The 115,343-nt window shown below is 63.5% G+C and carries 97 protein-coding genes, 2 tRNA genes and 1 pseudogene (1 of these 100 running past the window's edge); 47 read left to right on the top strand and 53 right to left on the bottom strand.

The window, feature by feature from the left end:
- A protein-coding gene (locus K1X71_04625) for a hypothetical protein (GenBank protein MBX7072409.1) crosses the window boundary here: on the bottom strand, window positions 1–69 show its 5' end (the start). Its footprint begins 1,764 nt before the window's first position; the window shows 69 of its 1,833 coding nt (coding positions 1–69); the start codon lies at window positions 67–69; the stop codon falls past the left edge of the window.
- Between the two features lie 167 nt (window positions 70–236).
- Here K1X71_04625 and K1X71_04620 point away from each other — a divergent pair, with 167 nt between their 5' ends.
- The 5 genes from K1X71_04620 (at window position 237) to K1X71_04600 (ending at window position 4,216) form a co-directional block, all read left to right on the top strand.
- Window positions 237–497, top strand: coding sequence for a hypothetical protein (locus K1X71_04620; protein MBX7072408.1), 261 nt, complete (start codon window positions 237–239; stop codon window positions 495–497).
- A 158-nt stretch (window positions 498–655) separates the two neighbouring features.
- A complete protein-coding gene (locus tag K1X71_04615) occupies window positions 656–1,630 on the top strand; it encodes an ABC transporter ATP-binding protein (GenBank protein ID MBX7072407.1) in 975 nt (324 codons plus the stop codon).
- Window position 1,631: 1 nt separating this feature from the next.
- Complete coding sequence (locus K1X71_04610) at window positions 1,632–2,522, top strand: hypothetical protein (protein MBX7072406.1); 891 nt, start codon at window positions 1,632–1,634, stop codon at window positions 2,520–2,522.
- 15 nt (window positions 2,523–2,537) lie between these two features.
- A complete protein-coding gene (locus K1X71_04605) occupies window positions 2,538–3,455 on the top strand; it encodes an ABC transporter ATP-binding protein (GenBank protein ID MBX7072405.1) in 918 nt (305 codons plus the stop codon).
- Complete coding sequence (locus tag K1X71_04600) at window positions 3,452–4,216, top strand: ABC transporter permease (GenBank protein ID MBX7072404.1); 765 nt, start codon at window positions 3,452–3,454, stop codon at window positions 4,214–4,216. The genes K1X71_04605 and K1X71_04600 overlap by 4 nt, the downstream gene beginning before the upstream one ends.
- Here K1X71_04600 and K1X71_04595 read toward each other — a convergent pair.
- The 3 genes from K1X71_04595 to K1X71_04585 all read right to left on the bottom strand — a co-directional run bounded on the left by K1X71_04595 (window position 4,208) and on the right by K1X71_04585 (window position 6,337).
- Complete coding sequence (locus tag K1X71_04595) at window positions 4,208–5,062, bottom strand: hypothetical protein (GenBank protein ID MBX7072403.1); 855 nt, start codon at window positions 5,060–5,062, stop codon at window positions 4,208–4,210. The two genes, K1X71_04600 and K1X71_04595, sit on opposite strands and share 9 nt — an antisense overlap.
- An 88-nt stretch (window positions 5,063–5,150) precedes the next feature.
- On the bottom strand, window positions 5,151–5,792 hold the full coding sequence (locus K1X71_04590) for a VTT domain-containing protein (protein MBX7072402.1): 642 nt from the start codon (window positions 5,790–5,792) through the stop codon (window positions 5,151–5,153).
- Window positions 5,793–5,824: 32 nt separating this feature from the next.
- Window positions 5,825–6,337, bottom strand: a complete 513-nt coding sequence (locus K1X71_04585) for a DUF1569 domain-containing protein (protein MBX7072401.1) — start codon at window positions 6,335–6,337, stop codon at window positions 5,825–5,827.
- 265 nt (window positions 6,338–6,602) lie between these two features.
- Between K1X71_04585 and K1X71_04580 the strand changes: the two genes are divergently transcribed.
- From K1X71_04580 to K1X71_04570, 3 genes are all read left to right on the top strand, one after another.
- Window positions 6,603–7,250, top strand: a complete 648-nt coding sequence (locus K1X71_04580) for a hypothetical protein (protein ID MBX7072400.1) — start codon at window positions 6,603–6,605, stop codon at window positions 7,248–7,250.
- Window positions 7,247–7,831 (top strand): hypothetical protein, encoded by a 585-nt coding sequence (locus K1X71_04575; GenBank protein MBX7072399.1) that lies wholly within the window; start codon window positions 7,247–7,249, stop codon window positions 7,829–7,831. The genes K1X71_04580 and K1X71_04575 overlap by 4 nt, the downstream gene beginning before the upstream one ends.
- 76 nt (window positions 7,832–7,907) lie before the next feature.
- Window positions 7,908–9,296 carry an NAD(P)-binding domain-containing protein gene (locus K1X71_04570; GenBank protein MBX7072398.1) on the top strand — a complete coding sequence of 463 codons (1,389 nt, stop codon included), beginning with the start codon at window positions 7,908–7,910 and terminating at the stop codon, window positions 9,294–9,296.
- On the opposite strand, the gene K1X71_04565 is transcribed toward K1X71_04570, so the two are convergent.
- Window positions 9,293–9,877: a GNAT family N-acetyltransferase gene (locus tag K1X71_04565; GenBank protein ID MBX7072397.1), complete on the bottom strand. Its 585-nt coding sequence runs from the start codon at window positions 9,875–9,877 to the stop codon at window positions 9,293–9,295. The genes K1X71_04570 and K1X71_04565 overlap by 4 nt on opposite strands.
- Before the next feature lie 223 nt (window positions 9,878–10,100).
- Here K1X71_04565 and K1X71_04560 point away from each other — a divergent pair, with 223 nt between their 5' ends.
- The 4 genes from K1X71_04560 to K1X71_04545 all read left to right on the top strand — a co-directional run bounded on the left by K1X71_04560 (window position 10,101) and on the right by K1X71_04545 (window position 13,582).
- Window positions 10,101–10,721 carry a thioredoxin family protein gene (locus K1X71_04560; protein ID MBX7072396.1) on the top strand — a complete coding sequence of 207 codons (621 nt, stop codon included), beginning with the start codon at window positions 10,101–10,103 and terminating at the stop codon, window positions 10,719–10,721.
- Window positions 10,722–10,828: 107 nt separating this feature from the next.
- On the top strand, window positions 10,829–11,419 hold the full coding sequence (locus K1X71_04555) for a sigma-70 family RNA polymerase sigma factor (protein MBX7072395.1): 591 nt from the start codon (window positions 10,829–10,831) through the stop codon (window positions 11,417–11,419).
- Window positions 11,416–12,522, top strand: a complete 1,107-nt coding sequence (locus K1X71_04550; GenBank protein ID MBX7072394.1) for a hypothetical protein — start codon at window positions 11,416–11,418, stop codon at window positions 12,520–12,522. The genes K1X71_04555 and K1X71_04550 overlap by 4 nt, the downstream gene beginning before the upstream one ends.
- A 220-nt stretch (window positions 12,523–12,742) precedes the next feature.
- Window positions 12,743–13,582, top strand: coding sequence for a transglutaminase-like domain-containing protein (locus K1X71_04545; GenBank protein MBX7072393.1), 840 nt, complete (start codon window positions 12,743–12,745; stop codon window positions 13,580–13,582).
- 24 nt (window positions 13,583–13,606) lie between these two features.
- Here K1X71_04545 and K1X71_04540 read toward each other — a convergent pair whose 3' ends face one another.
- From K1X71_04540 to K1X71_04510, 7 genes are all read right to left on the bottom strand, one after another.
- Entirely contained in the window at window positions 13,607–13,954 is a 348-nt protein-coding gene (locus K1X71_04540; GenBank protein MBX7072392.1) for a P-II family nitrogen regulator, read from the bottom strand.
- Between the two features lie 75 nt (window positions 13,955–14,029).
- The gene (locus K1X71_04535; protein ID MBX7072391.1) at window positions 14,030–14,773 is read right to left on the bottom strand and encodes an LssY C-terminal domain-containing protein; all 744 of its coding nucleotides are present in this window, start codon (window positions 14,771–14,773) and stop codon (window positions 14,030–14,032) included.
- A gap of 85 nt (window positions 14,774–14,858) precedes the next feature.
- Window positions 14,859–15,452, bottom strand: a complete 594-nt coding sequence (locus tag K1X71_04530; GenBank protein ID MBX7072390.1) for a hypothetical protein — start codon at window positions 15,450–15,452, stop codon at window positions 14,859–14,861.
- A 19-nt stretch (window positions 15,453–15,471) separates the two neighbouring features.
- A complete protein-coding gene (gene pgi, locus K1X71_04525) occupies window positions 15,472–17,103 on the bottom strand; it encodes a glucose-6-phosphate isomerase (protein ID MBX7072389.1) in 1,632 nt (543 codons plus the stop codon).
- A 43-nt stretch (window positions 17,104–17,146) separates the two neighbouring features.
- The gene (locus K1X71_04520; GenBank protein MBX7072388.1) at window positions 17,147–18,004 is read right to left on the bottom strand and encodes a sugar phosphate isomerase/epimerase; all 858 of its coding nucleotides are present in this window, start codon (window positions 18,002–18,004) and stop codon (window positions 17,147–17,149) included.
- 82 nt (window positions 18,005–18,086) lie between these two features.
- Window positions 18,087–19,535, bottom strand: coding sequence for a hypothetical protein (locus K1X71_04515; protein MBX7072387.1), 1,449 nt, complete (start codon window positions 19,533–19,535; stop codon window positions 18,087–18,089).
- On the bottom strand, window positions 19,525–19,674 hold the full coding sequence (locus tag K1X71_04510) for a hypothetical protein (GenBank protein MBX7072386.1): 150 nt from the start codon (window positions 19,672–19,674) through the stop codon (window positions 19,525–19,527). Before K1X71_04510 ends, K1X71_04515 begins: the two co-directional genes overlap by 11 nt.
- Between K1X71_04510 and K1X71_04505 the strand changes: the two genes are divergently transcribed.
- Both K1X71_04505 and K1X71_04500 read left to right on the top strand, forming a co-directional pair.
- On the top strand, window positions 19,667–20,782 hold the full coding sequence (locus K1X71_04505; GenBank protein ID MBX7072385.1) for an OpgC domain-containing protein: 1,116 nt from the start codon (window positions 19,667–19,669) through the stop codon (window positions 20,780–20,782). The two genes, K1X71_04510 and K1X71_04505, sit on opposite strands and share 8 nt — an antisense overlap.
- A 315-nt stretch (window positions 20,783–21,097) precedes the next feature.
- Window positions 21,098–21,973, top strand: a complete 876-nt coding sequence (locus K1X71_04500) for a hypothetical protein (GenBank protein MBX7072384.1) — start codon at window positions 21,098–21,100, stop codon at window positions 21,971–21,973.
- A gap of 170 nt (window positions 21,974–22,143) precedes the next feature.
- Here K1X71_04500 and K1X71_04495 read toward each other — a convergent pair whose 3' ends face one another.
- The 3 genes from K1X71_04495 to K1X71_04485 all read right to left on the bottom strand — a co-directional run bounded on the left by K1X71_04495 (window position 22,144) and on the right by K1X71_04485 (window position 27,331).
- A complete protein-coding gene (locus K1X71_04495) occupies window positions 22,144–25,314 on the bottom strand; it encodes a protein kinase (GenBank protein ID MBX7072383.1) in 3,171 nt (1,056 codons plus the stop codon).
- A complete protein-coding gene (locus tag K1X71_04490; protein ID MBX7072382.1) occupies window positions 25,289–25,930 on the bottom strand; it encodes a sigma-70 family RNA polymerase sigma factor in 642 nt (213 codons plus the stop codon). Before K1X71_04490 ends, K1X71_04495 begins: the two co-directional genes overlap by 26 nt.
- Before the next feature lie 771 nt (window positions 25,931–26,701).
- Entirely contained in the window at window positions 26,702–27,331 is a 630-nt protein-coding gene (locus tag K1X71_04485) for a hypothetical protein (GenBank protein MBX7072381.1), read from the bottom strand.
- Here K1X71_04485 and K1X71_04480 point away from each other — a divergent pair.
- Window positions 27,308–28,927, top strand: a complete 1,620-nt coding sequence (locus K1X71_04480; protein ID MBX7072380.1) for a hypothetical protein — start codon at window positions 27,308–27,310, stop codon at window positions 28,925–28,927. The two genes, K1X71_04485 and K1X71_04480, sit on opposite strands and share 24 nt — an antisense overlap.
- A gap of 82 nt (window positions 28,928–29,009) precedes the next feature.
- On the opposite strand, the gene K1X71_04475 is transcribed toward K1X71_04480, so the two are convergent.
- Entirely contained in the window at window positions 29,010–30,323 is a 1,314-nt protein-coding gene (locus K1X71_04475; GenBank protein MBX7072379.1) for an MFS transporter, read from the bottom strand.
- 209 nt (window positions 30,324–30,532) lie between these two features.
- Between K1X71_04475 and K1X71_04470 the strand changes: the two genes are divergently transcribed.
- Window positions 30,533–31,321, top strand: coding sequence for a glycerophosphodiester phosphodiesterase family protein (locus tag K1X71_04470; GenBank protein MBX7072378.1), 789 nt, complete (start codon window positions 30,533–30,535; stop codon window positions 31,319–31,321).
- Window positions 31,318–31,776 (top strand): acyl-CoA thioesterase, encoded by a 459-nt coding sequence (locus K1X71_04465; protein ID MBX7072377.1) that lies wholly within the window; start codon window positions 31,318–31,320, stop codon window positions 31,774–31,776. The genes K1X71_04470 and K1X71_04465 overlap by 4 nt, the downstream gene beginning before the upstream one ends.
- Window positions 31,777–31,875: 99 nt before the next feature.
- Here K1X71_04465 and K1X71_04460 read toward each other — a convergent pair whose 3' ends face one another.
- The 4 genes from K1X71_04460 to uvrA are packed head-to-tail and all read right to left on the bottom strand — an operon-like array spanning window position 31,876 to window position 37,351.
- Window positions 31,876–32,913, bottom strand: coding sequence for a ThiF family adenylyltransferase (locus K1X71_04460; GenBank protein ID MBX7072376.1), 1,038 nt, complete (start codon window positions 32,911–32,913; stop codon window positions 31,876–31,878).
- Between the two features lie 55 nt (window positions 32,914–32,968).
- Window positions 32,969–33,571, bottom strand: coding sequence for a hypothetical protein (locus K1X71_04455; GenBank protein ID MBX7072375.1), 603 nt, complete (start codon window positions 33,569–33,571; stop codon window positions 32,969–32,971).
- Window positions 33,572–33,583: 12 nt separating this feature from the next.
- Window positions 33,584–34,480 carry a hypothetical protein gene (locus K1X71_04450; GenBank protein MBX7072374.1) on the bottom strand — a complete coding sequence of 299 codons (897 nt, stop codon included), beginning with the start codon at window positions 34,478–34,480 and terminating at the stop codon, window positions 33,584–33,586.
- Window positions 34,481–34,486: 6 nt separating this feature from the next.
- On the bottom strand, window positions 34,487–37,351 hold the full coding sequence (uvrA, locus tag K1X71_04445) for an excinuclease ABC subunit UvrA (protein ID MBX7072373.1): 2,865 nt from the start codon (window positions 37,349–37,351) through the stop codon (window positions 34,487–34,489).
- 486 nt (window positions 37,352–37,837) lie between these two features.
- Here uvrA and K1X71_04440 point away from each other — a divergent pair, with 486 nt between their 5' ends.
- Window positions 37,838–38,851, top strand: a complete 1,014-nt coding sequence (locus K1X71_04440; GenBank protein MBX7072372.1) for a glycosyltransferase family 2 protein — start codon at window positions 37,838–37,840, stop codon at window positions 38,849–38,851.
- A 76-nt stretch (window positions 38,852–38,927) separates the two neighbouring features.
- On the opposite strand, the gene K1X71_04435 is transcribed toward K1X71_04440, so the two are convergent.
- Complete coding sequence (locus K1X71_04435) at window positions 38,928–39,605, bottom strand: MBL fold metallo-hydrolase (protein MBX7072371.1); 678 nt, start codon at window positions 39,603–39,605, stop codon at window positions 38,928–38,930.
- A 368-nt stretch (window positions 39,606–39,973) separates the two neighbouring features.
- On the opposite strand from K1X71_04435, the gene K1X71_04430 reads away from it, so the two are divergent.
- Window positions 39,974–41,053, top strand: a complete 1,080-nt coding sequence (locus K1X71_04430; protein MBX7072370.1) for a DUF1571 domain-containing protein — start codon at window positions 39,974–39,976, stop codon at window positions 41,051–41,053.
- Window positions 41,054–41,264: 211 nt separating this feature from the next.
- Window positions 41,265–41,888, top strand: coding sequence for a hypothetical protein (locus K1X71_04425; protein ID MBX7072369.1), 624 nt, complete (start codon window positions 41,265–41,267; stop codon window positions 41,886–41,888).
- A gap of 20 nt (window positions 41,889–41,908) precedes the next feature.
- On the opposite strand, the gene cbiE is transcribed toward K1X71_04425, so the two are convergent.
- The 5 genes from cbiE to K1X71_04400 form a co-directional block, all read right to left on the bottom strand.
- Complete coding sequence (gene cbiE, locus K1X71_04420) at window positions 41,909–43,150, bottom strand: precorrin-6y C5,15-methyltransferase (decarboxylating) subunit CbiE (protein MBX7072368.1); 1,242 nt, start codon at window positions 43,148–43,150, stop codon at window positions 41,909–41,911.
- Window positions 43,151–43,246: 96 nt separating this feature from the next.
- Window positions 43,247–43,807: a hypothetical protein gene (locus tag K1X71_04415; GenBank protein MBX7072367.1), complete on the bottom strand. Its 561-nt coding sequence runs from the start codon at window positions 43,805–43,807 to the stop codon at window positions 43,247–43,249.
- Window positions 43,808–43,886: 79 nt separating this feature from the next.
- A complete protein-coding gene (locus K1X71_04410; protein ID MBX7072366.1) occupies window positions 43,887–45,683 on the bottom strand; it encodes a polyprenyl synthetase family protein in 1,797 nt (598 codons plus the stop codon).
- 93 nt (window positions 45,684–45,776) lie between these two features.
- Window positions 45,777–46,124: a hypothetical protein gene (locus tag K1X71_04405; GenBank protein ID MBX7072365.1), complete on the bottom strand. Its 348-nt coding sequence runs from the start codon at window positions 46,122–46,124 to the stop codon at window positions 45,777–45,779.
- Window positions 46,121–46,474, bottom strand: a complete 354-nt coding sequence (locus K1X71_04400) for a hypothetical protein (GenBank protein ID MBX7072364.1) — start codon at window positions 46,472–46,474, stop codon at window positions 46,121–46,123. The genes K1X71_04405 and K1X71_04400 overlap by 4 nt, the downstream gene beginning before the upstream one ends.
- 92 nt (window positions 46,475–46,566) lie before the next feature.
- Between K1X71_04400 and K1X71_04395 the strand changes: the two genes are divergently transcribed.
- The 3 genes from K1X71_04395 (at window position 46,567) to K1X71_04385 (ending at window position 49,548) form a co-directional block, all read left to right on the top strand.
- Window positions 46,567–47,430 carry a sugar phosphate isomerase/epimerase gene (locus tag K1X71_04395; protein ID MBX7072363.1) on the top strand — a complete coding sequence of 288 codons (864 nt, stop codon included), beginning with the start codon at window positions 46,567–46,569 and terminating at the stop codon, window positions 47,428–47,430.
- Between the two features lie 60 nt (window positions 47,431–47,490).
- Complete coding sequence (locus K1X71_04390) at window positions 47,491–48,453, top strand: UbiA family prenyltransferase (GenBank protein MBX7072362.1); 963 nt, start codon at window positions 47,491–47,493, stop codon at window positions 48,451–48,453.
- Between the two features lie 291 nt (window positions 48,454–48,744).
- Complete coding sequence (locus K1X71_04385) at window positions 48,745–49,548, top strand: FKBP-type peptidyl-prolyl cis-trans isomerase (GenBank protein MBX7072361.1); 804 nt, start codon at window positions 48,745–48,747, stop codon at window positions 49,546–49,548.
- A 499-nt stretch (window positions 49,549–50,047) separates the two neighbouring features.
- Here the strand turns inward: K1X71_04385 and K1X71_04380 are convergent, their stop codons facing one another.
- The 4 genes and pseudogenes from K1X71_04380 to K1X71_04365 form a co-directional block, all read right to left on the bottom strand.
- Complete coding sequence (locus K1X71_04380; GenBank protein MBX7072360.1) at window positions 50,048–51,358, bottom strand: 6-phosphofructokinase; 1,311 nt, start codon at window positions 51,356–51,358, stop codon at window positions 50,048–50,050.
- Window positions 51,355–51,459 (bottom strand): annotated as a pseudogene (locus tag K1X71_04375) (hypothetical protein). Before K1X71_04375 ends, K1X71_04380 begins: the two are co-directional and overlap by 4 nt.
- A 27-nt stretch (window positions 51,460–51,486) precedes the next feature.
- Window positions 51,487–53,460 carry an ATP-dependent zinc metalloprotease FtsH gene (ftsH, locus tag K1X71_04370; GenBank protein ID MBX7072359.1) on the bottom strand — a complete coding sequence of 658 codons (1,974 nt, stop codon included), beginning with the start codon at window positions 53,458–53,460 and terminating at the stop codon, window positions 51,487–51,489.
- A gap of 352 nt (window positions 53,461–53,812) precedes the next feature.
- The gene (locus K1X71_04365) at window positions 53,813–55,513 is read right to left on the bottom strand and encodes a M2 family metallopeptidase (GenBank protein ID MBX7072358.1); all 1,701 of its coding nucleotides are present in this window, start codon (window positions 55,511–55,513) and stop codon (window positions 53,813–53,815) included.
- 203 nt (window positions 55,514–55,716) lie between these two features.
- On the opposite strand from K1X71_04365, the gene K1X71_04360 reads away from it, so the two are divergent.
- Window positions 55,717–56,145, top strand: a complete 429-nt coding sequence (locus tag K1X71_04360; protein MBX7072357.1) for a universal stress protein — start codon at window positions 55,717–55,719, stop codon at window positions 56,143–56,145.
- A 41-nt stretch (window positions 56,146–56,186) separates the two neighbouring features.
- Here K1X71_04360 and K1X71_04355 read toward each other — a convergent pair whose 3' ends face one another.
- Entirely contained in the window at window positions 56,187–57,197 is a 1,011-nt protein-coding gene (locus tag K1X71_04355; GenBank protein ID MBX7072356.1) for a glycosyltransferase, read from the bottom strand.
- A 273-nt stretch (window positions 57,198–57,470) separates the two neighbouring features.
- Window positions 57,471–58,628 (bottom strand): glycoside hydrolase family 88 protein, encoded by a 1,158-nt coding sequence (locus K1X71_04350; GenBank protein MBX7072355.1) that lies wholly within the window; start codon window positions 58,626–58,628, stop codon window positions 57,471–57,473.
- A gap of 102 nt (window positions 58,629–58,730) precedes the next feature.
- On the opposite strand from K1X71_04350, the gene K1X71_04345 reads away from it, so the two are divergent.
- Window positions 58,731–59,180 (top strand): tRNA (cytidine(34)-2'-O)-methyltransferase, encoded by a 450-nt coding sequence (locus K1X71_04345; GenBank protein MBX7072354.1) that lies wholly within the window; start codon window positions 58,731–58,733, stop codon window positions 59,178–59,180.
- Window positions 59,181–59,199: 19 nt separating this feature from the next.
- Here the strand turns inward: K1X71_04345 and K1X71_04340 are convergent, their stop codons facing one another.
- Window positions 59,200–59,688, bottom strand: a complete 489-nt coding sequence (locus K1X71_04340) for a DUF1801 domain-containing protein (GenBank protein MBX7072353.1) — start codon at window positions 59,686–59,688, stop codon at window positions 59,200–59,202.
- Between the two features lie 182 nt (window positions 59,689–59,870).
- Between K1X71_04340 and K1X71_04335 the strand changes: the two genes are divergently transcribed.
- A tRNA-Leu gene (locus K1X71_04335) sits at window positions 59,871–59,952 on the top strand.
- Between the two features lie 261 nt (window positions 59,953–60,213).
- On the opposite strand, the gene K1X71_04330 is transcribed toward K1X71_04335, so the two are convergent.
- The 4 genes from K1X71_04330 to K1X71_04315 form a co-directional block, all read right to left on the bottom strand.
- Window positions 60,214–61,137, bottom strand: coding sequence for a sugar phosphate isomerase/epimerase (locus K1X71_04330; protein MBX7072352.1), 924 nt, complete (start codon window positions 61,135–61,137; stop codon window positions 60,214–60,216).
- Between the two features lie 47 nt (window positions 61,138–61,184).
- Entirely contained in the window at window positions 61,185–62,126 is a 942-nt protein-coding gene (locus K1X71_04325) for a GNAT family N-acetyltransferase (protein MBX7072351.1), read from the bottom strand.
- A complete protein-coding gene (locus tag K1X71_04320; GenBank protein ID MBX7072350.1) occupies window positions 62,123–62,482 on the bottom strand; it encodes a multidrug efflux SMR transporter in 360 nt (119 codons plus the stop codon). Before K1X71_04320 ends, K1X71_04325 begins: the two co-directional genes overlap by 4 nt.
- Before the next feature lie 91 nt (window positions 62,483–62,573).
- Window positions 62,574–66,719, bottom strand: coding sequence for a ThuA domain-containing protein (locus tag K1X71_04315; protein MBX7072349.1), 4,146 nt, complete (start codon window positions 66,717–66,719; stop codon window positions 62,574–62,576).
- A 110-nt stretch (window positions 66,720–66,829) separates the two neighbouring features.
- On the opposite strand from K1X71_04315, the gene K1X71_04310 reads away from it, so the two are divergent.
- Window positions 66,830–68,623 carry a hypothetical protein gene (locus K1X71_04310; protein MBX7072348.1) on the top strand — a complete coding sequence of 598 codons (1,794 nt, stop codon included), beginning with the start codon at window positions 66,830–66,832 and terminating at the stop codon, window positions 68,621–68,623.
- Between the two features lie 6 nt (window positions 68,624–68,629).
- Here K1X71_04310 and K1X71_04305 read toward each other — a convergent pair whose 3' ends face one another.
- The 3 genes from K1X71_04305 to K1X71_04295 are packed head-to-tail and all read right to left on the bottom strand — an operon-like array spanning window position 68,630 to window position 71,486.
- Complete coding sequence (locus K1X71_04305) at window positions 68,630–69,463, bottom strand: phosphoenolpyruvate hydrolase family protein (protein ID MBX7072347.1); 834 nt, start codon at window positions 69,461–69,463, stop codon at window positions 68,630–68,632.
- Entirely contained in the window at window positions 69,463–70,689 is a 1,227-nt protein-coding gene (locus K1X71_04300; GenBank protein MBX7072346.1) for a Tm-1-like ATP-binding domain-containing protein, read from the bottom strand. Before K1X71_04300 ends, K1X71_04305 begins: the two co-directional genes overlap by 1 nt.
- Window positions 70,689–71,486 carry a 2-dehydro-3-deoxyglucarate aldolase gene (locus tag K1X71_04295; GenBank protein ID MBX7072345.1) on the bottom strand — a complete coding sequence of 266 codons (798 nt, stop codon included), beginning with the start codon at window positions 71,484–71,486 and terminating at the stop codon, window positions 70,689–70,691. The genes K1X71_04300 and K1X71_04295 overlap by 1 nt, the downstream gene beginning before the upstream one ends.
- Before the next feature lie 170 nt (window positions 71,487–71,656).
- On the opposite strand from K1X71_04295, the gene K1X71_04290 reads away from it, so the two are divergent.
- From K1X71_04290 to K1X71_04265, 6 genes are all read left to right on the top strand, one after another.
- Window positions 71,657–72,391 carry a hypothetical protein gene (locus tag K1X71_04290; GenBank protein MBX7072344.1) on the top strand — a complete coding sequence of 245 codons (735 nt, stop codon included), beginning with the start codon at window positions 71,657–71,659 and terminating at the stop codon, window positions 72,389–72,391.
- Window positions 72,392–72,523: 132 nt separating this feature from the next.
- Complete coding sequence (locus K1X71_04285; protein MBX7072343.1) at window positions 72,524–73,963, top strand: sialate O-acetylesterase; 1,440 nt, start codon at window positions 72,524–72,526, stop codon at window positions 73,961–73,963.
- 69 nt (window positions 73,964–74,032) lie between these two features.
- Window positions 74,033–75,799 (top strand): DUF885 domain-containing protein, encoded by a 1,767-nt coding sequence (locus K1X71_04280; GenBank protein MBX7072342.1) that lies wholly within the window; start codon window positions 74,033–74,035, stop codon window positions 75,797–75,799.
- A 45-nt stretch (window positions 75,800–75,844) separates the two neighbouring features.
- Window positions 75,845–76,912 (top strand): AI-2E family transporter, encoded by a 1,068-nt coding sequence (locus K1X71_04275; GenBank protein MBX7072341.1) that lies wholly within the window; start codon window positions 75,845–75,847, stop codon window positions 76,910–76,912.
- Window positions 76,909–77,481 (top strand): hypothetical protein, encoded by a 573-nt coding sequence (locus K1X71_04270; GenBank protein MBX7072340.1) that lies wholly within the window; start codon window positions 76,909–76,911, stop codon window positions 77,479–77,481. Before K1X71_04275 ends, K1X71_04270 begins: the two co-directional genes overlap by 4 nt.
- Before the next feature lie 47 nt (window positions 77,482–77,528).
- A complete protein-coding gene (locus tag K1X71_04265; protein MBX7072339.1) occupies window positions 77,529–77,987 on the top strand; it encodes a Dabb family protein in 459 nt (152 codons plus the stop codon).
- A gap of 758 nt (window positions 77,988–78,745) precedes the next feature.
- Here K1X71_04265 and K1X71_04260 read toward each other — a convergent pair.
- The 4 genes from K1X71_04260 to K1X71_04245 all read right to left on the bottom strand — a co-directional run bounded on the left by K1X71_04260 (window position 78,746) and on the right by K1X71_04245 (window position 83,369).
- Complete coding sequence (locus tag K1X71_04260) at window positions 78,746–79,309, bottom strand: hypothetical protein (protein MBX7072338.1); 564 nt, start codon at window positions 79,307–79,309, stop codon at window positions 78,746–78,748.
- Between the two features lie 421 nt (window positions 79,310–79,730).
- Complete coding sequence (locus K1X71_04255) at window positions 79,731–81,242, bottom strand: hypothetical protein (protein ID MBX7072337.1); 1,512 nt, start codon at window positions 81,240–81,242, stop codon at window positions 79,731–79,733.
- A 319-nt stretch (window positions 81,243–81,561) separates the two neighbouring features.
- Window positions 81,562–81,906, bottom strand: coding sequence for a DUF962 domain-containing protein (locus K1X71_04250; protein ID MBX7072336.1), 345 nt, complete (start codon window positions 81,904–81,906; stop codon window positions 81,562–81,564).
- A gap of 131 nt (window positions 81,907–82,037) precedes the next feature.
- Entirely contained in the window at window positions 82,038–83,369 is a 1,332-nt protein-coding gene (locus tag K1X71_04245; protein MBX7072335.1) for a hypothetical protein, read from the bottom strand.
- A gap of 172 nt (window positions 83,370–83,541) precedes the next feature.
- Here K1X71_04245 and K1X71_04240 point away from each other — a divergent pair, with 172 nt between their 5' ends.
- The 3 genes from K1X71_04240 (at window position 83,542) to K1X71_04230 (ending at window position 88,856) form a co-directional block, all read left to right on the top strand.
- Window positions 83,542–86,826, top strand: a complete 3,285-nt coding sequence (locus K1X71_04240) for a PSD1 and planctomycete cytochrome C domain-containing protein (GenBank protein ID MBX7072334.1) — start codon at window positions 83,542–83,544, stop codon at window positions 86,824–86,826.
- Window positions 86,827–86,843: 17 nt separating this feature from the next.
- On the top strand, window positions 86,844–88,250 hold the full coding sequence (locus tag K1X71_04235; GenBank protein ID MBX7072333.1) for a DUF1501 domain-containing protein: 1,407 nt from the start codon (window positions 86,844–86,846) through the stop codon (window positions 88,248–88,250).
- A 72-nt stretch (window positions 88,251–88,322) separates the two neighbouring features.
- Complete coding sequence (locus K1X71_04230; GenBank protein ID MBX7072332.1) at window positions 88,323–88,856, top strand: NUDIX hydrolase; 534 nt, start codon at window positions 88,323–88,325, stop codon at window positions 88,854–88,856.
- Window positions 88,857–88,858: 2 nt separating this feature from the next.
- Here K1X71_04230 and K1X71_04225 read toward each other — a convergent pair whose 3' ends face one another.
- The 6 genes from K1X71_04225 to K1X71_04200 form a co-directional block, all read right to left on the bottom strand.
- Window positions 88,859–90,106, bottom strand: coding sequence for an A24 family peptidase (locus K1X71_04225; GenBank protein ID MBX7072331.1), 1,248 nt, complete (start codon window positions 90,104–90,106; stop codon window positions 88,859–88,861).
- A complete protein-coding gene (locus K1X71_04220) occupies window positions 90,103–90,657 on the bottom strand; it encodes a shikimate kinase (protein ID MBX7072330.1) in 555 nt (184 codons plus the stop codon). The genes K1X71_04225 and K1X71_04220 overlap by 4 nt, the downstream gene beginning before the upstream one ends.
- Before the next feature lie 27 nt (window positions 90,658–90,684).
- Window positions 90,685–92,175, bottom strand: coding sequence for a shikimate dehydrogenase (aroE, locus tag K1X71_04215; GenBank protein MBX7072329.1), 1,491 nt, complete (start codon window positions 92,173–92,175; stop codon window positions 90,685–90,687).
- Between the two features lie 163 nt (window positions 92,176–92,338).
- Window positions 92,339–94,300, bottom strand: coding sequence for a DNA mismatch repair endonuclease MutL (gene mutL, locus K1X71_04210; GenBank protein ID MBX7072328.1), 1,962 nt, complete (start codon window positions 94,298–94,300; stop codon window positions 92,339–92,341).
- Between the two features lie 37 nt (window positions 94,301–94,337).
- Complete coding sequence (locus tag K1X71_04205; GenBank protein MBX7072327.1) at window positions 94,338–95,768, bottom strand: sigma-54 dependent transcriptional regulator; 1,431 nt, start codon at window positions 95,766–95,768, stop codon at window positions 94,338–94,340.
- An 80-nt stretch (window positions 95,769–95,848) separates the two neighbouring features.
- Entirely contained in the window at window positions 95,849–96,577 is a 729-nt protein-coding gene (locus K1X71_04200) for a hypothetical protein (GenBank protein MBX7072326.1), read from the bottom strand.
- A gap of 139 nt (window positions 96,578–96,716) precedes the next feature.
- Here K1X71_04200 and K1X71_04195 point away from each other — a divergent pair, with 139 nt between their 5' ends.
- From K1X71_04195 to K1X71_04175, 5 genes are read left to right on the top strand one after another with little or no spacing between them, the layout of a single operon-like run.
- A complete protein-coding gene (locus K1X71_04195; GenBank protein ID MBX7072325.1) occupies window positions 96,717–97,895 on the top strand; it encodes an acetyl-CoA C-acetyltransferase in 1,179 nt (392 codons plus the stop codon).
- A 43-nt stretch (window positions 97,896–97,938) separates the two neighbouring features.
- Complete coding sequence (locus K1X71_04190) at window positions 97,939–99,579, top strand: methylmalonyl-CoA mutase (protein MBX7072324.1); 1,641 nt, start codon at window positions 97,939–97,941, stop codon at window positions 99,577–99,579.
- Between the two features lie 25 nt (window positions 99,580–99,604).
- Window positions 99,605–100,033, top strand: a complete 429-nt coding sequence (locus K1X71_04185) for a cobalamin B12-binding domain-containing protein (GenBank protein MBX7072323.1) — start codon at window positions 99,605–99,607, stop codon at window positions 100,031–100,033.
- A 46-nt stretch (window positions 100,034–100,079) separates the two neighbouring features.
- Window positions 100,080–100,487 carry a PaaI family thioesterase gene (locus K1X71_04180; GenBank protein ID MBX7072322.1) on the top strand — a complete coding sequence of 136 codons (408 nt, stop codon included), beginning with the start codon at window positions 100,080–100,082 and terminating at the stop codon, window positions 100,485–100,487.
- A gap of 40 nt (window positions 100,488–100,527) precedes the next feature.
- Complete coding sequence (locus tag K1X71_04175) at window positions 100,528–100,704, top strand: hypothetical protein (protein MBX7072321.1); 177 nt, start codon at window positions 100,528–100,530, stop codon at window positions 100,702–100,704.
- Between the two features lie 109 nt (window positions 100,705–100,813).
- Here K1X71_04175 and K1X71_04170 read toward each other — a convergent pair whose 3' ends face one another.
- From K1X71_04170 to K1X71_04160, 3 genes are all read right to left on the bottom strand, one after another.
- Complete coding sequence (locus tag K1X71_04170) at window positions 100,814–102,085, bottom strand: molybdopterin-dependent oxidoreductase (protein ID MBX7072320.1); 1,272 nt, start codon at window positions 102,083–102,085, stop codon at window positions 100,814–100,816.
- Window positions 102,086–102,171: 86 nt separating this feature from the next.
- Window positions 102,172–103,524, bottom strand: coding sequence for a hypothetical protein (locus K1X71_04165; GenBank protein MBX7072319.1), 1,353 nt, complete (start codon window positions 103,522–103,524; stop codon window positions 102,172–102,174).
- Window positions 103,525–104,400: 876 nt separating this feature from the next.
- Window positions 104,401–104,473 (bottom strand) — tRNA-Lys (locus tag K1X71_04160).
- Between the two features lie 376 nt (window positions 104,474–104,849).
- Here K1X71_04160 and K1X71_04155 point away from each other — a divergent pair.
- From K1X71_04155 to K1X71_04130, 6 genes are all read left to right on the top strand, one after another.
- Window positions 104,850–106,679, top strand: coding sequence for a glycosyltransferase family 39 protein (locus K1X71_04155; protein ID MBX7072318.1), 1,830 nt, complete (start codon window positions 104,850–104,852; stop codon window positions 106,677–106,679).
- Complete coding sequence (nadB, locus tag K1X71_04150) at window positions 106,676–108,307, top strand: L-aspartate oxidase (GenBank protein ID MBX7072317.1); 1,632 nt, start codon at window positions 106,676–106,678, stop codon at window positions 108,305–108,307. Before K1X71_04155 ends, nadB begins: the two co-directional genes overlap by 4 nt.
- Window positions 108,308–108,387: 80 nt before the next feature.
- Window positions 108,388–109,605 carry a DUF418 domain-containing protein gene (locus tag K1X71_04145; GenBank protein MBX7072316.1) on the top strand — a complete coding sequence of 406 codons (1,218 nt, stop codon included), beginning with the start codon at window positions 108,388–108,390 and terminating at the stop codon, window positions 109,603–109,605.
- A gap of 385 nt (window positions 109,606–109,990) precedes the next feature.
- Window positions 109,991–110,701 (top strand): ABC transporter ATP-binding protein, encoded by a 711-nt coding sequence (locus tag K1X71_04140; protein MBX7072315.1) that lies wholly within the window; start codon window positions 109,991–109,993, stop codon window positions 110,699–110,701.
- 66 nt (window positions 110,702–110,767) lie between these two features.
- Window positions 110,768–113,599, top strand: coding sequence for a Gldg family protein (locus K1X71_04135; GenBank protein MBX7072314.1), 2,832 nt, complete (start codon window positions 110,768–110,770; stop codon window positions 113,597–113,599).
- Between the two features lie 87 nt (window positions 113,600–113,686).
- On the top strand, window positions 113,687–115,343 hold a 1,657-nt coding region (locus tag K1X71_04130; protein ID MBX7072313.1), incomplete at its 3' end, for a DUF4340 domain-containing protein.

Below are 115,343 nucleotides of genomic sequence, written 5' to 3'. Positions count from 1 at the left end.
TGCCCCGCAAGTGGCTGAGCAAATCAGCCGCAAATGACGCGAACTGGCGGGGCGCGGCGCGTCGCTCAACGGCGCCCCCCAACTGTCGGAAAATTACGCAGGATGGCCATGGCGGGTCGATTTTATGAGCCAATGCGCTCGCCTTCAACCGTGGCCAAAATGCCTTGCCGCGCGCATGTCATTTCGGCTAGGGTACTGGCGCAGAACACGGAACGAATTGAGAGGCGAATCCAGCAATGGCAGAACGCAGCAAGTACCAAGAAAAGATCATCCGCAACTATTACAAGAATCAGGACGAAATCCTGCTTCAGCGGCTGGGCGAAAACGTCACCGACCTCTATCTCGCCGAGGGGAAGGGCCGAGCCCGCGTTTGGAAAAACATCGTCGGCGCGCTCGAAAAGCTCAAAGTTCCCAAAACCAGAATTGACCAACTGGTGAAAAAAGACGACGCCGCCTTGCTGGCCGCGCTACTCAAAGAGTTGCTCGACAAGAAATAATCGCCGATTCGCCGCCAATTGCTGGTCCCACGCGCAACTCACGCCGACTGGACCAACTCGGTAGAATAAGGGGCGATCCGGCGCCCCGATGGCGCCGTGCCAGCGCATGCCGAGCCGTTGCCGGCGCGCTCATCGCAGGTCATTCCTTCGGCGCCTCCATGCCGCTTGTCGATATCCAACACGTCAGTCGCAGCTTTGGACCCACCCAAGCGCTCAGCGATGTCACACTGGCCTTGGAGCCGGGAACCATTGGTCTGGTTGGCAACAACGGCGCCGGCAAGTCCACCCTGCTCAAGATCTTGCTGGGATTGCTGGCGCCCGATACCGGCCAGGGAACCATCCTCGGCTGCGACATCACCCGCTCCGGCAGCGCGCTGCGCGGCCGCGTGGGCTACATGCCAGAGGCCGCTGCGCTGGTGCCCGTGCTCAAAGGCGTGGAATATGTCACGCTGGCCGGCGACCTGTATGGCATGAGCCATCGCGACGCCAAGCGCCGCGCCCACGAAGTGCTCAACTACGTCGGCTTGGGAGAGCTGCGCTATCGGCAACTGGAAGAATACTCCACCGGCAACGTGCAGCGACTCAAGCTGGCCGCCGCGCTCGTCCACGATCCGCAATTGCTGCTGCTCGACGAACCCACCAACGGGCTCGACCCCGCCGGCCGCGTGGCCATGTTGCGGCTGATCGAAGACCTGATCGCCGAGACCGGCAAAAGTCTCATCCTCTGCACGCACCTGTTGGGAGACATCGAACGGCTCTGCGAACAAATCGTAGTGCTCGATCGTGGTCGCGTAATGCGCTCCGGCCGTATGGAAGAGTTGCGCGGCGTCGCCACCGATCGCTACGAAGTCGCCTGGCAGGAAACCGCCAGTTCGCGCAGCTTTCGCGCCGCGTTAGAACGCGCCGGCGCGCGGGTCGCCGCCAATGGGTCCGACCTCGAATCCGTGGTGACGGTGCCGGGCGGCTGGAACACGCGCCGCTTCTTCGAACTGGCTCGCGACTGCCACGTGGTCCTGACCGATCTCCGGCCGGAAGAAGAAGACCTGTCCAGAATCTTCTTTCGCGTGACCGACGCCGCCCACGGCACGTCGCAACTCGCCTCCAACTCAAATCGCGGAACGGCAAACCAGTAGCATGGGCATCGACAACGCGCACTATCATGGCTGGCACGGCCAGCTTCACTCTCCCTGGTTAGCCTGCGGCGCCATCGTGCGCGTGGGGCTGCTGCAAGTGTTTCGTCGCCGCGCCTATTGGGTCGTCATCGGTCTGGGGCTGCTCAATTTCCTCCTCTTTTGGTCGGTCATTTACGCTGTCACGCAGTTTCAAATCCCGCAGCGAGCGCAAGAGAACTTGCTGCGCGGTTTCGGCTTTAGCGCCAATCCTACCGACGCCTCGGAGAACGGCTACATCGAGTTCATGCAGCGGCAAAGCATCGTGGTGATGATCTTGCTCGCCTTCTCCGGCAGCCTGCTTGTCGGCGCTGATTTTCGCTTCAACTCCATGCCGTTCTATCTTTCGCGGCGCATCGACCGTCGGCACTATATTGTCGGCAAGCTGTTGGCGATCAGCGCCGTGGTGTCGCTGATGACCACCATTCCGGCGCTGGCGCTGTTCGTCGAGTACGGCATGTTCACCAGTTCGCTCGACTACTTTCGCGACAACTGGCGAGTGCCGGTAAGCGTAATCACCTATGGCGTCGTGCTCTGCGTGGTGCTTTCGATTCTGCTCGTCACGCTCTCGGCCTACCTCCAGCGCATGGCGCCAATCGCCATCACCTGGTCGAGCCTGTTTGTCATGTTGGCCACCATGGCCAATCAACTGATCGACGCCACCGGCAATCAATACTGGGGGCTGCTCGATCCGTGGCGCAACATTCGTTATGTCGGCAAGTTGTGCTTTGGCGCCTACGCCGGCACAGAAGAACTCAACCGCGAATTATGGGCGCTCGGCATCCTGGCCGTGGCCTGCTCCGTGGCGCTAGTGGCCTTGGCGCGCCGCGTGCGCGCCGTCGACATCGTCACCTGATCGGAACGCGCTCGCATGTGGCTCAACTTCGAAAACGTCACCAAGTTCTACGGCGCCGTCATTGGCGTCAACGACATTAGCTGCCGCATCGGTCCCGGTATCACGGGCCTGTTCGGCGCCAATGGCGCCGGCAAATCCACGCTGATGAAGCTGGCCAGCGGCCAACTCCGCCCCAGTCTCGGCGAAGTCCGCATTGGCGACCACCGGTCCTGGTCCACCGCCGCCAAGGCGCATCTTGGCTTCAGCCCCGACATCAACAACTTCTATGAAGAGATGACCGGCCGCGACTTTGTCGAGATGATGGCGCGGCTCTACGGCTTCACCGCCAGCGAGGCGCGCCAGCGCAGCGAAACCGCGCTGGCCGAAACTGGCATGCTCGACCGCGCCAATCGCCGCATCGGCGGTTGCAGCCATGGCATGCGGCAACGCATCAAGCTGGCGCAAGCGCTCGTCCATGACCCGGAAATCCTCTTGCTCGACGAACCCATGACCGGCATCGATCCCGGTGGCCGCCGCGATATCAGCCAACTGCTGACGCAGCTTGCCGAGCGCGGCAAGACCATCCTGGTGTCCAGCCATATCCTCGGCGAGGTCGAACAGCTCACCGATGCGATTATCATGATCGCCCGAGGGCGGATCGTCGCTTCTGGCACGCTGAGCGAAATCCGCAACTTGCTCGAAGATCAGCCATTCGTCGTGCGCATCGTCGCTCGGCCGCCGCGCCGCTTGGCGGCGCTCTTGGTCGAAACCCCCGCCGTCGAGTCGGTCGAGTTACGCGGCGACGCGCTGACGGTGCGCACCCGCCAACCGCTCGGCTTCTTTGCGACAATTGCCGAACTGGTGCTCGAACAAGGCATCGAAGTCGAGCAACTGCAAACGCTCGACGCCGGAGCCGACGCGGTGTTCAACTACCTGGAACAAGGATCGCCATGAAGCTGCTGCGCGCCTGGTCGGCCCTGGTGATGTTGTCCTTCACGCGGCTGCTGTGGTCCAGCAACACGCTGATGGTGATGTTGCCCCTGGCGGGCTGCGCGCTGTTTCTTATTCGGCGACGCTACGACTATCCCGAAATCGACCGCTCGTTCAACGCCTTCAGCACCGAGTTCATGGTCTTTCTGTTTACGTCGTTCGTGGTGCCGATTTGCGCCCTGGCCTACGCCACCACCAGCATCGGCGGCGACCGCGAGGATCGCACGCTCTTGTTTCTCCTGGTGCGCCCCATCCCGCGCCCCTTGGTGCTCTTGGCCAAGCTGGTCGCCACGTTGCCGTTGGTGCTGGGCCTGGTGATCGGCAGCTACTGGCTCTATTGCAAGCTGGCCGGCCAGGTGGGTGAGATGGCCTTCTCCCTCTATTTGTCGCCCGTTTTCTTTATGACGCTGGCCTATGTCGCCTTGTTTCACCTCTTCGCCGTGGCCTTTCGCCATTCGACGATCGTGGCGCTCATCTATTCGCTCTTCATGGAGTTCTTTCTCGGCAACATGCCCGGCCTCATCAAGCGCATTGCGGTCAACTTTTACGCCCGCTCGATGATGTACGACCTCGGCGCCGAGCACGGCATGAGCATGCCCGATCCACAGTGGTTTGTGCCCGTATCGGCGCCGGCGGGCGCTCAAGCCCTGCTGGGCCTGGCCATCGGCGGCCTGCTCTTGGCGATGTGGATCTTCAGCCGCAAAGAATACCTCGATCTAACCTGACGCGCCGCGCCGACCGCCACGTCGCGCCGCCAGCCACACGGTCGGCGCAAGCGCCAACAGTGTCCATGTTGCTGGCTCGGGCACGCTGTTGGTGTTTTGCTCCGCCGCGAAGATGGACGCGATCTTCTCGGAGAATTGCGAGGCGACAAAGCGCAAGCCCGGAAAATCTTGTCCTTGCCGTGCCCACAAATGGATAAAGCCGGGATGAACAATGTCCTCGCTGTACCAACTCTGCCAATCGGGCTGCTGCTGAATGGTCGTTTCCAAATCGACCAGCGACGCGCCAGTCGCCGCCGCAAGCTCGCGCACAAACGGATTGAATTGATCGCGCAGTCTCGCGCCCGCCTCCGCGTAATATGGCTTGTCGGGGTTGTCGAGAATCGGAATATTCGTCGACAGCACAATCCGCTCCGGCGGCAGGACTTGCATTAATTGCGAGACGATCTCGATCATGTTGCTTTCGTACTGCTCAAACTGGTTGCGAAACGCCTCGTTGTCTCCCAGCGTGACCAGCACTACGTCCGCGCCGCCAGCAATCGCGTCCGCAGCGAAGTTATGAGCTCGTGGCGGCGTTGCGTGGGTGTCGGTTTCCTGCCCCAGGTAGATCGATGAAGTGGCTCCGCCCGAAGTGACACGAAAGTACAGCGGCGGCAAACCGACGCGCATCATTTCCTGCGGCATCAGGAAGGCGTAACTATCGGCCTGTGAATCCCCCGTCACCGCGGCGGTCCAATAATCGGCGCGCGCCGGCGGAGCCCAACTACTCGCCAAGACCAGCAGCAACGCCAGGGCCCCGCAGCGCGCAGCACAGCGCGCGCACGCCCAGCGGCGAATCCTTCGATGCATCGATCACCTCGTGCTCGCTTGAGGGTTATCGAATGCCAAGCTGTCCACGAGCGTAGCAGCCATTAGGGGGGAAAGCACGACTTTTGTCTCAATCTTTGGCGAGCGGCCTTGTCCATTGCCACCGCACCAGCGCCGCCGCCGCCAATGGAACCACCACCGAGGCGGCCATCGCCGGAACAACCGCCTCCTGTTCGCGGGCCAACGCGCCAAACACGCTATAAATCGCGGCAATCCCCAGATTCGACAGCGCCACCGCCGGGAAGAACCTTCGCCAAGAGAGTCCCAGCGCCCCCAGCGCCAATACGCTCGCTTCCGCCAAGATCGGAAGCGCGCGCGTGAGCACCAAAAGCCGGGCGCCCAACCGGCGAGCGGCAGTCTCCATCCCCTCCAGATCGGCGCTGCCGGCCGCACGGCCGCCGACCCTTGCCATCGCAAACGCGATGCTTGCGCCTAGGGTCATGCCCAGCCAACTCACGATGGTCGCCGCCACCATGCCCAACTCGGCGCCCGCATAGGTGCTGACAAAGCTCGATGGGATCGGCAGGGCTACGTCCACCGAGAGCAAGCCGATCACCGCGGCGGCGATCAGCCAAGGGGAGTGACGCTGCTGGAGCCAGCTTTCAATTGCTGGCTCCAGATGAGATCCCCACAGCAAGAACGGCGCGATCGGCGCCGCCAGCGCCAACCCGATCACCACCACCAAAAACCAGTTGCCGCGCATAGGCGCCATCGTACGTCATTTGATCGCCATGGTGTGGGCAATCAGCCTGACGATTCGGGCAGCACAAAGCTCATGTGCAGTTCCGCATGCCGCAGTTCCAACTGGTCCCACTCCGCCGGAGTCAGGTTGCCCAGGGCCGGGTGAATCGCGCGTTGCGATTCGCTTTTCCAGCGGCTCGTCACCTTTTGTAAGGCGGCCAGCCCATCGGCCGGGCTGGTCTCGCTCGGTAGCAGCGAAGCTGCCCGCTTGGGCAACTTGAAGCCAGCCGGCATCGGCCCCTGCAAAAATCGCTGCTTCATGAAGGTCCGCAGATACCAGCGCAGCGGCCACGGCGCCATGAAAGCCGCCCCGTCGAGCCCCATTTTGTACGCGTCGGAAATGTGCTTGAGGATCATGCCCAGCGACCAGTTGCCGATCGTGCGATGCGGGCTCTTCGCCAGCCGCTCGGCATCGGCCAGCAAATCGTCGATCGAGTTGTATCGCACTGATCGCCGTCCGCTCGCCTTGGCCGTGTTGACCTTTGACTCGCGGGTTGTGTTTTGCGCCACGGCCATCGTCGGTCTCCTGGTCAAGCGGGATGATGAATTGCGAACGTCAGAGCCACCAGCGCCCGTTATACCCCTGACTTGTCGGCATCCCAAGTGAGTGGCGACGCGGCCCCAAACAGGCAATGTCCCCAATCCGCCTGCCCGGCGCAAGTGATTCTAGATGCCCGTTTTGCGCTGTCTTTTCGCGCGGTCTATAATGAGCGGGTTCCAGCAGCGGCCACAAGCGGCCGCGCAACTCTGGCGGAGAAGCAAAGCAATGAGAATGTGCGCGATGTTCACTTTGGTCTTGTCCCTCTCGTTCGTCGCCGGCGCGCTTGGCGCCGACTACAAAGTCGAGGCCACCAGCGAAGGTCCACCCACAGCCGACCTGGCCGCCGAGATTGCCGCCCAATTGGGCGAATCGGGCGTCAAGATCTCCAAGGGGAGCCGCGCCTATCTCGAGTTCTGGCCGACCAAGGAGTGGTCCACCGCCGAAGGCTTCTCGGCCACGAACGAAATCATCTACCCGCTGGTCCCCGGCAGCCTGGTGGGCGTGGCCCGCTTCAAGTCGAAAGGCGCCGACTTCCGCGATCAGGAGATCAAGACCGGCGTCTATACGGTGCGCTACGGTCGGCAACCGGTTGATGGCAATCATGTCGGCACGGCGCCAACGCGCGATTTCTTCCTGCTGCTCCCCGCGGCCGACGATCAATCCACCGCGCCGCTCGACACCGAGGCGCTTTTCAAGGCCAGCGCCGAGGCCGCCGAGACCACACACCCCGCTATCTTCTATCTACAGCGCGCCCCCGAAGCCGCCAGCGAGCCGGCCCTGGAGCACGATGAGGAAAGCGAATGGTGGACGTTGAGCTTCACGGGCAAGGGAAAAGACGGAACCGACGTCCCCGTGCGGCTGATTGTGGTTGGGCACGGACAAGAATGAGCGCGCTCGCCGCTAGTTGCCGTTTGGAAGCTCACATCCCGCTTTGGCTGGCGTTCGCGGCGGCCACGTCGCTTGCCGCGTCGCTGACTTTCGCCCCTGCGCGCGCAGATGATACCGCCGCCGAGCGACCGCCCGGCGAGCAAACTCAGGCGACCTACAGCACTGAATCGCTGCGCGGAAAGGTCGTCTGGCTGGCCGAGGCGCTTGAGCGCTTGCACGGCATCAAGACCGACGCCGATGCGGCCCAGGCGTATTGCGCCCTGGAAACTGCCGACGGCCGCCTCTATCCGCTCGTTAAAGACGCTCGCGGGCGCGGCTTCTGGCTCGACGAGCGCATTCGCGACATTCCGGTCGAGTTGTTGGTCCGCCGTTTCGATACCGCCCCAGTAGTGCAGGTGATCCGCGTGTACACGCTCAAGGGCGACGGCAAGTACGAACTGGACTACTGGTGCGACATCTGCGCGATCCCGATGTTCGAGCTGAAAGTGTGCGAATGTTGCCAGGGACCGATCCGCATCCGCGAGCAAAAAGTGGCGCCGCCTTTTGACACGGATCCGGCTGTTGGGGCGAAGGCAGAATAGTTTGGCGAAGCGGGCCGGCACTTTGCTAAAGTAAACGCGCTCCTCAGTTCGATTTCCCCGCACGGCAGAGACAGCCATGCCAGCTTATCCTTCGATTGCAATCATCGGCGCCGGCATCAGCGGCGTGTCCATGGCCAAGGCCTTGATCGAGCGCGGCATGCCGTGTGTCCTCTACGAAAAGAGCGATGCGATCGGCGGTAATTGGGTCTTCTGCAACAAGAACGGCATGTCGAGCGCTTACCGCTCGCTGCATATCGATTCGTCGCGCTACTCGTCGGCGTTCGACGATTTCCCCATGCCAGACGACTATCCCGACTTTCCGCATCACACGCAAATCTGCCAATACTTCAACGACTTCGCCGATCACTTCCGCGTGCGTGAGCGGGTGCGGTTCAATACCAGCGTCCAGCGCGCGGAGCGATTGCCCGATGGCCTCTGGCGACTCACGCTCGATGGCGGCGAGTTTGTTCATCATGACGTGTTGATTGTCTGCAACGGCCATCACTGGGATCCACGCTGGCCAGAACCGGCGTTCCCCGGCCAGTTCGACGGAATTCAACTTCACTCGCACGAGTACATCGATTCGTTCACTCCCCACGATCTGCACGGCCGGCGGGTGTTGGTGGTCGGCGTCGGCAATAGCGCCATGGATATCGCCTGCGAATTAGGGCATCGCGGCGTCGCCGCGCGCCTGGTCGTGTCGACTCGCCGTGGCGCCTACATCATCCCCAAGTATCTCTTTGGCCAGCCGGTTGACCGTTTGATTCGCACCAAGCCCTGGCTGCCGCTCTGGCCGCAGCGCCTGCTCGGGTCGCTGATGATTCGTTTGGCGATTGGCCGTATGGATGGCTACGGACTGCCGCAACCCAAACACAAGCTCTGGGCCACCCATCCCACGGTGTCGAGCGAATTTTTGATTCGCGTCGGTTCGGGCGATATTCGCGTGAAGCCCAACATCCAACGACTCGAGGGAGACAAGGTCCGCTTCGAAGATGGCTCCGCCGAGGAGTTCGACGCGATCATCTACGCCACCGGCTACAAGATCACGTTCCCGTTCTTCGACGAGTCGTTCTTGTCGGCGCCAGACAACGTGTTTCCGTTGTTCAAACGGGCGTTTCACCCCGGCCTGCCCAACCTGCTGTTTGTCGGCTTCGCCCAGGCCGTCCCCAGCATCATCAAGTTTGTCGAGATTCAGGCGCCTTGGCTCGCCGCCTATCTGGCGGGCGAATACGCGCTGCCGAGCGAAGCCGAAATGCGCGCCGCGATCGCCGCCGACGACAAGCGGTTCAATGGCGATTTTGTCGGCGTGAAGCGACATACGATGCAGATCGACAACTACCTCTACAAACATGACCTCGACAAAGAATGGAAACGCGGCGCCCGCCGCGCGCGAGAGGCGGGCAATCCGCTGCCGGTGGCGGCCCGGGCGGCTGCCGCCTCTCCCTCGCAACTGACTCCCGCCTAACCCGCCAGGCGCTGTTCCAAGCGTTGCTTCACTTCGGGCCATTCGCTGGCGATCACGCTAAAGTACACGCTATCGCGCAGCCGCTCGCCGGGGCAGATCATGTGACTGCGCAGCGTTCCTTCCCGCACCGCGCCGATCCGCGCCAGCGCCGCCTGCGAGCGCTCGTTCAAGGAGTCGGTCTTGAATTCCACCCGTACGGCGCCCAGTGTTTCAAAAGCGTGTCGCAATTGCAGATACTTGGCCTCGGTGTTGGCCGCCGTCCGTTGCCACGGTGGCGCGACCCAGGTGCCGCCGATTTCCAGCCGGCGGTGCGCCGAGTCGATGTTCAAAAAGCACGTCGCGCCGATCGGGGAATCGGTCGCCTGTTCGATCGTGGCAAAGGCGATCAGCGTGCCGGCCTGCATCGCCGCCTGACACCCGTGCAAATACAGGGTCAGATTCTCGGCCGCTTCGATCTCGTACGGAAACCAGCGGAAAATCCCCTGCTGCGCGCCGATCGCGACCAGCCGTTCGTAATGACTTGGCGACAACGGTTCTAGCCGCACGTGACGACCGATGAGCGTTACGGGACCAACCTGCATGCTGACTCCTTGAATTGTCCATGTCATTGCCACGCCAGGCGCTTGCCTCGCTCCGGTCAGATGTCTAACGTAACGTGCAAACATAAATAGCAAGTCCTCGCTAGCCAATGGCTGAGGGGCGACCGACGGAAGCCCCGGAAACGCGGACCTTGCAGGGTTAGACAACAGCCCTTTGTCTGCCTCGGTATCAAAAATGCGTCCCGGCATGTCGGAGCGAACGAAGATGCGTGGTCTCATGTGTTCCATCGGAATCTGGCTCCTGCTCGCCGCCGCCTGCCTGGCTGGTGAATACAACGACGTGCTCAACATCGGCGATGCCGCCCCCGCCTGGAGCGATCTGCCGGGGGTCGATGGCAAACAGCACTCGCTGGCCGATCTCCAGGAAAAGCAGGTCGTGGTCGTCGTCTTCACCTGCAATAGCTGTCCGGTGGCGGTCGACTACGAAGACCGCATTGTGGCGCTCGCCAAGAAGCACACGGGCGAAGGCGCCAAGGTCGCGCTGGTGGCCATCAACGTCAACAAGATCGAGGCCGACCGGCTCGACAAGATGCAGGAGCGCGCCGCAAGCAAGGGATTCAACTTCCCCTATCTGTATGACCAGTCTCAGCAGATCGCCAAGCAGTACGGCGCGAACTTCACCCCAGAGTTCTTCGTGCTCGATCGTGACCGCAAGATCGTTTATATGGGCGGTATGGACGACAACAGCAATCCCGCGCTTGCAAAGAACAACTACCTGGAGCCCGCCATCGCCGCGGCGCTGACGGGAGTCCCCCCTCAAGTGAAGGAAACAGTCGCTCGCGGTTGCCGCATTCGCTACGAACGCGAACGCCGCCAGCGAAAGTAACCAGCGACGCATACAATTCCCGGCGCCATGGCCATATGGGGCGGCCCGCAAAATTCCCCCTATAATGGCCGCAGTGCGGGAACTTTTCCCATCGGCGCCGCGTCGAAATGCCAGAACTTCAGGTCACTGCCGCCATCGAACCCACCGATCGAGCGCTGATCGACCAGACCTTGGAAGGTCAGACCGCGTCGTTCGGGGAGTTGGTGCGGCGTTACCAGGATCGGTTGTATCGTGGTCTGCTCCATTTTTGCGGCTCGCCAGATGAGGCGGCCGATGTGGCGCAAGACGCATGGCTGCAGGCGTTTGGCAAGCTCTCCAGCTTCCAGCATGCCAGCGGCTTTTACACCTGGCTGTACCGGATCGCCGTGAATCAAATGCTGAGTCAACGCCGCCGGCGCCGCCCCGCCATATCGCTCGCCGATTGGGATGCCAGCGTCGTCGACCGCGTCGGCGCCGATGGCAGTCCCGACGCCGCCCAGACGCGGCGCGACCGAGCCGAACTGGTGCGCCGCGCCCTGGCGTCGTTGAGCGAAGAACATCGGCAGGTGCTGGCGCTGCGCGAAATGGAAGAATGGTCATACGAACAGATTAGCGAGTTGCTGGGGCTGCCAATCGGCACCGTGCGCAGCCGGATCTTCCGCGCGCGGCAAGAGTTGCGCGCCAAGCTGTTGCCGGCGATTGAGCAGGACATGCTGTGACAGAAGCCGATCAAGAACTGCTGAGCGCGTATCTCGATGGCGAAGTCGCCGGACCAGAACGGCTGCGCGCCGAGGCGCTGCTGCAAAGCGAACCGGCGGCGCGCCAGTACCTTGCGGAACTAGAGTCCATCCGCCGCGCCCTGCGCGAACAGCCTGCCGAATCGCTGCCGGCCGATTACGCCGCCGGCATCCTGCGCCGCATCAACGCGACCAACTCCACTGACCATCGCCCCGTAACGCGCGACGATGTGGCCCGGCCCAGCGAAGATGGCGCGTGGTTCGGCGCCGGGGGGCGCGGTTGGCGTCCGTTAGCCTACGCCGCGCTGGCCACCGCCGCGGCGCTGGTGGTCATGTTTCTGTCGCCGCGCCGCACGGCGGAGCTAGCGGTCAATTCCGCCACGAAAGAATCCGCACAGCGGCACGAAGTCCATCAGGCAGATGAGGCCGCTCCTCATCGTCCTGCTCCAGCAATGGCGCCAGCGGCCGTTCCCCCGCCTGCCGAATACTCAGCGCCAGACGTGCAGATGCGAGCCAGAAAGTCGCGTGCCGAGCCAGCGCAAGAACCAGAATCGATGCCCTTGGCCGCCGAGTCCGCCGTGCTCCCCAATCTGTTTGTCGCCGAGGCGACGGTCGCTTCCACCGACGACGCCCGGCAGGCGCTCGAAGCGGCCTTGAGCCAGCAGGGACTGCGGGCGATCCCTGCGGCGCTTGCGGCCGCTGACGAAGCGCGACCCGCCGGCGCGCCGATTGTACTGCGCGTTTCCGCAGATCGGGCACAGCTTGATCGTGTGTTGGCGTCGCTCGAAGCGGCCGATGGCCCCTTGCGCTCGCTCGCCTATCGAGCAATGACCGAAGCGGAGCTAAGCGCTTCGCTTGACCAGCCTGCCGACCAACGGCAGTCACAACTGGCCGCTGCGGCGAAAAGCGACGGCACGGCGGAACAAAAATCGCTGGCCGGCGCGGCAGCCGCGGCGCCCGGCGCCGAGCAATCAGCCTCATTGCCAGCGGCAAACGCCTCAGCGCCAGCCGGCGACAGTGTGCCCGAAGAATCGGCAGAACGGGTTCAGGCCGTCTTTATCCTGCGGCCTCAGCCGGCGCGCTAGCGCGCTCGGCGTTATTCCTGCACTCGCGGCGTATATAATGAGGCAAGGCTCGCGCGCGCCGCGGCCCCGTTCCTCTCATCGCCATCAGGGGGGTGAAACGCACATGCTAAAAAGCTGCTCTGCGTTCTGGTTGCTTCTGCTTGCGCTATGCGCGAGCGCCGCTCTGGCTGCCACGCCAACACCACCCGCCGCCAACCACGGACCGGCCCTCGGCGAGCCAATGGTGCTACGTTACCGCGTGGGCATCGTGGTCACGGCGGCCAACGGACCCTGCCAAGGCATCGTGGCCACCACCCCCATGCCGGTCGATTGGCGCGAGCAGCAGGTCAAGATCATCGAAGACGACCTCTCTCCCTCGGTGCACGACATCCAGTACCGCGAACTGGAAGGAGGCGTCAAGCAAATGGTGCTGAGCATCCCGTACCTTGCCGCGGGAGAAGAGTGCCACGCCATCACCACCATCGAAGTCACGCGGCATTCGCTCATTTCCCCCGACGAGACCAGCGAGTTGCAAATCCCCAAAAAGCTGCCTAAGGATATTCGCGCGTATTTAGGCACTAGCCCTGGCATCGAAACGCGCAGTCCCAAGATTCGCTCGCTCAGCAAAGAGATCATCAAAGGCGCCGATGACGACGCCTGGAGCCAGGTCGAAGCGATCTACGATTGGGTCCGCGACAATGTGAAGTACCGCGAAGGCGACTTCAAAGGCGCGCTCAGCGCGCTCCGCGCCAAGGAAGGCGACTGCGAGGAGCTTAGCTCGTTGTTCATCGCCATGTGCCGCAACAATGGCATCCCGGCCCGCACCGTCTGGGTGCCCGGCCATTGCTATCCCGAGTTCTATCTGGCCGATGCGTCGGGCGCCGGCTACTGGTTCCCTTGCCAGGCGGCGGGCACGCGCGATTTTGGCGGCATCCCCGAGCATCGCCCCATCCTGCAAAAGGGAGACGACTTCGTCGATCCCGATCGCCCCTCGCGCAAATTGCGCTACGTCACCGAGCACGTCACCGGCAAAGGGGGCAAGCCGCGCGTCCGCTTCGTGCGCGAGATGATCGGCGGCTGATTCCGCGCCCCACAACGACTGCCGTCACACCGCGCCCGGTCCGCGCTGCCCGTCGCTGATCTGAATGCCTTCTTCGGCCGGCGCCACAAAAATCTTGCCGTCCCCAATCGTCCCCTCGGGTCCGGTGCGGGCAACGCTCACGATCGTCTCGATCGTCCGTTCGACAAAGTCGTCGTTGACCAGAATCTCCAGTTCCACCTTGCGCAGCAGATGCGTGGTGTACTCGCGCCCGCGATACAGGTGCGTGCGGCCGCGCTGGCGGCCGTAGCCTTGCGCGTCGAGCACCGTCATGCGGGTGACGCCAATCTTGTCGAGCGCCTCGCGCAAGGCGTCGAGCTTGGTGGGCTGAATGATGGCGAAAAGCAGCTTCACGGCTTGCGTGCTCCAGGTGAATCGCCTGCGAGCCATTAGGATACTAAGCCCCGCCACTTCGCGACAGTCGGCCAGTTACAGCACGTTGTGCCGCAACCATTGCCAAAACCGGTTCTTCCAATGCACTACGGCCGGATTGGCCAACCGCTCTACGCGTTTCGCCGCTGGCGCGCCCCCTTCGGTCAGCACCGCCACCGTCAACTCGCCGTCGGTGTAATACCAGTCGCCGCCGCCATTGCGGCCGTTGAACGTCGGCCCCACGCCAGACACTTGATACTCCGTCGTCACGTGTCCGGCCTTAGCCAGGTCGCCAATCACCAGGTCGCGCTCGGCGTCGATATCGGCGGCAATGTGATGCGTGATCTGTCCGGTGTAGTGACTCAGCCCCACACTCTGGTCGAAGGTGGCCGCGCCGATCCAAAACTCGCGATCGCCCACTTTGGCCGCCGGATCGCGCCATAGCCGCACGTGATTGCGGTGCGTGGCGCTCTTGCCCGCTTCCAATTCAAAAGCCAAATCCTGCTTGCGGCCAAAGAGAAACAGCGGGCTGACCGGCGCCGTTTGATACTTATGATCGAACAACACGCTGCCGGCGATCTTCAGGCTCGAGGCGAGCGTCACCGGATCGGCCGGATGCCAACCGGCGGCGGCGAACGCCCGAAACACGTCCTCCTCGCTCCCCACCAGCCCCACGTTCAAGGGGTCGCCCGGAATGTCGTTGCTGGTGTCGGTGGTCTTGGGCGCGGTGGCGAGCGATGGCTGATGCTCGTAGTGTCGCCACAAGAGCGGCAACACAACGTACGCAATCAGCAGATACACGCCGATCGCCAGCGCCAACCATTTTGCTGCGCGCTTCCATCGGCGAGCGCGCCGTGCAGGGGTGGCTGCGTCCGCGGATTGTTCTTCAGTCGTTGTCATGCTGCGCCTGCGCCGAGGTGGGGCCTTGTGCAGTGACGAGATACAGTGCGGGATGCACCCCGTCGAGCCAGACGTCGCGTTTCGTCAACTTGCGTGCGACAAGTGGCTTGGAGCGCAGTTCCGCGAACATAATGCCGACCATGCCGATGGCAAACGCCAAGAACGCGATTGCAAACCACCAGATCTCGCCATAGATCGCAGCCAGTGCCATGCAAATCAAGAAGGCCGCTACGCTACCAGCTATCATCGCGAAAACCAACCAGCGCAGTTGCAATTCTCGTCGACGGTGAGCGTGGCATAGGTGAGCGCGCACCGTCGCTCGTTCCAGAGCCATATTGAGAAAAATGATCGCCGACGGACCGAGCAGAATTGTGATGACCACCTGTAGCCATCGCGGACGGATCGCCCGACGCGCCGTGAGTTTCATTGGATCGCCCTGCGCGGCCATTCCACATTTCACACAGAAAGGCGGCAGCAGCGTCCCGCGCCGGCGCACCACGAACAGGCCATCCTCGGCAATCGCTCCACCTGCTTGCACGGCTACAGCAGCGCCCAAATTGTGCGTTTGGTACGGATTCACTTCTGGCTCTGTCATCGCGCTACCGCCTCTCTCGATATCGCCGAATCAACTCGTTGGTCGAACTGTCATGCGCCGGCTGTGGCGGGCCGGCGCTTTCCAGCTCCGGCACAATCCGCTGCGCCAGCGCCTTGCCCAGCTCCACCCCCCATTGGTCGAACGAATTGATGTTCCAGATCGTTCCCTGCACAAACACCTTGTGCTCGTACAGCGCGACCAATTTGCCCAGGCTCTCCGGCGTCAGCCGTTCGAGCAATAGCGAGTTGCTGGGCCGATTGCCGGGGAATGTGCGATGCGGCACGAGTCGCTCGGCTACCCCTTCCGCCCGCACTTCGTCGGCCGTCTTGCCAAAGGCCAGCGCCTCGGTCTGTGCAAGGAAGTTAGCCATCAGCAAGTCGTGATGCCGGCCAAGCGGATTGAGCGACTGGCGAAAGCCGATAAAGTCGCACGGCACGAGCTTGGTGCCTTGATGTAGCAGTTGAAAGTACGCGTGCTGCCCGTTGGTGCCCGGCGTCCCCCACACCACCGGCCCGGTCTCGTAATCGACCGCCCGTCCGTCCAGATCGACCCGCTTGCCGTTGCTCTCCATGTCGAGTTGTTGCAGATACGCGCTGAAACGATCCAGATATTGATCGTACGGCAAGATCGCCACGCTCTCGGCGCCAAAAAAGTTGTCGTACCACACGCCAATCAGGCCCAATAGCGCCGGCAGGTTTCGCTCCAAGGGCGCGGACCGAAAGTGTTCGTCCAGCGCGTGAAACCCCGCCAGCATCTTGGCGAACTGCGCCGGCCCAATCGCCAGCATCAGCGACAGGCCAATGGCCGACTCGAACGAGTAGCGGCCGCCAACCCAATCCCAAAACTCGAACATGTGGGTGGTGTCGATGCCAAACTTGGCCACCTCCGCGGCGTTGGTCGACACCGCCACAAAGTGCCGCGCCACCGCGCGCTCGTCTCCCAGCGCCGCAACGCACCAATCGCGCGCCGAACGCGCGTTGGTCAACGTTTCCAACGTGGTGAAGGTCTTGGAAGCGACGATGAACAGCGTCTCGGCCGGGTCGAGATCGCGCACCGCCTCGGCGAAGTCGGTGCCGTCGATGTTGGAAATGAACCGAAATGTCATGTCGCGCCGGCTATAGTGCCGCAGCGCGTGATACGCCATCACCGGACCCAGGTCCGACCCGCCAATGCCGATATTCACCACGTTCTTGATCGGCCGGTCGGTGAAGCCCCGCCAGTCGCCGCCGCGCACGCGCTCGCAGAACGCGCCCATCTTGTCCAGCACGGCATGCACCAACGGCACGACGTTCTGGCCATCCACCATGATCGTCGCGCCGCGCGGGGCGCGCAGCGCCACGTGCAGCACCGCGCGACCTTCGGTGACGTTGATCTTTTCGCCGCTGAACATCGCCTGAATGCGGCCGGGTAGTCCACGCTCGCGCGCCAGATCGAATAGCAGTTTCAGCGTTTCGTCGGTCAGGCGGTTCTTGGAGTAGTCGAGGTAGATTCCTTCCGCCTCGACGGCCAACCGCGTGCCCCGCGCCGGATCGTCGGCAAACAGGTCGCGCAGGTTTGCGTCGCGCAGCGTGTCGTAGTGCGCCGCCAGCGCCCGCCATGCGGTCGATTGAGTTAGCGCTTCACGAATTGTCGCCATCTTGGTCTCCCTACCGCATTGCCGCCGATTGTCGCGTTACGCGTCAGCCCAGCGCCTTGCGCGCCCCTGCTGCCGCCGCGGCCAAACAGGCCTTCACGTCATCCAGCGGATTCTTGGGGTTCTCCTCATATTCTAGCGCCACGCAGGCGTCGCTGGGGAACTCAACCTCTTTGAGCGCGCGGAAGACGCCCGCCAGATCGAGATGCCCTTGGCCCAGAATCACTCCCTTGGCGTCACGCTTTTGCTCGGCGAAGTCCTTGAGATGGATGCCAAACAAGCGCCCCTTGAACAGTTGGATCGCCCGGACCGGATCTTCCGCCGAACGAATGTAGTGCCCCAGGTCGGCGCAGGCGCCAATGTTGGGGTGGCGCCCGCGGATGGCGTTCAGCGTGTCGGCCACCTTGTCGTAGCGCGCGCCGGGGCCATGATTATGAATCGCGATCCGCACGTCGTACTCGGCCACCAGTTTGTCGAGGCTGTCGAAGGAATCCTCGGTGGGATCGGCCGACAGGTTGCGAATGCCGGCCGCCTTGGCGAACTCAAACCAGCGGCGATTCGCCTCGTGATCCTTGGTGAAGGGGTTCACGCCGTGCGTCAGAATCTTCACGCCGTTGGCGGCCGCTGACTTCTTCATCGCGGCGATCTGCTCGGCCGACGACGTGACCGGAAAATGCGCGTCGAACATCTCCACCGTGCCGCAGCCCAACTCGTGGGCAAATTTCAGCGCCTGCTCCGCCGGAAACTCGCGGAAGGTATACGTTTGCAGGCCCATCACAAAGCCGCCGTAGTTCGACGGCTGGGCGTCGGCGCCAAAGCTCCAGCGATGCCTTCCTGCCATGCCAGCGGCCAACGCGGCGGCGGACGTCTTCAGAAAACTGCGGCGAGCGGCCAAACGACTCATCGGTGTGTACCTCAAGGGCTGTCGTGTCCAGTGGTTCTGTACTCAAGATAGCGGGCGGCCGCGACCGGTGCGACCATGGCCGTCATCGCGCTTGTAGAGAGTAAATGTCGGCGTCCTTCAGCACAAAGCGCAGCCGCACTGGCTGTTCAGCCAGCGCCGCAAGGTCGCTTCCTCCCTTCCAGGTCACGACGCGCTCGATCTCGTCGCCGATTAGCTCCTGGCAATCGTCGAGCGAGTACCCCGGAACCGCCGCGCCGTCGGTGGTTTGAATCTCTACCCGCACACCCCCCGCGGCGCTGGTGGAATAATTGAGGCATAGCTCGCGCGGCTTGCCATCCTTCGCCTTGGGCCACACGACCGGCCGGGTCACTAGCTCGCCGCCGCCGTAACCGGCATGCGCCGACGCGAAGCCATCCAGTCGCAGCGTGTATCGATCGAGCCGAGCGGTCGGCTGCCCATAGTTGCGCTGCACGTAAAACGACATCTCGGCCGGCCCGGTCTGCGCCACCCCTAGCGCCGGGTAGTTGGTGCGCGAGGTCCAGTTCTCCCAACCGATGCCCGGCCGCACGAAGGCCTCCATGAACGTCCGGTCGTAGCGATTTCCTCCGCGCGTGGTCAGCAGCACCGCGTCCGAAATGTCGCCAAAGTAGCGCGGATCGACATGGATGGCGCGGGCTTGTTCCTCCGAGAGCACCTTGCGCCCCGGCATGAACCGCGCGGCGATGCCCACATAAATGTGTGGCGCCCGAAAGTACGGATGCGTCTGGTTGGTGTAAAGGTGTTCGGCCGGCACGTCGCCAAAGGTCATCTGCGCCGGAGCCGACCAATGCACAAAATCCTCGGATGTTGCACGGGCCACGCTGCGCACACCCTCGGGCGAGCGGCGATAGTAAAGCACGTACTTTGCTTCCGCCGGCGACCAGAACGGCACGTTCTGCGAATCGAAGACCCACCCCTCGTCGCGGAAGACCGGCTCCTTCTGCAAGCGGCGCCAATGGAGCCCGTCGCCCGAGACAAACGCGATCAGGCCCGATTCGCTGGTCCCCCCCAGCGCTTTGTAGCGCTCGTCGGCCGCTGCGCCCGGTCGCGTGTCCACAAACGGAGAAAAGTTGTGCGATGCGGGCGTTTGGTCCTTGAGCACCACATTGTTCGCGCGGCCCCCCGCCACTTCGTAAATGTCCAGTTCCGGCTTCGACCAGTGGATGCCGTCGCGACTCTCGGCGTAGCAGGTCGTCTCCGTCGGCGAGCCGTCGCGCCCCGCCTCGGGCAGGCCGCGATAGTACATGCGATACATCTTGTTGGCGGGGTCGTGAAACACGGTCACATACCCGCAGAACGCGCCTTCCCAGGCGCGGTCGAACGCCAGCGCCGCGCCGGCTGGCCGTGGCTGTTGCAGTCGCAACTCGGCGCCCTCCAGGCGCTCGATCAAGTGGTGATCGACAAATAGCTCCAGTCGCGACAGATCGACCGGTTCGGCCGCGTGGACCGCGGAAACAGCCAAGAATAGAACGGGCAAGAGGCTAATGCGCATGGCGGATTTGCTCAACTATACTGTTCAAGGGAGTTCTGTTAGCCACGTTGTACTCTTCGCCGTCGGCGCTGGCCAACTTGGCCACCATTTCGTCGGTTCGCCACGCAAGCCATTTCCCTTGCTTGGGCAATATGCTCATCGCACCGAACTTTTCGATCGACGCCCCATCAGCGCCGCTATCGCAACTCAAGCCCACCACGCAGCGTGACCAACGCATCGACTTTTGGCGCGGCATCTGCATTGTCGGCATGGTCTCGTGGCACTTGTTCACGCATCCTTCGTATCCGCGGGCGTTGGCGTTCTTGGTGATTCAAAGCATCAACTTCGCGGCCGAAGGCTTTGTGCTGCTGGCTGGCGTTTCGATTGGTTACCAACTCCGCAAATCGCCAGACCGCATTCGCCGCGCCGGCCCGCACCTGGCGCGCGCGGCTCGCTTTTTGGCGCTGCACTACGCAATGGCGTCTTGCATCACCGTGGTCATTGTGACGACCGGTCTGTTTGGCATGTTGCCCGCGCGAACCGCGGCACAGTGGGCGCGCGACATCGCTCTGCTTCAGTTTCAGCCCTATTTGGGCGATGTGCTGACGGTGTTCATTTTCCTGTTTGCGCTCACGCCGTTGCTGCTGGCCGTGCAGCGGTGGGGCGGCGACGCCGCGCTAGCTGTTCTGAGCCTGGTGGTGTTCGCGGTGTCGGTTGTGGCGCCCGTCTTCGCCGCGCTCAACGCGCACGGGGCGTTTGTCGTGAATGGTTGGCAGATCTATTTTGTGCTCGGCATTCTCTTTGGCCTGCACTACCAGCGAGTGCTAGAGGCCTGGCGCAGCCGACCCGGTTATTACTTGACGCTCAACCTGATCGTTTGTGGGCTGCTGATGGGTTGGCGATTGATGGTCGAACTCGATCCCCATCTGGCCGCGAGCGTGCCGCTGGCGCTGCGCTTCGAGCGCCATCCGCTCACACTGGCGCGCGTCTTGGACATGGTGGCGCAGATGCACCTGTTGGCGCTGGTGACTACGCTTGTTTGGCGCTGGATCGCGGATTGGCGCCCCACGGCCTGGCTGGCGCTGATGGGCCGCCACAGCCTGGAAATCTTCGTGGTCTCCGTCGCGCTCGACTATCTGCTGAAAGGCCTGTTCAACTACTACGGCTGGGGCCCGCCGCTCAATATCCTCTGCTGGCCCGTGCTGCTGGTTGTGCTCTACCAGTTGGCCCGCCTGCTGGCTTGGCGCGCGACAAATCGAACGGCGTAGCGGCACAATCAGGGGTCCGAGTATCTCCTCCTCGCACCGCGCCGAAATTACTGGTCAACCCCTCAATTGGCTTTCGATCTGTTCGCATTACTTGCGAGCGCCATTCTTCGGCCCATTTGGTCACAAGAAAAACCCCATAAGCGTGTCCGTTCTGGTCCAGAAAACACGTCTTAGAGAATAGGTCGACGTCATCGTTGCATGGTGAATCCCCCGCCAGCGAGGGGAAGGCAAACGTATGGAATTGTGACCATGTGCTGGTCCATCGACCGAGTGGCTCACCGTGTCAATTCGTCCCTCCGTTTATTGCCAGCAATCGTGTGCGCTGTTGCCCTGCTTACGCCAAACGCAACCGTGCGGGGTGGCGTGGCGCTCACCGGCAATCCGTTTTCCGATACCGGCTGGACACTTGCCGGCAATTCGCTCGATAACGGCACGTATATTCGCGGCGGCGGCAACTTCAGCTTCGATGCCTACTCGGCGAGCTTCCTGCTCGAATCGGGCTCGGCGCTCGATGGACTCGATCCCAATTGGAAGGTGGGTGACGTAATCCTCGGCATGGGCGGGGTGTTCGTACCCAACAGCGGCCTGGCGGGCGATACCGGCTGGGCAACCGATGGCCTTGGCGCCGTCGCGGTCAATTCCAACATCTCAAAATCGCTGCGGATCGTCTCCAAGTTTGGCGTCAACCCGTCATCGTGGGCCGCTAGCACCGTCAAGCCAACGAGCGGCAATGGCCAGGGGAGCACCAGCGGCGGCCACGGTGGCGACGGGGCAATTTTGGTCGGCACTCAGACTGGGTTCCTCGATCAAACCGACGATACTCCAACTCCCGCCAACACGTTGGTCGTTCCCAATGAGGCCCAGCGCTACGCGGCCCCCAGTTACTCGGGCACGAATGTGCCATTCAACATTGCAAGACTGATCTTCAACCTGGATACCAACAACTTGGTCTCCAGTTGGGAGATGCTTCTCAACACCACGTATCTGTCATCAGTTTCTCCCTATGGCGACATCCCGCAACCCGGCGACCGCTTCGATCAAGCGCTTCAGCGCAGCTCAAATGCGATCACCGACGCGCTCGTGCCATCGGCGGAGTTGGCGGTGGTGCCCGAGCCAGCCAGCCTGATCGTGTGGAGCCTCTTGGGTCTGTCGTTGGTCGGCGTGCGCAGGCTTGCCGCGCGGCGCCGCTGAAAACCAGTTAGTTTGCAAAACACGTGAATGCCCGAGGCGCGGTCCATGAGCTCCCCCAGTGCTTGTGGCGCGCTTCGGGTCATTTTTTCTATTGCTTGGCAAGAGTCCGTCAGCCGCTCCAGAGCGCATCGCAAATGAGCGCGCACTGCAAGGCGGACGCAGTTCGCGACTTACTCCGCGCCGGCTGTAGGCCCGCTGGGATAGTCGAGATCGATGACCCGCAACTCGGCCCCCACGGTGAACGCGATCGCGCGGCCATCGGCCGTCGGCTTCGCGTCGCCGCTCAGTGGCCAATCGAGCATCGTCTGGCCCGTGCGCATATTGACGATTCCAAACATCTCTTCGCCGGTCACAAAGAGTCGATCGTCGGGCAGAAAGTACACACGGTTCAGCGCGTCGCGCAACATGTAGGTTGATAGCAGTTTCAGGCTGCGGGCATCGTAAACATGAACGGTCTTGTCTTTGGCGGCGGTGGCGAAGCGCTTGCCGTCGGGAGACAGAGTGGCGCAGCCCATGGTGTTGCGATGGCCAACCAAGAAGCCGAGCCGGCGTTTATCAACGACGTCGTAGCAGCGCGACTCGCCGCGCATGTCGCCGGCGATGAGTCGCCGCGCGTCGAGAAACGTGCAGGCCCACACCCCTTCGGCATGATTGAACCGCGCATGCTGCTTGCCGGTATGCAGGTCGATCACGGCGAGCGCTTCTTTGCAACTGTAGGCGAGCCAGTGCCCGTCGCGGCTGATGGCCATGCGATCGGGCCGCTCCGCCAACTTGCAGATCGGCAAGCAGGGCCCCCCAGCCAGGTCCACCCAGGCGAGTTGTCCGCCGCGATCGACGACGGCACAGCGATCTTGGTCGGGACCGAACTTGATTAAGCTGATCGGACTATCTAATCGAGCCAAGGTGGCAGTCGGTTGCTGCGTGCGGCGGTCGATTTTCACCACCTCGCCATTCTCGAGGCCGGCCAGCAGTTCTTGCTGCGAGGGAGCCCAGGCAAAACAAAGTGGCGTGGCGGCAGTGGGAATGCGCGTGCCCATCTGTTCGGTGACGGCGATGTTCCACTCGCGAACCGTGCCATCTTCCGAGCCGCTCAAGATGACGTCGCCTCCCAAACCAATCACGCAGCGCACCGCGTCCGAGTGTCCGTGCAACGTTTTCACAATCGAACGGCGGCGCGATTTGTCGCGAATGCGAACATCGGGTCTGCTGTCGCTGCCTCCTTCGACCACCATGCCAGTATCGCCGAGCGCGCCCAGCGACATGATCTTGTCGGGCGACAGAAATTGAGTGACCGCGACCTTGCCGCTGTCAGCTTGGCTCAGATCCCACTGCCACAGTTCGTTACGGGTTGGCGCCAGCAGTTTGTCGTCATCGGCCCACAGCGCATTGCGCCACGAGGGATTCGCTGGCGAATCGAGCAAGGCGTCGGTCAGCCCGCCGGCAGGCGCGTTGCGCTCGTAGTCCCACAATTGCACTTGGCCATCATCGCAGCCAGACGCCAGCCACGGTCGGCGAGGATGCATCGCCAACCAGCGAATCGCGCCAGGATGCGCAGCGATCTTGCGGGCCATTGTGCCCGATTCCAAGTCCCAAAGCAGCACGCCGCCCCCCCCGGCGCCGCTCGCCAGCCAGCGGCCGTCGTGCGAGATGGCAATCGCGCCGATCCAGTTGTTGTGTCCTGTCAACTCGTGAACCATTTGCTGAGTCACCACGTCCCAAACGCGGATCGCGCGATCGTCGCCGCAGCTTATCAGCCATTGGCCATTGGGGGTGAAGAGAAGTCCGTCGATATTGCCCGACTGGTGCGCAATGAGTTCGATCGGCTTGCCAGTCGTTGGTCGATTCCAGAGGCGGATCACGCCGTGACGATCGCCGGTTGCCAGTTGCCGCTGGTCCGGCGAGACCGCCATCGACCAGATTTCGGAGTCCTGCCTGGCTATCACCTTCGAGTCGTGGTTCATCATGGCGCGCAGGTAGTGCCATTCAACGCCGCGCAGATCGTGCTCTCCCGTCTTGGGCACGTAACGGTTCAAATAGCGCTGCGCGTCCGCGGGCGAGGATTGTTCCCAGGCGTCCTGCACCAACCGCATGTCGGAGCCGTAGGCATACTCGCGGGTGGAGCGCAGCGCCCCGGCAATGCGCCAGTTCGACCAGCCGAGTACGCCGATAAGCGTTAAGCCGGCCAGCGTAGCGAACGCGAACAGCCCGGCCCAAGCAGGATTGCGCCGTGCCCATTTTCGCACACGCTCAGTAGTGGTCACGCGCCGCGCGCGGATCGGCACCCCATCCAGATAGCGCCCCAAATCATCGGCCAGCAGCCGCGCCGTCGCATACCGCCGGGCAGGCGTTTTTTCCAGGCACTTGAGGCAGATCGTCTCCAGATCGGCGATTTCCGACCCGCGCGTTTGGCTAATTCGCGTGACGTCCACGCGTTCGATCTTGCGCAGAATTTCCCAATCGGTGTCGCCCGAAAATGGCGGCCGTCCTGCCAAGAGTTCGTACAGCACCGCGCCCAGGCTGTAAATGTCGGCGCCCGGCCCAATCTCTTTGGTTTGCCCCATCGCTTGTTCGGGAGACATATAGCGCAGGGTGCCGACCAGCGTACCGGTGCGCGTCATCGCGTCGTTGCGCTCGGTCAGCTTGGCCAGGCCAAAATCCATCAGCTTGGGAACAGCCTGATTCAGTTCGCTGCCGATCAGCAGTTCGCCGTCGGGTATCGCCAACAGGATGTTGCCCGGCTTGATGTCGCGATGCAGCACACCGTGTTCGTGGGCGTGGGCGACCGCATCGGCCAGTTTGCGAACAAACTCGGCGGCTTGCTTATGAGGAACGGGGCCCTTTCGCTCTCGCAGCCAGCGAGACAGGGTGACGCCGCGATAATAAGTAGTCGCGATGTATGGCATGTCGTCGGCGATGCCGGCCTCGAGGATTGCGGCGACGTTGGGATGATCTAGTCGAGCCGTGGCGCGGGCCTCTTGCTCAAAGCGCTGCCGATGCTCGGCCGACGCGAGCGACTCGATCCGCGGAATCTTGAGCGCCACATCGCGGTCGGTGCGCGGATCGCGGGCACGGTAGACAATGCCAAAGCCGCCAACGCCGAGTTCGCTCAGGATTTCAAAACGGCCAAGCTGCCTGAGCAGCGGACCGTTTTGCTGGGCGCCACCGCGTTTGATGGCCGCCAGCATCTCGACGCATTCGCGCCCCCGCGCCAGCCGCGCGCGCAGCTCCTCCGGCCCGTCGGACAACGTTTGGTCCAACGGCTCGCCGGCATCGGCGCGGCGCTGACAATCGACGAGGTAATCGTCGACCAGATCGTCAAATGAATCCGGATCGGTTGCCATGTTGCGTGGCGAGCTCAATGGCCAGCCTGTCAATCGCCCGGCACCAGATCTTGCGCGCCGCCTCGGCCGATCGTCCTAGTGCCGCCCCAACTTCCTCGAAGGTTCGCCCATCAAAGCTGCGCAGCTCAATGGCGCGTCGCGCCTCGTCGGCCAAACGCGCCATGGCGGCATGCACAATGTCCTGGTTTTCTCGCCCGCGCAGCGCTGCGCTCGGCGCCGAGCAATCGGCCACCAGCTCGCGAAACGCGTCTCCAGCCGAGAAATCGCCCCCCAGCGACTCTTCCTGCGAGTTAGTGGCGGCATATTTGCGCCGCGCGTCGTGAATATTGTTGATCAAGATTCTACGCAGCCAACCGCGGAGTTGGGTCTCGCTCACCCCTTGAAAATGGCCAAATTCCTTGGTCGCGTTCAAAAATGTGGATTGTACCACGTCCGATGGCGCCAGTAGCGCGCCGAGATCGTTCCCCAACTCGTCGTTGGCGATCCGCATCAGATACGCGCGATAATGGTCAAATAACTGCCCCAGCGCAGAATACGAGCCACCCCGCGCCGCCGCAATCGAGCGGTCCAGCGTATCGGGTCCTTCGTGATTCGGCGCGTATTCAGACACGGACATCCCCAGTTTGGGCGCGAACGGGAATGCGAAACGCTATTCCCATCTATATAGACGCCAAACAGGCGCCAAACCGGACAAAAAATCTTTGTCCGTATCGGCAGGCTCGATACGTCTGGAGTGTGCTTTGAAAAAGAGTCGCCTCCCCTTGCGGTTCACTCTGTGCGGTAACTCCTTTTGTAAAAGCGATTTGCGCAGCGACGCAACTCATTGAGCACTGAGGCGAACCACCCGCAAGCAGGGTGATCAATACAGTCGCGCTAAGGCAGAAATGACTTTCAATGTGGCGCTCGAATTGGCGTTCGCCCGCTCGGGTTGGCTGGGGGCGAACACTAGACTCACAAAAGTCGCATAGGGGCGCACAAAAACCGTTGTCTCCGCGCCCGATTGCCTTGGAAATCGCGGTCGTCTACCGCGTTGGTAGAAGCGTCTGCCATTTCGCCACAGCGTTCGATTCAGGTTCTCGCCCTGGGGCCGACGCCGAGAATCGGATTGCCGCTGGCTTCGACATGCACAACACCACCGTCGCTCCTCCGGCGTACGACGCCACACCGAGAGTTGGCGCGGCACTTGGACCAAATGCGCTCCAAGCGCGAGGGAGACGCCCGGCGATGATCGCTTTTGCGGCGGCCGGGCAGGTGTGACTACACTTGAAACCTGGCCCGAGCCGCAAGGACCTTCGGCAAGTGTCATCACTTTACGGCTCTCGTTTCTGCCCCTGATAGATTTGACCTGCCGCCATCATGCGCCACTGATCTGTCGGCGGCACTGCCTTTATAAAATTGAAATATGATGTGCGCAGGTTCGTTTCTTATTAGATCGAGCGTGATTTCGCTCCTGCTGGCCGCGCCGTGCGCCGCCACGGCGGAGTCGCCCGCGAGTTTTGTGCAAGTGCGCGACGGGCACTTCCACGCCGGCGGGGCCAGATTGAAACTGTGGGGTTCCCAATCCGGAATTTTGGGCGAGACGCCCGCCGCCATCGACAAGGAGGTCGATCACTTCCGCAAACTCGGTTTCAATCTCTACCGCAATATCAGCGTTGGCCGGGCCTATCCGATGGAGTACGCGCGCGGCGACGGGTCGACCATGGACTTGCAAGACTACTCGTTCGCCGCGATCGCCAAGAGCGGCGGCTACAACTGGATCGACCTGCTTAACAACGTCACGATCACCTCGGCCGACATCGATGTCATCGACGATCCGTTGGTCAGCCGCGAGGATTGGCTGAAGGCGATGGAGGGCAAGACGCTGCGCCCCTCGGCGCTGCAAACGATATGGGACCTGCGAACGCAGACGGCCTATCTCAATCACATCGATCGGGTGATGAACCACGTCAATCAGCACACTGGCCGGCGTTACGCCGATGAACCGAGCATCGCCTTGATCGAACTGGTCAACGAGCAATGGTGGACACCGCGTATGCTAGCCGGCGGAGAGTTGGCGGCGCTCGATCCGGCGATCGTGCGGCCGTTACTGGTCAAGTGGAATGCGTGGTTGCGGAACAAGTATGCCGACGACGAAGCGCTGCGCGCCGCTTGGGGCGAACTGCTGCCCGGCGAATCCCTGACCGCTGCCACCGTCCTCCTCCAGCCGCTGCAGGGCCGCGCCGCCATGCCGGAAATGGCTGCCGTGCTGGGGATCAATATAGATCTCAGCAAAAATCAGGCCCTTCTAGCCAACGCCAATGCCGCGCGCGGCGGCGACATCGCCCGTTTTCTGGTCGGCCTCCACATCGAATTCAAGACCAAGGCCATGCAGCGCGTACGCTCGCATGGCGAGTCCGGGGCCGGCGCCGCCGTCGTGCCAGTGCTGTTTGACACCGGCGCGAGCTTTTCGATGCATTCGGCGTACGAGCACACCTTCGGCTCGGCGTTCGCTTTCGGCTCCTACCAAGGCTTGATCGACTCTGACCGAAGCAAGCCAACCTTCCCTTGGTCCATGCCCCTCGCCGAGCCGCCTACCGTGCACAGTTGGATGACGTTCAACAAAATTGAAAACCACCCTGGCGTCATTTATGAGACGATGACGTTCCAGCCGGGCAAGTATCGCGCCGATTATCCGCTTCGACTCGCGGCGTTCGCCGCGATCGCCGATCTCGATGTCGTCGACTGGCATTACTACAACGCTCACGTGTACGGAGACCGCGCCACCCCGCTGCAAATGCCATACGAAGCGCATTACTGGCAATCGGTGGTCTTTGGCGGCGACGAGGTGATGCTGGCGTCGATGAAGCTGGCCGCGACAATCTTTGTGCATGGTGACCTCCACCCACCGACCGAGCCCACCGTGCTGGTCGTTGGTAAAGACGTGCTTTTCGACGGAGGCGCGAACTGGGAGTCGCTCTACCAACGCATGCAGCCGACGGCAATGCAGTTTGGCCTGCGCTTGCGTTTCGATCCGAACGAACCAGAAAGCCATTTCATCGGCCGAAACCAAGCGACGTACGACGACATTTGCCGTCCCACGCCGCAAATCACCTATCGCTGGAAACAAGGCCAATTGATCATCGAATCGCCGCGCGTGCGCGTGATCGCGGGATTCGTCCCGGAATCGCACGCTTTTGAAAGCGGCGAGACGCTCGACGGCATCGCGCTCAACGTTCCTGACGGCACGCCCTTCGTCCGCGACGACGAGCGCTATGTCTGTTTCGCGATGTGCAGCCAGGACGGCAAGCCGCTGGCCGAAAGCGGCGACTTGGTGGCGATGGCGGTCAGCACCAGTTGGAACACGGGTTTTAAGATCGACGCCGACAAATACGACACCGAACTGAAAGCCACCGGGCATGGACCGATCTCCGCGGCCAGGTCTATTGAGGGCGGCGGCATGCCGGTGCTGGTCTCGCGGGTCGGCTGGACGTTGAATGCCCCTTGGCTCGCGGGCATGACTGCCGAACGCCACGATTTTTCGTTGGAAACCTATCGTACTGACCGCCTGGACGGCCCATTGCTGCGCATCGAGGCGGATGAACCGCTGTTCTTCGTGAACCTGAAACGCCAATGAAACTCGTGGCTCCACGACCTGCGCCGGAAATCGAAGCCGGCGGATAGTGGGTTTGCACGAACCGCATCGCGTGGTGAGGTCACTAAGCCGCCTGCTGGACCAACTCCGGCTGCGGCGTCGGCAGCAGGATCGTCTGCCGTCGCTCGTCGCGGGCTAGCGCCGGCGCCAGCAACCAGCAGCACCCGCTGATCGCCGAGCCAGCCACGACCAGCCAGTTGAACGCCATGTTCGGCCCCAGCGTCTCAAGCCAGCGCTCATAAAACAGCCCGCCCAGCCAGGTGGCTAGCGACGTGCTGACGTTCGACAGCGCCATCAGCAAGGCGAACACCGTGGCCGCGCTCTTCAGCGGACAGTGGCGCGCCGCCAGGTCGAGTTGCACCATGGTCCCAGTCATGTGAAAGAACCCCACCGCTAGCGAGAGGATCGCCGCCGAGCGGCTGTCCCACAGCGCCAAGTAGGCCACCGTGGCCAACACGCCACACGCCACCGAGCCATGCAATAGCAGGCCGAACGCCACGCGGCGGCAGTAGAAACCGTACAGTCCGCTCGCCACCAAGGCGCCCAGCGCCATCAGCGAAACGCTATGCCCGTAAAACTGCTCCGAGAGGCCAAGCTGCTCGGTCATGTGCAGGTACAGCACCGCGGTGGAAAACGGGTTGAAGTTCCAGAGGAACAAAAAGGTCCCCGCCAACAGCACCCCTGGCGACCGAGCGGCCTCGACCAGCGACGCAGCGGCGCGTGGCCGCGCGCCAATCTGCGCGCGCGCGATCGGCCGCTCCCGCACAAAGCACAGCACAATGGCCAAGGCGGCGACCGACAACAGTCCACAGATCAAAAAGCCGGAATACTGCCACTGCTGCTCCGCGAGATAGCCCCCCAACGAACCCGCCACAATGGTCGCCCCCCACATGGCGGTCCACTGCACCGATTGCAATCGCCCGGTCAGTCCAATTGGCTGGCCGCGATCGATCATCAAGGCGTCGATCACCACGTCCAGACAGGCGACCGCCACGGTCGGCACGAGCAAGGCGGCCAACAACAGCCAGCCGGCCCCGGCCGGCACGGGAAACAGATACACCCCCAAAAAGCTGCACATCGCCAAGGCGCTGGCGCCAATCAGGTAGCTGCGACGTCTGTAGCCAGCGATCGGGAAAAAGTCGGAAAGTAGCCCATAAATCGGCTTGAACCACCACGGCAGGGCCAGCAAGGCCGCAAAGGCGCCGATGTGCGCCGGGCCGTACCCCCACTCCTTAAGTAGTGAGCGCACCGGCTGGGCGACAAGCCCCTCGGTTGGCTCGGCAAAGCCTTGAATCAAGTACAAAGCGCCAAACAAGGCGCTTAACCCGGCGACTTGTCGCCCCGCGCTTGCGGTGGCAGTTCCGGCGGAACCACTCACGTTGGTTCGGCTCCTGATGGGTCGGCGCGTCGTCCACTGGCGCCTTCGTCCAATCAATAGCACAAGCGGCGCCGCGACCCAATAGAAATCTATCGAACGCGATTCGATTTGCAAAAAAATCTTCGACCGCGCCGCGCGAGGCCGTTATGCTCGAACTGCCGCACGGCGCGGCGCCCAATCGATTTTCCCTCGACCGCCAAGGAGCCTTCATGCGATTGCCGTTCATCCAGGCAGCGCTGCCGTTTTTCGCCGCACTGGCCATCGGTCTTCCCAGCACCCGCGCCGTCGAGATCGCCTGTCACCGGGGAGCCAATGAGTACTGCCCCGAGAACACCCAGGCCGCCGCCGCCAAGTGCGTCGAGTGGGGGGCCGACTATGTAGAGATCGACGTCCGTACCACCAAAGACGGCGTGATGATCATCATGCACGACCCTTGGGTGAACCGCACCACCAACGGCAAGGGGATGATTCGCCAGCTTACCGCCGAGCAAATCGACGGGCTCGACGCCGGAAGTTGGTTCGACGCCAAGTTCGCGGGCGAAAAGGTCCCCCGCCTCGAACCCTACCTGCGTTGGATTAAAGGTAAGGCCAAGGTCTACTTCGACGTCAAAGACGCCGACTTGGCGGCGCTCATCAAGTTGGTGTACGACGTGGGGCTGGAGAACGACAGCTTCTTTTGGTTCGACAACGATCGTAAGGCGCTCGACTTTCGCAAGCTCGATCAGAAGCTGGCCCTCAAAATGAACGCCGCCAACCCCGAGCAAATGAAGGATCGCAAGGAGCGCTTCGCCGCCAACATCGTCGAGGTCAGCCCGGCCGGTCTCACCGCTGAGAACATCCAGGCCTGCCATGAGCTGGGCATGAAGCTCATGGTGTACGAGCCTGACAAAAATCTTGACACCTTTCGCAAGGCCATTGAGCTCGGCGCCGACCTGATCAACCTGGACAACGCCGACGCGTTTCAGGCCGTCGAACGCGAACTGGCGGCCAGGCAATGAGCCAGTCGCCCAGCGCGCCCGGCGTGACGATCGAGTGCCCAATTCGTTGGGGCGATATGGACGCGCTGGGACATGTGAACAACATCGTCTATTTTCAGTACTGTGAAGATGCGCGCATCGCCTACTTCGAGGCGCTCGGCGTCGACCGGTTCAAAGACCAGCCGACCGACGGCCCGGGCATGGTCACCGCCAGTCTCAACTTTCGCAAGCAGCTTCGCTTTCCTGGCACGGTCGCCGTCACCGCCGACGTGACCGGCGTCGGCGGCAAGTCGTTCGTCATCGCCTACACGATTCGCGATCTCGCCGATGGCAGCGTGGCCGCCGATGGATCGAGCGTTTGCCTCTTCGTCGATTACGCCGCGGCCAAGGCCAAGCCGCTGCCGCGCGAGATGGTCCGGCGCATGGCCGAGCTTGAGCAGAACCCTCAGTTGCTCGCCGAGCGGCCGGGCGCGTGATTCACCTGCGCTCCCCCTGCTTGAGAGGGGGCCGCTGCGCGGTGCTGAACTTGGGCGCCGCCACCACGGCAGGCGATCCCCGCCGCCAGTTGAACTCGATCAAGCCCCCACGTAGCGCGAATAGATCGTGCGCGCGGCCGCGATGTCATTGGTGCCGCCGATGATCGCCCGGCCATCGGGGAAGATGGTCAACTCGTAGTCGTCCACGGCGAAGCGCAGCAAGAACGGATTGCGCGCTACTCGCCCCAGCGCCGTCAGTTTTTGTTCCAGCGCGGCCAGGTCAATCCGCTCGCCGCGCGGCGGGTGAATCTGCACGGCGTTGCGGCCGCAAAGCACCGCGCTGTGACTGCCGCGCTCGCCGGCCAGCCAGGGAAATTGTCGCTGTCCGCATGTCTCGCAGCCCCCATCCTGGCGCAGCACGTCCACCTTTACCTGTCGCAAGCCGTTGTCCCACAGGTCAATCACGGCCAGCTTTCGGCTCACCGCGTCGCGCTTGCCCGCCAAAATCTTGATCGCCTCCATCGACTCGATCGATGCAATCACCCCAATAATTGGCGCCACGATGCCCGCCGTGTCGCAGGTCGGCATCGTCCCCGGCGGCGGCGCCTCTTGCATCAAGCAGCGCAGGCACGGCGTTTCGCCGGGCAAGATGGTCAGCGTTTGCCCTTCGGCGCCGATGCAACCGCCGTAGACCCAGGGAATGTTTTGGCTGATGGCCACATCGTTCAACAGAAAGCGGATCTCAAAGTTGTCCGTGCCGTCGACAATCACATCAACGCCTTCGCTCAAGGCCAGCACGTTTTCGGAGTTCACGTCGGCCACATGCGCTTCGATCTCGATCTGCGAGTTGATGCGCCGCAACTTGCGCTCGGCGGCGATCGCCTTGGGCAGACCGGCAGCCAGGTCGTCCTCGTCAAACAGCACCTGGCGCTGCAGGTTGTTCAATTCCAAAAAGTCGCGATCCACGATCCGCAAATGGCCCACGCCGGCGCGGGCGAGTGTGCTGGCGATTACGCTGCCTAAGGCGCCGCAACCGCAAACCAGCGCGCGACTGGCGAGCAACCGCTCTTGTCCCTCGCGGCCAATCGGCGGATAGAGAGACTGGCGGGCGTAACGATCGAGGCGGGGATCGGCCATTTTTTTCAGTGCGTCGCGGTGGGGTCAGTTCAGGCGTCGAGCGATCCGGACCACGCTACGGCAGGCCCACGCGATCTAAGAAGTCATCTCCCTCGGCGATTTTGGAATCCGACTTCCACGCGCCGCGCTGCCAGCGCCGGCCATGCGGCCCATCTTGCAGGTCATACTCAACGGTGATGGTGGTTGGTTCCCATTTGGGAGAGAGAGGGCCCTCCATCTGCGCGCGCGTTTGCGCCGATGGCCGAGGGAGCAGTTCGTGATCGGCCTCGGCCGCCTCGCTGGTGGGATGAATGATCGAGCTCTTTTTTTGATACCGCACGCGCACCACGCCGTGCGTGTTGTCCGTCAGCTCGGAAGTCACTTCCAGCGGTTCGGTCACGCGCCGCACAAAGCCCGGCGGAAAGATCAGCTTCTCCACCTCCTGATAGTGGGCGAACTGACCGCGCGTGTGCTCCGCCAGTCGCGCCAGCGACTCGGCTGGGTCGCCGCTGGCGTCCCAGCCCTTGGGACTGGGCTTCATCATCTCTTGCATCGCGTCGGCGACCAGCTCCTTTTCGGCGGGCGTGCCGGCGATCGGCGCCTCGATCGGCGTTTGCTGGCCGCAGCCAGCCATCAGCGACAACAAACAGACAATGTGCCAAGGCGTGGGGCGCTGCATGGGTTGACTCGCTTATGCCCAGTAACCGGCCGGCTCGGCGCCAGCGGGATGTTCAGATAAATATAACGCGACATCGCGTTGTAGCCGATCAACCGCCCGGCGATTTTCGATCGCGCCAACTCGTTCGCCGCTCGGGCGCCATGCGATTACCGGCTTCTCCATCTGTACAAGCGCCGCCGGCAGTGCCGAAAGTTCATCGACTCGGACACAAACCGCATCGGCCCACGGCAGCGCCCGCGGGTCGTCTGACACACGATGCAGCAACAAGATGTTGCGTGCGTGAACACGCGGATCGGCGGGCACTTCTTCTGGGTTCACCATATACGCCAGTCCCACTGCGGGCCAACGGGCAAGGCGCTCCAGTTCTTGGTCGATCGCCAGGCCGCCGTCCAGGTCGGCGACAATCAGCACCCCTGCCTCGCTGCACTCTCGGCAAAATTGGTCGTCGGGATGCGTGGCCACGACCGCCAGTTCCTGCTCATGCAGATCAGAAAACTCAAACGCGTCCAGGCTGCCCGCCACGCGCAGCACCCAGTTCTTGCCTTCATAACGTAGTTGTCGGCCGCTGGCGCCAAGGGGTCGCAGCCCCAACAAGCGAGTCGCTTGTTCGATCACCGCGCCGTCTTGGATCAGCTCGATCTCGACATCATAGAGATACGGCGAATCGGCAGACCAAAAGCACGGATCGGGCACAAACGCCTCGGCCAATAGCCCAGCGGTTGCCTTCACCGGGCGTAGCGGCAGTCGCGCTGGCAGCGTCTTGGCGTAGCGCGAGCGCGGGCCAACCACCATGCCGTGCAGACTCGCGCCCGCCGCCGCCTCGGGCAGCTCGACATACACGCGCGCCTCGGTGGTCGATAACCGACCGAAGAAGACGCGGGCACGATCGAGGTGATTGGCTGGGCTCATGTGCTCCTAGGCTCGTTGCTCGGCCAATTCGTCGGCCAACACCTTGGCCAGATACTTGCCGGTAATCGAGTTCGCGTTGCGCGACACCATCTCTGGCGTGCCGGTGGCAACCACGCTCCCTCCCGCCTCGGCGGCCTCGGGCCCCAAGTCAATCACATAGTCGGCCGCCTTGGCAAGCTGCAAGTTGTGCTCGACGACGATCAGCGAATGTCCCACCGCCAGCAGCGCGTCGAAACAATCAATCAGTTGCACCACATCCGCAAAGTGCAGCCCGGTGGTCGGCTCGTCGAGGATGAACAAGGTGCGCCCACGCCGCGCGCTGGAGAGATACGCCGCCAGCTTCAGCCGCTGCGCCTCTCCGCCCGACAGGGTGTTGGCCGGCTGCCCTAGCCGCACATAGTCCAGCCCCACCGAGATCAACTGCTTGAGCCGGGCCTGCGCCTTGGGATGACCGCGAAAGAAGGTGAACGCCTCGCGGGCGGTCATGTCCAGCACCTCGGCGATGTTGCGGCCGCGATACTCGACATCCAAAATCTCGCTGCGATAGCGGGCGCCTTGGCATTCGGTGCATTTCATGTACACGTCGGCCATGAACTGCATGTCGATCTGCAGGTAGCCTTCCCCCTGACACATCTCGCAGCGTCCCTCCGCGCTGTTGAAGCTGAAATTACCGACCGTGTAATTCCGCGTGCGCGCGTCGACCGTCTCCGAAAAGACTTCGCGAATCTCGTCGAACGCCTTGATGTACGTCACCGGGTTCGAGCGCGGCGAGCGGCCGATCGGGCTTTGATCCACCATCGTCACATCGTTGATCTGACCATCGCCAAACACGTCGTCGAAGTCGAGCGGCTTGACCGACTCCTTGCGCATCCGCCGGCACAACGCGGGATAGAGCGTGTCTTGCACCAGCGTGCTCTTGCCCGCTCCGCTCACACCGGTCACCACGCACAACAGGCCGAGCGGAAACTCGACCGTGATGTTCTTGAGATTGTTGCCGCGCGCGCCGGCCAGCCGAATCCAGCCATGGTTCGGTTGGCGGCGTTTCTCCGGCGCGCGAATCAAGCGTCGCCCCGACAGGTAGTCGCCGGTGAGACTGTTCGGGCTAGCTTCCATTTCGCGCGGCGTCCCCTGAAACACCACCTGCCCGCCGCGATCGCCAGCGCCAGGGCCGATCTCAATAACCTGATCGGCCGCGCGAATGAACTCCTCCTCGTGCTCCACCACCACCACGGTGTTGCCCCGATCGCGCAGCCGCCGGATGCTCTCGACCAACCGCTGACTGTCGCGCGGATGCAGTCCCACGCTCGGCTCGTCGAGCACATACAATGCGTTCACCAGGCTGGAACCCAGCGCCGCCGTCAGCGCCACGCGCTGCGCCTCGCCGCCGCTGAGCGCGCGCAGACTGCGATCGAGCGTCAGAAAGCCCAGTCCCACCGATATCAAATAGCCCAGCCGCCCGCGAATCTGGTCGACCGTCATCCGCGCCAGCGCGCCCTGCTCGGGGGCAGGCCGCAGTTCGCCCAACAGCGCCGCCGCGTCCGCGATCTTCAGCGCGCATAGCTCGGCGATGTTCTTGCCCAGCACGCGGGTCGCCAGCGACTCGTCGCGCAGTCGTCGCCCCTCGCACACCGGGCATAACCGGTAGCTGCGCCAACGATTGAGAAACACGCGCACGTGCATCTTGTACTTGCGCCGCTCCAGCCAGTCGAAAAAGCCCACCAAGCCGCCAAATTGGCGCTCGGCTACCCCCTCGGTGATCAGTCGCAAATGCTCGGCTTCGAGCTTGCGAAACGGTATCTCAACCGGCAGGTTGTAGTCGGGCGCCAGCGCCAACAACTCTTCCAATTCGTGATGGTACGCCGGCGTGTTCCACGGCGCGATCGCCCCCTCTTTGATCGACTTGCGCGGGTCGGGCACGATCAAATCCAGATCGAGATCGACGACATTGCCAAATCCCTCGCAGCGCGGGCAAGCCCCCAGCGGGCTGTTGTAGCTGTAAAGCCGCGGTTCGGGTTCTGGATACTCGCGCTCGCACGCATCGCAGCGCAATTGCGCGCTGTAACCCCGCCGCGTCCACGCCTTGCCGTCCAGCGAATATTCGGGCCCGGTGGCAATGGCGCCGCCCTCTGGCCGCTCGACGAACACCACGGCCCCTTGCTCGCCTTTGCGAAACGCCGTTTCGAGCGAGTCAATCAACCGCTCCTGCGCCCCGCCGGCGGCCAGTCGATCGACGACCCCAAACATCTCGTGCGCGCCGGCGGCATCGTCTGATAGTCGCGACAGGTTCTCAATCGCCGTCCCCAGTTCGATGGTCTGCCCCCCCACGATCGCGCGGGCAAAGCCGTCTTCGCGCAGCGACTCGGCCGCGCTGGCCAACTGCGCCCGGCCGTCTTCGATCGGCACGCGAAACGTCACCAAAAAGCGCGTCCGCTCGGGCAGAGCTTGCAACTCGGCCGCCACGCTTTGCGGTGAGTCGCGCCGCACGGCCTGTCCGCACGAGAGGCAAAAGACTTCACCCAGATGGGCATACAAGAGCCGCAGATAATGTGTGATCTCGGTGGCGGCGCCCACTGTGGCGCGGTTCGACCGCGATAGTGGCTGGCGGCCCACCGCGATGGCGGGGGGAATGTGGTCGATCCGCTCCGCCGCCGGCTTTTCGAGCTGTTCAAGAAACTGGCGGGTATAGGCCGAAAAGGTTTCGATGTAGCGGCGCTGACCTTCGGCAAACAGGGTGTCGAAGGCCAGGCTGCTCTTGCCGCTGCCGCTCAAACCGCAAACCACCACTAGCTGGCGGTGCGGAATATCGAGGTCGATCTGCTTGAGGTTGTGGACCTCCACCCCCCGCAGTTCGATCTGGCGGCCCTGACTCATCCACGGCTCCGGCAACAATTTTGGCGGACGCAGCCTGCTGATCTGGCTCCCTTCCCGCCGATCTGCCCCCAGGCGCCTGGGCCTTTTCTGGCAGGCGGGCTCCCTCCGCCGCAATTTGCAAACAATACAAACCTTGAGCATAACCCCTGCTGCACATGGGGGATAGGTTTTACGTTGCAAGTCCCCCATGTCAGGCGACGGCAATACACAAGTTCACGAAAAAAAATCCATCTGGGCGTGTCCGTTTTGCATGGCCGCCGTCGTCTTAGTGAATAGGGGAGGTTCTGCGCCGGGCAGCCCGTCTGCAACGAGTTCTGAGAGACTCGCCCGCTGATTGTGAGTCGAAGGCGTCGCACATTTGCCAGGTAGTGCCGGGCCGAGGGGGGCGCTGTCCACCTTAGCGGCCATTGTCCCTACCTTGCGCGAAGCGAGTTGTGCGCCGGGTTCACATAACTAACCAACGAAAACCGCTTGCGGAGAATTCGATTGATCGACCGCTTGGAAACCTCGATTGTCATTCCCATGTTCAACGGGGCGCGCTACATCTTGGACGCGCTTCGGTCGGTGGCTGCGCAGACGGAGGCTCCATGCGAAATCATTGTAGTGGATGATGCTTCAACAGATCGTTCGAGCAGCATAGTCGACGCTTGGTCTCGGACATCGAAAATCCCGCTGCGCACGATCCGCTGCGCAGTGAATTCTGGCAGCCCATCGCGGCCCATGAACCAGGGCATTGCCGACGCGCGAGGGGAGATCATCGTGGTGTTGGATCAAGACGATCTATTGTCCCCCACCAAGATTGAACGTGAATCGCGCGTGTTGCGTGAGAACCCACACATTGCGTTCGCGTTCTCATGTTCAGCGACTACACGCGACCCACTGCGCAAGATGCAGTCATATGAGGTGCTGGAACGTTTGCGAGAGATCGGCGTCGCAAGGAATGGATTTTGGGAGATCCCTGGTGATGCGATGCTCAAGCTGCTATTTGAGCATGGATGCTTCGTGATGGGCTTTCCCGGGTTTAGCTTTCGTCGATCCGATTGGCGACGAAAGGGCGGCGTGGACGAAAACTTGCGAATTGCTGATCACGAGTTCCTCTGCTGGCTCTCCACGCAGGGGCCGGTCGCCTACCTGGAAGATATTCACTACCAGCGGCGGCTGCATGACCATAATTTGTCGAGAGATCGACAATTGGTGGAAGCGGACTTTGTCCAGTGTGTGAGCAGGTATTTAAGCGCGCAGCAGAGGTCAATTTCAGTCCGCCAGGCCGATTGGATCAATACTCGCAATGCATGCATGGGAATTGCCTACGCGCTACGGCAGTCGGGCAGATACTCCGAGGCATGGAACTGTTACCAGACCGTATGCGCTGTGTGGGGGTGGCGAATCGATGTCGCGATTTGCATGACGAAGTTGTGCGCTCACCGTGAACTGAGTCGTCTACAACACTTCTACAGCGCAGTCGCTAGCATCGCACGTGCTGCGTATGCGCGCGATTAGAGCGTTAATCCGTTCCGTGAAGGTGCGGACCGCGCGAACAAACCTGGCAGCTTGCGCGCATCAATGCGCCGCCCCCTCAATCCAGCCCGTAAGCGCCCGCGTTCTCGCCCACAAACGGATTGCCCCGCCGCTCCTCCCCGATCGTCGTCGGGTCGCCATGACCAGACAGCACCACAGCGTCGTCGGGCAGCACAAACAGCTTGTCGCGGATGCCGCTGGCCAGCAGGTTGAAATCTCCATCCGGAAAATCGGTCCGGCCAATGCTGCCGGCGAATAGTACGTCGCCGCCAAAGATGACGATCGGCGCAACGTCGCGGCAGACAAACACGATGTGCCCCGACGAGTGCCCCGGTATCTCGTAAACTTCAAACCGAAAGCCCGCCGCCTCGTAGACCTCCCCCTCGCGCAACAGCGTGTCGGCCGGGGGACTGGTGATCGGCAGGCCGAAGGCGCCAGACAGGTTGGCCTGCGCGTCGACCAATTTGTTCGCCTCGGCGTGTCCGATGACCAACGGCGCGGCGGGCCAGCGGTCCTTGAGCGCGGCGTTGCCGGCAATGTGATCGGCATGGCCGTGCGTCAGCAGGATGGCGGCCGGCGTCAGCTTGGCTTCGTCCAGGTAGTCAACGATCTTCTCCGGTTCCATGCCCGGATCAACCACCACGCAGTCCTGGCGTCCTTCGAGGTGGGCAACATAGGTGTTCTCAGCAAACGGCATGGAGAGAATCATCTTGATTCGTACGGGCGACTGACTCACAAACCCTCCAAATTCGCCAATTGGTCTGGACGCGTCGGGCCGTCCTCGATATTCAATGTGGCCTTTGTTTCCTGGCGTCCCAGCACTTGGGGAGCGCCGGTAGTTCATTGTAAATTTTTCGCGCTAGTTCGGCGAATCGGCGTAAGGATGCGCCATCGCCCGCGGGGTTGATTCAATCACCATCACGCAGTTGCCAAGTTCCATGGAGGGAACCAGTTAGACAGGCCACGTCGCGGTAACGCAATTTGCCTGTGGCAACCGCCGGCATGCAAGTTGCTAGCAGCAGTGTCGACCCACTGCCGCCGTCGGAGCCCTTTCTTGTTCCGCGTTCGCGACCTGTCTCTGACCCGTTGGCAGGGGATCATCACATGCCCAAACCGTTCGCTCGGCTCGCACTCGTAACGGCAGTCTGGATTACCAGCGCGCCCCTGGCGGTGCTCGCTCAATTTGGCGCCCAGCCGGCTTCGCCCGCTACAGCACAACCCTCTGCCGCGCCGCCACAGTATGCCGCGCCACAATCACCGGCCCAACAACCGGCCGCGCCGCCGCAATACTCGCAGCAGCCCGCCGCCATGCAACCCGCGCCGGCGCAAGCCAGCCCGCAGTATGCGCCGCCGCAGCAACAGCCGTATCCTGCGACCGCCGGCGCCCCGCAGCAGCCGTATGCCCCGGCGAATCAACAACCGCAATATCGTGTGGCCGCGACCCCCACGCCTCCCAATCCGGCGGAGATCAACTCGGCCGCGCCGACCGCCGCGGAGCATCCGCTCATGCCCGCGCTGCGCTGGGCTCAAGAGGGCCTGCCGCACATCCGGGCGATTCAAGACTACACCTGCATGCTTTACAAGCGCGAGCGCGTCGATGGCGTGCTCGGCGAGTATCAAACCATGTCGATCAAGGTGCGGCATCAGCCGTTCAGCGTCTACATGTACTTCATGGGTCCGCCGAATATGCGCGGCCAAGAGGTGCTGTACGTCGAAGGTCAAAACAACAATGAACTGCAAGCCCACGGCGTTGGCCTCAAAAACGCCATCGGCACCGTGTCGCTCAGTCCCACCGGCCGAATGGCGATGAAGGGCAATCGCTATCCCATCACCGAACTGGGAGTCGAGAACCTGGTTCAGCGGTTGCTCGAGGTGGGCGAGCGCGACACCCGCTATGGCGAGTGCGATGTGCAGTTTCTCAAGGCCAAGATCAATGGCCGTGGCTGCACCTGCATTCAGGTGACGCATCCGGTGCCGCGGCGCAACTTCTTGTTTCACCTGGCCCGCATCTACGTCGACGATGAGCTGAATATCCCCATCCGCTACGAATCGTTCGACTGGCCCAGCCGTGCCGGCGGCCCCCCCGAACTGATCGAAGAGTACACCTATCAAAATCTGAAGTTGAACAACAACTTCACCGATCTCGACTTCGACATTCGCAATCCGAAGTACGGCTTCAAATAACGCGGTGCAAGTTCGCTACCCGTCTCGTGCTAGTGAGGAGAGGGCAGCAGACGATCCCGCTGCCGACGCCGCAGCCGGAACTGGTCCAGCAGGCGGCTTAGGCTCGCGGCTCGACTGCCGAGCAAGCCGAGGAAGTGAACGTAGCGGAATCGGAATCAACCGGTTCCCGTGTGGCGAACCAACAAATGTCGTCATGGGCGGAGAGCAAATCATGGGGACGTTTCTGTCAATCACCGGTTTGGCAACCAGCGAACAGAGTGAGGTCACCAAGGCGCTTGCGCATTATGCAGCAAAACATGAGATTGGATTTGAGCCGACGAGTGATTCCTACGATGAAGAAAACATGCTGCTTTTGCACGGTGGCTTACGATGCTCAATCGTGCATCCAAATTACGCCCTCGATTGGGAGGACGTGGCCCGCGAACTATCGAGCTTATTGAAGGTTCCTGCTTTGACTCTGCATATTCACGACGACGATCTGTGGATGTATGTGCTTTTTTTGGATGGCGAACGATTTGATCAGTTCAACCCATTGCCCGAATATTGGGAGGAATTATCGACCGAAGAGGCCGCAACGTGGGACGGCAATTCAAATCGATTTGCGGCTGTTTGGCCTGACGCTTCAGCAGAGCAGTTGGGTCGCTACCTCATTCGCTGGTCCGACGAGTCCACAGAAAAGGCGTATCCGGATGACGAATTTCCAGCGGGAAACCCATGGCAAATGGTCGACTTCATGCGAAGGCTTGGGCTGGACTATCCCTTTGACCGCGAAGGCGCTCCACAAGGCAAGCAGTTTCTGTGGCGCAAACCTCGCCGTGGCCGACGGCACGCGTAGTCGCTCGACAGTCTTGCAACCTACTTATCTGGTTTGGCCACGGCCAGCAGAAACGACGGATTGAGCGCGTCGAACCGCACCCGCTCCAATTGCTCGGTGCCGCGGGCAATGTTGATCATCCACACCCGCACGTCTCCCGCTTTGCGCAGCGCCTGATGCACGTCGGAGAGGTTTTCGATGCTGCCGACGTTGGCCACCAACCTGCCGCGCGGGCGCAGCCGCTGGTAGGCCGCCTCGACCAGGTGGCTGATGCCGCGGCCGCTGCCGCCGACAAAGATGGCGTCGGGGTCGGGCAGTCCTTGCCAGGCCTCTGGCGCGCGGCCGCGCACCGGCGTGAGATTGCGCACGCCAAATCGCTCGGCGTTATGCACGATGAGCGCGTGGTCCTCGGGATCCATCTCGATGGCGTACACCGTGCCGTCGCTGGCCAGTTGCGCCGCCTCGACCGCCACCGAACCGCTGCCGGCGCCCACGTCCCACACGATGCTGCGCGATCCCAGGTCGAGTTGCGCCAGCGCGATCGAGCGCGTTTCGGCCGGAGTCAGCAGGCCATACTTGGGCTGCGACTGCGCAAACGCCTCGTCGGGGTTGCCAAACAGCCGGCGGCCAATCGCGTCGGCCGGCCGGTCGGGCACGTCGGGCTTGCGCACCAGGATCATCACGTTGAGCGGGCCAAAGTCGTCGCTCGCAATCTCCGCCAGTTCTCCCTGCGTCACGCGCTCGTCGGGCGAGCCGAGATTCTCGCAGACATAGGCCGAAAAATAATCGAGCTTGTTCTCCAGCAGCGCCTTGGCGATGGCCGCTGGCGGCCAGGCGTCGCTGGTGAACAGCCCCACCTTTTCGGCGATGCGAATCTTGTCGAGCACGCTCGGCAGCGAGCGCGTCGACAAATCGGTGAGGTACGCCTCCTCCCAGCTTTCCTTCACCCGCGCGAAGGCCAACTGCATGCTGCTCACGTGCGGCAAGACTTCAAAGCGATCTTTGCCTAGCTTGGAGCACAGATAGCGCGCCACGCCGTAAAAGAGCGGGTCGCCCGACGCCAATAGCACGATCCGCCGGTGGGGCTCGGCCGCGATGCGCCGCAGCGCCTCGTCGAAGTTGTCTCCCACGATCAGTCGCTCGGCGCGGTTGGCGCCCAGTTGGTCCAGGGCCGACTGCGCGCCGATCACCAGTTGAGCCCCGTCGAGCAGGCGCCGCGCCGCGTCGGTCAAACCGGTCAGGCCGTCGTCGCCGATGCCGATAATGTGAACTTTTTCGGGCATGATGCCGCCACAAACGATGAAGAACCAAGACTACTGGCCGTGATTCTACTCACTGCGGCGGCGCGTCGAAAGCGAGCCAGCCGCCAAGGGCCGCGCTCACTCGGGCACGACAATCTCCAACAGTTCCACCGCCAGTTCGCCATCGCAGTAGATCACCGCCGTGCGGCCATAGGTGGTGTTCGCGCCGCTCCCGCCGTCGCTGTCGAGCCCGAAGAAGTGCTTCAGCTCCTTGCCCGGCGAAATGCGGAACAGCGAAGCCAATTGAATCTCGCGGTAGACGTTGTTGTCGATCAAGATTCGGCCCAGCGGGGTGTCTTCGGACTCGATCGCCTGCCGCACGGCCGGGGCCAGATGCGAGTAATTCACCCGCATGATGCCAAACTGCACCACCTCGTGATCTGACTGGCGGCAGAGCACGATCTTGCGCGCGTAGTGCGACGGCGTCTTGCGCCGGTCGAGCACCACCACATCGACGGGGCTCTTGTGGTGCGCCTCCACGGTGACCGTCATGTGGTTTTCGTGCGCCAAGAGCCGGCGATACGCCTCGGGCATGGCGTCGGCGGAGATTTCAGTAAACTGTCCCAGCTCTCCCTCGGAGGCAAAGAACAGATCGACGAGCGTTTGCAGCTTCAGGGCCGGCGGTTGATGATTATGCAAGGCCTCGATGCTCCGGGTCCGGGGGTGAACAATAAGCCAGCGCCGCGCTCTGGTCGTCGCGACCCAGTACGGTCGAACGTCAAGCAGGCGGGCCGACGCCGACCGCTCTATTAGACGGTCGATCGAGCACCATCTCAATCAAATACGACAATAGCCGCCGCAATTCGGCTGGTTCGATGGTGTTGGCGATGGTCGCGGCGCGGCGCTCGTGTTCGGCGATCAGGCGCGCCGCTTCGGCGAACACGCCCGCCTCTTCGTAAAGCGACTTGATCTGACTGACCACGTCGAGCGTCATGGGTCGCCGCGCCGCCAGATCGACGAGCTCCGCGCAGCGCTCGCGCGGCAATCGCTCCAGCGCCAGCGCCCAGAGCAGGGTCGGGCGTCCGCCCACCACGTCGCCGGCGGCGAGCAGCTTGTTGTGCGAATCGGCGTTCCAGTCGCCCAAATCGTTCAGAATCTGAAACGCCACTCCCAAGTGTCGCGCGAACTGGCCAATTGGCTCGCTGTAGCCGTCAATCGGCCGCGCCAGCCGCATGCCCGCGTAGAGCGCCGCCTCGAAGGCCGGCGCCGTTTTGAGCGCGTAGATATGCAAGGCATCGTCCGGGGAGAGACGTTTGTCTCCCGAATCGCGCCACATCAGTTCGGCGCCTTGCCCCTCCGAAAGCTTCATATGGGCGTCGGCCAGCCGATCCAAGATGTCGGCCGAGACATCGGCGCCGAGCGTGGCCGTCTCGCGGCTCACCAGCCGGTAACCCAGGCCGATCAAGTAGTCCCCCACGTTGATTGCCGTCGGCGTGCCGTAGCGGCGGTGCAGCGTTTGGTCGCCGTAGCGAAACTCGTCGTCGTCCTCGATGTCGTCATGTACCAGCGACGCCTTGTGAAACGTCTCGATCGACATGGCGGTGCGGCGCACGGCGGCGGGAAGCTGCGCCAGATGCGCGGGACCATCGGCCAGCGTGGCGCGGCCGCCGGTCAGCGCGTCGTGCATGGCCAGCGTGATGAAGGGGCGCGAATGCTTGCCCCCCTTGGCAAGAAAGTCGTAGGCAATGGCCTCGGTGGCTGACAACGGGTCGAGCGCCGCGCCGTTGAGCGGGCCATGGCCGCCCCGCGCGCGCGGGGCCAAGTGCTCCAACTCGCCGGCAGAAAACATCCGCGCCGCCGACCGCATCAGGTGCAGGTAGGTGCGCGTTGTCTGCGGTCGCGACACCTGCGGCGTGCCGATCATTTCCAAAATCCAATCCTCGTCGATCGGCTGACCGCTCTCGGCTGGCAGCGGAACCGCGCCGCATGGCACGCCCGCCAGCAGCACGCGGTCGAGCGCTTGCTCGAGCACATCGAGCGTGGCGACGCCAATCACCGCGTCGACGCGTCCCGACAATAACTCCGTCAGAATGGCCGACGCGCGTTCGACCACGCGCACCTGGTAACCCAACGCGATCGCCTGGCGGCGCGCCTCGTCGACCACGCAGGCCGCGCAGCGCTCGCCGTCGGCCAGCGGTTGATTCGAATCCCCCGCGCAGCCCGCGCGGTGCTGGCTGTTGGCGGGCAACATCAGCAGCCGGCGCGCGACTGGCACGCCGGCAAGCTGGTCGGCCCAAAACGCGGAGAGCGTTTGCACCATCGTCCAGCCAAGATAGCTCTGTGGCAGGTCGAACTGCGCCAAAAGCTGCCGGCCGATCTGTTCGATGCGGGCCTGGGACAGTGGGGTCGTCTTGTCGAGCGCGGCGGTGGCCAGCCGGGCAGCTTCGCGAAGTTTTTCACGAACTTGCCGCTGGTCGGGCGCGAGCTTGAGATGCGCAGTGCTCACGGGCGGATCGGCGGCAGGCGCAGTGGCGCTGGCCGAAGTCGCTTCTCGGTCTAGTGGCGCCGTGGCCAATGCAGAGCCCTTGGTGGAAGACCCCCGCGCGGCGGGGCCTTATTGGCAGCAATCACAACAGTTTAGCGAAAGTGGTCCGCGCTGGGTACCCGCTCAAACTGGCGGCAAATCGGCCGCTGGCCGCGCTTCAGCCGGCATTGGCGGAGACAATCGCTCCCAGACGCTCAGCACGAACCATGCCAGCAGCAAAGCCAAGAACACAAGCAGGTTGAAGAGAAAGGCGGTATCGAATGCCGCCACACGCTCAACCGTTTCGAGCGCCATCGAATCAGCGACTATCGCAGCGCCGAAAAAGACGAATGGAAACGCCGCAAAGCTCAGGATAAACGTTATGAACATCCGCTGCCGCCAGACACCAATGTTAAACCGCGCGCCAGGCGGTCGCTCCTCCGGCAGGCGCTCGTAGACGGTCGCTTGATACGGGTTTTCGCTCTTTGTCATCTGAGGAGGTTCTCGGCGCCGCCGTGCCTGGCGGCCATTGAATAACTCCACCACTCGGTTACGGCGAGCGCGAGCCAGGCCAACACCGCCGCGCTGCACACGGCAAAGGCGGAGACCACCGCGTTGCCGACTGCAAAGGCGATCGTTCGCCGATGCTCGTTGTGCAGCCCCTGCAACTGGAGCCAATACGCCCAATATACGGCTGCCAGGGAGCAGAGCAGCGCCGCCATGCTCAACGCGGCCGCCCAAAACATCCGCCGCCGCCACTGCCCGAGCCACAATACCCGGTCAGGCAGCGAACCCTCTGGTCCGCGCTCAAAGACGGTCGCTTGATAGGGGTTTTCGTCCATCACGTCATCATAACCGGGCGGTTCAAAAGCCAGTCGCGTTGGGCTAAAATAGCTATTTCCGCCCGACTGATCCCACCCCCTGCCGGCCCCACATGAAACTTGCCTTCAGCTCCAACGCCTTTCTGCACTTTCCGCTCGAGGAGGCGCTGGATCAGATCGGCGGCATCGGGTTTCGCGGCGTTGAGGTGCTGGCCGACGTGCCGCACGCCTGGCCCGCTAGTCTGCTCGCCGGGTGCCGCCGCGAGATTCGCCAGGCGCTGGCCAGCCGCAACCTTGCCATCTCAAACATCAACGCGTTCATGATGAACGCCGTGGCCGATCCGCGGCAGCATTATCTCTACCCGGCCTGGAACGAGCCTTACGCGCCGTACCGCGCCATCCGCCGCGAGCACACCAAACGGGCCCTGCAACTGGCCGCCGACATCGGCGCGCCGAACATCACCACCGAGCCGGGAGGTCCGATCTTCGACGGGCAAACCTGGCAGAGCGCGGCACAAATCTTTTACGACGAACTGATGCCGTGCGTCGAACTGGCCGAACGGCTTGGCGTGACGCTGCTCATCGAGCCAGAGCCCGAACTGTTGATCGAGCGCTTCGACCAATACTTGGAGTTCGCGGGACGGATCGACTCGCCACGGATCGGATTGAATTTCGATATTGGCCATGCCTATTGCGTGGGCGAAGACCCACAGGACTGGGTCGCCCGCATGGCGCCGCACACTCGGCACTATCATTTTGAGGACATTGCCGCCACGCGAGTTCACAAGCACCTGATTCCCGGCCACGGCGCTATCGATTTTGCGGCCACGCTGCAAGCCATCGAAGCCACCGGGTACGATGGCTGGATCACCGTCGAACTGTATCCTTATATCGACAGTCCCCAGGCCGCCGCGCGCGAGGCCCACGAATACATGACCCGCTTGGCCCAGCGCTTGGGCATTGCCCGCGGCGATTGAAACGCGGCCGCGTTCGGCGGTCGCCGGTCCCCTCTGGTCGCGAAAAGCGGAGTGCCGGGCATGGCGCAAACAAGCGAGCAACCGCGGATCGGCGACTCGACGCACGGGCTGACCCGCGCTTACCTGCAGTTGGTGCGGCTGCCGAACGTCTTTACCGCGATGGCCGACATTCTGATGGGCTATCTCTTCACCCATCAGATGGTCGCCGATCCGGCCGGATCGCTGGCGCTATTGTTGGGGGCGTCGGCCGCGCTGTACATGGCGGGCATGGTGCTGAACGATCTGTTCGATTTTGAAATCGACGCCCGCGAACGTCCGCATCGGCCCCTCCCCTCGGGGCGCATTCACGCATCGACCGCGCGGGCGATCGGCATTGGGCTGGTTGTGTTTGGCGTGGTGATGGGTTGGCTGGCGGGCTGGCTGGGGCTGTCGTGGCGGCCCGGTTTAGTTGCCACCGCGCTCGCCGCCTTGGTGGTGATCTACGACGCCTCGCTGCGCGTCACGCCGCTGGCGCCCCTGGGCATGGCCGGTTGCCGCGCGCTCAACGTGCTATTGGGCATGAGCCTGGCGCCCGGCGACTGGCACGCCGCGCACTACGTGATTGCCGCCGGCGTGGGGGTCTACATCCTCGGCGTCACCTGGTTCTCGCGCGGCGAGGCCGAAGTCAGCCGCCGCCTGCAACTGAGCATGGCGCTGGCGGTGCTGCTGTCGGGCATCGCCTTGTTGGCGTCGTACCCGTTGTTTGTCGACGAGTTTTTGCCGGCCGTGAGTCAGCCGGTGTATCTCGACCGCTGGCGACTGCTCATGCTGCTATTGGGCGGACTCATCGCCTGGCGCTGCGTGCGGGCGATCATCACGCCGGCGCCGCTCTATGTGCAGGCGGCGGTAAAGAACTGCATCTTGTCGCTCATCGTGCTCGACGCGGCGGTTTGCTTCACGGTGCGTGGGGCCGCCGGCGCGCTGCCGATCTTGGTACTGCTGATTCCGGCGTTGTTCCTGGGCCGCTGGGTCTATTCGACGTAAGAGGAGATTTGCTAGCTAGCACGCCATGCTGGCGTCCATTGCACGACCAGTGGCGCTCGGCAAGCGCCGGATTTGTCATCGCAGCCAGTCCTCCCGCGCCAGCAAAAACCCGCATTGCCCCGATTGGGCGTCTTCTCCATAATCTCCGCCACATTGGTCCGCTGCCCGCAGGCGAACGTTGGCCAGTTTGTTGGCCGCAAGCGATCCGCGGCGGCCGCTTTTGCGTACAGAGAAAAACAGACACCGGGCGCGCGCATCGCGCCGCCAATCAACCGTTAAGGGAATGGATCCATGCAGCGCTCGCTGTCCATCGCACTGACACTCTTGTTTCTCGCCGCGCCCGCTGTCGCGCAGAACGCGCCGGCCGGTCGCGCCGCCGCGCCGCGGCAATCGATTCGCAAGGCCGCGCCGCCACGCGCCGGGGGACAACCGGCCGCCGCAACCGCCGCGGCCCCCGCAGGCAACTCAGGGCTGCGCGACCAGAAGGAGAAGGTCAGCTACAGTCTCGGCCTCGACATCGGCCGCACGCTCAAGATGCAGGCCATCGATGTCGACATGAACATCATCATGCAGGGCTGCCAAGATGGTCTCACCGGCGCGCAGCCGCTGTTGACCGACGAGCAGATTCAAGAAGTGATGCAGACCTTGCAGCAAGAGATCATGGCCCGCGAACAGCAAAAGATGCAAGCCGCCAGCGGCCAAAATGAGGATGAAGGGTCCAAATTCCTGGAGGCCAACAAGAAGGCCAAGGGCGTGGTGACGCTACCCAGCGGACTGCAATACAAGGTGGTCAAGATGGGCAGCGGCCCCAAACCCAAAGCCACCGACACCGTAAAAACGCACTACAAAGGGACGCTGATCAGCGGCACGGAGTTCGATAGCTCGTACAAGCGCGGCGAACCGGCCGTGTTTCCGGTCAACCAGGTCATCCCCGGCTGGACCGAGGCCCTGCAACTCATGCCGGTCGGCTCGAAGTGGGAATTGTATGTGCCCGCCAAGCTGGCCTACGGCGAGCGCGGCGCAGGGCAGGAGATTGGCCCCAACTCGACTTTGATTTTCGAGGTGGAACTACTGGGCATCGAAGCGCCGCAGTAAGCGCGACGCCCGCGACACGATTGCCAGTGAATAGCCACAGCCCGCTCGGCAACGAGCGGGCTTTCTTTATGGAGGGTAATTGCCTCACTGCATATCCCGTGGCGAGTCGGTCCACACGCGTTCAACTCGCATCTCAGGAAACAGTGCTCGCATTCTCCGCAACTCTTTATCGGAGGAGGATGGCGACAGAACTAAGCCCGCCTCGCGCGGCGAAACTTCCATAAACAGCCGTAGCGACCATGGTGGCTTAGGCCACTGCACATGAAAAACCGGCCCCGTGTACGAGACGAGGCCAACCTCGCCTTCGTCAAGCGCTCGGTGTCTCTGCCGAATCCAATTCAGATTCCACGTAACCCAACCAAACAGCAGACTTAGTGCCGTCAACAGGACGAACAGCGACCGAAGTGAACAACGCATTCGTCGGCGGATTCGAATGATTCGGGACGCTCGTTGCGGTTTGGTGTCCACGCCCACATTCTAATCCGCCCCGCGCCCCGCCTCACTCGTTGATATACGTCTCCAAGAACCGGGCGAGGCGGTGGAAGTCGCTGCCGGGCTTCACGTAGCGCACCACCGTGACCAGCGTTTGCGGGTCGACGAGTTGATCGAAGCCGACGTAGCTCAGTTCCAGTTGCCCGTGGACCGAGATCATCACGCCGTCGAGTTGCTTCTCGATCAGCGCGCGGTAGGCGCCCACGCCAAGTTGACTGCCGAGCAGCACATCGTAAGAGTGCGGCCGGGCGCAGCGCGCTTCGTATCCCAGTTGCACGCCGGTCACTTTGCGGCTGCGACCGGTCTGCCGCTTGTACTCCTCGGTGATCAGCCGCGAAAAAATCTTGTTAAGGTTGACCTTGGAGATCGAGATATGCCCGTGTTCGTCGCGGCCAATGCCTTCCAGGTAGCTCATCGGCAGAAATTCGGCCAGTCCCTCGGCCATGATCAACACGCCAAACTCCTTGCGCTCCACTTCCTCGCGGGTGCGCATGGTGGCCACGATCCGCTTGACCACCAGATCGACATTCATCACCTGGCGCGTGTGGGTCTGACCGTCGGCGTCGGTGGTTGCCTCTTCGCCGAGATACTTGCCGTTGATGTCTTCGACGCTGATCACCAGGCTTGCCTCGCCGGCGATCGAGGCGCCGTACGCCAGCCAGCCGGCGCTGCGCCCCATCGTTTCGGCGAGAAAGTAGGTGCGGTTGGCCTCGGCGTCGGCGAGCAGGTTGCGAATCTCTTCCGCCAACGTCTCGACCGCCGTGAAGTAACCAAAGGTGAAGTCGATGCCCATGTAGTCGTTGTCGATCGTCTTCGGCACATGCACCACCGGGATGCGCTGTTCGCCGGCCGGCAGATAATCTTGCATGCGCTGAAACTTGTTGGCGGTCTTCAGCGTGTCGTCGCCGCCGATGGAAATGAGCGCGTCGACGCCGATCGAGCGCAGCGCCGCATGCACCGTGCGCAGCGGAGCGGTGCGCTCGGGGTCTTTGAGGTGATCGGGTTGCGAGACGTTCTTGCCGGGGTTGGTGCGCGCGGTGCCGATCATGATGCCTTGCGTGTTGCGCGTGCGGCGCAGCGCGCGGTGATCGAGCGGGATGTAGTCGCGCCCTTCGACCAACGGCCGGTCGGGGCCAAACTCGACCAGTTGCGAGTAGCCATACAGCACGCCGACCACTTGAATGTCGTTGCGCAGAAAGCTGGCGGCGGCGGTCGAGATCACGGCGTTGGCCGCCGGGGCCGGACCGCCGGCGAACAAAATCGCCACCTTGCGAATGTTGGATTGGATGTGCGGGGGACGTGCAAGCGTTTCGCTCATGGCGCGAATGATCCTCTGTCGGTGCGCGGCGAGCGTGACCCGCTCGTTGGCCGACAATATACGCCTTTTGTCGTCGCCGCGGCAGGGCGTGGGCCCTCCGCGCGGCGCGGCGAACGCGCCGGGAAAGACTATTCGGCCGGCGGAGTCGGCAAGGGAGAAGGTGTCTCGGGCGCCGGCGGCGACTCGCCATTGGCGGCGGCCGAGCGGCCGATCAGGCGGTTAAACGTCTGCCGGTCGATGTTCTCGTGCTCCAACAACTCCTGGCTCACCGACTCCAGTTGATCGCGATGGTCGGTCAGGATTTGCTTTGCCTGGTGGTAGGCGTCGTCGAGCAGCTTTTTCACTTCGGCGTCGACATCGCGGGCAGTGTGCTCGCTGAAGTCGCGCTGCAGTTCGCCATCCATGCCGCCGCTCAAGAACGGGTGTTGACGGTGACCAATATGCACCAACCCCACCGAGGGGCTCATGCCGTAGATGCAAACCATGCGGCGCGCCATGGCAGTGGCGCGGTCAAGATCGTTCTCGGCGCCGGTGCTCACGTCGCCAAACACCACCTCCTCAGCGGCGCGGCCGCCCAGCAGCCCCTTGATACGATCGATCAGATCGGCCCGCGTGAGCAAGAACTGCTCTTCCTCCGGCAGGTGCAGGGTGTAGCCGAGCGCGGCGCGGCCGCGCGGCACAATGCTGATTTTGTGGACTGGATCGGAGTGTTCGCTGTAGGCGGCCACCAGGGCGTGCCCCACCTCGTGATAGGCCACGCGGCGGCGCTCGGCCTCGATCAGCTTGCGGCTCTTGCGCTCAGGCCCGGCGATCACCTTTTCGACCGCTTCTTCCAGATCGTGTTGGGTGATTTCCTTGGCGCCGCGGCGCGCGGCGAGCAGGGCGGCCTCGTTGAGCGCGTTGGCCAGATCGGCGCCAGAGAAGCCCGGCGTGTGCTGGGCCACGCTGCGCAGATCGACTTCGGCGGCCAACGGCTTTTCGCGCGAGTGGACCTTGAGAATCGCCACGCGGCCGTCGATGTCTGGCGCGTCGACCACGACCTGGCGATCGAAGCGGCCGGGGCGCAGCAGGGCGCGGTCGAGCACGTCGGGCCGGTTGGTGGCCGCCAGAATGATGATCCCGACATTCGGGGCGAAGCCATCCATCTCGACGAGCAATTGGTTCAAGGTTTGTTCGCGTTCGTCGTTGACTGCGCCGATATGCACCCCGCGTTGGCGGCCGATCGCGTCGAGCTCGTCGATGAAGATGATGCAAGGCGCGGTGGCCTTGGCCTGCTCGAACAGATCGCGCACCCGCGAGGCGCCAACGCCCACGAACATCTCGACAAAGTCGCTGCCAGACAGCGAAAAGAACGGCGCCTTCGCCTCGCCCGCCACGGCCCGCGCTAGCAGCGTCTTGCCGGTGCCCGGCGGCCCGACCAGCAGCACGCCCTTGGGGATCTTGGCGCCCAGCGCCTCGTAGCGCTGCGGGTTCTTGAGGAAGTCGACGACTTCTTGCAATTCGTACTTGGCCTCGTCGCAGCCGGCGACATCGGCAAAGGTGACGCCGGTGTGCTTGTCGGCCATCAGCTTGGCGCGGCTCTTGCCAAAGCTCATCACCGCTTGTCCAGCGGCGCCCAGACGGCGCGAGATGAACACCCACAGCAAGATCAATAGCGCCAGCGGCAATACCCAAGAGAGGATAATCGTGGCCATCAGGCTGGGCCGCTCGCCGCGATACTTCGGCACTTTGGCCTCAAGGTCGCGCACCAGGTCGTCGTCGGGATCGACTCGAATCGTGCGGAAGTGGAACGTCGTCGGGCCGACCGGTGCGGTGGGGAGCGCCTTGTTGATCTTGAGCGGTTTGCGCTTGGCGCCGACGGCGGGCTCGCTCTTCTTGTCCGCGCTTTGAGAGTCCGCAGTCTTGGAATCGCTCTTGGCGGGGATCGACTTCGCTGGGGTCGATTTCGGTTTCGCCTTAAGCTCGATGATCCCTTGGATTTCCTCGGTGCGGACGGTGGCCTCTTTCACCTCGCCCGCGGCCATGTGACTTTTGAATTCGCTGTAGTCAATGGTGCGAATCGCGAAGCTGTCGGCGGCCTCCTGCCACAACAGCAAGAGCATCAGTCCCACCAGCGCATAAGGGATCAGATAGCGCCATTGCTCGCGCCATTTGAAGCCGCCATTGGAATCCTTCTTTTTTTCGTTCGCGGGGTCAGGCACCAAGGCCTCCTCTGGCTAAACACGTCGGGCGGAAGACCACGCTTCCGCCCGTGGCCCCCGCTAGGGCGGGGATGCAATCGATCTGTGGGCGTACCATACCGCAGCGTGGGCCGCCGGCCTATCGCGCGGATATGGTGGTTAATTCTAGCAGCGCGGGGAAGGTTTCGCGGGGCCCCGCGCAAATCGCCACAGGCGATTCGCTAACCATCGCCAAATCGGTCGCAATGATGCGCGCCGTGGCCGCGCGGGCCCGCTAATCATCACCAAAGTCCGCGGCGAACGCCTTGGGGTTCAGGTCTTCGCCGGTGGCGTGTTTGGTCAGCGCGTTCCAATCAAGAGTCCGGCCTGGCGCGAAGACGCGTGCCTTCATGAACTCGCCCACTTGCGGATTATCGACATAAATGGCCGTGGCCGGCTGAGCGCCGCCCAGCACCTGGCGGGCGATCGCCGCATGCACCTGCGAGGCGAACAACTGCCCCAGCATGTAGTTGTGGTAGTAGGCCGGCGCGCTGACGATGTGAATCTTGCTGGCATAGTCGGGCTCGTTGCGCCCCGCCACCGGACGGACACCTTGATACTTCTCGACCAGCTTCCACCACAGCGCGTTCAGATCTTGAGTTGGATCCTCGTACAGCCCCTTTTCAAAGCGGAACATCACCTGACACCAGCGCGAGAAAATAAGCAGTTGATTGCGCCGCATCGCCGCGCCGGTCTTGTTGAACTCGGTGGGGTCGGGCGTCTTTACCCCCATGGCGGCCAACCAATCGGCGCTCTTGGAAAAGCGCTCGAACATCATGGCCACACCTTCGGTGCATAAGATGTGCGCATCGGTCCGCAGCACATAGGGGAGCTCGCGCGGAATGTTCTTGCTGCTATAGACCGAGTGCCCCATCTCGTGCAGCGTGGTGGCCATCCACTTCTCGTTCGGCACGATGTTGCACAGCACGCGCACATCTCCCTCGCGGTCGATGTCGGTGCAGAAGGCGTGCGGGCTTTTGCCGGGCTTTTCGAACAGATCGCTGCGGGCGATCACGTCGTCGATCGGCAAGCCGATGCCATCGTAAAAGTCGCGGGTCAGCTTGACGATGTCCACGTCCTTGTACACCGCGTCCAAGTCCCCTTTGAAAACGGCGGGAGACTCCTGAAAGAACGGGTCGTGATAGTGCCACGGCTGTAGCTCGTCGACCTCGATGCCGTAGCTGGCGGCCAGCCGCCGGTCGATCTCCCCTTTAGCGGCCTCAAATGGCGCGCGGGTCAGTTCGTCCAGTTCGTCGAACAGGGCCAGCATCTTGGCCTGATCTTGCTCGGCCAGATAAAGCTGCATCACGTGATAGTTCTTGAAGCCCAGCTTGTGCGCCGCTTCATTGCGCAGTCGCACCAACTCGGCCAGGTCGGCGGCCACCACGCCCCCCACTTTCTTGCTCGCCTCCCAATACGCCCGACGGCGCGCCGAGTCTTTGGAGCTGGAGAGCACCTGCCGCACCTCGTTGTCGGTCTTCTCCGTGCCATCGACCTGCGGACGAAAGACGTTGAACGCCTGTTCCACCGCGTTCGACTTGGCGATGATCTGCTTGAGCAAATCGGGATCGACCTGCTTGGCCAGATATTGCAGATATAAAACGACGATCTGCCGCTGGAGAATCGGGTCGGCGATCTGCTCGCGCCCCTCGTGCAGCGCCTTGAGCTCGGCGAAGCGCTCCGGGTCGGCCAGCGCCACGTCGAGCTGGGTTTCCAGCGTCTGCTTGCGCTCGAACGCGCTGCTCTCGCCCGTGGTGTTGGCCAGCCACCAGCTTTTGGAAACCTCGATCTCCAGCGGCCGGATTTTTTGCTCATGCTCGGCGACGAAGCGGGCGGCCCGTTCCGCCAGATCGGCGTCCGCCGCCAACGCAGGGGAGGCGCACAACATGCAAAGGGTCGTCCCAGTGGTTAGCAATAAGGCGCGGGTTAAGCGCATGTCTTCTCCTGTCCAAGGATGGCTCATGGTACGCGGGGGCGCGTCACAATCGTACCGCAGCATCCCACGAGAGGCCAATCGCCGCCGCGCCGCCGGGTGGGGACAAACAGCAAAACGACTCCGCGCCATGGCGCAAGACCAAAGGTATAATGCGACGGACCGTTCCACGATCTGGTCTCAACTCACAGACGAGTCCTGCCAGCATGTTTCGCAAGATACTACTGCCGCTCGACCTCGATCCCAAGCACCACCGAGCAGTCGATACCGCCATCGCGCTCGCCAAGCACGCCGATGGCGAGGTGACGCTGTTGCACGTGATCGAGTCGATTGAAGGGTTGGAAGCCGAGGAGGACAAGGACTTTTACGAGCAGCTCGAAGCGGCCTCGCGCGATGTGCTCAAAAAGTTTCACGAGCAGCTCGAACACGCGGGCGTCCGCGCCCACTGGGAAATCTGCTACGGCAAGCACTCGGCCGAAATCTTGCGGCACATCGGCGAGCACGAGATCGACCTGATCGTGCTGACGTCGCCTCGCTACGACCCCGACCATCCGCAAGCCGCCGCCGCCAGTCTGAGCTGGAAGCTCGGCGTGGTCTCGCCCTGCACGGTGCTCTTGATCAAAAACGCCGAGTGATGGTCTGACCAAATTGTTCAGCGCGCTGCGACTGCGCTAAATTACGCCGCGAGTTTGCGGCGCTCCGTCGCGATGCCGCGTGTTCGCGACGGCGCCCGATGCGCGCCGTCGATCCGCAAGATCATTCGCTGTTGGTCGGCCTCGGGCGGCTGGTTGGTGTTCATAGTGGCCACCACCACCGAACGCGCCATGCGCAGTCTTTGGCCGTGGCGTCGGTGGCCAAAGATCTCCAGTAGCCCGCAGATGCGCCCCAGTACGGTAGCTGGGGCGGCGCCGCGCACGATGCCGCGCACTGTTTCGAGCGTCCATAGCGCCCCATGCCGCACGAGCGAACCCACGCCTCCCACGACCACCTGCCGGCGCCAGAAGAAGCGTTCGGCCTCTAGCGCCTGGCGGAAGCGGCGCACTGCGGCCTGCGGCTTGCGCGGCGCGCGCACCTGGCACAGCGGCTCGCTCACCGCGCGATAGCCGGTGTACTTGAGGCGAAACGCCAGATCGACGTCGGCCAACTGGTCGCCCACCGCTACAGCCAGGCCTCCGACGCGCTCTACGGCCGTACGGCGATAGAAGCCTGCCCAATGCGTGGGACCGATCGCCGGCGCGGGCGCCTCGGCAATGACGCTCGCCGACAATCCGGCGCCCGCCAGGCCGCGCTGCCCACTGGCGCGATACACGACCCCCGCCGCCAGCACGCGCGTGGGATCGGCCGCGTCGAGCACCAGCGGCGTGACCGCCGCCACGCGCGGATCGTCGAAGTGGCGCAGCACCGCTGCCGTCCAGCCTTCGCTCACCTGCGCGCCAGGGCTGAGCACATGCGCAATCGTGGCATGCGCCGCCACCAGGCCGGCGTTGACGCTCTCGGCCCAGCCGGCGCCTTGTCGCGCCTCGACAAAACGCACCTCGTCCGCCAGCGCGTACGGGTCTGCGTAGGGCGCGCTGAGCACCACGATCACTTCGCTGTGCGGCGGACGATTCGCCAGCACCGCCACCAGCGTCGACTCGAGTTCTTCAATCTGATTCAGAGCGGGGATAATAATCGACAGGCGGACCACCGGACACCTTCCTTGGTTAGCCCGAGGGAACGTTACGCTCGGCGACTGCACGGCGCAGGCGAGCAGAGCACGCGACACTGGCGCGGGGCGGAGCGAGTCATGCGTAGCGGCACGACTGGCGGCTTGAGTATTGAAGCATCCATGCGAACAGCCGTTGGGGCTGGGGCGCCGTCGCGGCGCCGCCGGCTTGCGACTTCCCGTGCAAGCGAGTCTTGTTTTAGTGTCGGTCCGAGCAGTCTGCGAGATTTATGAGAAATCGCCAGGAGGCGTTTTCTAGCTATTCTGCGGGTCGGCGCCAGAGTGGGGAAGCGAGTTTGCCGATGAGGCAAGACCGACCGCCTTGCCGAGCGCCTCGACAAAGAAAAAGTCTCCCCAGATCACCGACTCGTCCACTCCCAGGCCCTTGCCGGTATGGTAGACGCCATGCAGCAGCATCCCTTCCCAGCCGGGCGTTTGATCGGCCAGAAATTTTGGACCGCATAAAGCGTCGAGCAGTTGGAGCGCTGCCTCGCGCCAGCGGTCTTCGCCCGATAGCTGCGCCAGATCGAACAGTCCGCTGGCCGCGATGGCCGCGGCGGAACTGTCTTTTTGCGCGCCCCACGGCGGCGGCGCGGTCGGGTCGGCGTCGAAGTCCCAATGCGGCACGCCGTCCGCGGGCAAGTGTTCGACAAAATACGCGGCGTTGCGCCGCGAGACTTCCAAAAACTCTGGCAACTCGGTGTAGCGATACACGGTGGCGAAGCCGTATAGCGACCACGCCAACCCGCGCGCCCAAGCGCTCTCGGCGCGCAGGCCTTGCTGCGTCGATTGCCGCAGGAATTGACCCGTCTCCAAGTCAAAGATCCCTTCGTGCGCGGTGGAGCCATCAGCGCGCACCAGATAACGCGCCGTCGTGCGGCAGTGCGCCAGAGCGATCTCGCGCAGCCGCACGTCGCCCGTGACGCGAGCGGCGTGCAGAATGATCGGCACGTTCATCATGATATCGATGAACAGCGACTCGGGGGCGAGAAACGACCGCAGGAATTGACCGCGCTCATTAAATCGCATCGCCAGCGTGCGCCCCGCCTGCACGATCACCGCTTCGAGTCGCCGATCGCCGCTGACGCATTGCCACGGCCAATAAGAATTGAGAAAGACAAAGCCCAGATCGTGGACTTCGCGATCGTGCTGCCGCGGTTCAAGCGCCGCGGAATAGACTTCCGCCTGCTGCCGCCACCAAGGGTCGCCGGTGTAGGCGTATAGCTTCCACAAGAGTCCGGCAAAGAAGCCGTCGGTCCATTGCGTCCACGCCTCCTGACCGTGGCGCCAGCGCCCCTGCCGAGTGTACATCGGATAAAAGCCGGGCTCGCGCTCCACCACGGCGCGCGTTTGCCGCGCGGCGAAGTCGAGCGCCCGTCGATAGACCGCGTCGCGCGCGGCGCTGAGAGCCATCATCTGCGCGTCAAGCTGTGAAGTGTGATTTGATCTAGTCAAGCCGCGCGGACAAGATAGGTTGGCTACTGTTGATTGAACGCCACCAGACATGCCAGCGCGATGCACGTCGTACTTTATCAGCCCGAGATTCCGCACAACACCGGCAGCGTGGGTCGCACCTGCGTGGCGGTCGGCGCCAAGCTGTGGCTGGTGCGTCCGCTGGGGTTTCGATTGGACGACTATTACCTGCGCCGCGCCGGACTCGATTATTGGGAGTACCTCGACTGGGAGGTGGTCGACGACTGGGGCCAACTCCGTCAAAAGTTGCCACAGCGACCTTGGCTCTTCACCAAGCGCGCGACCGGCAGCTATGCCGACGCGCGCTATGAGTCAGACGACGTGCTAATCTTTGGCTGCGAATCGGCGGGCTTGCCAGCGGCGATTTTGGACGAGTTCGCCGACCGCCAACTGCGGATACCGATCCGGCCCGAGGCCAGAAGCCTCAACCTGTCGAACAGCGTGGCGATCGCGCTCTTCGAGGCGCAGCGGCAGCTAATCAGCGCGCGGTAGCGCGCTGCGAGTCCTTACGCTACGCGCGGCGGGATGGCTTCGTTTGCTGACGCAGGTGGTTGTCCCACGGCACACCGCTATCAATGAGTCGGACGGCGTCTTGAATCAGGTTCTCGATCACCGCCAGATCAACATCGACCAGCTTGCGGAAGGTGACGCAGCACTTGCCGATCTTGGCTTTGGGAAGCCGCGGCTTGTAGGTTTCCGCCAGGTATTTCTCCTCGACCGTGACGCACATCACATACAGCGAGATGTACTGCTTGCGCGACGAGAGGCCGAGCCAGAACGTGTCGCCTTCGCGACCGCTGGCGTAGCGAAAGTGGAACGGCCCGTAGCCGATGCCATTCTTGTCGCCGATGGGCTTCAGCCGCGGCGCCTGGGCGCGGATCAGCCGGTGCAAGGTCGTTAGCTCGCCGCGGCGCGGCTCGGCCAACTCGCGGAGGTACGCGGCCGGCGTGATGGTTTTGGATGCGACGGCAGCCGATTTTTTGGCTGTGGTGGTGGCCATGACAGTCGCCCAAGGTGATGGGGAGTGCTCGACCATGGCCATGATTCTAGCACGCCGACGGGGGAGGCATTACGACCGGCCAATGCCGCGGATTTTTGTATCGCCGGATCGGGGACGCCAGGCCAGCGCCCCGGTTGACTTTGCGGGTCAATTGTCGCAAAGTTGAACCAGCTTCGACACTTGCGAGAGTGGCGGAATTGGCAGACGCGCTGGACTTAGGATCCAGTACCGAAAGGTGTGTGGGTTCAAATCCCTCCTCTCGCACTCGCTGGTGAATATTGCGAACGGCTCGTGGGCCCGTTCGTCGATCTAGGAATGCCTGATCGATTCGGCAGGAATCGTCAGAGCCAATTTGCCGTCGTCCTGGTTCCGCGCACCGCCTATTCCCGCCTCGCCCTGGCGGCGTAATCCGCATGGGGGGAGACGTAGCAGCCGCAGGCCGCGGCGATGAGGACTCGGCCTGCCGCGCAATCACGGCTCATCGGCGTGTGCCTCACCGGGCGATCCTCCCCGCGCCACCGATTCCTAACCTCGCGCCGCGCCCCCAATCAACGGTCGCAGCACGTCGTGCGAGATGCGCAGGCTCAACTTGCGCCGCGAAAGCTCATGCCGAAACGCGTCGTCTTCCACTTCCACCGACACCGTCCCCTGATAGCCCACGTCGGTCAGCGCCGAGATCCAGGCGTTCCAGTTCACATCGCCCAGCCCCGGCAGTTTCGGCACCTCCCAGCCAATGGCGAAGGCGCCCTTGGCGTTCAGCGCCTTGCGGTCGATCTTCAAATCCTTGGCGTGCGTGTGAAACAGCTTGTCGCGAAACTCGTACATCGGCTCGATGTAGTCCATCATCTGCAGGATGAAATGCGACGGATCGAAGTTCAGCCCAAAATGGGCCGATGGAATCGCCGCGAACATCCGCCGCCAAATCTCGGGCGACCGCGCCATGTTCTTGCCCCCTGGCCACTCGTTCTGGCCGAAGTACATGGGGCAGTTCTCGATGCCGATCCGCACGTCGCGTTCCTCGGCATGCCGGATGATCGCCGGCCACACCCGTTGAAAGCGCTCGAAGTTATGTTCCAGGTCGCGCGTGTGGTCGTTGCCGATGAACGTGTTCACGTTCTTTAGCCCCAACAAACGCGCCGCGTCGATCACCTGCAACAGGTGCGCTATAGCGGTCTCTGCCTCCTGTGGATTATTCGACATTGGGTTGGGATAATACCCCAAGCCAGAGATGCCCACGCCATGCCGGTCGCACAAGGCGTTCACGTCGTCGGCCTGGGCCTGGGTGAAGCCGGCGACGTCGATATGCGTGACTCCCGCGAAGCGGCGATCGGCGGGCCCCATCGGCCAGCACATCACCTCCACGTTGTCGTAGTCCTCGGCCGCGGCAAAGGCCAACACCTCGTTCAGCGACAACTCCGGCAAGATCGCCGTCACAAAACCCAGCTTCATCGCGCCTCCTCGATCAGTGAATCAAGTGCTTGTTAATCGTATGCCGCTCACACATGGTCGATCTCGCAGACGCGATCGGCCGCCGCCAGACACGCCTCATCCAATACCACCGACTTGTCCAGCGGCTTGAACATGGTGATCTCTTGCGGCCGCGCCGCCACGTAAAAATATTCCGTGGTGTCGTAATCGCGCGGCAACCAACCCTCCACCCGCGCTAGCCCAAGCTGCTGCGCCCTGTCAAAAATCAGTTCATACATGGCTCGGCGTAGATGCGTCGCGTCGTCCCGCACGCCCAGGTCGCGGATCAACAACAGATTCGGCCGCAGCGCCACCTGCAAATATCCCACCGCCTCGCCACCGTCCATGAGCAACAGGCATTGATCGCTCGGGTAGCGCTGGGTCAACTGTCGGGCGTACTCTCGCGTGCGAACAAAATAGAGCGGCGATTCGCGACAGAGCGTGGCGTGCAACTCCTGCATTACCGGCAGATACTCGGCGACTGTCGCCGGTTGCAGCTTCAAGTTCCGCAATACGACCGCCACTTGAGGCGGCGTTTCGGCCCCCGCGCGATGCGCCGGACAGGCCCGGTAACCCATCTGGGCGTAATAGGGCACGCCCACATCGCTGAACAGCACGCTCAGCCGCGCGCCGGCGGCGCGCTCCTCACGCTCGACAAATTCGATCAACCTCGGCGCGAAGCCGCGTCCGCGATGACTCGACAGCGTATGCACCGACGCGATGGCAATGCCCGGCGTCGCCGCGCCCCGCACGCTGAATAGCGTCGGATGGCAACCCAGCCCGGTTACCACGTGCCCTTCGCACAGCCCCACATACCAGCGCGCCCGCTGGTGCATGGCCGATGTCATCCGCCGCTCGACATGCGCGTCCAGCGGCATCCCCATCGACCATACATCGTGGCAGTTGGCGTGCGCCGCCCGCTGCTCGTCGTTGCTGGCCAGTCGCAATTCCAATTCGCTGTTCACGCTCACGGTTGCCCCGCCTGCTGTTGTTGCGGATGCCCGCCATGCGCGCCGCCGCTCAAATTCAGTCCCACCACGCCGGCAATAATCAGCGCCAGGCAAAACACCTTGCTGGCGGTGACCGCCTCGCCGAACCACGCCATGCCCACCAGCGCGATCAGCGCGGTCCCCAGGCCTGCCCACACGGCGTACGCCACGCTCACATCGAGCGCCTTGAGCGCCATGGTCAGCGCGGCCAGGCTCAACAGATAAAACACGAACATCGCCGCCGATGGCGCCCACCGCGTGAACCCCTCCGACAGCTTCATCGACGTGGTCCCCGCCACCTCCAGCACAATGGCCGCGATCAAAAACAACCAGGGCATCGTTTGCTCCCAAAGGCCGAACTATTCGCTCGGCCATCAAGATACCGTATCGCGCCGCGCTCGCGATATGCCCGGCCGTGTATGCGCCGTGTCACGATCCGGCGCGCGCCCCCGGCAGCACTAACGCGTTGAAGCGATCCACCGGTTCCCCCGCCGCCCAGGCGATGCCGCGCAGCAGCACGATGCGAAACAACGGATCGTCGAACGTCTTGGAATAGTGCCCCAAGATCGAGACAAACGCCCGTCCGCGACCGCGCTCGGCGGCCCAGAACAACGGCTGTTCGGTGCCATCTTCCACGCCGCTGGCCAGCACGCGCACCGCGTTGCCGCTGCGCGCCAGTCCCCAATACGATTCGTCATGAAATCGCGCCACCCTCAGATTACGCGTGATGGGATGGCCCGGCGCAAAGCGCAGTTCCAGCGCCCCGTGCCGAAACTTCGATTCCCCGGCCTGCCACGCCAGCCCCACCCGCTCCGCCAGCCCCGCGGGATCGGCGCCTCCGTCGACCGCGTAGTGAATCAACGCCAGTCCACCGCCACGGGCAAGAAACGCGTCGACGTCCGCCGCGCGATCGGTCTGCCAACCTCCGTGTTGATACAGCACCAGCACATCGGCGCTTGCCAACTGCTCGGCGCTGGGCCACTGCCATGCCGTTTCGACCGTCGTCTCGGCGGCGGCTGACAACAACTCGGCCCAGCACTTTTGCCACGCCGGATAATCGTGCTCTCCCGGACCGTGATCCTTCGGTCCCGCCACCAGCACGATGCGCAGTGGTCGCGTTCGCTCCGGTGGCGCCGGCGCGCCAGCCAGCGCCGCCGCAATCTCTTGCCGGCTGCGCGCCACGCCGGGCGAGGCGTCGTCGCGCGGCATGTGCGGCGGCTCCGTCAATAAATAGGTCAATAGGTCCTTGATGCGCTCCGCGCCAAGTTGCTTCGGCAAACCCTCGGGCATGATCGAGCGCGTGGCGGCCGCCATCGACTCGATCGCGTCGCGCGGCGTCTCGGTCACGCGCCCCTCGGCGTCTCCAAACAGCAGCGTGTCTCCCTGCGTACGCACCGGGCCGGTCAGCACTCGGCCATCCTTCAGTTCCGCCACGTAGCTGATGTAGTCCGGATTGATCGCGAAGCTCGGATTGGTGATGTCGCGCAGCACCGACGCGTAATCGCGGTGCATCAGATTCGACAGGTCGGGCCCGACTCGCCCTCCTTCTCCATGCAGCGCGTGACACTTGGCGCATCCCGCGTCGGCGCCAAAGAAGACCTTTCGACCGCGGGCCCAACTTCCGCCGGCTAACTCGGGCGGCAGTTCTTTGGTCTGCGTGTCCTGCTCCTTGCCAGCGGAACGTGCCCACGGCAAAAAGAACCTTTGCAGCGGCAGCGCTCTGGGCCGCGCGTCTTCACTGGTTCGCCACGTTAGCTCCAAATTCGGCGCCGCGCCGCCGGTGGACATGGTCACTTCCAGAGCCGTCCACTCGCCGCGCGCCGGCGCGACCTTCAACTCCGCGCGCTGCTGCCCCTTGTCGTCGGCCGCGCTCGCTGTCATCTGCTCACCGAGCAAAACTTCAAACGGCGCCGACGCCACCAGTTCAATTGTCACCTGCTCGGCCGGCCACTCGTAGTCGATCGTCGAACCCGGCTGTACTGCCGGACGCAACATGTCGGTCAGATCGAGTTGCGTTGTCAATCGCAGTGTCCCCTGTTGTGTCAACAACGGCCACAGCGCGTCGTGCGCCGCGCTGCCGGCGACCAGCGCGCGGCTCACCGCCAGATCTAAATGTGGCAACCAGCCGCTCCAGGTGGCGCCCGCGTCGGCGCCGCTCCAATGGACGCTCGTCCCGCCGAGGTCGTAATCGAGATCGATCGCCGCGTGCTGTTTTAGCTCCCCTGCGGAGAACTCCGTTGGCCGCCCCATTCCCGGCAGTTCCAGCGCGTAGTGCGCCGCCCGCTCGTGCCGCGCTGTTCCCAGCAAGAGCGCGCGGCCGTCGGGCGTCACCTGCGCCGAGGCCACCGCCAGCGGAAACCGCCCGGCTCGCATCTGCCGGTACACCACCTCGTAGCCGGGCCGCAGCGTCTCAAAGCGATCCGCCGCCCGCACATGCTCGCCATACGTGATTCGCGCCGCGCCAGCCAAGCCCGCCAAACGCGCCGGATCGAGCGGGCGGTCAAACGCCACGCACACCTCATGCGGACTGGTCGGCCAAATCGCCACCGGCTGCGGATGCTCGTCGCCGTTGTAATGCGCCTGGTACAACTTGCCCGCGCCGCTGGGTCCGCTTCCCCAGTCTGGCCCGCCGCTATGCGTGGCAATCAGCAGGTCGCCGCGCGGCGACACGCAGGCGTCGACCGTCAATTCCGCAAGACACGCCAGCAATTGATTTCCCGCCACGTAGCCAGCGCTGGTCTTCACGAGCTTGGTGCGATACAACTTGCCGCGCGAGTAGGCCGCCACCAGCGCGTCGCCGCGCCAGTTTGCCGGACCAAACTGTGCGTCTCCAACCTGGTTGAAAGTCAGCCCGCACGTCGATTGATGTTGTGGTCCATAGTTGTACACGCTTGGCTCGTCGATCACCCTCGGCAGATGCTTGGGATGCCGCGGCGGAAAGCCATAGTGTCGCCCGCGTTCGACGTGCAACAGTTCGTCGAATGGGTTGCCATTGGGGAGCCAGGTGGCTCCTTCCTGATCGGTGCAGAACAGGTCCCCCGCCTCGTTGAACGCCATACCGATCGGAAAGCGAATTCCGGTCACCACCGTCTCGCGCGACGCAAGGTCGGGCGAGATCGCTTGTATCGTGCCGCGCTCGCTCCGCAAGTCGTAGCGCGACTGGCCTTGCGCGTCGATCAGGTACGCGTTGGTGTAGTCGGCGCAGCCCAAACCAAAATAGACCCGCCCCGCGTCGTCCACCGTCACCCCTACGGCGTCGACATTGGCCGTCGACTGTGGCCAACCCTCCGCCACCACCTGCTCCCGGTCAGCCCGATCGTCGCCATCGTCGTCGACAATCATCGACACCTTTCCCTTCGATGCGACAAACACGCTCCCCGCGTGCGGCGTGCCCTTAGGCGCGATCGCCATGCCAATCGCGCCCACCAGCTTGCCTTGACCATCCCAAAACAACTCCGCTCGATCCTCGATCCCGTCCCCATCGGTGTCGCTCAACAGGTGCAGCGCGCCGCCATACGTCAGCGCCAAGAGCTTGCCATCGTCGCGGTAGCGCAGGTTGTTCACATTCGGCAAATCAATCGGCAAGCGCCGCACGGAGAATCCGGGCAGCAACCACTGCACCGGCGGCGGGTCAGCCACCGACACCAGCGGCTCCCCCGGTCCCACGCGCCGCGGCACGGCGCCAGGCAGCGCCGCCGCCAGTCGCGCATGTTTCTTGCTTAGATACTCGCTGACGGCGCGCACTTCGCCGTCCGTTAGCGCGCGGTCGTAGATCAGCACCTCGGCAATGTCGCCGGGCAGAAAGCCAGCCGGCCGCTGTTGGCCGGCGCCATGTTGATAATACCGAGCGCCCACCGTCACTTCGTCCAGCGGCAGCGCGCCGGCGGTCCAAGGCCGCTCTCCCGCGGGCGCGCCATCGAACCAAAGGCGCACGCGCGCCGGTTCGGCCGCGACGACGGTCGTCAACGTATGCAGTTCTCCCAGCGGCCGTTCTCCGGTCAGCAAGTTGCGCCAGCCGCCAAAGCCGCGCCCCTCGACATTGATCGCCCTCCAATCCAGGCTGGGATCGGGCCCCAGGTCGATATTCAGCCCGCTCTCATAGTCGCGATCGCCATGTCGGTTCAGCGCCACAAAACCGCGAAAGCCTCCCGGGTTGTCATGCGGGGCGGCCACGACAAAAACAGCGCATTCCGCTAGTTCGCCCCCCAGTTGTTCTCGCCGCAGGCAGTCGTCTTCGCCGTCGAAGCGCACCACCCAATCGCTACCCACCCGTACCGTCTTGGGGCGCGCTGCGGCGAGCGCCTGCCGCACGTCGCGCCCATGCCCCGAGCCGTCGCGCCACCATTCCAGCTCCCCGCCATCCACCGGCGGCTTGTCCCCCGGCGCATTGCCTTCGGGCATCTTGTCCAGGCGGCTTGCGTCGAGCCACAGCGCCAACCCCGATTTGACTGGCAAATCGCCATCGGCCCACGGCGCCGCCGCGCGGCCACTGCCGCATAAAATGCTGCACAAGCCAATCAGCCAGACAATCGACCAGACGCCGCGCACCAGGTAGCTCCTTTCGCTTACGGCCATCTTCCCCGCCCAAATGCCGCTTCGCCATGCCGCAATTGGCTTTTTTCTTGCCCAATCGGCGCGCCGGCGGTACAACGCGCTTAGCCAATCACCTATTTGGGGACTTTGTCATGCGCACGCTCAGCTTCGCACTCGTGCTCCTGTTGGCAGCCACCTTGATCCCCTGCGCCACGGCCAAATCGCCCGCGCCCGTTGAGTCGCCCGGCCAGTCCAACGCCGCATCGGCGCGGCAAGAGGCGCAGCGCAACTGGCAGGCGGGCATGGTCGAAGTCGATGGCAAGTGGCTCACCATTGCCGAGGCCTGCGACCGCTTCACCAGTTCGCAAGATGTGCAGGAGTATTCTCGCCTGCGCGACGCCGCCCGATTGAACTTTGACGATCAATTGCGACTCGCCCGCTGGTGCCGCGATCACAACCTGCCCGAGTCGGCGGCGTTCCATTGGCGCATCGTCCTCCAGTCCAAGAAGGGCAACAAAGAAGCCCGCGAGGCGCTCGGCCTGCGCGAGTTTCACGGCATGCTGCTCACCAAAGAGCAGATCGCCCAGGTGAAGGCCGACGCCGAGGCCCGCAAAGACGCCGTCAAAGATTGGAAAGAACGCCTGATTGCGTTGCGCCGCAAATTGCATGGCCGCAAAGAGGCTGAGAGCGAGGCCGCGCGCCAAGAAATCGAAGCCATCGACGACCCGCTGGCCCTGGCGCCGCTAGAAGCGATCCTTTGCCCGCACAGCGAACCCGCCGCGCTGGCCGCCATCGCCGCCATCTCCAAGCAAGAATCGCCCGCCGCCACCGAGGCCCTGGTGCGCCAGGCCATCAACAATCCGTTCCCCGCGGCGCGTAAGGCGATTGCCGCCGCGCTCAAGGAGCGTTCGTTCTATGCCTGGGTTCCGCAGATGCTCAGCGTGATGCAGGCGCCGGTCGAGGTGTACGCCAGCGCTTCGCGCGATGTCGGCCCCAGCTTCGCCCTCACGCTGCACCGCCAAGGCCCCTTTTCCGAGGAGATCATCGGCTACAATCAACAAAATGTCGTCCGCGCCGCCGAGACCGTTTCACAAACCACAAAGGTGGTCCGCGACCGCGCGCAAGAAAACCTCAACTATCAATATAAGGGCCAATCCGGCCATCACCTGGCTGGTCCCGGATTAGACGCCACCAACTACCGGATGGCGCAACAGGTAATGGCCTCGGCCGCCGCGCACAACGAGCGCGCCGCCTACATCAATCAGCGCGTCGGCGAAACCCTGGCGGCCGTCACCGATCGCCCCGCCGACACCGACATGGAAAGCTGGTATCGCTGGTGGTACGACTACAACGACTACCCTTATCCGGTCGAAACTCCGCTGGTCACCGACATCTATCGCATGTCGACGCAGTCGCAGAGCACTAACACTTATTCGCTGCAAAACTCGCAGTTCGTGCCCCTGCCGCCGCGGCAGGTGCATTCCTGCTTCGTGGCTGGCACGCCGGTCATGACCTGGACCGGACTCAAGCCGATCGAAAGCGTCAGCCTGGGCGACTTCGTCCTCTCGCAAAGCGCCGAGACCGGCGAGCTCGGCTTCAAGCCCGTCATCGGCAAGACGCATGGCAACGATTCTCCCATGCTCAAGATCGTTGCCGGCGGCGTGGCCATGCACCCCACGCTCGGCCATGTCTTGTGGGTTGATGGCGTCGGCTGGCGGATGGCCAAACAACTCAAGATCGGCGACAAGCTGCACACGCCGCACGGCCCCGTGGTGATCGAATCGGTCGAAGAGTGGGCCCCCGCGCCCACGCACAACCTTGTTGTGCAAGACTTCAACACCTACTTTGTCACCGACCAGCAATTCCTGACGCACGACATCACGCTGCGCGATCATACCGAGAACGTGCTGCCCGGCGTCGCCCCCAAAGAACTGGCCGGCAAGTGACGCGGCCTATTTGCCCAACCGCAATTGCGTGAACTCGCGCACCCGCCCGGCGATGGCGGGCTCCACCGGCAACCGCTCCATGCTGCTCGCGCCGTAAAAGCCCACCACCCCCTCGGTGTGATCGAGAATGTGCTGCGCGTCGGCCGGCTCGGCGATCGGTCCGCCGTGGCACAGCACCAGCACGTCGCTCCGCTCGCGCTTCGCTGCGTCGCACATCGCCTGCACGCGCCGTGCCCCTTCTTCCAGCGTCACTGCCGTGCTGGCGCCAATCGAGCCTTTGGTCGTCAGCCCCAGGTGCGGAATCAAAATATCCGCCCCGGCCGCGGTCATCGCCCGCGCCTCGTCGGGGTTGAAGCAATACGGCGTGGTCAAAAGGCCCAACTCGCTGGCCGTGCGAATCATGTCCACTTCCAACCCAAAGCCCATGTCGGTCTCTTCCAGATTGGCGCGAAACACGCCGTCGATCAGTCCCACGGTCGGAAAGTTCTGCACCCCCGAAAATCCGGCTGCCATCACCTCCTTGAGAAACAGCGGCATCAGCCGAAACGGATCGGTGCCGCACACGCCCGCCAGCACCGGTGTCTGGCGCGCGACCGGAATCACCTCGCGCGCCATCTCCAGCACAATCGCGTTGGCGTCGCCATACGGCATCATGCCCGACAGCGAGCCGCGCCCCGCCATGCGGAAGCGTCCCGAGTTGTAGATCACCAGTAGATCAATGCCCCCCGCCTCCGACATCTTGGCGCTGATGCCGGTGCCGGCGCCGCCGCCAACAATCGGTTCGCCCCGCGCCACCTTCGCGCGGAGCCGTTCCAGGATCGCCTGCCGTTGAAAGAGCATCAGTTGGCTTTCTGTCTGGATGACTGCATCAGTTCGATCAAACGTCGCGCGGCCACCCCGGCAAACTCCGGGTCATTAATGTGCTGGTCAAGCTCCACGATTTCCACCCCGGCCGCCGTCTCGCGCAATCCCGACAGCAGCGCGCCGCGCGCCTCGGGGTCGTCGAACGCGGCCCCTGCCCGGTCAATCGCCGACACCCCCCGCCGCGGAAAGTAAATCGCCGCCGGCCCGGTCGCGGCCGCGAGCTTGGCTCCGATGTCGGCGCCGATTCGCCGGCACTCTTCCGCCGTCGTCCGCATCAGCGTCACTGCGGGATTGTGCTGATAAAACTTCCTGCCCCCAAATCGCGCCGGCACGCTCTCTGGCCCGTGAAAGTTCACCATGTCGGTGGCGCCGACCGACACCACCTGCGGCACGCCGCGCTGGCCGGCGGCCGTCAGTCGCTCGGGTCCAGCGGTCAGAAAGCCCCCCACCAGTTCGTCGGCCAGTTCGGTGGTGGTGATGTCGAGCACGCCGGCGATCAGCCCATCGGCGATGAGCGACTCCATCGCCTTCCCCCCCGAGCCAGTGGCGTGGAACACCAGCACCTCGTACCCGCTCGCCTCCAGCACGCGCCGCGCCTCCTCGATGCACGGCGTGGTGACGCCGAACATGGTGGCCGCGATCAGCGGCTTGCCGCTCGTCTCGGCGTCCGCGCCGCGCGGCAACAGCAGCATGCCCGCCATCGCCCGCGCGGCGCTACTGAGCACGCTCTTGGTGATGCGATTCAGACCGGCGATGTCGACCACCGAGTTGAGCATCAAAATGTCTTTGTCGCCGACGTAGTGCCGCACCTCGCCAGAAGCGAGCGTGCTGACCATCAGCTTCGGCACGCCCAGCGGCAGCGCCCGCATCGCCGCCGTGCCGATGGTGGTGCCGGCCGAACCGCCCATGGCGATAACGCCGCTCACCAGGCCGCGCTCGAAGTGATCGCGCACCAGCGCCCGCGCCCCCTCGGTCGCGCGCGTTACCGCCTCCCCCCGGTCGCGCCGCGCGGCGATCTCTTTCACGCTGGCGCCCGCGGCGGCAAACACCGCCGCGCGATCTATGTCGCCCTCGAGCTGGGGTTCGCCCAGCGCGCCCACGTCGACCAGCGTGACCGCAACCCCTAGCCGCGCCAATTCGTCGCGCAGATAGCGCGCTTCGCCCCCCTTGGTGTCCAGCGTGGCCAGCAAATACAACGGCATTAGTAGCGCGCCACGTCCTTGCCCTCCCCATCGGGCTTCACCGTGCGCAGCACCTGCTGCGCGCGTTCGGTCATCATTCGCAAGTCGCTGCCAATCGCCAAAAACCGCATCCCTTGCCGCGTGCGCGCCAGCGCCGCCTCGGGGTCCATCACGTGCATGCCGGTCGGCGTACCCGTCTTGTTGCCCGCGTCGATCACCGCTTGCAGCAGCGCCTCGAATTCGGCGTCGCTCGCCTCGCTGCCGTCGGGCCGGCGCATGTTCGCTCGCAAATCGACCGGCCCCACAAAGATCGCATCGACCCCCGGCAAGGAATAGATCGCCTCGGCGTTGGCTACCCCTTGCGGGCTTTCCGTCTGCAGCACCACCAAAATCTCGTCGTTCGCCCGCTTGTAATATTCGCCGCTGCTGGCGGCGAAGTTCAGCGAGTGCATGCCGCCCCCCAGGCTGCGATTGCCCACCGGCGGATACTTGGCCGCGGCGATCGCCACCCGCGCCTGCTCCACTGTGTTCACCATCGGCACGACAATCCCCCAGGCGCCGGCGTCCAGCACGCGCTTGATGTAGTCGTGGCTCCCCTGCGGCACGCGCGCCAACGGCACGCATCCGGCGTCGGCCACCGCCGCGAAGATCATCGCCGCTTGCGACCAGTCGATCGCCGCGTGCTCCAGGTCGAGCGTCAACCACTCAAACCCCATCCGCGCCAAGACTCGCGTGGCGTACAAATCCCCCAGCGAGAGCCAGGTGCCATAGCTGGCTTTCCCTTCGCGCAGCGCGCGTTTGACCGGATTCGTTCTCATGATGACAGTCGCACTGGCCTCGGTGATTTGGTGAGAATCAAACGGCAGACGGTTAGTAGTCAATTAACGATAAGTGTTCCACACCCCGCGCCGGTCGGCAAGCCGCATACGCCAACGCTAAAATGTGTCGCCCAACCGGAGTTTTGCTCACACAACAACTTGCGCCGCACATGCGAATCATTCCAGTCATCGACTTGATGGGGGGCCAGGTGGTCCGCGGCGTCGCCGGCCAGCGAGATCAATATCGACCCATCCAAAGCGCGCTTTGCGCTTCGAGCCAACCGGTCGCCGTCGCGTCGGCGCTGGCCGCGCGGTTTGATTTTCGCGAGCTTTATCTGGCCGACCTCGACGCCATCGCCGGCCACATGCCCGCGTGGAATATTTACCAGCAGCTTTCGTCACTCGGCCTCGCGCTGTGGGTCGATGCCGGAGTCGATACACTCCTTCGCGCCCGGCAACTGGCCGACTGGAGCCACCCTCTGGCCGGCGTCATCGCCGGGCTGGAATCGCTGTCCAATCTCGACCTGCTCTCCGAGCTAGTCACTCTTCTCGGCGCCGAGCGACTGGTCTTCAGTCTCGATCTCAAGCAGGGACGGCCGCTGGTCCAGTCTCCACAGCTTGCGGAGCTTTCGCCTCGACAAATTGCCCAGCGCGCCATCCAGTGCGGTGTGCGCCGCCTGATCGTGCTCGACCTGGCGCAAGTCGGCGTCGGCGCGGGGCTATCCACTTTGGAGCTTTGCGCCGCGCTCAAGCGCGAATACCCCACGCTCGAAATCACCACGGGGGGCGGTGTGCGCGACTTGCAAGACCTGGCGCGCATCGCCAATGCCGGCTGCGACGCCGCGCTGGTCGCCTCCGCCTTGCACGATGGCCGCATCACGCCGGCCGATATTGCCAGTCTTTAATTGTCCAGTCGCCAATTGGCCCGCTGCGCGTTCCTTTCACGCCGCCGACTTGTGGCTTGCGCCTGATCCGATTATCAAAGGGCTTCTGTACCTATCGGGGCGAACTATCCAAGCCGCAATCAGGGGATGCACATGATCCGCCCGCTTTCGTTCGTCTGTCGCTATCAACTGCCGCTGCTCGCCGCCCTACTGCTGCTGGCGGCCGACGCCCACGCCGCTGTCAAACCCAACCCCCTCTTCTCAGACAACGCCGTGCTGCAACAAGGCCGCAAGGTTCCGGTCTGGGGCACGGCCAACGAGGGAGAGGAGGTCATCGTCAAGTTCCAGGACCAAACCGTCACCGCCAAGGCCAAGGATGGACGCTGGCAGGTCGCGCTAGAGAACTTGAAGCCCGGCGGCCCCTTCGAAATGACCATCGCCGGTGAGAACACCATCACGCTCAAGAACATCCTGGTCGGTGAGGTCTGGATCGCCAGCGGTCAATCCAACATGCAGTGGTCGGTCAAACAGAGCGCCGATCCTGATAAGACCATCGCCGAATCGGCCAACCCCAACTTGCGCCTGTTCACCGTCCCCCGCGTGGCCACCGACGAGCCGCAGTCGACTGTCGATGCGGCCTGGGTCGAGTGCGGTCCGCAGACCGTGCCCGAGTTTTCCGCGGTCGCTTACCACTTTGGGCAGATGCTTCAATCCAAGCTCGAAGTGCCAGTCGGCATCATCAACACGTCCTACGGCGGCACCCCAGCCGAGGCCTGGACCAGTCGCGAGGCGCTGGCAGCCGTGCCCGAACTGAAATCGCTGCTCGACATGCCCCCCGCCGGCACCACGGCGGTGCAGCGTCCCACGGGCCTCTACAACGCGATGATCCATCCCTTGCTGCCGTACGCCATCAGCGGCGCTATCTGGTACCAAGGCGAGTCGAACGCCGGCCGCGCCGCGCAATACTTCACGCTGTTTCCCACCATGATCGCCAACTGGCGCCAGGCGTGGAATCAAGGCGACTTCCCGTTCCTCTTTGTGCAGTTGGCGCCGTTCATGAAGAAGGTGGACGAGCCAAGAGACAGTCAATGGGCTGAGCTGCGCGAGGCGCAGCGGCACACCCTCAAGCAATCTCCCAATACCGGCATGGCCGTCATCACCGATGTCGGCGACGAAACCGACATTCACCCCAAGGCCAAAAAGCCGGTCGGCGAACGTCTTGCGCTGGCCGCGCTTGCCAAGGCCTATGGCAAAGACGTCGCCTACTCCGGACCCGCATACCGCGATGCCGAATTCAAAGGCGCCGAGGCCGTGCTGAACTTCGATCATGTCGCTGGCGGCCTCGTCGCGTCGGGAGACAAGCTCGAAGGCTTCACCATCGCCGGCAAGGACCAGAAGTTCCACAAGGCCAACGCCGAGATTCGCGGCGAGCAGGTGGTGGTCAGTTGCCCCGACGTCGCCGAACCGGTCGCCGTGCGTTATGGCTGGGCCGACTATCCGGTGGTCAATCTGGCCAACCAGGCCGGACTACTCGCCTCCCCCTTTCGCACCGACGACTTTCCGCTAACCACCGCCCCCAAGCCAACCCAGTAGCGGCAGCGGGCAAAAACCTCGTCCGCTGGGACGGCTTGACTGAGTGAATCGCTAGTTCAAGGAGGACGCATGCGCGCGCTGACCTGGTTATTGGTCTTGCTCATTTGCCCTGTCGCGTGGGCCGACGACGGCGCCGCCGCGCGCTTCAATGCCTTGGCCGATGAGGCCTGGCAATATCAGTTGCGCGAGAATCCTCTCTTCGCCACCTTCACCGGCGATCATCGCTACGACGCGCTGTTGCCGCAGGTCCGCCCGCAAGATTTCGAGCGCCGACTGGTCGCCAAGCGCGACTTCGCCACGCGCCTGAAATCGATCCCCCACGATCAGCTTTCCCCCGCCGATCGGCTGAACTACGAGATCTTCTCCCGCCTGCTCGGCGACCAGATCGCCGAACTCGAGTTCAAGTCGTACCTCATGCCCATTTCCGGCCGCTCGGGCTTTCACGTCGAGTTCCCCGAGTTGCCCCGCGAGCTCACGCTCGTCACCGTCCAAGACTACGAAAACTACATCGCCCGCCTCCGCGCCTTTCAGGTCTACGCCGGGCAAAACATCGAATTGATGCGCGCCGGCATCGCTGCCCAAATGACGCTGCCCGCCGATGTGCTGCGCGGTTACGCGCGGCCGGTCGAGGCGCAAATCGTTACCGACGCGGCGGCCAGCCCGCTCTTCACCCCCTTCAAGTCGTTTCCCGAGCAGATCAGCGTCGAGGATCAAGCGCGGCTCACCGCGGCCGGCCGCGCGGCCATCCTGGAGTCGGTCGTCCCCGGTTATCGCGACTTCCTCGCCTTCATGAGCGACGAGTACGTCCCCCACGCCCGCGAATCGATCGGCGCCTCGGGGCTCCCCAACGGTCGCGAATTCTATCGCCATCGTGTGCGGCACTTCGCCACGCTCGATATCACCCCCGAGCAAGTGCATGAGCAAGGCCTCTCCGAGGTGCGCCGCATCCGCGCCGAGATGGAGGCCATCGCCAGACAAACTGGTTTCGCGGGCGATCTGCCGGCCTTCATCGAGCATCTCCGTTCCGATCCCAAGTTCTACGCCACCAGCCGCGAGCAGTTGCTCAAGGAAGTGAGCTACGTCCTCAAGCGCATCGATGGCCAGCTTCCCAAACTGTTCGGCAAGTTGCCGCGCACCCCGTACGGCGTCCGCGAGGTGCCCGAGTATATCGCCTCGCAAACCACCACGGCCTATTACATGCCGCCAGCCGGCGACGGCACACGCGCCGGTTTCTACTATGTGAACACCTCCAACCTGCCCAGCCGGCCATTGTTCGAGATCGAGGCCCTGTCGCTGCACGAGGCTGTCCCCGGCCATCATCTGCAAATCGCCTTGCAACAAGAACTGACGGGCGTGCCGCCGTATCGGCGGTTCGCCGATTTCACCGCCTTCATCGAAGGTTGGGGGCTCTACGCGGAACGGCTCGGCCAGGAGATCGGCTGCTATCAAGACCCTTACAGCGACTTTGGCCGCCTCAGCTACGAGATGTGGCGCGCCTGTCGCCTGGTGGTCGATACCGGCATGCACTACCTCGGCTGGTCGCGGCAACAAGCTATCGATTTCATGGCCGCCAACTCCGCCCTCACCCAGCACAACATCGTCACCGAGGTCGATCGCTACATCGGTTGGCCCGGTCAGGCGGTGGCCTACAAGCTGGGCGAACTCAAGATCCGCGATCTGCGCCGCGCCGCCGAAACCGAGCTCGGCGCCGCCTTCGACGTGCGCGCCTTTCACGACGCGGTGCTGGCCGCTGGCGCCGTGCCGCTCGACGTGCTCGCCGCGCAAGTGAGAAATTACATCGACCAGGCCAAGACGGCCCCGCCCGCCTCCGATTAGAATGGCCGCCACGCCGCCGCTGGCCCAGGCCGATAGGAACCGCCGATGACCGTCTCGCAAGGTCGCTGGATCGCGCTGTTGGGCGTCACTGCAATGGCGCTCTACCTCTGCTGGCAAATCGTCCAGCCCTTCATCGATGTCATCCTCTGGGCCGTGGTGTTGGCCATCGTCGCCTATCCGCATCAGCGGCGCATGCTCCAGCGCGGCCATAGCCGCACGCTGGCGGCCACCGTCACCACACTAATGGTCGTGCTGGTGGTGCTCGTCCCCACCTTTCTGGTCGGCGTCGCCCTGATTCGCGAGGCGGCCAGCGCCAAACAATCGATGGCCGACCTCATGCAAGACGTGTGGAGCCCCGACTCCCGCCCCTATCAATTCATCAGCCAATACGTCGATCTGAGCGAACTGCACAATTCGCAAGAGGTCGCCAAACGCTTCAGCGACGTCATTGGCGTCGTCATTGCGCGATCGACCGGCGTGCTGGGCGGACTGTTTGGCTTCTTCATGGAAATCTTTTTCGTCCTCTTCACCCTGTTTTACATGCTGCGCGACGCCGATCGCATTGTCCCCGCATTGCAGCGCTTGCTCCCCATCTCGGCCGAGGAATCCAGCGCCATCTTCATGCGCGGTCGCGAGGTGATTTACGCCAGCTTCATGGGCGTGGTGCTGATCGCGGCCCTGCAAGGCGTCTTGGGGGGCGCGGCGTTCTGGCTCTTGGGACTCGAAGCCCCTATCTTGTGGGCCTTGGTCATGTTTCTCCTCGCCATGATCCCCTTCGGCGGCGCCTTTCTCGTCTGGGCGCCAGCCGCGCTGTGGCTCGGCGTCGATGGGCATCCCCTTAAGGCTGTCATCCTCCTGGTCTGGGGCCTGCTGGTGGTCGGCACGGTCGACAACGTGCTGCGCCCCCGCATCGTCGGCCAGCGCACCCAACTGCACGAATTGGTGATCTTCTTTTCCGTGCTCGGCGGCTTGCAGGTGTTTGGCATGCTCGGCCTGTTCGTTGGCCCGGCCGTGATCGCCATCACGCTGCTCTTGGTCGAGGTGTGTCGCCAGGCTAGCGTGACCGGCATTCCCTTCTCGCCGCCGACCGGCGAACCGAGGTCGCTCGCGTGACACGCCGCACCATTGCGCTGCTCGCACTTTGCGGCGTGCTGATCGCGGTCGCCTGGGTCGGCGCCATCTTTTGGGCGCTTCACCGCGCCAGCGACTCGCGGCACGAGTCGTTCCTTGCCCAACGAGAAACGTTGCTTCTCGGCCTGGCTGATCAGTTCGACCATCCTCCCGCCGGGCTCAAGCTGATCACTCCCAAACTCGAACGAGAAAATGTCCTCCAACCCGGCCGCGAAACCATCCTCGGCGCCCTCCATCTCGGGCACGAGTGGTTCCAGGTGACGAACGACTCGCGCGTGTGCGAAATTGACGACGCGGCGCTGGCGCGGCAATCGCCCGACGACCTGGCCCTCGCCCTCCTCGGACACTGCGAAGTCGCTTGTCGCCAGATGCCGATGACGGGGCATCTTTCCACTTCGTCGCTCGCCGGCGACGGCATCGTGCAGCAATCGGCCTGGAGCACGCACGACCACGATCTGGTCGTGCTGCTGCGCGTCGAAGTCGATGAACAGCCGAAGCAAGCTCGCCTCGAACGCTGGGTGGTTGAACACCGCCGCTTACGCCCCAAGTGATAAGAGCCTCGAACCAACCGAACCTCATTCCAACCGGAGACCATTCCATGTCGCGCCACATCCTGCCCTTGTTCGCCGCCCTGTCGCTTTTCGCCCTCGGCGTCACCGCCCCCTCGTTGGCCGACGACGATGCCACAAAGCCGTCCGCCAGCGCGCTCTTGGGCCACAATATCTTTTTCGCGCTCAAAGAGCCCACCCCCGAGAACAAAGCCGCGCTGATCGACGCCTGTAAAAAGCGACTCTCGCAACATCCCGGCATCGTCTTCTTCGCCGTCGGCGTGCGCGACGAGAACATCAACGGCGCGTTCAATGATCGCGATTACGACGTCGCCTTGCACATGATCTTCACCGGCCGCGACGCCTTGAAGAACTATGCCCGCACCGCCGACCATCAAAAGTTCATCGTCGAGACGACGCCGCTGCTCAAAGGCGTGCGCATCTTCGACTCCACGGTCGAACAGGTGAAAGTCGAGCAAGTGCAAATCGAATCCGCTGCCGAAAAATAGCCCGACTCACGCCGAGTGAGCCGATTTCAGCCTTCGCCCACGCGCAGCAGGGGGAGAAGGTGGCCGATAGGCCGGATGAGGGGGAACCCCTCTCCTGCTCACCTGCTCCACTTTTCTCCTGTTCTCACTTGTGCGCCGCTCGCCTCCGCCAGTGCGGCGCAACGCGCGAGCATCCAACCGTGTGAATGCATGCCATGCTCCACGGCGCAGCCGCACGCATGCCGAGCAACGAACGAGTCCATCTCAGCCTTCGCCCCCGCGCAGCGAAGCGCAGCAGGGGGAGAAGGTAGCCGCCAGGCCGGATACGGGGGAACCCCTCTCCTGCTCCACTGCTCACCTGCTCTCACTTGTGCGCCACTGGCTCAACTCAATGCTTGGAAGTCCGGCTTAATCGCAATCAACCAAGGATTTGTTGCGGGCGAACAACCCGTCAACGACGCGTAACTCGCCCCGATCCCACGACGCGATTTCCTTCGCACACATCGAAGATCGCACCGACCGCAAGTGCGTCGTACGAGAGTTGTGTTTCGTACATGAATTGGAGTGTTGCATAAGTACCCTCACCGGGTGCGATCAGCCGATCCGGGCCATCCACAAATTCTACTCCCAAGTACTCGCCGTCTCCGCCGTGGACTCGAAGGTGTGGCTTGTAATGACACTCCGCATCTTTGTTGAGCCACACGGAGGAGCGTCGGCCACCCTCGGCTGTTGACTTGAACACGATGTACACTTCCGCAAACCCCATCTTACTCGTTGCCTTAATCCGCAAGTCGCTCCCAATCGCTCGTGAGTGTTCCCTCCGCATAAAAACTTCCGCCAGACGAATTCCCGGTCTTCGTGTCCACGCGAAATGGAATCCAAGTGTCGCCCATTGGGTCGTATGCAAGCCCAGTCAATTCCTCACCAACAAGAGCGAGTTGATCAAATCCGTCCCATGAAAGTCGCTTCGTATGCCAACCCAACCCGCTGGGCCCAAATCGGGCAATCGCTAATCCTTGCATGCTGAAAAGCCATCCATTGGGATCTCGAACCTCAATCGCAGCGTCGATCGCCGGCAAAATGTACAAAGCGGCGCGTTTGACTGGATCGACGACCCACAGATCGCCCCTTGCGACGACCACAGCGTCGCGCTCGTTGGGATGAACACCAGCAAGGTTTATCCCACCGAGTCCCGGTCGAAAATTCCCTACCCAGCAAGAATCATCGTCCTTGAACTCCACAACCGTTCCTTCTCGACCAAACCGACCCCATTCCGTTGGAAACGGTGTGGCTTGCGGTCCGTACGCAGGTAGTCCCGGAAGGATTGTGACGGAGAGCGCCATGAATGAGGTCCAAAGCAAACCGTTGGTTGCTACCACCTCATTCTACACACAGGATTAAGCGCAAACGTGGTTGCAAATGCCGTTCAGAACTGGCGAGAAAGGCTGGGGGATACGAGCAACGAACGAGTCCATCTCAGCCTTCGCCCCCGCGCAGCGAAGCGCAGCCGCGGGAGAAGGTGGCCGATAGGCCGGATGAGGGGGAACCCCTCTCCTGCTCACCTGATCCACTTTTCTCCTGTTCTCACTTGTGCGCCACTGGCTTTGCCAGTGCGGCGCAGCGCGTGAGCATCCAACCGTGTGAATGCGCGCCATGCTCCACGGCGCAGCCGCACGTATGCCGAGCAACGAACGAGTCCATCTCAGCCTTCGCCCCCGCGCTAGCCGCGGGAGAAGGTGGCCGACAGGCCGGATAAGGGGGCCTTCACTCTTCCACGAGAGTTTCGTCTTGAACTTCTTCCCGTGCCCCGACTTTGATCCTGCGAAGGCGATCAGCCGCCTCCACGGTCAACGGCCACACCAGATCAAGATGTCTCATCCCATCCTCTGCCCTCGCTGCCAGCGGATCGTTGTCGCCAGTCGGTCCCACGCTCCACAACAAGCCATGTTTTTGCGAATAGCGAAATGGTTCGCCGCTGAATGGATCGTCCGGCAATTCCAGAGTTGTCGCCGATCGAACTTGTTCCAACCGCTCGGGCAGATCGTCATGCTCTCGTCGATGAATCTGCAATGCCAGCGCCGCGCGCGTGGCCGCGTCGCGCGTCAATGCGACGGTATATGCCTGTCGCGAACCCCAAATCATGTTCGCTTTCGCCAGCAGGCAACCCACCGGGTTCTTCACGTCGCGCAATCGCACACGCGCCGCGGCGACCGCTTCGTCGCTCAACTCCTTCAGCTTTCTCTGTTGCTCTTCAGCGTCAGAAAACGAGTTGCCAAAGGTCAAAACTTCTGGCCACGCGGCAACGCGCGCGGTGATCTCCTCGCCAACATCCCGCCGCCGACGTGCCCAGGTAGTATCCAAATCGGCGAGAAAGTCGGCCCGCGCTTGGCTCGTGAGTCGGATCGTTTCGTTCAGGTCGAACGGGCAGGGATGTTCCGCCAATAATTCGTTCAATCTCCGACGTTGCAGCGCCAATTGAGCTTCGTCGGGGCCAAGAAATCCCGCGTCCTCGTTCTCCAACAGCCGATCGATCAATTCGGCAAGGTTCTTGCTGCCGCCATATTCCGCCAACCAAGATAGCTCGAAGTAGCAGTACTCCACCTGCAAAGAAACGGCCAGCGAACGCCGCAGGTCGAACGGCCCTGCCACGGCCGACAACATTTGGCGCAGTTCGACCACCGAGGTCGCTGCCGCCAATGCCAATTGGCATAGGTAAGTTAGGCCGTCAGCTCGAAGTACCGAGCCAATCAACCAGTGAACCAGATATCCCTCGCCGGCGCACATGCGCTCGCCGACCCGCAAGACGTCGATCATCTGCTCCAAGCCTTCCTCGCGATCGCCATCGACGATCTGACGCAGCGCGTCGAGTCGCTTGGCGCGGACTGCTTTTCGCAGTTGGATCAACTGCATCTGGTCACTCAACCCGAGGTCGACCTGCAACTGAACTCGCTTGCGCGCCAGCCCACGATCGAGCGCATCGAGCACGGCCGCATTCTTGTACAGCCAAAGGCGAGTCTCTTTGCCCAACGCGCCAGTCGGAAACTCGCCTCGATTTGCAAAATCTACCGCCGCATCATAGATTTCGTCGCCCGCGACCGATGGCTGCGGCTTTTTCCACTCCTCCCACCCATTCAAGGTCGGGTCGAGCGGCGCGCGACGATAGCGCATCGCCGGATGAATCTGATCCCAGTAGCGATCCAATATCTCGTCGAGAGTCGGTTTGGCCTCCGCCGTCGGCGATTGCTCGCTCGTCGGTTCCGTGGCTCTGCAAGACAAGGCGCGGAATCCCGCCAGCGCTCCCGGCGCGAGCAAACTCTGACCCAAAAACGCGCGTCGTGTGGTCCGGCCCCGCATGGCGATTGTCCAGAAATAGCAGGAAGGATTTTGGTAGCGTCTGGCTTTACTTCGATTCTAGCCAACGCGCCGCCCCGCCGCTTGGGCCGATATCCGCCTTCGCCCCCCCGCGATCAGTCGCCTTTCTTCTTGCTTTCTTCTCCTCCGCGTCTCTGCGACTCAGCGGTTCCTTCTTCCTTCCTCGCGCCTTCGCGCACCTGGCCACTCTCTCTGGCCACTGCACCCTTCTTCCCCCGGGCAGTCAAATCCGATCCGGCAGCGCCATCGCCCGCTCGATCTCCGGACGCATCCGCCCTGTCAGCATCAGCCACCACATCTTCCAATCCCCCATCAGCGACCACAACGGATACTTGAACGTGGCCGGGCGGTTCTTTTCGATCAGAAAATGTCCAAACCAGGCGAAGCCATACCCCACAATCGGCAGCGTCAGCAACAACCAGTAGTTGTTGGAATAGATCACCAGGCCAACCAAGGCCAACACCAGCGTGCTGCCGATGAAGTGCGTCGCCCGGCAGCCCGGCTGACTATGCTCGCGCACATAATAGGGCCAAAACTGCTCAAAACTCTGAATCTCTGGTTTCGACATGACAACCTCGGCGCCTTGCGATGGACTAGGGATCGCGCCGCCCGATTGTCGACCGAGCGGCTCTGGGTGACGACTCGCGCCGCATTATACGGTATCCCCCGCGCCCAACTCCATCGCCGCGCGCGAACCCGTCACGGCGACTGCGGATTAGGCGGCGTGCGGTTTTCCAGCGCCTTCACCAGCCCGGCCGTGACCAACTCGGCCAGCGCAGCGCATCCCTTTTCGTTCAGATGCACATCGTCAAAAAAGTAGTCTCGCTGGCCATTGAGTTGCGCGGCGGCGTCGATCAACGGCACGCCCGTATCCTGACATACTTGCCAAAGCTGTTGGTTGTATTGGTCCATCGCGTCCAGCGCGCTCGGCACGCTCAACACCCCTGGTTCGGCCTTGCGGTCGTCGGTGCGCGCGTAACATAGCTTTTGCATGGTGGCTGGCAACATCGGGTCGTCCCACAACACCGGTTGCGACACCAACACCAGCGGCTTGCCGCGCTCGGCGCACAGCGCCGCGATCTCCCGCAGTCGCGCCGCATAGGCGCGCGCCGCCGCGGCCGGATGCTCGACATCTCCCACCGGCGCCAGTCGTCGCCGGAAGTTCACAATCTCGCGCCCCTCCAGATCGAAGGTCGGGTTGTGCTTGAGCCGCGCCTTCCACACCACGCGCGCCAGTTCGGCCATTGCCGTTCGCAACCAAAACGGCGGTCGGCCATAGTCGCACGGATGTCCATAAACAAATCGCAGCAAGTCCGCCGCGCCAACTAGCGCCACCACGCAGTCGACCCGGTTCAGCCAATCGGAGTTCTGCAACAAAAACAAATGCTGCGCGCTGCCGTAGGTGGCGTGTCCCGCGTTGCCCACCCACACCTCGCGCCCCAGCGATGGACTCAATTGCTTCTCGACCAAGGCCGGCCAGCTTTCGCTGTCGTCCAGATACAAACACTCCGTCGTCTCGGCCCCCACGCACAAAATTCGGTAAGCCGGCGCGGGCGGCATCTCGCGCCCCCGCACTCCTTGCGAGTTGATCGCCGTGCGCGCGTCGCCGCTCACGCCGGAAAAGACCGACGAATCCGGCTTCAATACAAATTGTCCCGGCGATCGCAAATGAAAGCCCGCCGGCGGAAATTGAAACCGCACCCAAATCTCGCCGGCCACTAGCGCCACCATCGTGGCGCCGCTCCAGAGCCACAGTTGCGGCGCTCGCTGGCGATACCACCCCCGGCCGCGTCGGCTGATCATCAGGGCCGCGCTGGCTATTGCGAAGAGCGCGGCCGCCACCGCGATCGCGCCAAATCCGCGGTCCATCGACAAACGCCAACCCGCCGACCAGGCAATCGCCGAGTCGAGAATCAGCGCCAGTGGCAAAAAATTCAGCCCCAACCAGCCAACCAGCGCGCTCCGGCCGCCGCGAGCGGCCGCGCGCCGACCGGTGGCGGCAAGGGGCGGAGGGGATGCAAGCTGAGCCATAAAGTTCTCGCAGCGGCCAACAATTCGGCCAAGCGCGGGCGCCAAGCGGATGGAGAACAGGCGCTGACCGCTGGCGGCGCAGGCGCCGCGCGCTTTCGGGTCGCGCGTCCACTAGATTATAATTGCCAGACGGATCGACTGTCACTTTCCCCTTGGTGAGCGTCGCGCGCTGATGATCCAACTGACGTTCGCATTGGGACTGCTGCTGGCCGCGCTCGCGGCGCCGCAAGCTGCGCACGGACAGGAAAAGGTCGATCCCGCGTCCGCCGATTTCTTTGAGCGTGACATTCGCCCGCTGTTGATCGCGCGCTGCTTCGAATGTCACGGCCCCGACGGTTCGGACGAAACCACCCTGCGGCTCGATAGTCGAGACGCCATGCTCCAAGGGGGCGATCGCGGCCCCGCCATCGACTTGGATCGGCCCGAAGCCAGTTTGCTGCTGCGCGCGGTGCGCGGCGACGATGCCGATCTGAAAATGCCGCCTGACAATCCACTGTCGGCCGCGGAGGTCGCCGCCTTGCAATCGTGGCTGGCGGCCGGCGCCCCCTTTCCAAAGGCTGTCGATGGCGTGATCTCCATGCGTCGCCCCTGGTCGTTTGCGCCCTTGGCCGCGAAGGCGCCCGGCAAGAAGATCGACGATTACATCCGCGAAAAGCTGGAACAGGCTGGCTTGCAACCCGCGCCCCGCGCGGACAAGCACGCCTTACTTCGCCGCGCCACCTACGACCTGACCGGCCTGCCCCCTACGGAGTCGGAAATTCAAGTCTTCCTCACCGACGATTCGCCCGACGCATTTGCTCGCGTCGTCGATCGGCTGTTGGTCAGTCCCGCCTATGGCGAGCGCTGGGGTCGCCATTGGCTCGACATCGTCCGCTACTCCGATACCAGCGGCATCGATCACGACCTGGATAAGCCTCACGTCTATCGTTTTCGCGACTACATCATCGCCGCCCACAACGAAGATCTGCCGCTCAATCAACTCATCCGCGAACATCTGGCGGGCGACCTGATGCCCCCGCGCCTCTCGCTGCAAGGCGACTATCGCGCCTCGCCGCTCGGCACAGCCTTCCCCTGGTTTCATGAAGTGCTCGCCCTGCCGTTCGACCTGCCGGCCGCCCGCGCCCAGGCCGCCGCCGAGTTGGAAAATCAGCTCGATGTCTTCGGCCGCGCCTTCCTCGGCATGACCCTGGGTTGCGCTCGCTGCCACGACCACAAGTTCGATCCCATCTCCACCGAAGATTACTACGCCTTGGGCGGCTTTTTCACCAGCGCCACCAATCAGGTGGCCTGCCTCGACACGCCCCAGCAAGCAGAACGCATCGAACAACAAAGAATCGAGCTGGCGCAAATCGACCGGCAACGGCGTGAACTGCTTGCGCGGGACGACGCCCAGCGGCAAATCCACGCGGCGCGGTTGGCCGAGGGGCGCCGCGTGGCCGACTATCTCCTGGCCACGCGCCAGGTGCTCAACCGACCCACCGAGCAGCCGCTCGAAGTCGCCGTCGCCTCCGTCGCCAGCAGCGCCTCCTTGCCAGAGCAAAAGCTCGAGCGCTGGGCGCGCGCGGTCGAATCGGCCTTGGAACGGCGCGATCCGGTGCTCACCATCTGGCGGCGGATTGCCCATTGCTCACCAGCGGCGTTCGCCAGTCGCGCCCGCACCCGTGCCCGTCAGAGCGCCGCCGACTTGGCGGCCGCCCCGCGACCTTTCGAAGTGTTCGCCGATTTTGAGCAGGAAGGTTACGGCGCCTGGACCCCGGTGGGACCAGCCTTTGGCTCGACTCCCACCGTCATCGATGGCGCCATTGGCCACGGGCCGCAGGGCCAGCATTTGGCCAGCAGCTTTCGATCGGCCAAAGCGTTGCAGGGCCGTCTGGTCAGCCCCCGCTTTCAGATCAACGACAAACCCCGCTACCTCTGCTTCTGGCTGGCTGGCGGAGCGACGCCATTTCACACCTGCGTCAACCTGATCGTCCATAGCCAGATGTTTCCCCAACTCCCATTTTGGTCGGTCACTGGCGACGGCAGCGACGATTTCCGCCTGGCGGTGTTCGACCTGCAACTCTTCAAGGATCGTGAGGCCTTCATCGAGATCGTCGACGAAGCGACCGACGGCTACGTGATGGCCGATCACTTCTTCTTCACCGACGAGGCGCCCGCCGACGATGTGGTGTATTGCAACCCGCGCACCATCGAGGCGCTCGCCGGCTGCGCCAGCGCAGAGCAACTAGCGCAGCGCTACCAGGCGCTAGTGCTCGAATCGCTGGCCCAGTGCGATCCCGCCGCCACGGTCCTGGTCGACGACGAGTCGTCGCGGCAATGGAAGTGGTGGTGCCTCCGCCCCCATTCGCTGCTGGTCGATCACAGCGAGGCCGAGGCGCTCGTCGCCGCCGACGGTTCTAACCCATTCGCCGATCTGGCCGCGGCGACCCAGCGACTGGAAAGCAAGTTTCCCGCCACCACGCTGGCCCTGGTCAGCGCCGATTGGCGCCCGCACGATGCGCAGGTGCAGCACCGCGGAGACCCCGAGCAGCTAGGCGACACAGTGCGCCGCGGCGCGCCCGCCGCCCTCCTCGACTGGCAATTGCCCGCCAGTGTCCCAGGCAGCGGCCGCTTGGAACTGGCGCGCCAGTTGTTCTCCGATCAAAACGCGCTCACCGCCCGCGTCCTGGCCAACCGCGTGTGGGCAAAGCATCTGGGACGCGGCATCGTCCCCACGGTCGACAACTTTGGCAACCGTGGCGAGCCGCCGTCGCATCCGGAACTGTTGGATTACCTGGCGCACGAGTTGATCAACTCGGGCTGGTCGCTCAAGCACTTGCATCGCCTCATCCTCGCGTCCGACGCCTATCAACGATCGACGCAGGCCGATCCCGCGGCCGAAGCCGTCGATCCGCAAAACGTCTTGCTTCACCGGGCCAACGTCCGCCGGCTAGACGCCGAGGCGCTGCGCGACTCCATTCTCACCCTCGCCGGAACGCTCGACCCCACCATGTACGGCCCCAGCGTCGCCGGCGAAGAAGTCCCCGTGGAAGAAGCGGGCTCGCCGCCATCAATCGACTCGACCGGCCGCCGCAGCATCTACTTGCAAGTGACGCGCAACGCCATCTCGCCGCTGCTCGAGGCGTTCGATTTTCCACGCGAGACCATGACCATCGGCCAGCGCCGCGTTTCCATCGCGCCGCAACAAGCCTTGGTGATGATGAATAGCCTGTTCGTCGCCAAGCAGGTGGAACTGTGGGCAAAATCGTTGCAAGTCGGGGCGGGCGACCTGCCCACCAAGCTACGCGAAATGTACCTGCGCGCCGCCGGACGCCCGCCACTGGAGCATGAAGAGCGCGCCATGCTCGACTTTCTGCAAGGCGCGCCCGGCGATTCCGCCGCTCAGCCCAGCGCCGAAGATTGGCGCGCCGCGTGCCATGTGCTGCTTAACTCCAACGCCTTCTTGTTTCTCAACTGAACTCGCTCGCTCACACCATGAACCCGCGCTGGCCTAACTACCCGATATCTCGACGACTGCTATTAGAGCGCTGCGCCAACGGGTTTGGCGCCCTGGCTCTCGCCGGTCTGGCGGGCTGTCAGGACGAGTCGCCGCTGGCGCCCGCCGCCACGGCGCCGCGCGCCAAGGCGAAGAGCGTGATCTTTCTGTTCATGGAAGGCGGGCCATCGCAGATGGACACCTTCGACCCCAAACCGCGGCTAGCGGTCGACAACGGTCGCCCCTGTCCGATCGCCGCGCCCATCCGCGTCGCCCGCGAAAAGATTCTCAAGTCCCCCTTCAAATTCGCCAAATATGGTCAGTGCGGCGCCGACGTCAGCGAGCTCTTCCCGCACGTCGCCCAGCATGTCGACCAGATCGCCTTCGTCCGCTCGATGGTCGCCGACTTCTCCGATCATCCCACCGCCAACTACTTTCTCAGCACCGGCACGCCGCTCCGCGGCCGGCCCAGCATGGGCTCGTGGATCGCCTACGGACTCGGCATCGAGAGCCAGGAACTGCCCGGCTACGTCGTGCTCAGCGGCGGCCGTGACCCCGAAGGGGGCCGCGATTGCCTGGGCGCCGGTTTCATGCCCGCCAAATACCAGGCCACCATCCTGCAAAATCGCGAGCCGGCGCTGCCGTTCTTGCAGCCCTACGAATCCCCCGAAGCGCAGCGGCGCAAACTCGCGCTGCTCCGCCGGTTGGATGCCCCTCCCGCGCCGGCTGCGCCCGAGGATCAGCAGTTCGAGGCCATGCTCGCCAATTACGAGTTGGCCTTCCGCATGCAAACCTCGCTCCCCGACGCGCTCGACATCCGCTCCGAGTCGCAAGCCATTCGCGCGCTCTACGGCATCGACGACGAACAGACCCGCCAGTTCGGCACGCAATGCCTGCAAGCCCGCAAACTGGTCGAACGCGGAGTCCGCTTTGTGCAACTGCTGCCAGCGCCCCCCGCCGGCGCCGAAAAGTGGGACCAGCACTTCAACCTGCAAGCGCATCATAGCGCCAATGCGCTGCGCGTCGATCGGCCCATCGCCGGCCTATTGGCCGACCTGCAAGCGCGGGGATTGCTCGACCAAACCATTGTGCTCTGGGGGGGCGAGTTCGGCCGCACCCCCACCGGCGAGACCAGTAGCCGCACTCAGGCCGTGGGACGCGATCACAATCGCCACGGTTTCACCATGTGGCTCGCCGGCGGCGGCGTGCGCCCTGGCCTCATCTACGGCGCCACCGACGAGTACGGCGTCGAGGCCATCGACTCCCCCACCACGGTCCACGATCTGCACGCCACCATCTTGCATTTGTTGGGCATCGACCACACCCAGTTAACCTACCGCAACGCCGGGCGCGATTACCGCCTCACCGATGTCTACGGCCATGTCGTTCACGACTTGATCGCGTAGCCCCCGCCCGCCGCGGCCAGCGACCGGGTCGCGCCGCCTTCCTCCAACTTCCGCACCTCCGAAAGGCCGCGCATGACACCACCCGACAAGCCGCAAATCCTCTACGAGGGAAAATTCCTCCGCCTCGTCAAACGTGGCCGCTGGGAATACGCCGAGCGCCCCGGCATCCCCGGCGCCGTCGCCATCATCGCCGTCACCGACGCCGGCGAACTGGTGCTGGTCGAACAACCACGCATCCCGCTCGACTGTCACACCATCGAACTGCCGGCTGGGCTGGCCGGCGACGAGGCCGGTCGTGAGCACGAAGATTTCGCCGAAACCGCCCGCCGCGAACTGCTGGAAGAAACCGGCTTTGCCGCCCGCGAGGTGACGCTCTTGGCCCACGGCGCCACGTCGGCCGGGCTGACCAGCGAAGCGGTCACCCTCTTTCGCGCCACCGGACTGACGCGCGTCAATGCCGGCGGCGGCCACGAGGGAGAGTCGATCGTGGTGCATCTGGTCCCACTGGCCGATGTGCCGCGCTGGCTCGACCAGCAACAGCGCGCCGGCCGCGTGATCGATCTCAAGATCTTCGCCGCGCTCTATTTCGCGGCGCAAGCGAGCTAACCTCACCGGTCAATGACCCAGTGCCACGCGCGGAGCATCGCCCCCATCAGCAGCACCATCACCAAGAGCGCCGCGGGCACAATCCAGCCCAGTACGAAGATCTCGCGCCCCACCTCCCAAAAGCTCGGCCAGCGCAGCACGATGGTCGCCGCCGCCAGACACAAAAATGGCCCGTAGGGTATCTCCGGGTCGCGCCGCAGCACCCACTGCGCCAGCCCCAGCGCCAATCCAAAGAACGGCGCCACAAAGAACACCATGAGGCCCGCCTGCCAGCCCACAAACGCCCCAATCATCGACATTAGCGTCACGTCGCCAAACCCCAGCGCCTCGCGACCAATGCTCGAGCCCGCCACCACCCGCACCAGCCACGTGAACCCCCCCGTCGCCGCCACGCCAACCAGCGCGCTCAGTAGCGCCTGCCAGCGGGCATCGCCTGCCAGGCGCCACGCCAGGCCAATGCCGATCGTGCCCAATAGCCCCAGCGCCAAAATCGTCCGCGTCACCTGCTCGCGCGCCAGCCGCAGCCAAAAGATCGCCAGCGCAAGAGACAATCCGCGGCGCGTCCGCCATACCCGCGGCAACAGTCCCAGACACCAGATCCAAAAGCAGCCCAGCGCCATCACCAATGAAAGCAGATTCGGATACGCCGCTAGCTCCGCCGGCCACCCGCGCGGACTGGCCGCCGTCACCAATCGCACGCTCAATAATTTTCCGTCCGCCACCACTTCCGGCAGCAGCGACATCGGCAGCGCCGTCGCCAGCGCCAGGCCCAGCAGCGTGCCGGGCACGGTCACCGTGTCGGGGATGATCTTGTCGTCCAGGTCGACCAGCGAGGCGATCATCATCAGCGCCAAGAGCAGCACATGGCCCGCGTACTGCGCGTGCAACATCGTCAATAGCGCCATGTTCGGCGCGCCCTGCCACAGCGGCACAAGACCCAACCGCGCCGTCTCGTGCCAATACAACGCGGGCAGCGCCAGCGTCAGCCCGAGTTCCACCAACAGCGGCCGCACCCAAAACGCCCCGCCGTGCCGCGCGCTCTCGTGCCGCCGCCACATCCAACCCCACACCGGCAGATAGTGCCGTCGGCGGCGCCCCGCCGCCGCGTCGGCCCGATGCCACGGACTGAGAAACGTCGGCTCCCAGCGGATGCGATCGACCACCCAATTGACCAGTGCACCCAGCGCCGCCCCGCACAGGGCCAACAGCAACATCCGCGCCAAAAGCGGCATGGCCAGAATCGCGTTCACTGCGGTTCTCCAGGGCCACTAGCAAGCTGCAAGCGCGCGATGATCTCGGCCGCCAACTCTCCCGCGTCGCGGTCGGCGCCCGCGGCGTCGGCGGTTTCCACCTCCAGGTTGGCGCATTGCCGATACAACGGCTCGCGCTGCGCCAATAGCCGCGCAATCTCGTCGCGCCCCCCTTGCGCGGTCAGGTTGGGCCGGCGCTGCGCCGTGGTCGCGTCGATCGCGATGCGCCGCGCCAGCGCATCGATCGGCGCCTTCAGCCAGATCACCTTGCCCATCGCCGCCAGTAGCCGCCGATTCTCCTCGCGCAGCACCACGCCCCCGCCCGCGGCGATCACCGTCTGGTCGCGCTCCGCCAATCGCTGGAGCGTGGCCGCCTCGAACTCGCGAAACCGCGCCTCTCCCCCGGCCTCGAAGATCGCCTTGATCGAAGCCCCCGCCGCCAACTCAATCTCCACGTCGGCGTCTACCCAGTTCCAGCCCAACGCCAGCGCCAACCGCTGCGCCACCAGCGTCTTGCCGGCGCCGCGATAGCCGATCAGCACCAGGTTCATGCGCGCCGCCCAGAAGAAAAGTGAAAGCTACGCGTAACGCACCGGGTCGATCGCGCGGCGCAGCGTCTCGCGCATCACGCCGGTCGGCGCCTCCCGACCGGTGAACAGTTGAAACTGAATCGCCGCCTGGCGGATGAACATATCGACCCCCGTCACCACCTTGCAACTGCGGCTCCGCGCCTCCTTCACCAGCACGGTGCTCTCCGGGTTGTACACCGTGTCGAACACCACCATCGAGGGACGCAGGTGATGTTTGTCGTACGGCGTGTCGTCCACGTTGGGGTGCATGCCGACCGGGGTGCAGTTGATCAAGATGTCGGCGTCGATGCCGTGCCGCTGGCCCCATTCAATGGCCCGGCACTGAAAGGCCGTCGCCAGTTGCTCGGCCCGCTTGCCGGTGCGGTTGGCGATCACCACGTTGGCGCCGCGGCGCTTGAGTCCATAGGCGATCGCCCGCGCCGCCCCGCCGGCGCCCAATAGCAGCGTGGTCTTCCCTTCCACGGGGCTTTGCTCCCCCCGCGACCCGCCCATCGCGTCTTCCAGGCTCTCCATCGCCGCGCGGTAATCGGTGTTGTAGGCTGTCGCCTCGGGGCCGTTGAACACCACCGTGTTCGCCGCCCCGAGCCCCCGCACCGCGCCGTCGATCTTGGCCACCTTGCGCACGATCGTCTCTTTGTGCGGAATCGTCACGCTCAACCCCCGAATATCCAAACTCGGCGCGTTCGCCAAAAACGGCGCCAGGTCGTCGGGCGGCACTCGAAACGGCACATACACCTTGTTCAGTCCCAATTGCTTGAAGGCCGCGTTGTGCACCAGCGGACTATAGCTGTGCCCCACCGGGTCGCCGATCACGCCATACACGTCGGTCTCGGCGTTGATGTCGTCGTAGTGATAGATGCGGGTCATCTGCTCGTAGCTCAACTGTCCCGGCGCCAGCGCCCGCTCGTGGTGAAACGTGGCGTAGGTGAAGGGCGAGCCGAATTTGGCCGCCAAGATGCGCGAGCAGGCGCCAATATCCCCCATGCACAACCCCACCGTTGGCTTGGCGCTGGAACGCACCAGCGACAACATGCGGATGTTGTCTTGCGGATGGTTGGCCAGCGTGGCGATCTTCACGATATCGGCGTCCAATCCGGCCAGCCGCGCGTGCAACCCCGCCAGGTCGTCGGGCGTCTTGCGAAAATCATGAACGCTGACCACCCGCTTGGTCTTGCCATACCGCGGAATGCTGGCGGCGACATCGTCCTCCAGGTCGACATACTCGGCGCCCTCGACAATCGCGCTGCGCAAGAGCAACTGCCGCTCTTCCTCGCTGCCGGCGTGCTTGCCGCCGTCCCGCTCTCGGCGGCAGGTCACGATCACCGGACCCGGCCGGTCGGTCAATATCCGCCGCACGTTCACCGGGCCGTTGATGTAGTCCAGCCGCAACTCGACCAGGGGGGCCCCCTGCTCGACCAAATGCTTGTGCTCGGCGATCAAGTGCCGGTGTCTTCCCCGGCCAATGCTGACGCAAATCATGGCAATGCTGTAGGGCGGGCCGGGACCAGGCCGGCCGCGGCGGATAAAAGTTCTTTAGAATCGTACTATCCTAACCGCCTTGCGCCGCAAATAAGAGGCGGTCCGCGCGAAACGCGCCAATTGATCCCCCGTCAGAACCAATTCTGCCCGAAAACCGCGCCACTCACGTCCGCTTGAACTGCTTGTCCAGTTCCTCACGGGTAAAGACCAGTTCCGTGGGGCGGCCGTGTGGGCAGTGGTGCGTGTTGCGCACCGCGCCGCGCTGCGCCAAGAGCGCCGAGATCTCGTCCGGCGTCAGCCGGTCTCCCGCCTTCACCGCCGCCTTGCAGGCGATCGAGTGCAGCAGGTGATTGAGCAGATCGCGGCGGTCGGGCGCGCGGTTGCCCCCCGACAATTGCTCCACAATCCCCCGCAAGATTTCGCCCGGCCGAATGTTGGCCAACATCGCCGGATAGCTCGATACCAGCACCGTCCCCCCGCCGAATGGCTCGACCTGAATGCCCAGCCGCGCCAAGGTCTCGCGCTCTTCCAGCACCACCGCCGCCTCGGCCGTCGTCAGATCAACCGGTTCCGGCACCAGCAGCGTCTGCGACTCAAGTTGTCCCGCCTCCACCTTGTCGCAAAGCTGCTCATACAAAATCCGCTCATGCAGCGCGTGCTGGTCGATGACCACCACCCCCTCGTCGCTCTCCGCTACAAGATAGCGGTTATGAATCTGCAGCGCGCCCGCCGCGCGCACCTCGGCCGCGCCCGCCGTCATCGCCCGGGCCGCTTCGCTCCCCAGCGCGGCCCGCTGCGGCGCGGGGAACGACTCCAACGGCGACGCCTCGCCCTCCGCGGCGCGCTGAGCAAAGTTGGGCTCCGCGCTATCGGCGCCACCAGCCGGCCAGGCGCGTTCCAAGCGAGTCAGTTCCAGCGGCCCCCGCTCCGCCGGCAGGTTCCACGGGTCGATCAATTCGGACGCTGGCCGCGCGTCGGGCCCCTGCTTCCAAGCCGTCATCTGCTCCTTTGCCCAACTCACCATCTCCTGCCGCGCCTGCTGCGCGTGCGCCAGTCGCTCCGCCCCGCCGCTCGCGGGCGCATGATGCGCGGCGTCGTAGCGCGCCGTCGGCGCCGCGTGAATGTTGGTCGTCAGGTCGGTCGTCAGGAACTTCGTTCGCAGCGTGCTCAGCAATTGGCTGTACAGCCGACCCCCGTCCTGAAAGCGCACTTCCAGCTTGGTGGGATGCACATTCACGTCCACCAGTTCGGGCGGCAACTCGATTCGCAAGAACGACACCGGATAACGCCCCGTCATCATCAGCCCGCGATACGCCTCTCCCAGCGCGTGCTGCAGCGACCGATCGCGAATGAAGCGACCGTTGAGAAACAGATATTGCATCTTCTGGTTGCTGCGACTCTCGCTCGGATGCGCGGCGTAGCCGTGCAGTCGAATCGCCTCGTCCTGGCTCTCCACCCAAATGAGTTGCTCCGCCAGTTCGCCGCCAAACAGCCGCTCGATGCGGCTCGACCAGGGACTCGCCGGCGGCAAATCATGCACCTCGCGCTCGTTGTGCCGCAGCGTGAAGTGCACGTGCGGATGCGCCAGCGCCACTCGCGTGACCGCCTCTGCGATGTGCCCCATCTCGGTCTGCGTCGAGCGCAAAAACTTTCGCCGCACCGGCGTGTTGAAGAACAGGTCGGCCACCTCCATCGTCGTGCCGGTGGGGCAACCGCACGGTTCGACGCCGCGGCCGAGGCCGCCCTGCACCTCCAATTGCGCGCCGGCCGCCGTGTCGCTGGTGCGGCTGCGGATCGTCAACCGGCTCACCTCGGCGATCGACGCCAACGCCTCGCCCCGAAACCCCAGCGTCCCAATCCGAAACAGATCGTCGGCGTCCGCGATCTTGCTCGTGGCGTGGCTCGCCACCGCCAGCGGCAAATCGTCGGGCTCGATCCCATGCCCGTTGTCGACGATGCGGATCAGCTCCGTCCCCCCTTTGACCACCGACACATCGACGCGCGTGGCGCCGGCGTCGAGCGCGTTCTCCATCAACTCCTTGACGACGCTCGCGGGCCGCTCGACCACCTCCCCTGCGGCGATCTTGTTGACCACGCTCGGCGATAATTGGCGAATCTTGCCCAAGGCGAATCCGTTCCTCTGGGATGAGGCCGCCCCTAGCCTACAGTTGATACTCTTTAATCTTGCGGTACAGCGTCCGCTCGCCAATGCCCAACAGTTTAGCAGCCTCCTCGCGATTACCCCCCGCAAAGCGCAGCGTCTCGGCGATGAACAACCGCTCCAGGTCTTCCAGCGGCTTGCCCACCATGCCCGCCAGGCTGGTTGGCGGCGCGTCGCTCGGCGCCTCCTCCGCGCCCGATAGCTCTGGCGGCAGATCGTCGAGGTCGAGCACGCCGTCGTAATCGACCACCACCATGCTCTCCACCACGTTGCGCAACTGCCGCACGTTGCCCGGCCAGTCGTACGCCATCAGCACGCGCCGCGCCGCGGTCGACATGCTATTGACCGTCTTGCCGTGCCGCGCCGCGAACTGCTTGATGAAGTGCTCGATCAACAGCGGAATATCTTGCGCGCGATCGGCCAGCTTCGGCAGGTAGATCGTCACCACTTTCAGTCGATAGTACAAATCGCGCCGAAACGTCCCCGCCGCGATCGCCTCTTCCAGGTTGCGGTTGGTCGCCGACAAGATGCGCACGTTCACCTGGATCGGCTCGTTCGACCCGACCCGCGTGATCTCGTTGTTCTCCAGCACCCGCAGCAGTTTGATCTGCGTGGCCAGCGGCATGTCGCCCACTTCGTCCAAAAAAAGCGTGCCGCCGTTGGCGTACTCGAACTTGCCAATCCGGTCGGCAGAGGCGTCGGTGAACGCCCCCCGCACATGCCCGAACAGCTCGCTCTCCAAGATGTTCTCGCTCAATGCCGCGCAGTTCAGCGCCACGAACGGCTTGTTCTTGCGTGGGCTGTTCTGGTGGATCGCCTGCGCCACCAGTTCCTTGCCCGTCCCCGTCTCCCCCTGAATCAATACGCTCGCGTTGTTCGGCGCGATCCGCTTCAAGCGGTCGATCACGTCGTGCATCTGTGGGCTCGACCCCACCACTCCCTCAAAGCCAAACTTCTCGTCGAGCCGGCGGTTCAGATCGGCGTTCTGCTGCCGCAGCCGCAGCGACTCGCTCGCCCGCTCCACCACTGCGCGCAATTGCTTCAGGTCGAGCGGCTTCTCCAGGTAGTTGAAGGCCCCCTGCTGCACCGCCTGCACTGCCGACGGCACCGAGCCATGCCCCGTCACCATAATCACCTCGGCGTCGGGCAGCGACTCTTTGGCCCGCCGCAAGATTTCCAGCCCGTCCAAGTCGTTCATCACCAGATCGGTGATCACAACGTCGAACTCGCCTTGTTCGATCTGCTTGGCGCCCGCCGCGCCGCTCGTCGCCACCGTGCAATCGTAGCCGCTGCGCGACAAACTCTCGGCCACCGCCTCGGCATGCGCGGGCTCGTTGTCCACAATCAACACGCGCGCCGCGGCCGTCTGCGGCACAGCGGCGGCCGTGCCGGCGGCGCGAGATTCATGGTTCGTTGCGGCGGCGCGAGACATCTCGCCGATGATACCCCAGCCGCCACACCCTCACCAGCGGCGCAACCTCTCACGCGCGCAGCCCCGCGCCATAGCGGCGTTTAGGCGCTACTCCCCGCGATCGCCTCCCAAAGCTCGGGCACCCCCTGCCCGCTCGCGCCAATCGTGCTCAAGACCGGCGGCAATTCTTTGTTCGCCGACAGCGACAGCGCCGAGGTCAGTTGCTGCCGCACCCGATCGGCGCCCGGCAAGTCCGACTTGTTCACCACGATCAAATCGGCCACCTCGATCAGCCCCGCCTTCTCCCATTGCACTTCATCGCCCGTGTGCGGAGTGACCAATAGCGCCAACTTGTCCACCACCTGCCGCGCGGCCACCTGGTCCTGTCCCACGCCGACGGTCTCGACCAATATCACGTCAAAGCCAAACGCCTTGAGCCACTGGACGCACACCCCCACCGCGTCGGAAAGCCCTCCCGTCGCGCCGCGCGTCGAGAGACTGCGAAAAAACACCCCATCGTCCGCCGGATCGAGTCGCATGCGAATGCGGTCCCCCAACAGCGCGCCCCCCGTCACCGGGCTCTGCGGATCGCTGGCCAGCACCGCCACGCTCAGGCCTTGACTGCGGATATGCTCGACCAGCGCGGCGACCAATGTGCTCTTGCCCGCCCCGCCGCTGCCAGTCAGTCCCACCACCAACTGGCGCTTGCCGTGCGGAACCTGTGGCGCGGGCGGCGCCGTGCCTATCTCGGCCAGCGACAAAAGCTCAGCCAGCGCGCGGCGATCGTGCAGGGCGAAGTCGGTCAACAATTGCTCGGCGGTGCGGCGCATGGCTCGGATGATACTCGCGCCCGGCCCCGGTCACAACGAACCGCCCCGCGCGTCGCGCGCCCTCACTTTAGCGCCGCCCGCGGAGTGACTAAGATATAGTGTTTGCTCCCACCACCTTGCGCACCAAGGCTCACCCCGCATGTCTAGCGCCTACATCATCGCCGGCTGCCGCACCCCCATCGGCAAGTTTCAAGGAGGACTGTCCTCCCTCCCCGCCACCAAACTAGGCGCCATTGCCGTCGCCGAGGCCGTTCGTCGCAGCGGGCTATCCCCGGAGCTCGTTCAAGAAGTCATCCTCGGCAACATCCTGAGCGCGGGACTCGGTCAGGCCCCCGCGCGGCAGGCCGCGCTCGGCGCGGGGCTACCCCCCAGCGTCGCCGCGCTCACCATCAACAAGATGTGCGGTTCCGGCCTTAAGGCTGTCATGCTCGCCGATCAGGTCATCCGCGCCGGCGATGCCGAAGTCATCGTCGCCGGTGGCATGGAGAGCATGAGCCGCGCGCCGCACCTCATCATGGGCGCCCGCGAAGGTTGGAAGTTCGGCCATCAGCAAGTGCTTGACTCGATGATCCACGACGGTCTGTGGTGCGCCATCGAAGACATGGCCATGGGCGCCGAGGCCGACTACATCGCCGCCAGTCGCGGCGTCAGCCGACAAGATCAAGACGCCTTCTCCGTCGAGAGCCATCGCCGCGCCGCCGCCGCGATCGACTCCAAACAATTCGACGCCGAGATCGTCCCCGTCGTCATCGCCAATCGCAAAGGAGACGTCACCATCCACCGCGACGAGGGGCCGCGCGCGGACACCTCGCTCGCCGGCCTCGCCAAGCTGCGCCCCGCCTTCGGCGCCGATGGCACGGTGACCGCGGGCAACGCCTCGCAGTTGAGCGATGGCGCCGCCGCCGTCGTGGTCGTAAGCGAGCGCGTCGCCAGCCAGGTTAATTCACCCATCAAAGCCCGCATCATCGCCTGCGCCACCAGCGGCGTCCCGGCCAAAGAAATCTTCATCGCCCCCGTCAGCGCCATGCAGCAGGCGCTCTCCAAGGCGGGCATGACCCTGGCCGACATCGATCTGGTGGAACTGAACGAGGCCTTCGCTGCCCAATGCCTGGCCTGCATGCGTCCGCTCGACCTCTGTGCCGACAAGACCAACATCCACGGCGGCGCGGTCGCGCTCGGCCACCCCATCGGCGCCAGCGGCGCCCGTGTGCTGGTCACGCTACTGCACGCGCTGGCCGCGCGCGGCGCCAAGCGCGGCCTGGCCTCGCTCTGCCTCGGCGGCGGCAATGCCGTCGCCATGATCGTCGAACGCGTGTAACCACCACTCCACCGCCCTGCGAAATCTCACGAGCGACTTTGACATGGCGATCGGATCAAAAACCAGCCCCTACGAAGCGTGGCGCGCGGCGCTGGCCCAAAGCGCCGAGCGCGACACCAGTCTCACCACCGTCAGCGGCCGACCGATCGAGCCCCTCTACTACCCGGCCGAGCCCAGCGACGAGTTCGAGTCACAGGTCGGTTGGCCTGGCCAATATCCCTTCACCCGCGGCGTCCACGCCAATCTCTATCGCGGGCGGCTCTGGACCATGCGCCAGTTCGCCGGCTTCGGCACGCCAGAAGAAACCAACGACCGCTTCAAGTTCCTTCTGGAAAAAGGTCAAAACGGCCTCAGCACCGCCTTCGATCTGCCCACCCTCATGGGACTCGACAGCGATCACCCCATGTCGCGCGGCGAGGTGGGCCGGCTGGGCGTGGCGGTCGACTCCATCCGCGACATGCAGCGGCTCTTTCAAGACATCGATCTGGGCCGCGTCTCCGTCTCCATGACGATCAACGCCCCGGCCTGCATCATCCTGGCCTACTATCTGGTCACCGCCGAGCGGCAAGGCGTGCCGTGGCCCAAGCTGCGCGGCACCATTCAAAACGACATTCTCAAAGAGTATCACGCGCAAAACGAATACGTCTTTCCGCCGTGCCCTAGCGTCGGACTGGTGATCGACACCATCCAGTACTGCGCCCAGCACGCGCCGCAGTTCAATCCCGTCTCGATCAGCGGCTATCACATCCGCGAGGCGGGCGCCACCGCCGCCGAAGAACTCGCCTTCACCCTCGCCGACGGCTTCCACTACGTCGAGCAAACCATCGAGCGCGGGCTAGCCGTCGACGACTTCGCCCCGCGCCTGTCGTTCTTCTTCAACGCCCACAACGACTTCCTCGAAGAAATTGCCAAGTACCGCGCCGCCCGCCGTATCTGGGCCCGCCACCTCCGCGAGCGCTACGGCGCGCAAAACCCCAAAAGCTGGATGCTCCGCTTCCACGCCCAAACCTCCGGCGTCAGCCTGCAAGCGCAGCAGCCAGAGGTCAACGTCGTCCGCGTCGCCTATCAAGCCCTGGCCGCGGTGCTCGGCGGTTGCCAATCGCTGCACACCAACAGCCGCGACGAGGTCCTCTCGCTCCCCACCGAGGAGGCGGTGACCATCGCCCTGCGCACCCAGCAGGTGCTCGCCTACGAAACCGGCGTCGCCAACTCGGTCGATCCGCTCGGCGGCAGCTACGCCGTCGAGGCGCTCACCGCCGAACTGGAAGCAGAGGCCGAGGCCATCTTCGCCGAGATCGAACGCCAAGGCGGCATGATCGCCGCCATCGAAAATGGCTACTTCCGCCGCCGCATCGCCGATAGCGCCTTCCTCTATCAACGCGAGGTCGACGCCGGTCGCAAGCTGGTCGTCGGCGTCAACGCCTTCACCGAACAAGGCGGCAAGATTCCCATTCTGGAAATCCATCCCGAAATCGAGCAGCGGCAAAACGCCAATCTCGCTCGCCTCAAAACCGAGCGCGACGCCGCCGCCGTCAGCCGCGCGCTAGACGAGGTCCGCGCCGCCGCTCGCCGGCAAGACAACATCATGCCGTCGCTGTTGGAGGCCGCTCGGCAAGACGCCACCGTCGGCGAACTGGTCCGCGCCCTGGCCGACGCGCTTGGCCGCTACAATCCCGCCATCTAATCGCTCAACACCCCTAGGCCGTGCCATGCCCGCCCCTGCCGCCGCCAAATCCGCCCGCCCCGCGCGTCCGATTCGCGTGGTCCTCGCCAAGATCGGACTCGATGGCCACGACCGCGGCGTGCAGGTGATCGCCCGCGCCCTGCGCGACGCTGGCATGGAGGTCATCTACACCGGCCTCTGGCAAAGCCCCGAGGCGGTGGTCCGCGCCGTCGAGGAAGAAGACGCCGATGTCCTCGGCATCAGCCTCCTCTCTGGCGCCCACATGGTCCTCATGCCGTCGCTCATGGCCGATCTGCGCCAGCGTGGGCTGGACCATGTGCAGGTCATCCTCGGCGGCATCATCCCTGAAGAAGACCTCCCCGCGCTCGCCGCGCTCGGCGTGGCCAAGGTCTTCACCCCCGGCGCGTCGCTCACCGACGTCGCCGCGTTCGTGGCATCCGCCGTTCGCGGGTAACGCCTGCCGCCGCTGCGGCGCCGTCATCTGAACCGGAGTTAAATCAATGGACGACCCGCTGCCGCTCATTCAACAAGCGATGAAGGGGCTTCTGCCCGACCTGTTGGGCATGGAGTTCACGCTGGTCACGCCAGAGCGCGTCGTCGCCACGCTCACGGTTCGGCCAGAGCTATGCACCGTCGGCGGCATCTTGCACGGCGGCGCGATCATGGCCTTCGCCGACACCCTTGGCGCCACCGCCACGGTGATCAACCTGCAAGGCGGTTCGACCACCACCATCGAATCGAAGACCAACTTCTTGCGCGCTGCGCCGGCCGGCACGGTCGTCACCGGCGAAACCACGCCGCTGCACCGTGGCGGCACAACCATGGTGTGGCAAACCCGCGTCACCACCGCCGATGGCAAGCTCGTGGCCAACGTCGTGCAAACTCAACTGGTGCTCAAGGGGAAGTGAGCGGATACCTCCATCGCGCACTTTGCCAGTAGGCCCGTCCATGCAACGCGCGCTCCAAATCATCGCCTTCATCGCTGGCTGCCTGATCTTCGGCATGCTCATGGCCTGGCGTGGCGAGCTAACGAATATCTTCGCCAGAGCGCTGGTCGCGGCGCTGGCCGGCGCCGTGCTGGGTCTCACCATTGCCCTCGCACGCCACGCCCGCGCCAATCCGTGACGCGAATCACTTGATGACAACAATCAAAATGGCCCTGCCGCCGTCACTGCGCGGCGAATGCGGACTTCTGGCGCCAACGTGCAATGGCGCAGATTCACGGTCCAGGAATTCAAGTCACGACTAGCTTGAACTGCTCAACAGCGTTGCTGCCGCTCTTGCGAAAGGGGCGCGGCATGGGCTGGGCAACGCCACGGCCGTCGACCGCTCGGCAACGAAAGGTGTGCTCCCCCGCCGGCAAACCGGGATGCACGCCGGCCCAATGCACGGCGCAAAAGCGCAGCGGCCACGTTGCGGGCCTCCCCGTTGCGGAGTCAAATCCGTGAGTGCCCGGCGGAATCTTGTCGTCCGGCAGGCCGCCCCCCCAGGTGTCAGGCGCACCAAGAATCTCCATGTCGATCCATGGTGCCGCCGCTTCGCCAGAAGCGTCTTTGCTCTCCCCGTTGCGCGACTCGACGCAGGCCTGCACTTTACTGATGCCGCCGACGCCAACCTGCGCGTATCCTGTCAGCGCGAATGGCTCGCCCGCCTTCACTTGGCGCGGCGCCGAGATCGTCGCCGCAAAGGTCTTCATCGGGCTGTCGATGTCGTTGCCCTCCTCGGCGTATGTGTCGTTGGCATGAAAGAGATTGCTCAGCACGATGTGCGAAATCCATTTCACCGACTTGAAGCCATACGCCTCTGGAACCACCATGCGCACCGGCCCGCCGCGTTGACTGCTGAGCCACTGACCATTGAGCTTGTAGCACAAGATGATCGGCGGCAAATCGAAATAATCCTCCAGCACGCGACCAATCGGCAGCGAACTGCGAAATATTTGCTCCGCATCGTCGTTGTGATAGCCATAGTAAAACACTCGCCGCGTGTCCTCGCGTGGCTGCGCCAGCCAGATCACCTCGCGCAATGGCACCCCTTCCCAGAGTCCCATGCCCAATGGGCAGCCAAGATTCAAGCAGGTCATGATCTTCGGAAAGCGCACGGCATGCTTCTCGCCTAGCGCCAACAGCCCGTTGAAGTCGAGCGCACGCTTGTTTTCCTTGGTCAACGGATTGCGCAAACGCACCGGATGATCTGGATCGGCAATCACTTCCAACCGCCAAGTGTCGCGCGTCATGCCGACCTCGGCCTTCTTCTCCACCGGCAACGAATGCGGCACGGGATCGCCGCGCGAAACATCGCCAAATAACTCGTCGGGCGTCAAGTAACTGCCAAACCGCTTGGCTTTCTCCTCGGCATTCGGCAACAGCGATCCGCCGGTCGCGGCGTCCGCTCGATCCACCGAGTTCAACACGGCCGGCACTGCCAGGCCCGCCGCGCCCAGCTTGAGAAAATACCGTCGCGTCAATTCGCGATGCCGCGAAAGAAAGTCGCTCAGCGGTTTCATTGATGTGACTCCAAAAAAAGCCCACGCGCGACGGCTATCCATCGCGCGTGGGCCTCTATGCTGCATAACGCCCCGCGGCGGCAAGGTTACTCCGCTCGCTTCGCCTCGAACTTCGTCGAGCGCGTCTGGCCGTCGATGTCGATCTCGACATCCCCCGCCAGCGTGTCGCCTTCGATCTCGCCCGAGTAGTTGACCACCAGCTTGCGGCCGTCGCGCTCGCGCTCTACCGAGAACGTCAACTTGTTGCCGTCCAGCTTGGCGTCGGTCACTTTGGCGTCGCCGGCCGGGCCCGAGTATTCGCCGCCGATCGCGTCGCCGTCTTGCGTCAGCTTCACGGTCGACTCGATCTTTTCGCCGTTCTCGCCGTCGATGGCGATGTTCCAAGTGCCGGCGACGTTGGCGCCCTTGCTGCGCGAGCCTTCAATGTCGGCGACGCCGAGTTGGCCTCCCAGGTCGTAGTCGGCGGTGCCGGCCAATTTGTCTCCCTCCGGCTTCACCTTGTACTTCACCACGATCTCTTGCCCGTTGAAGTCGTGCTTCACGGTGAAGGTCAACTCGCCGTCGACCAGCTTGCCATCCTCGATCTCGGCCTGCGTCTCTTCGCTCCATTCGTACTTGCCGGTGACGGCGTCCCCCTCATGCTTCAGGTGCGCCTTCGGCTCGAACGTTCCTCCTTCGCTGGTCGCCACCAACAACCAAGTGCCGTTCAGGTCGATCTCCGGCGCCGCCCGCTCCCCTGTCACGTCGAGCGTCCCCTGCTCACCCCCCAACTCGTAGTCGACCGTGCCGCTCAGTTCCTTCCCCTCCAGCTTGCACTTGAACTTCGACACCAGCGGCGTGCCGCCAAAATCGCCTTCCAGCGTGAAAGCCAGTTCGCCATCTTTGAAGCTCACCTCTTTCACTTCCGACTCGCGGCCGTCATCCCCCGTCAGCTTGCCGCTGTAGTTGTCGCCATCCTGCTTCACGCTCAGCACCGGTTGCAGCGTTTGACCGTCGGGCGTGTTGATCGACAGCTTCCAGTCTCCCGCGATCGTGTTCGCCCCGGCGCGGGTGCCCACGACCGGCAGTGTCCCGACCTCGGAGCCCAATTCAAAATCGACCGAGCCTTCAAAGCCGTCGGCATCCAATTTTCCCTTGAAGCTCGACTTCAACTCTTGTCCGCCAAAGTCGCGCGCGATCTTGAAGGTCAATTCGCCATCCTTGATGGCGCCATCCTGGATCTCGGTCTCTTCGCCATCGTCCCCCTTGAGCGTTCCGGTCACCTTTTCGCCATCTTGCTTGAGATTGACCTGCAAGTTGAGGCTGCCGCCGTCGGGCGTGTTGACCACCATTTCCCAATCGCCGGTCGCATCGACCTTGTCGTCCGCCATGGCGGTCGGCATGGTCAGACAAATCAGCGTAAGAATCAGGCTCATTGCGAAGGCGAGGCGCGAGTTCATACAACGTCTTTCGTGATCGAGGGAAACACCAGACTTGCAAGGCCGGCACATCGCTGGCCCAGTGTTTGGCCACTATACTCCTCGCGCCAGTCAGAAACCACAATCGCGCCGCCAGACCCGAATCGCCAAGGGCAGGCCCATCCCGGTGGCCGCGCAGCGCGCCCCCGTCTCTCCGTTCAGCTGCCGTGATCGCGCGAAAGCTGGCGGCCGCGGCGACGACACCCGTTGTAGTCGCCTCACCGGCGCCGATGAGCGACGAAATGACTCCGGCTCCAAATTGGCAAACCAAGATTGCCAGTTGTGTTGTCGTGCTTGGCTGATTTGCCGAACCACGCGGGCGGCGTCCTGACTACTGTCGCAGGCCACCCGCCAGCCTCACGGCCAAGGCATTGCTGTCCAGCGCCGTCCCGAACCCGCGCGCGAAATCGGTCGTTCACCGAATTCGATTCCCAATTCCGAAAACTCCGAAAACCCCCTGGGTTGTCTGTCCGCCGATCGCACGCCGCAAATCGTGTCTATTAATGATGTTGCGTGGCCAACGCGCCCGGCATTGCCCGGTTACCGGAGAGGAGTTTTCGGAGTTTACCCCCCCTGTTTCTCGATTCTTCGTGCAAAACGAATCCCCACCACCGCGACCAAATGCGCGCAATCTGAGTCAAAATCGTTTTGCTTTTTGAGCCACCCTTTTGGTAGCCTGGGACCAGCGACGCACGAGCAAGAAACCGCCGCCCATAAGATCGCTGGCGAGATCGCTGGCGGCGAGTTGCGCCGGCCGTGCGCTGCGGTACCCCCTGAGTTTTCGCAGCAGATTCGTCTGCGACGAGGCAGATATTGGTTTGCTTAATAAACCAATGCAGCGGGATAGCCCAAAAAAAGTGAGGCTGTTGGGACTCGAACCCAAGACCTACGGATTAAAAGTCCGTTGCTCTACCGACTGAGCTACAGCCTCGCGCAAAGTACCCGCGCAGTGTCACCTTACGACGCCGCCCCCGTCAAGTGGCGCAGCGACTGCCGTTCGCCTGCGACTACGGACGCATAGCGATTTGCAGCCCGCCGCGCCACCGGCATAGAGTAAAGGAGTGCGCATCCACTTGTGGAGTTCGCCCGCAACTGCCCTCGCCCCGCCGATTTCGCCGACAATCCCCCAATTGCCGTAGACAGTGCCCGTCGCCGCGTACTGCAATTTCGGCCACACCCGCGTCACGAGATCGCCATTGACCGCCCCCCCCGATATAGCGCCTTCGACCAAAGTCTCAGAGCGCCCGGCCGCGTCTGCAGACTCCGGCCGGCATTCCGCCGCGCGCGTTTCGCGCTGGGAGTTTGTGGTGGTCTTTCTCATCGCGCTGGTGGCGATCTCGGTCGCTCGCTGGGACGTGCTCCATTCCCCCCCCTGGCAAGACCAGGCCACCGGCCTCTGGACCGAGGCAGACTTTCTGGCTGAAACGCGGTTCGACTTTTGGCGGCTGCGCTATCAAGAAAACCACTACTTCGATCAACCCAGCGGCGCTCGCTCGTACATGATCAGCGCGCAGCCGGCGATGATCGCCGCGCTGATGCTGGCGCTCCCCAGCATCGACTCGGTGATTGTCTTGGTGCGCCTCGGCAGCTTTGTGTGCGGCGCCCTGTCGCTTGCCATCGTGTGGATTCTGGCGGCGCCGATCGCCGGGCGCGCCATCGCCACACTCGCCACGGTCGCGCTTGGCGCCACGCCAATGTTCATCACGCAGGTCGAACACATGGGCATGGACGTGCCGCTCATGCTGTGGACGCTCATCACCATTTGGCTGCTGGCCAATGGCCGCTACCGCGCCGCCGCACTCGCCTCGGCCGTGGCCTTCTTGATGAAGTCCAGCGGCCAACTCGTCACCACCGCCGGCGCCGCGCTGGTGCTATTCAAGCTGTTGACGTCGCGCCACGATGACCGCGCCACGCGAACATGGCTCTGGCAATCGCTGGCCTTGTTCACGCTGGTCTTTGTTGCCGAGACGTTGTTCACTGCCTGGGGAGACACCACCATCCTCTTTCGGCTCGTGGCGCCTTGGCCCAGCACGTCGCGCCTGCCATGGGCAATGCTCTACACCACGCCCGACGTGGTGGCGCTGCTTGCCATCGCAAGTGTGGCGACTCTTATCGTGGGCATCGCCTACTTGCGGCAAAACGGTTGGCGGCGCGCGCTCGCCGCCGCGACCACCGAGCAAACCGCGGTGCTGGCAAGCTGGATCTTGATCGGTCTCGCCCTGTTCGCCGCCTGGCGCTATCTGTATTGCCCGCGCTATTTTCTGTGCGCGCTGCCCGGCGTCTATCTCTGTCTGGTCGCGGCAATCACGGCGCTGCCGGCCGGTCACAAGCTGGCCATGGTCGGCCTGTGCTGCGTGATCGTCGGCAACTTGGCAAATCAATACGGCCGATTCTTTCCCGATATTGCCCGCGTCACTACGGCCGATCTGGCGCGCGATCCCAGCCTCACCATTCGCTCCTGTCTCTACCGCGAGCGCAGTCGCGAGTATCTGGCCGAGCACCTGGCGAACCAGCGCACCATCGATTATCTGGTCGAGCATCATTCCGACCGGCTGATCTTCGTTGAGCCGCCGTTCTTGTTCTTGATGACCCGGCCACGCCTAGGCTATGTCGATCGTCCGCTTCATGCGGTCACTCCGGCGGTCTACGATCCCACGGTTCAACAAGTCTATGCGCAGCTTGTCGAGGCGCAGCGCCGTGGCAATCCTGACGCGGGACCCTTGTTCGTGCAGTTCGCCGCCAGCCGCATTACGCTGCCGCCGCCTGCGGACGACGAGATCCTCTACTCCGATCAACTCACGCCGCCGCTATTGGTCTATCAGCCGCGCTTCGCGCCCGAGTTGGTCGCCGACCAACATAAGTTTGAAGAGGCGTACCTCGACAGCACCTGGAACACCAACTGGATTGGCGAGCGCGTGCAAACCCGCTGGCCCTTTCTCATGCGCACCGGCCGCTTGCAGCGCGCCCGCGCGGAACTGGACCAGGCGCTCGGCTTCACGCCCTACGACGCCAGTCTGCGCGCGCGGCGGCTGGAGTTGGAAGCGCTCGAATCCAAGCGCGCCGCTGGCGTCGAGTCGCCGGCCGGCCCTCCTCTATCCGCAGCCATCGACAGGAAGTCCACACGACCAACGCCATGAACGACGCCGAACTGGTCCCCCGCTACCTCGCCCAGTTTCACCCCAAGCGGGTGCCGCATCACTTCACCGATGTGCTCATCATCGGCGGCGGCTTGGCCGGGCTGCGCGCCGCCATGGCGGTCGATCCGGCCCTTTCGGTGCTAGTGGTCACCAAACTCAACCTCGCCCAGTCGAACAGCCAGTACGCGCAAGGCGGCATCGCCGGCGTCCTCGATCCCGAAGATCGCTTCGAAAACCACATCGCCGACACCTTGCGCGCCGGTGGCTCGCTCTGCGATCGCGCAGTCGTCGAGATGGTCGTGCGCGAGGCGCCGCGACATATCCTCGAACTCATCGAATGGGGCACCCACTTCGATCTGGCCGACAGCGCCGGCCACTTGGCGCTTGGCCGCGAAGGCGGACATAGTCACGATCGCATCGTCCACGCGCTCGGCGACGCCACCGGCCAAGAGGTGATGCGCGCCGTGATCGCCCGCGCCAATCGCCTGGCCAATATCGACACTTGGCAAAACACCTTCACGCTCGATCTGCTCACCGAGGCAGGCCTCTGCCGCGGCGCGCTGGTTTGGAATCCGCGGCATGGCAAGACCTTTATCTGGGCCAAGCAAACCATCCTCTGCACTGGCGGTTGCGGACAGGTCTATCGTGAAACGACCAACCCCGAGGTCGCCACCGGCGACGGACTGGCCCTCGCCTATCGCGCCGGCGCCGAACTGCGCGACATGGAGTTCATGCAGTTCCATCCCACCGTCTTGTACATCGCCGGCTCCAGCCGCCACCTCATCACCGAAGCCATTCGCGGCGCCGGCGCCTATTTGGTCGATCGCGCCGGCCACCGCTTCATGCCCGACTATGACGAACGCGCAGAACTCGCCCCGCGCGACATCGTCAGCCAGGCGATCGTGAGCCAGATGGAAAAGTCGCGGCATCCCAATGTCTATCTCGATCTCAGCCATCTCGATTCCGAAAAAGTCCGCGCGCGCTTTCCCGGCATTGCCACGCTGTGCGCCCAGTTCGGGCTCGACATCACGCGCGATCCCATCCCAGTTCGCCCTGGCGCGCACTACATGATCGGCGGCGTCACTGTCGACATGCAAGGTCGCACCACCGTCGAGCGACTATGGGCCGCCGGCGAGGTGACCTCCAGCGGACTGCATGGCGCCAATCGTTTGGCGTCGAACAGCTTGCTGGAAGGTCTGGTCTATGGCGCGCGGGCCGGCGCCGGCGCCAGCGCCGCGGCCGCCAGCATCGCCGATAACTTTAGCGCCCTGCCGATCGAAAATCCCCCCACGCCAGAACCTGACGAACGGCTCGACCTGGCCGACATCCGCAACTCGCTCAAAAGCCTCATGTGGCGCAGCATCGGCATTCGCCGGCACGAACCCGAACTCGGCGAAGCTTTGCAAACGGTTGATCGTTGGCAACGCTATGTGTTGCGGCGGCAATTCAACGATCCTGCTGGCTGGGAGTTGCAAAACATGCTGCTGGTCTCGCGACTCATGATCGCCGCCGCGCGCCAGCGCGAAGAGTCGCGCGGCGTCCATCTGCGCGAAGATTATCCCAACCTCGACGAGTCGCGCTGGCGACGCCATATCGCCTTTCAGCGCCGCGATGAACCAACAACGTGAACTAGCTCCCAGATTGTTCGGCGAGCGGCGAATATCATAGTGACGCGAGTTTTCCATTCGGAGGCGAGTTGAGCGGCGGCATGTCCACTTCCATCGAACCCGGCGCATCGCGCCTCGTCGAAGTCGATGCGCTCCGCGGCTTCGCGCTGTTCGGCATTCTCGTGGTCAACAGCGCCGTCTTCGCCTCTCCCTATTACGGATCGGGACTGGCCGACCCCGCCTTTACCTCGCCGCTCGACCAGGCCACGCGCTGGCTGCTGGCGACCTTCTTTGAAGGCAAGTTCTATCTGCTCTTTTCCTTTCTGTTCGGCTACAGCTTCACCTTGCAAATGGCCTCGGCCGAGCGCGCCGGCGCGAACTTTCTCCCGCGTATCTGGCGCCGCCAAATCGGTTTGGCGCTGATTGGTATTGCGCATGCCGTGCTGCTCTATCCGGGCGATATCCTCACCACCTACGCCGTCCTGGGGCTGGTGCTGTTGGCGCTGCGCCGTATTTCCGACCGTCGCGCGTTGCAACTCGCCGTGTTGCTGGTTGTGCTGATTGCACTGTTGCTCGCCACGGCTGGCTTGACCATGTGGCTGCTGTCAGAAGGGCCCGATCCTGCCACAATTCATGCCGATTCTCGACAGGCAATTGCCGCGTATCGCCAGTCACCCGCAACGGCCTTGTGCCAGAATTTGCGTGATCTCCCTGAATCACTCCTTGGCATTGGCCTCTTGCAGGCGCCGTCCGCGCTAGCCATGTTCCTGTTGGGACTCGTCGCGGGACGCCGGCGATTGTTCGCCGAACTTTTGGATCATCGACACATCCTGCAGCGCATGTTGTGGATCGGCATGCTGGTTGGCCTGCCGGGCGCGCTCGGCTACGCCTACGCCACAACCAGGTTCAACGACTTGGCGATTAGCGTCCTCGGCCTCGCGCTCGGGTGGCTCACGGCGCCGCTGCTGACCGGCGCCTATATCGCCGCCGCGATGCTCGCCTTTCAAACGCCGCGCGGCGGTCAGGCCGCTCGGCGTTTGGCCCCCGCCGGTCGCATGGCGCTCTCCAACTATCTGCTGCAATCTCTCGTCTGTGCGCTCATTTTTACTGCCTATGGCCTGGGCGAGGTCGGCCGCATCGCGCCGCCGGCTGTGCTGCTCTTGGCCTGTGGCATCTTCACCGGCCAATTGGCGCTGAGCGACTGGTGGCTACGCGAGCATACCTATGGTCCTGTCGAATGGCTGCTCCGGGCGCTGACATTGGCCAAATGGCCTGCCTGGCGCACGCCACCAGCGGCCCCAATTGCCAAAACTTGCTGAACACTCCCGCTGCGACGGGCGTAAAGCCAGTATCAGAGCCAATCTGGCGTCTGCCGCGCGCCGCGATTTCGTGGGGGTCAATCGACCATTGCCGGCAGCGTGCATCTTCAATCGCACTAGACAGATACGTGCAAGATACTATCTTAGAAAGCCTACCTGTACCGGGGACGCTCGCCGTCGCCAGTCGTCGGCCTGCGCCGGCGAGATATTCGTTCGGCCGTTCCCAGGGATCCATACCCCTTGGCCGGACGGCATTCAGGCGCGGGGAAGCCTCCAATGCAGTTTGGGAGCGCGCCGCCTGTGGCCGACGGCTTCCACCCCGGCCCTGGCAATCATCACCAGCTCGAAGGAGCTATTCACGATGAAAGAGCAATCTGGTCCCGCCATGATCGAGGCGGTCAACCTCTCGAAGTACTACGGCGAATTTGCCGCCACCGAAAACGTCTCCTTCACGGTGCGGCAAGGCGAAGTGGTCGCCTTTCTTGGCCCCAACGGCGCCGGCAAAAGCACCACCATGAAGCTCCTCACCGGCTACCTCGCCCCTAGCACCGGTTCGGCAAGGATCGCCGGACACGACATGAACTCCGATCGCCTCGCGGGCGCCAAGCGGCTGGGCTACCTCCCCGAAAATGGCCCCCTCTATCCCGATATGAGCCCCCGCGAACTGCTCAACTTCTTCGCCGACGCGCGCGGCCTCTCGGGCAAGTACAAAGACACCCGCATCGACGCGGTGATCCAGCTCTGCGATCTCGGCAGCGTCATTGGCAAGCCCATCGGCAAACTCTCCAAGGGCTATCGACAGCGCGTTGGCATGGCGCAAGTCCTGCTGCACGAACCCGACGTGCTGATCATGGACGAACCGACCGCCGGCCTCGATCCCAACCAAATTCGCGAAGTGCGCGAAACCATCCGCAAACTGGGCGAGCAAAAAACCATTCTGCTCTCCACGCACATCTTGCAAGAAGTCGAAGCCATGGCGGGCCGCGTGCTGTTCATCAACGAAGGCCGCCTGGTCTTCGATGGCCCCACCAGCGAATTTCGTCTGCAAGATCGCTCGCTCGATCAACGCTTCCAGGACCTCACCGCCGCTTCGTAATTGCCTCCTCAGGCGACCCGTATTTCCCAAGACTCCACTTGCCTCAAAGCCCACGCTAAGAACGCCATGAACTTCAACGTCATCCGCGCCATCTTCCGTCGGAACTTCATCAGCTACTTCAGCAACCCGACGGGCTATGTGTTCATCTGCGTGTTCGTGCTGCTCACCGGCATCGCGGCCTTTTGGCCCAACGAGTTCTTCAACAACAACCTGGCGAATCTCGATCAGCTCAATCGCTACCTGCCGCTGATCATGTTGATCTTCATTCCGGCGATCACCATGAGCGTGTGGGCCGAAGAACGTCGGCAAGGCACCGACGAACTGCTGCTCACCATCCCCGCCACCGACCTGGAAGTGGTGATGGGCAAATATCTGGCGACGGTCGCCATTTTCACGGTGGCGCTCTTGTTCTCCGTGACCAATGTGCTGGTGCTGATGCTCTTGGGCGACCCCGACATCGGGTTGCTGGTCGGCACCTATCTCGGTTATTGGTTTGTGGGCGTGGCGATGCTGGCCATTGGCATGGTGGCGTCGTTCCTGACGGCCAATCTCACGGTCGGCTTTATTCTCGGCGTCCTGTTCAACGCCCCGTTGGTTTTTGCCGACGCCGCCGAAGTCATCCTGTCCAACGAATTGACCCGTGGCGTGCGCCACTGGAGCCTGGCGGAGCAGTTCCGCGATTTCGGCCGTGGCGTGATCAGCCTGTCGAGCGTGGTGTACTTTCTGTCCATCATCGGCGTCTCGCTCTATCTCTGCATGGTGCTCATCGGCCGCCGCCACTGGTGGGGTGGTCGCGATGGCCATTCGCTGCTCGGCCACTACATCGTGCGCGCCGTGGCGCTGGTGGCCTTCGCCTGCGGATTGACCATGTTGGTGTCGCACTTCGATCGTCGCTTCGATGTCAGCTCCGAGCGGCTCAGTTCGCTCTCGCCGCAAACCGTAAAGGTCCTGCAAGAATTAAAGCGACCCGTGCAGGTCGAGGCATTCATCAGCTCGCAAGTGCCAGACACCTATGTCCGCACCCGGCTCGATCTGCTCTCGATGCTCCGCGAGTTCGAGGCCCGCTCCGGCGGCAAGGTGCAAGTGCGCGTCAACGAGACCGAGCCGTACAGCGAAAACGCCCAGCGGGCAGAAGAACAGTACGGCATCAAGAGCCAACAGGTCGCTTCCCGCGCCCGCGGCGCCATGAACATTAAAGACATCTTCCTCGGCGTGGCGTTCAGCTCCGGACTGGAGAAGGTGGTTGTGCCGTTCTTCGATCGCGGCGTGCCCGTCGAGTACGAACTGGTCCGCTCCATCGGCACCGTCGCCGGCGAAAAGCGCAAGCGGCTGGGCCTGTTGGTCACCGACGCCAAACTGCAAGGCGACTTCGACATGCAAACCATGTCCCCTGGTCGCAAAGAGCTGATCATCGAGGAGCTGGAAAAGCAGTACGAAGTCACCCCGGTTAGCGCCGATAGCCCCATCACCGAAAAGTACGACGTGGTGCTGGCCGTGCAGCCCTCCTCGCTTGGCGAAGAGCAAATGCAAAACTTCGTGGCGATGGTGCGCTCGGGACAAGCGACGGCGATCTACGAGGACCCATTCCCCTATCTCGATCCCAATGTCCCCGCCACCAGCGCCCCCAAGCGTCCGGCGGGCAATCCCATGATGCAGCAGGCGCCGCCGCAGCCCAAAGGCAACATCGCCCAATTGTGGTCGCTGCTCGGCGTCGATTTTGCCGACACCAACATCGTTTGGCAGCTTTACAATCCGTATCCCAAGATCAGCCAGTTCCCGCAGGAGTTTGTCTTTGTCGACGACGGCAGTTCGCCGCAACCCTTCAATCAGGGCAACGAAATCAGTTCCGACTTGCAGCAATTGCTGTTCTTGTTCCCAGGTTCGATTCGCCAGCAGAACGCCTCCAAGCTCAACTTCACCTGGTTGGTCACCACCGGCGATGCCACCGGCACGGTTCAATTCAGCGAGATCATGATGCCGTCGCTGTTCGGCATGGGAGGCGGACAGCTCAATCCCAATCGGCGTCATCACCGTACCAGCCAGGAGTACGTGCTCGCTGCGTACATCACGGGCAAGCCCGGCCCGGCCGTGGCGCCACCCACGCCGCAGCTTGGGGCCAATTTGCCCATGGCCGACGAAGGCTCGCCCGATAAGCCAGCCGATGCGACGATCGACGCCAAGCTCCAGCCCGCCGCGCCCCCCGATGCCAAAGCCGCCGATACCAAAGCTACTGACGCCAAACCGGCCGAGACACCTGCCGCGGCGCCCAAGGACGATGAGCTCAACGTGGTGCTGGTCTGCGATATCGATGTGCTGTACTCGGCTTTCGTGGCGCTGCGCAACCGCGGCGACGACCCCGAGGCCGAGGTGCGGCTCGATCTCGACAACGTCTCGTTCGTGCTCAACTCGATTGACGCGTTGGCCAAGGAAGATCGCTACCTCGATGTGCGCAAGCGCCGCGAGCGTCACCGCAGCTTGAGCGACCTGGACCAGCGGACCGAAAAGATTCGCGAGCAGTCGGCCGCCCAGCGCGAGAAGTTCGTGCAAGAGTTCGAAAAGGCCCGCGAAGCCGCCCAGGCCGAACTCGACAAGAAAGTCGCCGAAATCCAAAAGCAGACCGAAGGCAACCCGCTGCAAACCTTGCAGCGCGTCGAGATGGTCCGCCGCGCCGAGGAGCAGCGTCTGGAGGCCAAGACGAGCCAACTGCAAAGCAAGCGCGACGCCGCAATTCAAAAGGTCGAAACCGATTTGCATGTCGAAATCGGACGAGTCCAACGCCAGGCCAAGTTTCTGGCGGTCGCGATCCCGCCAATTCTCCCCCTCACCTTCGGCGCCTTTGTCTTTGCCAATCGGCGCCGGAAAGAACGCGAAGGCGTCTCCAAGATGCGACTGCGTTAGTCGTTTCCAAGCCACAATCATCGGTCGCGCCAAGCGCCGGTCATACACTCAAACCATTCGCAAATTTCCAGATAGCGGACTAGTCGCATGAACGAAGCCACAAAAACCGTCGCGTTTGTCGCCCTGGCCTTGGTGGGCCTTGGAGTCGGCGTCGCCTCTCGGCCCCGCGCCGTCGCGCCGGCCACCGATGTAGTCGGCAAGCTGCTCGCTCCCGACTTCACAGACCCCAGCGCCGCTCACAGTCTGGAAATCGTCGACTACAACGCCGACACCGCCGAGCCGAACGTCTTCAAAGTCAAGCAGGTGAACGGCATCTGGTCGCTCCCGTCGCGCTACGACTATCCCGCCGACGCCAAGGACCAACTCGCCGCCGCCGCCACCAGCCTCATCGATCTCAAGATCCTGCAACTTGCCAGCGACAAGCCATCGGATCACGCCCTGTATGGCGTCGTCGATCCGGTCAACGCCGAGTCGGGCGCCGATGGCGTCGGCAAGCATGTCATCCTCAGCGATTCCAGCGGCAAAAAATTGCTCGATGTTGTCATCGGCAAGGAGGCCAAGGGGGATCAAACCGGTCTGCGGTATATCCGCGAAAGCGGCAAGTCCCCCGTTTATCTGGTCAAGGTCGCCACCGACAAGCTCAACACTCGCTTCGACAACTGGATCGAAAAGGACCTGCTCAAGCTCAATGCCTGGGACATCGGCCGGGTTTACATCGACAGCTACTCGGTCGACGAAGTAAACGGCCGCAAGGTTCCTGGCGATGTGCTCGACCTCACCTACAACGACAAGGAAGGCAAGTGGCTCCTGCCCGACCTCAAGGAAGGCGAGGAGCTAGACACCACCAAGCTCAACGAAATGAAGACGGCGCTCGACGACCTGAAAATCGTCGATGTGCGCAAAAAGCCCGCCGGGCTTAGCCGCGACCTGAAGACCGAGGAAGGCATCGCCCTCGACCAGCAAACGGTCGGCTCGCTGGCCAGCAAGGGCTTTTATCTCACGCAAGACGGCGAACTCTGGTCGAACGAAGGCGACGTGATCGTCGGCACCAACGAGGGCGTGCAGTACGTGCTCCGCTTTGGCGAAGTCGCCCTCGGCACCGAAGAAGCCGCCGACGAAGAAAAGAAGCCGGACGACGCCGCCGACGCCACCAAGGCCGAAGCTGCGGGCGATAAGCCCGCTGGAGAAACCAAGGAAAAAGGCGCCAACCGCTACTTGTTCCTCATGGCGCAGTTCGACCCCGATTTGATTCCCAAGCCCGAACTCGATCCGATCCCTGGCGAACCTCAGCCAGCGGCCCCAGCGGAAACTGCGCCGGCCGCTGACACGCCCGCGAGCGATGCGCCTGCCGGAGAAACACCGCCTGCCGCCGAGGCGCCGGCAGCCACCGAGCCATCCACCACCGAGCCGGCCACCGAATCTGCCCCCGCCGAAGCGCCAAAACCCTCGGAAGGCCCCACCCCGGAAGACGAATCGAAAGCCGAACCAGCCGCAGCGGCCGAATCAGAAATCAAGGCCCCGGAAACAACGGCGGAAGCTCCCCCTGCCGCTAACCCCGCCGATCCGGCGCCGGCCGATGCGCCGGCCACCGACGCGCCGCCGGCCGAGGCGGCGCCCGCTGCCGCCGACGCAAAACCCGCCGACGCCAAGCCCAAGACCCCCGAGGAGATCGAGCGGATCAAGGCCGAGAACAAGCGCAAGCAGGACGAGTACGACGCCAAGGTGAAGAAGGGACAGGAGAAGG

This window comes from Pirellulales bacterium (assembly GCA_019694455.1).
Lineage (GTDB): Bacteria > Planctomycetota > Planctomycetia > Pirellulales > JAEUIK01 > JAIBBY01.
This window is presented reverse-complemented; position numbering and strand designations above follow the sequence as displayed.

What these genes read in the sequence shown, in the direction of transcription:
- K1X71_04200 (MBX7072326.1), bottom strand. Translation starts at nt 96,577, where the DNA reads ATGCGCCGCACCGCCGAGCAATTGTTGACCGACTTCGCCCTGCACGAT.
- K1X71_04205 (MBX7072327.1), bottom strand. Translation starts at nt 95,768, where the DNA reads ATGTCTCGCGCCGCCGCAACGAACCATGAATCTCGCGCCGCCGGCACG.
- K1X71_04305 (MBX7072347.1), bottom strand. Translation starts at nt 69,463, where the DNA reads ATGCTCTTTCAACGGCAGGCGATCCTGGAACGGCTCCGCGCGAAGGTG.
- nadB (MBX7072317.1), top strand. Translation starts at nt 106,676, where the DNA reads ATGAACGACGCCGAACTGGTCCCCCGCTACCTCGCCCAGTTTCACCCC.
- ftsH (MBX7072359.1), bottom strand. Translation starts at nt 53,460, where the DNA reads ATGCTCTTGCTGTTGTGGCAGGAGGCCGCCGACAGCTTCGCGATTCGC.
- K1X71_04180 (MBX7072322.1), top strand. Translation starts at nt 100,080, where the DNA reads ATGGACGACCCGCTGCCGCTCATTCAACAAGCGATGAAGGGGCTTCTG.
- K1X71_04340 (MBX7072353.1), bottom strand. Translation starts at nt 59,688, where the DNA reads ATGGCCACCACCACAGCCAAAAAATCGGCTGCCGTCGCATCCAAAACC.
- K1X71_04260 (MBX7072338.1), bottom strand. Translation starts at nt 79,309, where the DNA reads ATGGCGCTCTCCGTCACAATCCTTCCGGGACTACCTGCGTACGGACCG.
- K1X71_04600 (MBX7072404.1), top strand. Translation starts at nt 3,452, where the DNA reads ATGAAGCTGCTGCGCGCCTGGTCGGCCCTGGTGATGTTGTCCTTCACG.
- K1X71_04385 (MBX7072361.1), top strand. Translation starts at nt 48,745, where the DNA reads ATGCAGCGCTCGCTGTCCATCGCACTGACACTCTTGTTTCTCGCCGCG.
- K1X71_04610 (MBX7072406.1), top strand. Translation starts at nt 1,632, where the DNA reads ATGGGCATCGACAACGCGCACTATCATGGCTGGCACGGCCAGCTTCAC.
- K1X71_04450 (MBX7072374.1), bottom strand. Translation starts at nt 34,480, where the DNA reads ATGAGCCCAGCCAATCACCTCGATCGTGCCCGCGTCTTCTTCGGTCGG.
- K1X71_04390 (MBX7072362.1), top strand. Translation starts at nt 47,491, where the DNA reads ATGGCGCAAACAAGCGAGCAACCGCGGATCGGCGACTCGACGCACGGG.
- K1X71_04265 (MBX7072339.1), top strand. Translation starts at nt 77,529, where the DNA reads ATGTCGCGCCACATCCTGCCCTTGTTCGCCGCCCTGTCGCTTTTCGCC.
- K1X71_04190 (MBX7072324.1), top strand. Translation starts at nt 97,939, where the DNA reads ATGGCGATCGGATCAAAAACCAGCCCCTACGAAGCGTGGCGCGCGGCG.
- K1X71_04280 (MBX7072342.1), top strand. Translation starts at nt 74,033, where the DNA reads ATGCGCGCGCTGACCTGGTTATTGGTCTTGCTCATTTGCCCTGTCGCG.
- K1X71_04400 (MBX7072364.1), bottom strand. Translation starts at nt 46,474, where the DNA reads ATGGACGAAAACCCCTATCAAGCGACCGTCTTTGAGCGCGGACCAGAG.
- K1X71_04510 (MBX7072386.1), bottom strand. Translation starts at nt 19,674, where the DNA reads ATGAGCATATTGCCCAAGCAAGGGAAATGGCTTGCGTGGCGAACCGAC.
- K1X71_04345 (MBX7072354.1), top strand. Translation starts at nt 58,731, where the DNA reads ATGCACGTCGTACTTTATCAGCCCGAGATTCCGCACAACACCGGCAGC.
- K1X71_04365 (MBX7072358.1), bottom strand. Translation starts at nt 55,513, where the DNA reads ATGCGCTTAACCCGCGCCTTATTGCTAACCACTGGGACGACCCTTTGC.
- K1X71_04515 (MBX7072387.1), bottom strand. Translation starts at nt 19,535, where the DNA reads ATGCGCATTAGCCTCTTGCCCGTTCTATTCTTGGCTGTTTCCGCGGTC.
- K1X71_04565 (MBX7072397.1), bottom strand. Translation starts at nt 9,877, where the DNA reads ATGCAGGTTGGTCCCGTAACGCTCATCGGTCGTCACGTGCGGCTAGAA.
- K1X71_04310 (MBX7072348.1), top strand. Translation starts at nt 66,830, where the DNA reads ATGCGCACGCTCAGCTTCGCACTCGTGCTCCTGTTGGCAGCCACCTTG.
- K1X71_04145 (MBX7072316.1), top strand. Translation starts at nt 108,388, where the DNA reads ATGTCCACTTCCATCGAACCCGGCGCATCGCGCCTCGTCGAAGTCGAT.
- K1X71_04290 (MBX7072344.1), top strand. Translation starts at nt 71,657, where the DNA reads ATGCGAATCATTCCAGTCATCGACTTGATGGGGGGCCAGGTGGTCCGC.
- K1X71_04580 (MBX7072400.1), top strand. Translation starts at nt 6,603, where the DNA reads ATGTTCACTTTGGTCTTGTCCCTCTCGTTCGTCGCCGGCGCGCTTGGC.
- K1X71_04140 (MBX7072315.1), top strand. Translation starts at nt 109,991, where the DNA reads ATGATCGAGGCGGTCAACCTCTCGAAGTACTACGGCGAATTTGCCGCC.
- K1X71_04455 (MBX7072375.1), bottom strand. Translation starts at nt 33,571, where the DNA reads ATGCAGCGCCCCACGCCTTGGCACATTGTCTGTTTGTTGTCGCTGATG.
- K1X71_04575 (MBX7072399.1), top strand. Translation starts at nt 7,247, where the DNA reads ATGAGCGCGCTCGCCGCTAGTTGCCGTTTGGAAGCTCACATCCCGCTT.
- K1X71_04175 (MBX7072321.1), top strand. Translation starts at nt 100,528, where the DNA reads ATGCAACGCGCGCTCCAAATCATCGCCTTCATCGCTGGCTGCCTGATC.
- K1X71_04315 (MBX7072349.1), bottom strand. Translation starts at nt 66,719, where the DNA reads ATGGCCGTAAGCGAAAGGAGCTACCTGGTGCGCGGCGTCTGGTCGATT.
- uvrA (MBX7072373.1), bottom strand. Translation starts at nt 37,351, where the DNA reads ATGAGTCAGGGCCGCCAGATCGAACTGCGGGGGGTGGAGGTCCACAAC.
- K1X71_04590 (MBX7072402.1), bottom strand. Translation starts at nt 5,792, where the DNA reads ATGGCGCCTATGCGCGGCAACTGGTTTTTGGTGGTGGTGATCGGGTTG.
- K1X71_04350 (MBX7072355.1), bottom strand. Translation starts at nt 58,628, where the DNA reads ATGGCTCTCAGCGCCGCGCGCGACGCGGTCTATCGACGGGCGCTCGAC.
- K1X71_04395 (MBX7072363.1), top strand. Translation starts at nt 46,567, where the DNA reads ATGAAACTTGCCTTCAGCTCCAACGCCTTTCTGCACTTTCCGCTCGAG.
- K1X71_04380 (MBX7072360.1), bottom strand. Translation starts at nt 51,358, where the DNA reads ATGAGCGAAACGCTTGCACGTCCCCCGCACATCCAATCCAACATTCGC.
- K1X71_04245 (MBX7072335.1), bottom strand. Translation starts at nt 83,369, where the DNA reads ATGGCTCAGCTTGCATCCCCTCCGCCCCTTGCCGCCACCGGTCGGCGC.
- K1X71_04295 (MBX7072345.1), bottom strand. Translation starts at nt 71,486, where the DNA reads ATGAGAACGAATCCGGTCAAACGCGCGCTGCGCGAAGGGAAAGCCAGC.
- K1X71_04620 (MBX7072408.1), top strand. Translation starts at nt 237, where the DNA reads ATGGCAGAACGCAGCAAGTACCAAGAAAAGATCATCCGCAACTATTAC.
- K1X71_04490 (MBX7072382.1), bottom strand. Translation starts at nt 25,930, where the DNA reads ATGTCCGTGTCTGAATACGCGCCGAATCACGAAGGACCCGATACGCTG.
- cbiE (MBX7072368.1), bottom strand. Translation starts at nt 43,150, where the DNA reads ATGCCCGAAAAAGTTCACATTATCGGCATCGGCGACGACGGCCTGACC.
- K1X71_04300 (MBX7072346.1), bottom strand. Translation starts at nt 70,689, where the DNA reads ATGCCGTTGTATTTGCTGGCCACGCTGGACACCAAGGGGGGCGAAGCG.
- K1X71_04605 (MBX7072405.1), top strand. Translation starts at nt 2,538, where the DNA reads ATGTGGCTCAACTTCGAAAACGTCACCAAGTTCTACGGCGCCGTCATT.
- K1X71_04470 (MBX7072378.1), top strand. Translation starts at nt 30,533, where the DNA reads ATGCGATTGCCGTTCATCCAGGCAGCGCTGCCGTTTTTCGCCGCACTG.
- K1X71_04320 (MBX7072350.1), bottom strand. Translation starts at nt 62,482, where the DNA reads ATGCCCTGGTTGTTTTTGATCGCGGCCATTGTGCTGGAGGTGGCGGGG.
- K1X71_04330 (MBX7072352.1), bottom strand. Translation starts at nt 61,137, where the DNA reads ATGAAGCTGGGTTTTGTGACGGCGATCTTGCCGGAGTTGTCGCTGAAC.
- aroE (MBX7072329.1), bottom strand. Translation starts at nt 92,175, where the DNA reads ATGATTTGCGTCAGCATTGGCCGGGGAAGACACCGGCACTTGATCGCC.
- K1X71_04220 (MBX7072330.1), bottom strand. Translation starts at nt 90,657, where the DNA reads ATGAACCTGGTGCTGATCGGCTATCGCGGCGCCGGCAAGACGCTGGTG.
- K1X71_04250 (MBX7072336.1), bottom strand. Translation starts at nt 81,906, where the DNA reads ATGTCGAAACCAGAGATTCAGAGTTTTGAGCAGTTTTGGCCCTATTAT.
- K1X71_04405 (MBX7072365.1), bottom strand. Translation starts at nt 46,124, where the DNA reads ATGACAAAGAGCGAAAACCCGTATCAAGCGACCGTCTACGAGCGCCTG.
- K1X71_04165 (MBX7072319.1), bottom strand. Translation starts at nt 103,524, where the DNA reads ATGAACTCGCGCCTCGCCTTCGCAATGAGCCTGATTCTTACGCTGATT.
- K1X71_04505 (MBX7072385.1), top strand. Translation starts at nt 19,667, where the DNA reads ATGCTCATCGCACCGAACTTTTCGATCGACGCCCCATCAGCGCCGCTA.
- K1X71_04195 (MBX7072325.1), top strand. Translation starts at nt 96,717, where the DNA reads ATGTCTAGCGCCTACATCATCGCCGGCTGCCGCACCCCCATCGGCAAG.
- K1X71_04170 (MBX7072320.1), bottom strand. Translation starts at nt 102,085, where the DNA reads ATGAAACCGCTGAGCGACTTTCTTTCGCGGCATCGCGAATTGACGCGA.
- K1X71_04495 (MBX7072383.1), bottom strand. Translation starts at nt 25,314, where the DNA reads ATGGCAACCGATCCGGATTCATTTGACGATCTGGTCGACGATTACCTC.
- K1X71_04425 (MBX7072369.1), top strand. Translation starts at nt 41,265, where the DNA reads ATGGGGACGTTTCTGTCAATCACCGGTTTGGCAACCAGCGAACAGAGT.
- K1X71_04430 (MBX7072370.1), top strand. Translation starts at nt 39,974, where the DNA reads ATGCCCAAACCGTTCGCTCGGCTCGCACTCGTAACGGCAGTCTGGATT.
- K1X71_04230 (MBX7072332.1), top strand. Translation starts at nt 88,323, where the DNA reads ATGACACCACCCGACAAGCCGCAAATCCTCTACGAGGGAAAATTCCTC.
- K1X71_04520 (MBX7072388.1), bottom strand. Translation starts at nt 18,004, where the DNA reads ATGAGTCGTTTGGCCGCTCGCCGCAGTTTTCTGAAGACGTCCGCCGCC.
- K1X71_04285 (MBX7072343.1), top strand. Translation starts at nt 72,524, where the DNA reads ATGATCCGCCCGCTTTCGTTCGTCTGTCGCTATCAACTGCCGCTGCTC.
- K1X71_04585 (MBX7072401.1), bottom strand. Translation starts at nt 6,337, where the DNA reads ATGGCCGTGGCGCAAAACACAACCCGCGAGTCAAAGGTCAACACGGCC.
- K1X71_04460 (MBX7072376.1), bottom strand. Translation starts at nt 32,913, where the DNA reads ATGGCCGATCCCCGCCTCGATCGTTACGCCCGCCAGTCTCTCTATCCG.
- K1X71_04235 (MBX7072333.1), top strand. Translation starts at nt 86,844, where the DNA reads ATGAACCCGCGCTGGCCTAACTACCCGATATCTCGACGACTGCTATTA.
- K1X71_04360 (MBX7072357.1), top strand. Translation starts at nt 55,717, where the DNA reads ATGTTTCGCAAGATACTACTGCCGCTCGACCTCGATCCCAAGCACCAC.
- K1X71_04240 (MBX7072334.1), top strand. Translation starts at nt 83,542, where the DNA reads ATGATCCAACTGACGTTCGCATTGGGACTGCTGCTGGCCGCGCTCGCG.
- K1X71_04615 (MBX7072407.1), top strand. Translation starts at nt 656, where the DNA reads ATGCCGCTTGTCGATATCCAACACGTCAGTCGCAGCTTTGGACCCACC.
- K1X71_04560 (MBX7072396.1), top strand. Translation starts at nt 10,101, where the DNA reads ATGCGTGGTCTCATGTGTTCCATCGGAATCTGGCTCCTGCTCGCCGCC.
- K1X71_04570 (MBX7072398.1), top strand. Translation starts at nt 7,908, where the DNA reads ATGCCAGCTTATCCTTCGATTGCAATCATCGGCGCCGGCATCAGCGGC.
- K1X71_04135 (MBX7072314.1), top strand. Translation starts at nt 110,768, where the DNA reads ATGAACTTCAACGTCATCCGCGCCATCTTCCGTCGGAACTTCATCAGC.
- K1X71_04595 (MBX7072403.1), bottom strand. Translation starts at nt 5,062, where the DNA reads ATGCATCGAAGGATTCGCCGCTGGGCGTGCGCGCGCTGTGCTGCGCGC.
- K1X71_04185 (MBX7072323.1), top strand. Translation starts at nt 99,605, where the DNA reads ATGCCCGCCCCTGCCGCCGCCAAATCCGCCCGCCCCGCGCGTCCGATT.
- K1X71_04465 (MBX7072377.1), top strand. Translation starts at nt 31,318, where the DNA reads ATGAGCCAGTCGCCCAGCGCGCCCGGCGTGACGATCGAGTGCCCAATT.
- pgi (MBX7072389.1), bottom strand. Translation starts at nt 17,103, where the DNA reads ATGGCGACAATTCGTGAAGCGCTAACTCAATCGACCGCATGGCGGGCG.
- K1X71_04275 (MBX7072341.1), top strand. Translation starts at nt 75,845, where the DNA reads ATGACCGTCTCGCAAGGTCGCTGGATCGCGCTGTTGGGCGTCACTGCA.
- K1X71_04555 (MBX7072395.1), top strand. Translation starts at nt 10,829, where the DNA reads ATGCCAGAACTTCAGGTCACTGCCGCCATCGAACCCACCGATCGAGCG.
- K1X71_04545 (MBX7072393.1), top strand. Translation starts at nt 12,743, where the DNA reads ATGGTGCTACGTTACCGCGTGGGCATCGTGGTCACGGCGGCCAACGGA.